The sequence below is a fragment of the Streptomyces sp. NPDC007164 genome (assembly GCF_040634135.1).
Classification (GTDB): Bacteria; Actinomycetota; Actinomycetes; order Streptomycetales; family Streptomycetaceae; genus Streptomyces; species Streptomyces sanglieri.
Window position 1 is genome coordinate 228,388 of record NZ_JBEYFB010000003.1, and the last position, 114,301, is coordinate 342,688.

Sequence of the window (114,301 nt, forward strand, 5' to 3'; positions counted from 1 at the left end):
CGCTGCGCGACTCGATGGCGCAGGACCCGACCGTGCATGTACTCGGTGAGGACGTCGGCACGCTCGGCGGGGTCTTCCGGATCACCGACGGCCTGGCCAGGGAGTTCGGCGAGGACCGCTGCACGGACACTCCGCTGGCCGAGGCCGGCATTCTCGGGGCGGCCGTGGGCATGGCGATGTACGGGCTGAGGCCCGTGGTGGAGATGCAGTTCGACGCCTTCGCCTATCCGGCGTTCGAGCAGCTCATCAGCCATGTTGCGAAGATGCGGAATCGGACGGCCGGCGCCATGCCGCTGCCGATCACGGTCCGGGTGCCGTACGGCGGCGGGATCGGCGGGGTCGAGCACCACAGCGACTCCTCGGAGGCGTACTACATGGCGACGCCCGGCCTCCAGGTCGTCACGCCCGCCACGGTCGAGGACGCGTACGGGCTGCTGAGGGCCTCGATCGCCTCCGACGATCCGGTGGTGTTCCTGGAGCCGAAGCGGCTCTACTGGTCGAAGGCGGACTGGTCGCCGGAGGCGCCGGTGGCCGTGGAGCCGATCGGCCGGGCCGTGGTTCGCCGGTCGGGCCGCAGCGCGACGCTGATCACGTACGGGCCGTCGCTGCCCGTCTGTATGGAGGCGGCGGAAGCGGCCGTCGAGGAGGGCTGGGACCTGGAGGTCGTGGACCTGCGCTCACTGGTGCCGTTCGACGACGAGACCGTTGCCGCTTCGGTCCGGCGTACGGGGCGTGCGGTCGTCGTCCATGAGTCCTCCGGTTTCGGCGGTCCGGGCGGTGAGATTGCGGCCCGGGTCACCGAGCGCTGCTTCCACCATCTGGAGGCGCCGGTGCTGCGGGTCGCCGGGTTCGACATTCCGTATCCGCCGCCGATGCAGGAGAAGCACCACCTCCCGGGTGTGGACCGGGTGCTGGACGCGGTCGCCCGCTTGCAGTGGGAGGCGGAGAGCTGATGCCCCAGGTATTCGAATTCAAGCTGCCGGACCTCGGCGAGGGGCTCACCGAGGCGGAGATCGTGCGCTGGCTGGTGGAGGTCGGCGATGTCGTCGCCATCGACCAGCCGGTCGTCGAGGTCGAGACGGCCAAGGCGATGGTGGAGGTGCCGTGCCCGTACGGGGGCGTGGTGACCGCACGGTTCGGTGAGGAGGGCTCGGAACTTCCGGTCGGGGCGCCACTGTTGACGGTAGCGGTGTCGGTGGGGGCGGATGCCGGGCCGTCGGAGGAGGGGGCGGGGGCTGCCTCCGCTTCCGGTTCGGGCGGGGCCGGGACCGGTTCTGGTTCGGGCGGGGCCGGTACCGGTTCTGGTGAGGTGGAGTCGTCCGGCAATGTGCTGGTCGGGTACGGGACGGGCGCACCGGTGGCGCGTCGTCGACGGGTTCGCCCCACAGCGGTGGCCGCGGCTGTTCCGGCACGGGCTCCGGTTGTTCCGGTCGCGGCTCCCGATCCGGGGCCGGATGCGGTGCCGGGGCCGGTGGCCGTGGTGTCCCCGCTGGTACGGAAGCTGGCGCGGCAGCATGATCTGGATCTGCGGAAGTTGGCGGGTTCCGGACGGGACGGGCTGATCCTGCGGGCCGATGTCGAATCCGCGATCAGGGCGCTGGAGGCGGGTACGTCCGCACCGCTGCCGGCCGGGGTCGTGGCGTCGGCGGCTGGGGCAGCTCCGGAGCCGGAGGCCGTTTCCGTGTCGGTGGCGCCGTCGGCCGGCCGTACGGTGGCGGGCTCGGCCGCACAGCGGATTCCGTTGCGCGGTGTACGGGGCGCGGTCGCCGACAAGCTCTCGCGCAGTCGGCGGGAGATCCCCGACGCGACGTGCTGGGTCGATGCCGATGCCACCGAGCTGATGGCGGCCAGAGCCGCGATGAACAGCGTCGCCGGTCCGGCTGCCGGCCCCAAGGTGTCGGTGCTGGCACTGTTGGCGCGCATCTGCACCGCGGCGCTGGCCCGGTTCCCCGAGCTCAATTCCACGGTGGACCTGGAAGCGCGGGAGATCGTGCGGCTGCCGGAGGTCCATCTCGGTTTCGCGGCTCAGACCGAGCGGGGTCTGGTCGTTCCCGTGGTGCGGGACGCGCAGGCCAGGAATGCCGAGTCGATCGGGGCGGAGATCGCCCGGCTGACCGAGGCGGCGCGGGCCGGGCGGCTGACCCCGGCGGAGCTGACCGGCGGGACGTTCACGCTGAACAACTATGGGGTGTTCGGAGTCGACGGTTCGACCCCGATCATCAACCACCCCGAGGCGGCGATGCTGGGGGTCGGCCGGATCGTTCCCAAGCCCTGGGTGCACCAGGGGGAGCTGGCCGTACGACAGGTGGTCCAGCTCTCGCTGACCTTCGACCACCGGGTCTGCGACGGCGGCACGGCGGGCGGCTTTCTGCGCTACATAGCCGACTGCGTGGAACAACCGGCGGTGCTGCTGCGCACGTTGTAGGCGAGAGCTGCCGCAGGCTTCCGTTTCCTCCCCCCGCCCGGTCCGGTCGATCGGCTCGATCGCCGACCGGGCGGATCGACGGAAGCCTGCGGCCCGCATACTCGGATGCATGACCGTGTATGACGCCATCGTTCTTGCCGGAGGGGCCGCCAAGCGGCTCGGCGGCGCCGACAAGCCGGGGATCCGGGTCGGGGGCCGTGCGCTGCTCGACCGGGTGCTCGCGGCCTGTGCCGACGCGTCGACGACGGTGGTGGTGGGCGGGCGCCGGTCCACCGTGCGGCCGGTCATCTGGACGTACGAAGAGCCTCGGGGCGGCGGTCCGTTGGCCGCGCTCGACGCGGGGATCCGGCGGACCACGGCGGAACGGGTTCTCGTGCTCTCCGCCGACCTCCCGTTCCTCGGGGCGGGGACCGTCGCAGCGCTGCTGGCCGCCGCCGGGGAAGGGCAGCGGGACGGGGCTCTGTGCACAGATCAGGAGGGCCGCGACCAGCCTCTCGTTGCCGTCTACCGTGCCGAGCCGTTGCGCCGTGAGCTCGCGCTGCTCGCCACCGAGCACGGCGGTCTGGCCGGGCTGCCCCTGCGTCTGCTGACGCACGAACTCGACCTTGCGCGGGTGGCGGCCGACCCGCTCGCCTCCTTCGACTGCGACACCTGGGAGGACATTGCGTCGGCGCGGGCCCGCATCAGAGAGCATGGGGCCGTGCTGGATGAATGGATCACCGCAGTCAAGAACGAACTCGGCATCGAGCTGGACGTCGACACCGGCGTCCTGCTCGACCTCGCCCGTGACGCCGCCCACGGTGTCGCCCGGCCCGCCGCGCCGCTGACGACCTTTCTGGTCGGGTACGCGGCGGCCATGGCGAGCAGCGAAGGCGACGGGGACAGCGCCACGGCGGTGGCCGAGGCCGCCCGGAAGGCTGCCGCACTTGCCCTTCGCTGGGCGGACGAGAACGAGACGCAATGACCGCCGGCAGCGGCGGGTCCGACCGGCCTCCGACTGCGGACATCGCTTCGGCGGGCGCCGGGACCGCGCTGGCCGCCGGGCCGGTGGCGGGTGCCGGGCCGGCGGCAGACGTGGGGCCGGTGGCGGCCACCGGGCCGGTGGCAGGTTTCGGGTCTTCGGTGCGTGACCGGCCTCGGGGCGGGGAGCGGTGCCCGACTCCGGAAGAGGTGCGGGCGGCCGAGGAAGAACGGGCCGTCGAGCAGGCTCTCGCGCTGGTCGGCAGCCGGCCGTCCGGTGAGCACCGCCCGATGGGTCGGCCCCGACCCGAGGGGTGGCCTCACGCGACGGATCGGCCGCGGTCCGCAGAAACGGAATCCGGGCCCCTGTTGCAGCAGTCGCACTCTTCGGAGACGCCCCCTTGCCCCGAGAGCGGACCCACGGCCGATTCCACGGCCCATTCCGCGGCCGAACCCACGGAAGCGCCCCGTTCGCCGGCTCCGGGCCGGGGCTCCGGCACCGCCCCCGGGCAGGACCGGCACGAGCGCGAGCATGAGCGCGAGCGCGGGCACAGGCGCCGACATGGGCACGGGCCCACGTCCTCCTGGCCGGAAGCCCGTGCCCTGGCCGCTCGGTCCGGGAGGTCCGGAGGATTCGGGCAGTCAGGGCAGTCAGGGCAGTCCGGCTCGGCCGCCCGGGCCGTCGGGGTCCGGACCGGTCGGCTTCCTCTCGGCCAGGCGCTCGGGCACGTACTCGCCGAGCCGCTCGTCGCACTCACCGATCTACCGCCCTTCGACACCTCTGCCATGGACGGATGGGTCGTCTCCGGACCGGGTCCCTGGAACATTCGCGAGGTCGCCGGGGCCGGGGCGGGAACTGAGGACGCGGCCGGCGCCGAGGCGCGAGCCGGGACCGGCTCGAATCGGGACCTGGGCATCCTCGCCGGGCGGAGCGTGCCCGCCACGCTCCCCGACGGCGATGCCGTACGGATCGCCACCGGCGCCCGCATTCCGGTAGACGCCAACGCCGTGATCCGCAGCGAACACGCTCGCGTGGACAGGGCGACGGGTCTGCTCCACGCGGAACATCAGGTGCTCCCCGGACAGGACATCAGGCCCCGCGGCCAGGAGTGCCGGGCCGGCGAACGGCTCGTGCCCGCCGGAGCCTCGGTGACGCCCGCTGTTCTCGGTCTGGCCGCCGCGGCCGGGTACGACACGCTCGTCGTGGTGCCCCGGCCCCGCGTCGACGTCCTCGTGCTCGGCGACGAACTGCTGACCGGCGGTCTGCCGCACGACGGGCTGATCCGTGATGCGCTCGGCCCGATGATCGGCCCCTGGCTGCGTGCGCTGGGCGCCGAGGTTTCGGCCCCGCAGCGGCTCGGCGACGACGCGGCCGCCCTGCGGCACGCCCTCACCACCTCCGACGCCGACCTCGTCATCACCACCGGCGGTACGGCTGCGGGCCCCGTCGACCATGTCCACCCGGTCCTTGCCGAGATCGGGGCGGAGTTGCTGGTCGACGGAGTCGCCGTCCGCCCCGGCCACCCGATGCTGCTGGCCAGGCTCAAGAAGGACGAGGAACCAGTGGACGGTTCGGCGGACAGCCAAGGCGCGGCACGGAGCCGGGGCGCGGCACGGAACGTGGGCCCGTATCTTGTCGGGCTGCCGGGCAACCCCCTGGCCGCCGTTTCCGGGCTTCTCACCCTCGCCGAGCCTCTTCTGCGCGGGCTGGCGGGCCGGGAGCCGGAGGCGCCGTACCGGGTCGCCGTACGCGACGACGTGCCCGGGCACCCGCACGACACCCGGCTGGTGCCCGTAGTCCACCGGGCGGGCAGCACGGCTGACAGGTGGTCGGCCGGCGGGTACGGCAGCGGCGGCGAAGGAGCCGGCGGCGCGGGAACCGGGGGCGGTGCAGAGTACGTCGTACCGCTGCGTTACAACGGTCCTGCGATGCTCCGTGGGATCGCTGCCGCCGATGGGCTGGCCGTCGTACCGCCCGGCGGGGTACGGTCCGGCACCGAAGTGGAGATCCTCGATCTACCGTGGGCCTCGGCGATGCCGTGGACGGAAGGGTGTTTCACGTGAAACTTCCCGGCCACGATGCGATGGCCAGGCGCGCTGACGAGCATGTCGTACCCACACGGGTGCTGCTCCCGCGCAGGGTCGTCGACGGACCGGCGCGGCAGGTCGCCAAGCGGCTGATGATGGCGCTGCTGGTGCTTGCCGCGACGGTGCTGATCGTCTGGATGGACCGTGGCGGATATCACGATGCCGCCGACGACAAGGTCGATCTGCTGGACGCGGTGTACTACGCGACGGTCACCCTCTCCACCACCGGCTACGGCGACATCACGCCGTACGGGGACGCAGCCCGGCTCACCAATGTGGTGCTCGTGACGCCACTGCGGGTGCTCTTCCTGATCATCCTGGTCGGCACCACTCTTGAGGTCCTCACCGAACGGACCCGCGAGGACTTTCGGCTGAAGCGTTGGAGAACCAACTTGCGTGATCACACCGTTGTCGTCGGCTTCGGGACGAAGGGCCGTTCGGCCATCCAGACCCTGTGTGCCACCGGCCTGAAGAAGGAACAGATCGTCATCGTCGACCCGGCGACCAAGGTGATTGAGATCGCCAATGCCGAGGGGTTCGTCGGTGTGGTGGGCGATGCGACGCGCAGCGAGGTGCTGCTGCGGGCCGAGCTTCAGAAGGCGCGTCAGATCATCATCGCGACACAGCGCGACGACACGGCGGTGCTGGTGGCTCTGACGGCCCGGCAGCTCAACCGTGGCGCGAAGATCGTCGCGGCGGTGCGCGAGGAGGAGAACGCCCCGTTGCTCCGGCAGTCCGGTGCCGACGCGGTGATCACCAGTGCCAGTGCGGCGGGCCGGTTGCTGGGCCTCTCGGTCCTCAGCCCCAGCGCGGGCACGGTGATGGAAGACCTGATCCAGCAGGGCAGCGGGCTCGATCTCGTCGAACGGCCGGTGATAAAGGCCGAGGTGGGCAAGAGCGTCCGGGAGACCGAGGACCTCGTGGTCAGCGTGTTGCGGGGGCACCGGCTGCTGGGTTACGACGATCCGGCGGCCAGCCCGTTGCAGTTGACGGACCGTCTGATCACCATCGTTCGTGCCTCGAACCCATCGCCGTCGGACGGCCCGTCCACCGGCCTGCCGCGCCCACGCGACTGATCCGGACCACCCAGTCTCGCGTGAGGCCCGGCCCATCTGGTCTCGCGTTCGCCGGGACGAACCCGTCCGCCGAGACGAACCTGCCCGGTCGGCCCTGCCCGGCCGGACTCGCCCCACATGCGGCCCGCCTCGCTCCGTGCGGCGTCCTTCGTGGTCCTTCATCTGCCACGGAGTAGCCTCGCGCCATGTATGCGATCACGATCCCTGAACCGGGCGGCCCCGAAGCACTCGTCTGGGCCGAGGTGCCCGATCCGGTAGCCGGCGAGGGCGAGGTCCTCGTCGATGTCGTGTCCAGCGCGGTCAATCGCGCCGATGTGTTGCAGCGGCAGGGGTTCTACAACCCGCCGCCCGGCGCGTCCCCGTACCCCGGGCTTGAGTGCTCGGGCCGTATCTCGGCGATCGGGCCCGGCGTAACCGGCTGGTCGGTCGGCGACGCGGTGTGTGCGCTGCTCGCGGGCGGCGGGTACGCGGAGAAGGTCGCGGTGCCCGCCGGGCAGCTGCTGCCCGTGCCGGACGGCATCGAACCGGCCCTGGCCGCGGCGCTGCCCGAGGTGGCGGCCACGGTCTGGTCCAACGTCTTCATGGTGGCCCATCTGCGCCCCGGCGAGACGCTGTTGGTGCACGGCGGGTCCAGCGGCATCGGCACCATGGCGATCCAGCTCGCCAAGGCCGTGGGCGCGCGGGTCGCGGTCACCGCCGGGGGACCGGAGAAGCTGGCGCGCTGCGCGGAACTCGGGGCCGACATCCTGATCGACTACCGGGAGCAGGACTTCGTCGAGGAACTGCGCAAGGCGACCGACGGTGCCGGTGCGGATGTCATTCTCGACATCGTCGGCGCGAAGTACCTCGACCGGAATGTGCAGACGCTCGCCGTCAACGGCAGGCTGGCCATCATCGGCCTTCAGGGTGGCGTCAAGGGCGAGCTGAATCTGAGCGCCCTGCTGAACAAGCGGGCCGCCATCACTGCGACCTCGCTGCGCGGCCGCCCGCTCGCCGAGAAGGCCGCCATCGTCGCCGCCGTGCGCGAGCACGTCTGGCCGCTGATCGCGGACGGGGTCGTGCGGCCGGTCGTGGACCGTATCGTGCCGATGCCGGACGCCGCCGAGGCCCACCGGGTGCTGGAGTCCAGCGCGCATGTCGGAAAGGTGCTGCTGCAGGCCCCGAAGGGCTGACGCCCGTCCGGTCCAGGCCCCGAAGGGCTGACGCCCGGGCCTGGACCGGCCCGCCCCCTCGGCTCCGTTCCGCCTCCGCTCCCGGCCTGCCCTCGCCCCGTCCCGCCCTCCGTCCCGTTCCCGTTCCCGGCCCTCGCCCTGCCCCCGTCCCCCGTCCCCCGCCCTCCGTCCCACAGCACGCGAAAAGGCCCGGCGCACAGGTCGTCGACCATGTGCGCCGGGCCTCAGCGCTGCCATTCGTCAGGGCAGTACGAGGTACGGGGTACGGGCTACGGGGCAGGGGGCGCGGACGCGGACTAGAGGTACGGGCCCGACCGGAGGGCCCCGTGCGGGTCCCCGCTGCCGTCCTCGTCCTCGTGGGCGCTGCCCGGCGGAAGGGCGCGGCGCATCTGTTCCAACTGGGCCCTGGCCGCCATCTGCTGGGCGAACAGCGCTGTCTGGATGCCGTGGAACAGGCCCTCCAGCCATCCCACCAACTGCGCTTGGGCAATCCGGAGTTCCGCCTCGGAGGGCACCGACTCCTCGGTGAACGGCAGGGAGAGCCGCTCCAGCTCCTCCACCAGCTCCGGCGCGAGGCCGTCCTCCAGCTCCTTCACGGAACTGGCGTGGATCTCCTTGAGCCTGACCCGGCTCGCCTCGTCGAGAGGAGCCGCCCGGACCTCCTCCAGGAGCTGCTTGATCATGCTTCCGATGCGCATGACCTTCGCGGGCTGCTCGACCATCTCCGTCACCGGGACCTCACGCGACTCGTCGTCAGTGCCACCGCCGCCGATCGCCATGCCGTCCTGCCCCACCACGAGGACTTGGGGGTGCTCCTGCGACCGTTCATTCCTCGGCATCTCCATGGCGCCATTGTCTCGCACACCTGCCGTACGACACTGTGGTGCCCCCGCAAACGGTTGATCCACCGTCCACGGGGGCACCGAGTCAGCCGGTCGGCCCACCCGACCGCGCCGCCCACGGCAAGCGCGGCACCGTCCCCGCCGTCACCCGGCCCTCCGCGCCAGCGCGAGGCGTGAGCGGGTGAGTGCCGCCGCGAGCAGACCGGCCAGCAGCGGGACGCCCACCACCAGCAGCGCGAGAGTGGCCCAGGGCAGCTCGATCGGTGTGTACGCCGACTCCGTGGGCTCCAGCCGCATCTCCTGCAGCGCCAGGCGCAGATCGACCAGCCGCAGCGCCACCGCGGGCACCAGTCCCGCCAGCGTGCCGAGGACCACACCCGTGAGCGCCACCACCACGCACTGGAAGCCCGACAGCTTCCGCCGCACACTCGGGGGCGCACCCACCGCGCTGAGCGTGTTGAGGTCGGCCTCCGCGTCCGCCTTGGCGAGCCCCGTCGTGATCGCGGCGGCGCCCAGCGTCACCATTCCGGCGAACAGGGTCAGGATCAGCAGCATGGCGTCCACGCGCCCGTCGGGGCCGGACTCGGACTGTACCCAGGCGCCGCCACCGGCCTGCTCGATCGCGCCGAAGGCCTGCTGCTGCTCGGCATCGGTCGGCGTGTGCGCGACGGAGTACACGCTGCCGCTCTCCGCGGTGTGCAGGCCGAGCCGTTCCGCGGTCTGCCGCGGGAGGATCATGTTGATCCCGGGGGTGGCGGCGTACTTCGCGGGTGCCACGTACACCTTCAGCTTGTCCGTGGTGGTCCGGGCCTTGCCGGGGTGCAGCTTCCAGTTCTTCTTGTCCTCCTTGCTGTAACGGTGGGCCGCCTTGATGGTGGCCTCGCCGTCCTTCGCGAACACCTCATTGAGCAGTACCGGTGTGCCCGCCGCCAGTGCCTCGGCGGCCGCGGGATCGTCGAGCTTCACATAGGTGCTGAGTACGTCCTTGTCCGCCACGACGATGCTGCCGTTCTCACCGGTGTTGAAGACGCCCGACGCCTCGCCGGCGAGGCAGGCGGGGGAACGCATCAGCTTCCTGTGCTCGTCGGAGGAGAGCCGCGCGGCGAGCTGCTTGGCGCCCTGGCCGGTGAGCGGGCAGACGCGCTCCTTGCCGGGGGGCCTGACCAGTTCGAGCGAGCCGCAGCTTTTCTCGTCGTCGTTGTAGTAGACGTCGCAGTCGCTGCCCGCCCAGACCCGTCGGAAGTCGGCGTGCCCGCCGGTGACGGGCATGCTCCGTTCGACGGCGGCCCGCGCCTGCGGGAGCTGGATGGCCTTCTCGGTGTCGAAGGAGGAGACGGAGAGGACGACCGTTCCCTGGGTCAGGGTGGGGGAGTAGTCGAACTCGGACTCGGCCTTGGCGCTCGACATGTACGTGGCGATGGCGACCGATCCGGCGACCGCCGCCATCACGGCCGCGACCGCGGGGGCGGTACGGCCACGGTTGCGGGCCGCGTCGCGCAGCGCCAGCCGGGGGGAGAGCGGCAGCCCGCGGCCGAGCCGCCCGAGGAAGCCGACGATCACCGGGATGCAGGCGAGCAGCCCGAGCTCGGCGGTCACCGAGCCGCCGGCGACCAGTGAGGAGTTCCCGCTGGTGCCGCCGTAGATGGCGACGGCGCATCCGATGGCCAGTACACAGGAGCCCAGGACCGGCATCACGCGGGAGGAGCGGCGGACGCCGCGGCGTCCGGTGAGCGACTCCAGCACGGACTGCCGGCTCGCCACGATCGCCGGGGCGAACGCCGCGAGAAGGCCGGTGACCAGGCCGATCACCGCGATGAGCAGCATTTCCATCGGGTCCAGGGTGAGGGAGCCGAAGCGGCGCCCGGCCCACGACTCGATCATCGGGCGGAACACCGTGGTGGCCACCAGCCCGACCACCACACCGGTCACGGCTCCGATACTGCCGAGCACCAGACCACCGCCGAGCACCACGGCCCGGACATGGCGCCGGTCCCCGCCGCAGGTGCCGAGCAGACCGAGCTGGCGGCGCGAGCGGCGCGCACCGACCGCGAAGGCCGGGCCGGCGAGCAGCACGATCTCCAGGACCGCCATGGCGATCACGGTGATGAGCGGCGCGTTGGCCTCTCCCTCGGAGCTGTTCTCGTACGGTTCGACGCCCTTCCTGGCCAGCGGGACCTCGGAGTCCGGCGGCGGGTCGAGGACGAGCTGACGGGACGTGACGACGACGCCGGACTTATTGGCCGCCATGACGTCGGGCCAGGTCACCCCCACTCCTTCGGGGCCCTTGACCAGCCAGTCCTTGGTGCGGGCGTTCGGCGGCAGCACCTTCTTGTCGTGGTCGGCCCTGGCCTGCCACGGGGCGATGACCGCTCCCGGGTCGGCGTAGAGCGCCTTGGTGTTGAGCGAGTCGGGCTCCTCGACCACACCGGTGATCCGGTACTTCATGCCGAAGTTGCGCACGGTGGTCTCCGACCCGACGTGCAGGCCGGTCGACTTCAGGAACGGTTCGGTGGCCGCCAGCTCGTTCTTGCCGTGCGGGAACTCACCACGTACGAGTTCGATCCTGCCGCGGGCCAGCTCGTCCGAGGTCCGGAACTCGTTGATGTCGGTGTCGGCGATGCCGTACTCGGTGGTGATGCTCGCCGGGACGGACTGGATGCTGATCGCGCGAGAGCCCTTGGGGAACGTGGTGCTCATGTCGATCGGCGGGGCGTTCTCGTCCAGCGGCGCGTTCTCGTCGACCTGCTCGTACTGGTCACCGGTGGGCAGCTGCTCGATGGGGCCGATCTCCGCATCGCTGAAGAACGCGTCGGCGGCGCCCATCTCGGCCGTCAGCTGCTCGGCCGTGGTCGGTGACACGCTGTTGTACGTCACGTCGAGGGCGGTGACGCCGACCACCGGTACGGCGATCATCGCGACCACCAGTGCGCTGCGGCCCTTGAACCGCATCGCGTCGCGCCGGGCTATCCGCAGGGCGGCGCGCCAGCCGGTGAAGACGCTCACTTGGCGGCCTCGGAGGTGAGGAGCGAGTCGGCGTCGGCGGAGCCGTTGAGCGTCTGGTCGACGATCGAACCGTCCCGGAGGAACACGACCCGGTCCGCCCAGGCCGCGTACCGCGGCTCGTGCGTCACCATCACACCGGCCGCGCCCTGGTCGCAGCGGTTGCGCAGCAGCGCGAGCACCTTCTCGCCGGTCTCGGAGTCGAGCGCTCCGGTCGGCTCGTCGGCGAGCACCAGCCGCCGGTCCCCCACCAGCGCACGGGCGATCGCGACCCGCTGCTGCTGACCGCCGGACATCTCGTCCGGGAACCTGTCCGCGATCTCCAGCAGCTTCATCTCCTCCAGCGCCGCCCGGGCCTCCTTGCGGGCCTTGCGGACGGAGACACCGTCGAGCTCGCGCGGCAGGGCGATGTTCTCGGCGGCGGTGAGCGCGGGGATCAGGTTGTAGTCCTGGAAGACATAGCCGACGCTGCGGCGGCGCAGGGCGGCGATGCCCTTGCGGCCGAGTCCGGAGATGTCCTGGCCCTCGATGACGACCTGGCCGCTGGTCGCGGTGTCGAGACCGCCCGCGATGGTCAGCAGGGTCGACTTGCCGGAGCCGGACGGACCCATCACGGCGACGAGTTCACCGGCGTACACGGAGAGGTTGACGCCGCGCAGGGCGTGCACCTCGGCGATGCCGGAGCCGTGGGTGCGGGTGAGCGCCCGGAGTTCGAGCACCGGTGTGCCGCCGGATATCGGTGCGCCGGTCGGCGCCGCGGGTCGGGGCGGGACGTGCGAGGACATGATGAGTGGTTCCCCCTCGGAACGGGTGTGGAGCGATGGCGCGGGGCGGCGGAGTGGTCCGTGGCGGACCGTGCCGCTGTCCGGCGCGTACGCGGGAGGCCTGTGGCGGCCCGGGTTCCGCGCCGGCTGCGGTCGGCGCCGGCTGCGGTGTGTGCGGTGCGGTGCGTGCGCGGTGCGGGTGTGTGGGTGCTGCGGTGCGTGCGCGGCGCGGGTGTATGCGTGCTGCGGTGCGTTGCGGTGCGTTGCGGTGCGTTGCGGTGCGGGTGTGTGGGTGCTGCGGTGCGTGCGCGGCGCGGGTGTATGCGTGCTGCGGTGCGGTCGCGGTCAGCGTCGGCTGCGCGGGAGGGCGAGGCGGGCCGTGGTGCGTCCGGTCGTACGGACCTCGGGGTCCGGCTCCGTGGCGGCGGCGTCGACGAGGCGGATCAGCCGGGTCTCGCAGTGGTCCAGCCAGCGTGCCTCGGCCTCCGCCTGGAAGATCAGCTGCTCCAGCACGAGCAGCCAGGCGACCTCGTCGCGGTTGGTCGGGACGTCGCTGAGCGACTGCGCCTTGAGACGGGTGTAGTCCTGCATCGCCTTCAGGGTGTGGTGGCGCTGGGACTGGATGACGGCACGGATGTCGACCCCGGGTGCGCCGACCGCCATGGCGAGCTTGATGGCCAGCTCGTCGCGGGGCGGGTTGCTGCGGTCGACGGGCGTCTCGAACCAGTTCCGCAGCTCGGCGCGCCCCTCGTCGGTGATCGCGTAGAGGGCGTGGCCCTGGTCGTCCTCGTCGTCCTGGACGACCAGGCCGTCGCGCTCCAGCCGGCTGAGCGTCGTGTACACCTGGCCGACGTTGAGCGGCCAGGTGGAGCCGGTGCGCGACTCGAATTCGGTACGGAGCTGGGAGCCGTATCTGGGCCCCCGCTCCAGGAGGGCCAGCAGCCCGTGGCGGATCGACATACTCAGTATGTATACCGAGTATGTCGCTCGACGCAAATCCCTCCGGGGGTGCGCGGGCGCCGCCGGGCAGGCCCGGGGCGGCTCAGGGCCTGCCCGGCGAATCGGGGCCGGACGGCGCCCTGGTCCGCGCGGCGGATCGGGGCACCGTCCGGCCCTAGTTCGCGCGGCGCATACGGAACGCCAGGAAGCCCAGCCCCAGCCCGATCAGCGCGATTCCCGCGCCCAGTGAGACCTCCTTCACCTGCCGCACGACCGGCGCGTCCAGGGCCTGCGGCGAGAGCCGGTCGGCTCCGGCGGACGTGCTCGCCGCGGGGGGCGCGGCAGGCACCGGCTCCGGATCGGTCGCGGCGGAGGGCGGGGCGGAAGGCGGGGGGGACCGCTGGAACATACTGTCCGCGTGCGCGAGCTCCTGCGGCGAGAGTTGCCGTCCGGGCCGCAGTCGCCCCGCCCCGGCCTCCCGCCCGGCGAACGGGGGCTGCGCCTCGGCACGCGGCGTCTCCTCTGCGGGGCCGGGGCCCGCTGGGGCGGAGGAGGAGCCGGAAGCCGGGCGGGACGGCAGTGGCGATCCGGGGGGCGCGGGGGCGGCCGAAGGGGTGACCGACGGGTCGATCGAGGGGGAGCTGGGCGGAGTGTGCTGGGGAGGGGGAGTGGGGGAAACGGAACTCTCCGAAGCCTGGTGAGGCTTTGGAGGTGCCGGACTGGCTGCCGAAGCGGTGACCGGTCCCCGTGTCGCCGCCGAGGTGCCGTTGGGTAGCTGGTGACTGGCGTGGGCTTGGGCCTGTAGCAGCGCCAGCGTCACGCCTAACGCCGCCATGAGGGCGGCATGCCGCGAGTGCCTTGTGTAGAAGAGCGCAGCAGACATGAGTACAGCGTTGCACGCACGGGCATGGCGGGCATTCCGGGCAATGGAAGACGCCCGGCGCGTACCTGCGTGCCGGGCGTCCTGTGCGGGTCTGCCTATGCGAGCGCGTTGGACTTCCAGTCGCTGTACGCACAGTTGAGCAGGGTGTCACCCTCGGCCCTGCATACCTGGAGTCGTACCTGAGCGATTCCCTCCGCGTCAGTCAGGGACGTCGTCCATTCCGGCTGAGCCCCCTTGCCGCCGTAGTTCATTCGCCACGGCCAGGCGGCCTGTACGCCATTGCTCCGCTTGGTGATCAGCCGGAGACGTGCGTGATGGCCATCGGCGAGGAGGTCGACGGACCGGAACTCGATCTTGCTCGCGTACGTCCGGCTTGCGAACGTGACGTACGCGTCGCCGAAGGCGCCAGTGGTCTGTGCCGACAGGACCGCCCCAGGTGATGCCGAAGCCGAGGTGATGGTCGTGGCACTGAGAAACGCTACGGATGCCGCCACAAACAGCATGGACTTGCTGCGAAGTCGCATGGATCCCCCATTCGATTGGTACCGAACGGCGACCCTAATTGCTGTAAGTGACGGAATGCAACGTTCCGTTACCTGCGGCTCAGGCCGGGTCGCCCGTCGCGACGCGCAGTTCGAAGTGGGCGCCGGTCTTCTCCACGGCGGTGCCGGACGAGGGGAACTGGTCGATGATCTGGTCCTCCGCGTACGTGTTCCCCGGGACCTTGATCTTCTTGACGGTCCAGCCGGCTGCGTCCGCGCACGCCTTCGCGGAAAGGTAGTCCTTGTACAGGAACTTCGGGGCGTCGACCTTGTCCGGGTCGTCGCTGTCCTCCATGGCGTCCGTGCAGTCCTCGGGGTCCATCGTCCGGTTCCGCTCCGGATCCTTGTGCTCGCTCGCGGCCGGTGACTCGTTCGCGGTCGTGTCGTCCTTGCCGTTGCCGTTCAGCGAGAGCACCGTGATCAGTCCGCCGATCGCGACCAGGGCGACCACGATCGAGCCCACGATCACCGGCATGTTCCGCTTGGAGCCGCCGCCCGAGCCGGAGGGCGCCTGCGTCTGTGTCTGCGGCGACATCGTGTAGGGCGGCGGGGTCTGCTGGACCGGGGCCTGGCTCTGGTACTGCTGGGCCGACTGCGGGTAGCCGTACGACGGTGCCGGTGTGGGAGCCGGGGTCGCCGGGCCGTACGGGCCCGACTGGTACGGACCCGACTGGTACGGGCCCGGCTGGTAGGGCGTCTGGACGCTCTGGGGCATTCCGCCGGACTGGTCGACCGGCGGGAAGACCGCCGAGCCGACGCCCGAGCCGCTGTTCGCCGGGGCGCCGCCGCCCGCGACGATCACCGGTGCGCCCGTGGCGCCGCTCGCGGCCAGCACGCGGGCGATCTCGTCCTGCATCGCCGCCGCGCTCGGGAAGCGCTCGTTCGGGTTCTTCTTCAGCGCGCGGGCTACCAGCGCGTCCATCGCCGGGGTGACCGACCGGTTGATGGTGGAGGGCGCGACCGGCTCCTCCTGGACGTGCGCGTACGCGATGGCCAGCGGGGAGTCCGCGTCGAACGGGATCCGCCCGGTCAGCAGTTGGAAGAGCATGATGCCGACCGAGTACAGGTCGGAGCGGGCGTCCACGCCGCGGCCGAGGGCCTGCTCGGGGGAGAGGTACTGCGGGGTGCCGACGACCATGCCGGTCTGCGTCATCGACGTGACGCCCGACTGCATGGCGCGGGCGATGCCGAAGTCCATGACCTTCACGACGCCGCGCTTGGTCATCATCACGTTGCCGGGCTTGATGTCGCGGTGGACCAGGCCCATCTCGTGGCTGGTGTCCAGCGCGGCCAGCACGTCGGACGTCACCTTCAGCGCCCGGTCGGCCGGCATCGCGCCATGGTTCTGGATGTCCGTCTGGAGCACGGAGCCGAGCGGCTGCCCCTCCACGTACTCCATGACGATGTACGGCATCAGCGCGCCGCCGAGCTCGTCCTCGCCGGTGTCGAAGACCGAGACGATGTTGGTGTGCTGCAGTTTGGCGACGGCCTGCGCCTCGCGCCGGAACCGCTCGCGGAAGGACTGCTCGCGCCCCAGCTCCGTATGGAGTGTCTTGATTGCGACCTGTCGGTCCAGGGCGGTGTCGTACGCCAGGTACACCGACGCCATCCCGCCCTCGCCGAGCAGATCGCGAAGCTGGTAGCGCCCGCCGGCGACCGAACCGCCCGCGTAGCGACCCTGTGCGCCGTGTGCGCCGTCCTGGCTCATGACTTGCTCCCCCTCGGCGCGCGACTGACGCGACCATCCATTACGCGCCAAGTCTGCCCGAGGGGTACGACACGTCAAGCCGGGTGCCCGTTCCGTGACCCTACGCACAAGAAGCGTCTCGGAAGCGTTACAGGACCCGCATGAAATTTGCGTGGACGGCACGCCGGGCGGTTGGATGACCGGTCCCTCTCGGAAACGGTGTGTCCGGAAGAGGCTGTAGCGTGACGTGGCAATGCAGCTAGGCACCGTGAGAACCCGCGGACGCGCGGACAGATACGACGGCGAGGACTGATGGCACCCGATTCCGAAGCAAACGGCGGCGGAGTTTCGGATGGCACCGACTCCTGGGGCATCGGTGGTGTTGTCGGTGACGGACGTTACCGGATGACCCACCGCCTCGGCCGGGGCGGTATGGCGGAGGTCTTCGCAGCCGAGGACGTCAGGCTGGGGCGCACGGTGGCGGTGAAGCTCCTGCGTTCCGATCTCGCCGAGGACCCGGTCTCCAAGGCCCGGTTCACGCGCGAGGCGCAGTCGGTCGCCGGGCTCAACCACCACGCGATCGTCGCCGTGTACGACTCCGGCGAGGACGTCGTGGGCGGGGCGACCGTCCCCTACATCGTGATGGAGCTGGTCGAGGGGCGGACCATCCGCGACCTGCTGATCAGTGCCGAGGCCCCGCCGCCCGAGCAGGCCCTGATCATCGTCTCGGGTGTACTGGAAGCGCTCGCGTACTCCCACCAGCACGGCATCGTGCACCGCGACATCAAGCCGGCCAACGTGATCATCACCAACTCCGGTGCGGTCAAGGTGATGGACTTCGGCATCGCCCGTGCGCTGCACGGTGCGCAGTCGACGATGACCCAGACCGGCATGGTCATGGGCACGCCGCAGTACCTCTCCCCGGAGCAGGCGCTGGGCAAGGCCGTCGACCACCGCTCCGACCTCTACGCCACCGGCTGCCTGCTGTACGAACTCCTGGCCATGCGGCCCCCGTTCACGGGTGAGACGCCGCTCTCCGTCGTGTACCAGCACGTCCAGGACATTCCGGTCCCGCCGTCCGAGGTCCTGGGCGCGGTGCCGCCGGAGCTGGACGGGCTGGTCATGCGCTCCCTCGCGAAGGACCCGGACGACCGGTTCCAGAGCGCCGAGGAGATGCGCGGCCTCATCCAGTACAGCCTCCAGATGCTTCAGGTGCAGGGCGGCCACACGGGTACGTGGAACACCGGCCCGGTCGCGATGCACGAGGGCGGGCACACCCCGGCCATGGGCATGGCCGGGGGCACGATGGCGATGGGTCACCCGCCGCACGGGGACACCTCGCAGGGCCCGATCCTGCCGCCGATGAACCCCGACGACGGCGGCTACGACGGCGGCCACAACGGTGGTGGCGGCCGCGGCAAGCTGTGGCTGTTCGTCGTGCTCGCGCTGATCGCGATCGGTGCGGGTGTCGCCATCGCGGTCAACGCCGCGAATGACACCGGATCGAAGCACGAGAAGAAGCCCGAGAAGGTCTCCAGTTCGCCATCCCCGGAGAAGAGCTCGTCCGGGCCGACCGACGAGGAGAGCCAGGACACCGAGGTGCCGGAGAACTCCACCGGCAACCAGCAGGACACCCCGCCCTCGCGGACCTACTCCCCGTCGACCACCCCGACCCAGCCCTCCCTGCCGCCGTCGAACCAGCCGTCCGCCCCGGCCACCGGAGGCACCGAGGACGGCGGTACGGGTACGGATGACGGCGGTACCGGTACCGACAACGGCGGTACGGGCACCGACAACGGAGGCACCGGCACGGACAACGGCGGTACAGGAACGGACAACGGAGGCACCGGTACCGACAACGGCGGCACCGGCACGGACAACGGCGGTGCCACCACCGGTACGTCCGCGGCGGCAGGCGCGTCCGCGGCGGCCGGTACGGGCGCCACCCCGTGAACGCCCGCTGACCCGGCCGTTCACGGGCGCACTCAGCCCGTGAACGCCTCGCGCACCGTCTCGTACTCGCGCGTCCACCAGACCGCCAGGGCCGACACCGCAGGGAACTGCGGGTCGGCCCTTCGGTCGTCCAGGCAGTACCGCCAGCGCAGTATCCAGAAGTCGTTGAGCCGCTCCCACCACACCCGGTGCACCGCGGCGGCCAGTTCGGCCGCCCCGGCCCCGGCCGCCAGCCGGTAGGCCCGCGCGTACGCCCGTACCTTCTCCAGCTCCAGCTTCCCGGCCGGCAGCACGAAGAAGATCGCCGCGGCCCGTACCGCCTCCTCCGCCCTCGGCTGGACCCCCAGCCGGTCCCAGTCGAGGATCGCGACCGGGTCGGTGCCCCGGTACAGGACGTTCAGCGGGTGGAAGTCGCCGTGCACCCAGCCGGTGGCCGGGGCGCCGGGGGTGGGGGGCCTGCGGTCGGCGTGACGTTCCAGCAGGGTGCGCCGTTCCAGCAGACGGTGCTCGGCCAGCTCGTCGAAGCAGTCCCGGGGGCGCCGCCGGCGCGTGGCCGTCAGCAGGTCGTCGATGAGCGCGAAGGTGTCGCCGGGATCGGCGCTCCGGTAACCGCAGGAGGGGTGCGCGGGCCCGGTGCACGGGCCCATGACCTGTTCGAGCCCGGTGTGCACCGTCCCGAGCAGCGTCCCGAGCCGCTCCGACTGGGCGGTGGTGAGCTGGGCGCCCGCCCGGTGCAGCCCCTCCACCCAGGGGTGCAGGGCGTAGCACCGGCCGCCGATCTCCGTGACCGTGTCGCCCTCGGTGTCCTGCACGGGCGGGGCGACGGGCACGCCCAGCGACTGGAGCCGCTGGGTGGCGCGGTGCTGGCGGACGATCGTGGCGCGGTCACCGGTGGAGTCGTCGAGGTGGTGCTTGAGGAAGTACGAGCCGCGGGTGGTGGAGACGCGGTAGCCGTGGTTGAGCAGCCCCTTGGTGATGGGCTTGCAGCTCAGGGGTTCACCGGCGTCCGGGTAGCGGCGCAGCACCTCGTTCACCGGCGGCACCGGCGGCTGCCGTGGCACGGACGGGAAGGGGGCCCGGTCGACCGGGGACACGGGCGGCGGTGGTACGGAGGGGAACAACGCCCGGTCCACCGGGGACACGGGCGGAGCGGGCACGGAAGGGAACCGGACCCCGCCGTCCGGCGAAGCGGACGGAAGGGTGACAAATGAGCGCAGCACTCACCAGATGTTAGATCACGCTGTGTGGCCGATCGCCTGACTTGCGTTGAAGTCCAGAGTGTGCACAGAGACGAAGTGCGGCTCGATCCTGAGGTACGCCGGGTCGAAGGGCTCCCCGTTCACCCGGGCGGGACCGTCGCCGAACAGGTCGCGCCGGTCGGCCGAGGGGTGCACGATCTCGGCGGTGCCGGTGAACTGCACGGCCCACAGGTCGCCGCCGCCCTGGACGGCGGTGTCGAAGTTGTCCGCGCCGTACGCCACGACCGTGCCGTCGCACGCGTTGTGATAGCCGAAACCGCTGTGCATCCGCAGGACCACATGCCCGTCGATCACGACGTGCCGGGCCACCGACAGGAAGGGAAGGGCCCGCATGCTGGTCGCCAGCCGGCCGTACCGGACGCGGCCGAGAAGTTCGATCGCCTGGAGTTCCTCGGAGGACATGACCTCCACTCTCCGCCACCGGGGAGGTCGCAGAAAGAGGCTGCGGCCCCGGTTGATCCGGGACCAAAGTCCCGAAGATCACCGGCTTCCCGGCGCCCCCAGGGCTTCCCGGGAGCTCCTCGGTGCCTCCCGGCGTACCTCAGCCCCTCGGCGATGTGCTCCTCAGCGCTTCTCCGCCTGGAGCCTGGCCACGTACGCGGCGGCCTGCGAGCGCCGTTCCATGCCCAGCTTGGAGAGCAGGCTGGAGACGTAGTTCTTGATCGTCTTCTCGGCGAGGTGCAGCCGCTCGCCGATCGCCCGGTTCGTCAGGCCCTCGCCGATCAGGTCGAGGATCTTGCGCTCCTGGTCGGTGAGGCCGGCGAGCTTGTCCTCGCCCCGGCCCTTCTTGCCGTCCCGCAGCCGCTCCAGCACCCGCGCGGTCGCCACCGGGTCCAGCAGCGACTTCCCGGCCGCCACGTCACGTACCGCGTTCAGCAGTTCGTTGCCCCGGATCGCCTTCAGTACGTATCCCGACGCGCCCGCCATGATCGCGTCGAAGAGCGCCTCGTCGTCGGCGTACGAGGTGAGCATCAGGCACTTGATGTTCTCGTCCTGGGAGCGGACCTCCCGGCAGACCTCCACCCCGCTGCCGTCCGGCAGCCGCACGTCGAGCACCGCCACATCGGGCCGGGTCGCGGGGATGCGGACCAGCGCGTCCGCCGCCGTGCCGGCCTCGCCGACGACCTCGATGTCGTCCTCGGAAGAGAGCAATTCATGGACTCCGCGTCGGACGACTTCATGGTCGTCCAACAGAAAAACGGTGATTTTTCGTTGTTCGCGCACAAAACGCAGTCTCACACACTCACCTCTTCCCTGCCGCCGAACGGCGGGATAACGTGCCGTTGTTCCGGCGGCCTGCGAGGCTGTTACCAGTGCTGTGACCAGCGAGAGTTCCCGACTTTTTCGATTTACTTGGAAATCCAAGCAAAATCGCAGGTCAGATAGGGTTTCGCAGTTATGCGGCGTACTGGGTAACGTGCATTCGGCAGGGCGCTCGCCGGGGCACCTGTCACGCCTGTTCCCGGACCGAGCGGCACCCACCCCGTGCACGGGTACGGAAACAGGCGAGCCGCACTGGCTTCCCGGCAGACCCCGGGGGCCGGACCGACGGAGGAGCACGCACGTGACCGTGGAGAGCACTGCCGCGCGCAAGCCGCGACGCAGCAGCAAGCGGACCAGCGCCGTGAAAACGACCGCGAAGACGTCCGCGAAGACGCCACAGAGTTCCGAGCCCGAGCTCGTACAGCTGCTGACGCCCGAGGGCGAGCGCCTGGAGCATCCGGACTATTCGATCGACCTGACCGCGGACGAGCTGCGCGGCCTGTACCGGGACATGGTCCTGACCCGCCGTTTCGACGCCGAGGCCACCGCCCTCCAGCGCCAGGGCGAGCTGGGCCTGTGGGCGTCGCTGCTCGGCCAGGAGGCCGCCCAGATCGGCTCCGGCCGGGCCCTGCGGGACGACGACTACGTCTTCCCGACCTACCGGGAGCACGGTGTCGCCTGGTGCCGGGGGGTCGACCCGACCAACCTGCTCGGAATGTTCCGCGGCGTGAACCACGGCGGCTGGGACCCGAACACCAACAACTTCCACCTGTACACGATCGTCATCGGCTCGCAGACCCTGCACGCCACCGGCTACGCCATGGGCGTCGCCAAGGACGGCGCGGACTCGGCCGTGATCGCGTACTTCGGCGACGGCGCCTCCAGCCAGGGGGACGTCGCCGAGTCCTTCACCTTCTCCGCGGTCTACAACGCCCCGGTCGTCTTCTTCTGCCAGAACAACCAGTGGGCGATCTCCGAGCCGACCGAGAAGCAGACCCGCGTCCCGCTCTACCAGCGCGCGCAGGGCTTCGGCTTCCCCGGCGTCCGGGTCGACGGCAACGACGTGCTCGCCTGCCTGGCCGTGACCAGGTCGGCGCTGGAGCGGGCCCGCCGGGGCGAGGGGCCCACCCTCGTCGAGGCGTTCACCTACCGGATGGGCGCGCACACCACCTCCGACGACCCGACGAAGTACCGGGCCGACGAGGAGCGGGCCGCCTGGGAGGCCAAGGACCCGATCCTGCGGCTGCGCAGGTACCTGGAGAAGGAGGGCGCCGCGGACGAGGCGTTCTTCACCGCGCTGGACGAGGAGAGCGAGGCCCTCGGCAAGCGGGTCCGCGAGGCGGTACGGGCGATGCCCGACCCCGACCCGATCGCGATCTTCGACAACGTCTACGCGGACGGGAACCCCCTCGTCGACGAGGAGCGCGCCCAGTTCGCCGCCTACCAGGCATCGTTCGCAGACACCGCCGAGGAGGGCAAGTAGCCATGGCCATGGAAAAGATGTCCATTGCGAAGGCTCTCAACGAGTCGCTCCGCAAGGCCCTCGACACCGACCCCAAGGTCCTCATCATGGGTGAGGACGTCGGGAAGCTGGGCGGGGTCTTCCGGATCACCGACGGGCTCCAGAAGGACTTCGGCGAGGGCCGGGTGATCGACACCCCGCTCGCCGAGTCCGGCATCGTCGGTACGGCGATCGGCCTGGCCCTGCGCGGCTACCGGCCCGTCGTGGAGATCCAGTTCGACGGCTTCGTCTTCCCCGCGTACGACCAGATCGTCACGCAGCTCGCCAAGATGCACGCCCGCGCGCTCGGCAAGATCAAGATGCCGGTCGTCATCCGGATCCCGTACGGCGGCGGCATCGGCGCGGTCGAGCACCACAGCGAGTCGCCCGAGGCGCTGTTCGCGCACGTTGCCGGGTTGAAGGTGGTCTCGCCGTCGAACGCGAGCGACGCCTACTGGATGATGCAGCAGGCCGTCCAGAGCGACGACCCGGTCATCTTCTTCGAGCCGAAGCGCCGCTACTGGGACAAGGGCGAGGTCGAGACCGACTCCATCCCGGGCCCGCTGCACAAGGCCTCGGTGGCCCGCACCGGCACCGACCTCACGCTCGTCGCGTACGGCCCGATGGTGAAGGTCTGCCTGGAGGCGGCCGCGGCCGCCCAGGAGGAGGGCAAGTCGATCGAGGTCCTGGACCTGCGCTCGATGTCCCCGATCGACTTCGACGCGATCCAGACCTCGGTCGAGAAGACCGGCCGGCTCGTCGTGGTCCACGAGGCGCCGGTGTTCTACGGCTCCGGGGCCGAGATCGCCGCCCGGATCACCGAGCGCTGCTTCTACCACCTGGAGGCACCGGTGCTGAGGGTCGGCGGCTACCACGCCCCGTACCCGCCGGCGCGGGTGGAGGACGAGTACCTCCCGGGTCTCGACCGTGTGCTCGACGCCGTCGACCGCTCGCTGGCGTACTGAGGACTGGGACGTGACAACGATGACCGACACTTCCAACGCTGCTCGCTTCCGTGAGTTCAAGATGCCCGACGTGGGCGAGGGACTGACCGAGGCCGAGATCCTCAAGTGGTTCGTCCAGCCCGGCGACACCGTCTCCGACGGCCAGGTCGTGTGCGAGGTCGAGACGGCGAAGGCGGCCGTGGAGCTGCCGATCCCGTTCGACGGAGTGGTGCACGAGCTGCGCTTCCCCGAGGGCACGACGGTCGACGTCGGCCAGGTGATCATCGCGGTGGACGTGGCACCGGGCAGTGGCGACACGGCCCCGGCGGCTGTCGCCGCGCCGGTCGCGGAACCGGAACCGTCGGAGCCGGAGGCGCCCAAGGGCCGCCAGCCGGTCCTGGTCGGGTACGGCGTGGCCGAGAGCTCGACCAAGCGCCGGGCCCGCAAGGGTACGTCCGCTGCCGTACCGGCCGCCGCCGCGGCGGCGATCCAGGGCGAGATGAACGGCCACGGCGCGGTGGTCCCGGAGAGCCGGCCGCTGGCCAAGCCGCCGGTCCGCAAGCTGGCCAAGGACCTGGGCATCGACCTGGCGACGGTCGTCCCGACCGGCGAGGGCGGGATCATCACCCGCGAGGACGTGCACGCGGCGGCCACGCCCGTACCGGCACAGGCCCCGGCGCCGATCGCCGCCGCTCCGGTGGCGGCCGAGGCCCAGGCCCCGGCTCCGGCCGTGGTCACCACGGTGGGCGCCCGCGAGACCCGCATCCCGGTCAAGGGCGTACGCAAGGCCATCGCCCAGGCGATGGTCGGCAGCGCCTTCACGGCGCCGCACGTCACCGAGTTCGTGACCGTCGACGTGACGCGCACGATGAAGCTGGTGGCGGAGCTCAAGGAGGACAAGGAGATGGCGGGGGTGCGGGTCAACCCGCTCCTGCTCATCGCCAAGGCCCTCCTGGTCGCGATCAGGCGGAACCCGGAGGTCAACGCCGCCTGGGACGAGGCCAACCAGGAGATCGTCCAGAAGCACTACGTCAACCTGGGCATCGCCGCCGCGACCCCGCGCGGACTGATCGTGCCGAACATCAAGGACGCGCACGAACAGACGCTCCCGCAACTGGCCGCGTCCCTGGGCGAGCTGGTCTCCACCGCCCGCGAGGGCAAGACCTCCCCCGCTGCGATGGCGGGCGGCACGGTGACCATCACCAACGTCGGCGTCTTCGGCGTCGACACGGGCACGCCCATCCTGAACCCGGGCGAGTCCGCGATTCTCGCGGTCGGTGCGATCAAGCTCCAGCCGTGGGTCCACAAGGGCAAGGTGAAGCCCCGTCAGGTCACCACGCTGGCCCTGTCGTTCGACCACCGCCTGGTCGACGGCGAGCTCGGCTCCAAGGTCCTGGCGGACGTCGCCGCGATCCTGGAACAGCCGAAGCGCCTGATCACCTGGGCGTAGCGGTCACTTCGGTACCTGTGCGAGATGGGTCCGCGCGAAGTTCGCGCGGACCCATCGGCATGTGGCTGGAATCGGGGTAACCGACCACGGGTGTCCTCTGCGGGCGCACGCCGTCAGCCACCATGATCTTTATGCGAGTACGCGCATAAGGTGCGTCTGTACGTAGACGCCCCTTCTGCCCCGCCGTAGCGTCGTGGCGACCGGCCCGCAGGGGGCCAGGGCAAGGGGGCTCGACAGCTATGGCACGCGAGGAACTGACCCGGCTCACCGGTAACGGGAATGGCACCTGCGGCGACGAGGACTGTCCGAACGTCTACCGGACGTCGAACGGCACGCTGGTCGTTCAGGGAAGCGTCTCCCAGGCGTTCGCACCGCCGTCCGGAGAGGCCCTGGTGGAGATTCCGGAAGAAGTGCTGAAGGAGGCCGCACGTGCTCTTGGATGGTGACGAGTGGCGTCGGCGGTTCGCGGGGATCAAACGAGAGGCATGGCGGCTTGAGACGTTGCCGCAGTACCTCGTAGCGCATGAGGCACAAGAGTTCGCAGCCTTTCGCGAGGGCCGGCCGGTCGCCCCGTACTCGACTTCCTCGTACACGGAACGCGTCTCCCGCCAGCGCGCCGAGGGGAAGCGGAACGGGCGGGTGCACATCGTCACGCAGCCGCTCTCCGACTACCTGCGATTCGAGTTCGCCCGCTACTACGAGGTGCATGGTCGGGCGGGGGACGACATCCGGATTCTCGACGTGACGAACCGGGCCAACCCCCTCGACAAGGTTCAGGACTTCTGGATGTTCGACCAGGCAGAGGTCGTCCTCATGAACTACGAGGCGGACGGGAGCCAGATCAGCCGTGAGGTGTTCGAGGGTGATGTTTCCTCGTTCATCGAATACCAGCGGGTCGCGATAGCCGAGTCGGTCCCTTTCGAGGAGTACGTGAACGGTGGCCTTCGAGCCTGACCGGCTTGGCCAGTCCGGTCTGGAACTGGCAGCCATGCTCAAGCATCTGCGCAAGCAAGCCGGACTCTCGGGAGTCCGGCTTGCTGTGCGTTGCAATATTTCTCAGTCCAAAATCAGCAGGATCGAAGGGAACAGGATCCGGCCGTCCTTGGTGGACGTTGAGCAGATCCTGATGGGAATCGGAGTTTCCCCCGTCGTGGCAGCTGAAGTGATGGCCATGGCTCGAATGGCCCAGACGGAATGGCAGGACCGGAAAGCTCTGCATCGAAAGGGGCTCGACAAGAAGCAACTTGAACTGGCCGGGCTGGAGGCCGCGACCAGTGAGTTCCGGCACTTCCTGCTGTCCATGAACACGGGTCTGCTGGCCACGCCGGAGTACATCAGGGAGAGCATCGCCCACGCTCCACCGGCGCAACAGGCCAAGGCGATCGGTATGAAGCTGGACCGGCAGTCCGTGCTGTTCGACCGAGCCAAGCGCTTCACGTTTCTCCTCACCGAGCAGGCCGTCAGATATCCACTGCTGCCGATGGACGCGATGGCCATGCAGATCGACCGGCTGGCCTCGCTCGCCCTGCAGGCAAATATCCGGGTTGGTGTCCTGCCCATGCGGGTAAAGTTCAGCAACGCTCCATTGAGTACGTTCACCGTTTACGACGACCGCTTGGCAACCATTGAGACGGACCTCGGTGCAGCCGTCTTTCGTAACCCCAAAGACGTTCGTTCACTCCTGGACCGGTTCACCGGTTACGAGGCGCATGCCCTCTTCGGGGACGATGCGCGAGTGCTGTTGTACAAATGGGCCTGGTCATTCCGCCAGTGATCTTTATTCGGTAACGCGAATAAAGCTGGAGATACATCATCGGCAGCCCGATGATGTATCCATGCCGACCGGGCCGAAGAATTACAGGCAGAGGGTGGTCGGCATATCTACCCGTCGCTGATCGCGTAGAAAGGCACACCCATGTCCGAATCAGACCTGTACAGCCTGCCCGTCGAGGAAGCCACGTTCCGTAAGGCGTGCGGGGGCAACACGCATCCGGACGGAGAGTCCTGCGCCACGCTGGCGAAGATCGGCCCCGACGCGTGGGCGCTGGGCGACAGCAAGCGGCCCGGTGCGGAGCCGCTGAGGTTCACCACTGCCGAACTGAACGCGGCCGGCGTCGACCCGACCCGCTTCACCATCTCGGCCTGAGCGGCCCGCCCTCGTCGGCCGGCGATCTCTGCTCACCCGGAAGGGCGGAGGTCGCCTTCAACTGCTCAGGAAGGGAGGAGCAGTTGCACTATCACGGCTACATATGGAGCGGTGCCAAGCAGCGTTTCGACGAGGAGGCCCTGAGACGGCCTCCCCACCCTGATCCGCCCTCGGCGGACGGCAAGCCGGAGTCGGCTCAGCGGTACAGGGAAGTGAAGACGGGGTTTCCCGTTGTGGACCTCCCGCCGCTCGAAACGGCGTACTGGCTCATCAAGCCCCGGGAGTTGGTGCGCGGAACCTGGGGGCAGCCGAGGGAAGCAGCGGAATGGTTCGGGGAACGGCTCAGCGAGCACGCGCCCCGGTTCGTCTCCGATTCGGACCGCGAGGGTGCGCGCATGGCGATACTGGTCAATTCCGCCTCTGACCGGATTGGTTGGGGTGGGGACGTGTCACACGGGTTCTACCTTGAGCGGCCTTCGTTCCTGTCTCTGGCCCTGGTGTGCTGTTCTTCGAATCGGGCCATGCCGGGACTGGAGTGCCCGTTGCGGTAGAACGACTCAGCTACACGATGGGCCCGCGCGGAGTGCGCGCGGGCCCGTCGGCATGTCCGGCCCCTGCCGCAGGGCGAGTTCGGCGAACACGGTCTTGCCCACGGTGCGCGGCTCTACGCCCCAGCGGTCCGCGATCCGCGCGACGAGCCGGAGCCCCCGCCCGTAGCACTCGTCGGCCGTCGCCTCGCGCAGAACCGGCAGCCGGTCGCACCACGGGTCGCTGACCGCGATCCGGAGCGTGGTCGCGGTGAGCGTGAGGTGGACGCGGAAGAGCCGCCCCCGGATGGCGCCGTGCAGTAACGCGTTGGTCGCCAACTCACTGACCAGCAAGGCCGCGTCGCCGGCCAGCCCCGGATGCCCCCACTCCTGTACGAGCCGCGCGGTGCGGCGTCGGGAGAAGGAGACGCTCTGGGCGGTGGGGGTGAAGTCGAGCCAGTCCTCTCGGAGGACGGGTTCGGGGGTGGGTTCGGGAACGGAGATCTGTTCGGCTGCGGTCATGGACGCGTGCCTCCGTGGGTGCGGGCCGTGGCGATGCCGCGCCTGCGGGGCGCCGATTCTGGGCGCGAGGCAGGGCGGTGCACTTCCGCCGACTGATTCCGCTGTGCGAGCGGTTGCAAGCTGAACGTAGCGACTCCGGTAAGTCGGAGGCAAGTGAAACGGAGCCAATTGTCTCCAACGGGCGACAGTGGTCGACTGTCTGTGCTGTGGGAGGCCACACTGGTGCGGTGAATCGAGCGACTCGGCAAGGCAATCGGTCGTCAACTGTCCTGGGGCGCAGGCTCGGCAGCGAGTTGCTGCGTTTTCGAGATGCCTCGGGGAAGACGCAGCAACAGGCTGCTCAGGTCATCAGCGCGACCAACTCGAAGATCGTGAAGATGGAGCAGGGATGGGTTCCGATGAGGGATCCGGACATCCGGGCCCTCTGTGAGTTCTACGGTCTCGATGACGCGCAGCTCGTCGACCGCCTGCTGGAGGTGGCCCGGATGGATCGGGAACGCCGCAAGGCGAAGGGCTGGTGGAACCAGTATCCGGAGCTGCGGTCGCTGGTCGAGTACGTCGCGCTCGAAGACATCGCCAAGGGGGTCAGAACCTGGCAAGGGGCGTTCGTGCCGGGCCTGCTCCAGACGCCGGACTACGCCAGGGCGCTCGCCGTCGGCAACGCGGATTGGGACGACCCCGACGAGATCGAGCGCTTCGTCGAAGCGAAGATCGCACGCCAAGCGCGCCTCGCGGACGGCAGTCCTCTTGCGTTGTGGGCGATCGTCGCGGAAGGGGCGCTGCGGCAATTGGTCGGTGGCCGTGACGTGATGCGTGCCCAACTGGAGCGTCTGGCTGAGACTGCCGCCGAGCCAAATGTCACAGTGCAGGTTGTCCCGTTCCTCGCGGGCTCGCACCCGGGCATGACCAGCGCTTTTAGCATCGTGTCATTTGCCGAGCCCGGTGCGATGGACGTGGTTTACATGGACACCACGTCGTCTACTCTGTGGCTTGAGAGCGAGTCGGATGCCGCGCGTCACAACGTCACGTTCGGTCGAATCGCCAGAAGCGGACTCGCTCCCCGCGATTCCATCGCTCTGATAGGGCGTATTCGCAAGGAGTTGTAGTCGTGCCGCACTTCGAGTTCGTCAAGTCCAGCTACAGCAGCGGAAACGGCGAGTGCGTCGAAGTGGCCCGCAACATCCCCCACACCGTCGCCGTCCGCGACTCCAAGCGCCCCGACGGCCCGCTTCTCGTCCTCGCCCCCGCCGCGTGGGACACCTTCATGACAGGCCTGCGCCGGTAACCGTAGGCGCGGCGGTGGAACGGCGAGGGCGAGGAGGTTGCCTGCGATGTCCTCCGCGCCGCCGCCGGCCGTGACGTCGAGGCCTACTCGACCCACACTGCCGTGTTCTGGCAGGCGTGCAGCAGCCACCTTCCGTCATCCTGCTTCGTCATGACGTAGAGCGGAGTGCCTTCCTCTTCGCCCTCCGGTGAGTGGTAGACCTGCCGAACCTTGACGGCCGCCACGTCGGGCCGCAGGAATTGCGTGTGCACGGCCTCGTAGGTGATCTCACCCTCCCAGCTGGCCGCGGGGAGCACGGTGCGGGTGAATTCGGCGATCGCGTCGAAGCCGATCAGGGCCTTGCCGTGGCCGGTGGTCCAGATGGCGTCGGGGTGGAAGAGCGCGAGGAAGCCATCGACGTCCTTGGCGCGCTGAGCGCGCTCGACGGTGGCGACGACCTGTTCGATGGCTTTGATGTCTGCGGTTTCGGTGTTCATGCAGATCACTCTGGGATCTCAAGCGGACTTGAGGTCAAGGCCCGGCTGCGAGATCGGCCGGGCCGGTCCGGTCGTCGGACCGACCCGGCCGGGCCGGCTGACGCTCCGACTCCACCGCCCTCCCCGGAACCAGCAGGGCGAGGGTGCTGCGCGCTTCACGTCGCAGTGTGCGACGCCGGGCGAAGGTCGCGGTGAGGGCGAGGACGGAGACCGTGCCCCCGTAGAACACGGCGGCAATCGTGGAGAGGAGCCCGACAGACACCGGGCACGCACCTTTCTTCCCCCGCTCGGCCCGCCCGGCTCACGGGCCCGGGGCGGGCGTTGATGCGTTTCCTCACCATCGTACGAACGCCGTCAACTCCCTTGTCACTGACCGCTGCAGCAGGCAGCACGGCCGGGCTCGGCGGGGTGGGGCGCGGTGCCGACGGTGGGAACGTCATGCAGGTCGGACTCGCCCCCGACCATCTCGAATCGGCATTCGCCCAGGTGCCGCATGGTGACCGGCTCATCCGACAGGAGCCGGTTCGGTGCGAGACAGCCCGTCTTCAAGCCCGTGATGACGCGCTGGACACGCACGGTGAACTCTGCTGTCTCGTCCTTGCTCCGAGCGGCGGCGCACGTGTTCATCCACTGTTCGGCACGGAACAGTTCAGGCCCGACCCGGTCGTCCGGCCGTTCTGTGACCAGCGCCTCGAACATCGTATTGACCTTGTCCCACATGGTGACCTCGGAACCTCCCAGGCGTGGAACCAGGCGTTCGAACAGTTCTGTCTCCTCGATCTGCTCCCGGTGCATCAGCCAGCCGGCGGTCAGCGGAAAGTAGCTCGACACGTTCGTCCCGTGTATCCGCAGACGCTGTATCCGGTCGTACTCCCACCGCTTCTGTTCGGCATGTGCGAAGGACTGAAGCACCGGCTCGCCCGCGGCAGCGAGGGTTTTGCCGGACACCTTCTCGCCGCCGTGCAGGAGGTCGTACATGCCGACGACCGCCTCGCGCGTCCGGGCACGTGCTTCGTCGAGTTGGGGCAGAGGCGTGGCAGGTTCGCCCCGGCCTTCCAACCAGGCCGCGACGGTGGGGCGTTCCCGGATGGTCCGCAGACTGGCCAAGGCCTTCCTGGGCGCCTTGGCTCCGAAGACCTCCAGTGTGATGGCGCGGAGGTTGGGCGCGGCCTTGACGATCTCGTCCAGCATGTCGAAGCAGACTGAGATGACGGGGGCATCACCATGGCTGTCGTCGTACTGGTAGCCATGGGAGTGCAGATCTATTCCGCCACCCGCGAGATGGATCTCCGTGATGTGGTCCCAGGGCAGACGGTGGAAGTCCGCGGTGGGAGACGCGCCCCGGGCGATCTGGTAGCTGAGCACATGCCCGATGTCCAGGCACATTCCCGCGCCGGTCTCGCTCACCAGCGTCCGGAAGAAGTCGAACGCGTGCATGTCCCCGACTTCCATGGTCATCGGCGGGAACTCGGCGTTGAACGGGACACCGAGGCCCTGATGGATGCGATGGACGTTGTCCACGGTCACCGCGAGGGTGGTGTCCGTGACCGGGAACTGCATGAAGTACGGGTAGACGTGCCGCTCACTCATCAGCCACACGCCGAGATCTTCGGTCACCCATGGGGCGTCGGCGACGGCGACGAGCGAACGCAGGCTGTCCAGACCATCCGGCTCGGGGGCCTGCGGATAGACGGGGTTGAGGTCCGTGCTGTGCACCAGAACGCGATGGTCCGCGGCCAGCTCGGGGATTCGCAGATGCCGGAAGCCCGCCGGCGCCGTCCGCCTGCGCTGGATCTCGCGGTAGTTCACCGGGCCCTGGTGCCGCACAGCCGGTGACGTGACCTCGAAGAAGTCCAGATCGATCCGGGCGCGACCGAGGTAGTCCTCGTGCATATCGGACGGATTGACCCCCAAGCCCACTCCGTAGCGGGGCAGGGCGGAGAAGTATTCGGGTCCGAAGGGCATTGGATCAGCCTTCCTGCTAGCGGAGTTCACGCCCGGAAGTCGGGTCGCCAGGCCAGTGCTTCGCTCGGGTACCAGTGGCCTTCGAGGCAGTACGGATCGAAACCTCCCAGCCGCAGCTGAAACTGTTCGAAGTCCGAGGTGGACAGGTCCAGCCGGTCGCAGAGTTCGGCGATCGAGGCGGTTCCGTCGGCCTGGACGACGGCCTCGGCCAGCCGCGCCTCCGTCCCCCGCAGCACGGTGGCGACTGATTTGGCGCGCCCGTTCCGGTGCCTCAGGGTGTGCAGCGCCAGTACGGGCCCGTCCTGCGACGGCTCGCCGTTGAGGCTGGGCACTCCGGACACGTCGAAGGGGCCGAAGATCGGATTGATCCGAGGATGGACATAGTCCGCCGAACGGCGATCAGCAGCTGCCTGGCGGCGCAGCCATTGGTCCGCGGCGTTCTCGTCGAAGCCCCGCGGCAATGCCGGCCGCTTCCGCTCCTGACGTGCCTGGAGCCAGCCGGAGTACTCCCTGCGGCAGTGCCACAGGTCCGAAGGGTCGGACCTGACCCGCGCCGCCAGCAGGCCGTACAGCGCTTGTACGTAGTCCTGCTCGCTGAGTCCGGGTTCCAGCAGCCACAGGCTGTCGAGAACGAGTTGCGCGAGACTGTCGCCCTGGGAGGTCAACCTGCCGACGGTGCGCGGAAAGTAGCGCAGTACCGGTGCTTTGACGCGGCCTTCGGGAAGACCCTCGACCGCGCTGAGCAGAACCTTGTCCCAGTCCGCCAGCAGTTCCTCCAGCCGTGAGCGACACTCCAGCCAGGCATCGCGCCACTGCCCGTGTTCCCGGTCCAGGACCAGTCCGAAGTAGTACCGGTCACGGACATGTACGTCGATCAGGAGCGACCAGAACCTGCCCAGCACGATCTCCACGTCGCTGGAGCCGTTGTCCGCCGCTTCGACCAGACTCTCGACGGATTCCAGCGGAGCGCTTCCCTGCACGTGCAGGGACTGGCCGTCCTCGATCGCCAGAAGCCGGGAGCCCTCGGGGTGGGCGGCGAGAAAGGCGCGATCCCGGTACAACGCTTCGCCGTGCGGGAACCACGGCACGTCCGTCGCCGTGATGCCACGTCGTGGACCTTCGTTCACGCCGAGCGGGACCATGGCCTCGGGCTGGAGAATTCTTGCGGCCTCCAGGAAAGTGCCGGGTGACATCTGATTTCGCAGGTTCTGATAGTTCAGGCTGCAATTCAGGGGGAGCATGGCGATGCGTATGGGCCGGTCGCGCGCGATTTTCTCAAGAGTTTCAAAATCTTCCAACGTGTCCGCGCCGTGCAGGATGCGCAGATCTTCCCTCTCCAGCAGCAGGGACTGCTGAGGTATTCCCTCGATCGAGTCGGGTGCCGGGATGGAAGTCACGTCGATGCCGGCGAGTCGCACGGCCTCCATCGGCTCCATCCCGATGACGTTCGTGAATCCGTAATCAGCAAGCTCCGCTGCCATCGGGAAATCCGAAGCCCCGTCGCCGGATGGCACGGCGATCGGAATGTCCCGGTCGAAGTGCAGCAGCGTCGGCAGATGGAAGTGATCACTGTGGGAATGGGTGATGACCACGGCCGATACGCCGTCGAGGAGCTGACTCGCCATCCTGTTCCGGCCGCGGGGGCTCCAGAGGTTGCCGAAGTAGTCCAGTGCGGGATCGACGACGAGCCGCCCGTCCTCGGTGTCGAAGACGAAGCATGTGTGCTGGACCCTCGTGACTCGCATGGTTCACCTCTTGCCCTCGGGATCGGCAGTTTCCAGATCATTGTCGACCCCTTTATCAAGGCTCACCAGTCCCCTGATTCGGGTACAGCCGCAGACGCCTGAATCTATTGACCGAGCGCTGTCGGGCGTGGTCAAGTCATGCCATCCGGTTCGGACCGGAATCCCGCCGGGAAGCCCGTCGGGATCGCTCTCCATCGAAAAGGAGAAAATCATGGAGCCGAAGGTCAACGAGAACTCCAGCACCGAGATCATCATCGAGGAGATCGAGGAGTTCGACACCGAGTTCCAGATCCCGGCGAACTCTCGCTGCCAGTAGTCCGAGAAAAGGGATCTGCCCGCTGTGGCCCCAGAATTCTGGTGCCACAGCGGGCCCCGCGGCTGTACCACTACTGCAAACCCGGAGGGTGCCCCCATGGGCCAGGATGGATTGCTTGAGTACTCGCCCGGTGTTTCGGTCACCGCCGAGGACGCGCTGATTACATTCCGTTCTCCGAAACTTCGGATGAAGGTCCGCGTTCCGGATCCGGAGCTCCGAAGCCGTCTGCTGGAGATGACCGAGAACCCGGTACCGGCGAGCGAGATTCCCCAAGACGTCGCCCTGTCTCTGAGCGGGCACGGCCTTGTCACGCGAGGCGCCCATGCGGCGCATCTGCAGGCCCTGCGCATGCATGCCGAATCATCGGTTCCGATCAATCGTGGTCTCGCCTACACGCACGACGAGTTGACGCTGTATCAAATGCGTGGCCGGGTGAAGCGCTTCCTGCCGGGTGGCGTTTCCGACGGCCTCGACCTGCCGCTTCCCTTGCGTCGTGCGCCGAGCTTCGCGCCTTTCGACGGCCCTCGTGCGAAGGCGGTGGACCAGGGGCGGCTCTGGTCGGTCATGCGGACCTTGCACGATCCGGACAGCCGGCTCTATCCGTCCGCCGGTGCCCTCTATCCCGTACGCCTGGTCGCCGAGCAGAGCGGCGCAGACGGCACCGGAGACGAGTTGATCGCGTTCGATCCCCGGTCGGGGCGACTTGTCTCATCCCAAGCGGCCTCCCGCGCCGAAGAGTTGGGACTGGACCCGACTCTTGCCGCCGTGACGACGAGGTTCTGGCTCGTGGCGGATCTGGCCGATGCGACAGCCAAGTACGGACCCCGCGGCTACCGATACGCCTTGATCGAAGCCGGCCATGCCGCGCAGGCGCTGATCCAGGTACTGGGAGCCGCCGGTATCGACTGCCGGCCTTTCGGCGGCTTCGACGACCGCGCGGTGGCACACCATCTCGGCCTGGGCGAAGGCACCGTACCCCTCTATGCCGTGGGTGCGGTTCCCGCGGACGGCAACTCCTCCGGCACCGACTGGGTCAAGGCCGAAGAGATCAAGTGCATCCTGGTCAACGGGCAGTCCCTGTATTACGCCAACGCCTACGGACCGAAGACCGACGGCGGCCGGGAATGCGGCTTCGGGGTCGACACCAGTGCCGATGGCGCGCGCCTTCGAGCCAGAGGTGAACTCGCGGAGCGGCTGGCTCTCCTGGGCTCCCGCCGCCGGCTCGGCAACAGCAACGGCATGGCCGCGCACACCCGCTACTCGGCAGCCGCCGATGCGGCGATGTATGAGCTGTACGAGCGCCACTGCTTCCTGCGCACCTGGCTGACGCGGCAGACGCCGGCGGGGCTTCAGCCGCCGAGCAGCCCGCTCGCCGATGCGGTGCTGTCCCTCTGCCGGTCCGGGGGTGTGCAGTTGAGCCTGCTGGACATCGCCGACCCGGTCCATGGTGTTCCAGCGGTCATGGCCGTGGTCCATGCCGAGGGGCACGGCGGAATCATCACGTCTTCCGGGGCCGGCGCCGACGAGCCCGAGGCCGCGGCAAGGGCGTTGCGGGAGATCGCCAAAGCGCTGGTGTACCGCTTGGTGCTGCGGAAGACTTCGGTCTTCACCGAGGAGAACCCCGTCACCGGTACGTTGAGCCAACCATGGGAGCACGAAGCATGGTTCGCACATCGACGGGTCCTGGTGGACCAGACGCGTTTCCTGTTCAGCGCCGGTCCCCCACGCCCTGTGCGATGCGGCAGCACAGGTATCGAGACTTTGAGGTCGGCGGTCACTGTCGAGGACCTCTCGGCGGAAGGGCCGGACGAACGGCGATGGAAGATTTCCCGGGCCACATCCGAACGGTTGCTCATCGTCGACTTCGGCACCGCGTCGCCGGCCTTCCGGAGCCGCGCGGCCGAGGTGTTGGGTCCCGAACTCGATGTCGACGCACGGTGGCCGCATCCTCTTGGGTGATGGCCGTGGCCCCGCTCTCCCTCCACTCTGGCGAGAAAGACTATGTCGCAACCTCAAATGCGCGATCTGTTCCGTAGCCGGCGATACCTGGCCTTCTGGCTCGGGCAGGTGACGAGCACGGTGGGCAACCAGCTCACCGTCGTGGTGCTCGCGGCCCTGGTGGTTCCGGACCGCGGCCCGGGTACCTTCGGTCTGGTACTGGCGGTGGAGTCCGCCGTCATGGGCGTCCTGCTGCTGGCCGGCGGGGTGGTCGCCGACCGGTACTCCCGCAGCTTTGTGATGGCCCTCGCGGACATCCTCCGCCTGGCCGGGATCGTCGGCTTCTTCTTCTTCGCCTCGCAGGGGCCGCTCGCGCTGCTGCTCGCCGCGGCGGCGATGACCGGAGCGGGCGCGGCGCTGTACGAGCCCGCTCATCGCGCGGCCCTCACGCAGGTGGTGCCGGAGGACCTGCGGCAGCAGGCGTACGCCCTGGACGTGTCCACCAAGCGGATCGGCTCGATGGCCGGGGCCCTGCTGGCAGGCGTCATGCTCGCCGGGATCTCGCCGCCGAAGACCCTTCTGGTGGACGTTGCCACGTTCGTGGTCAGCCTGGTCACACTGGTCTGGCTGCGGCTGCCGCCCGTCCGTGCCGCCGCCGGTGCCGTTGCTGGTTCGCGGGCCGACGAGCCGGGGGCCGACGAGCCGGGCGGACTGCGGGGGATGCTGGCCGAGGCGCGGGAGGGCCTCGTCGAGGTCCGTCGGAGGCCCTGGGTATCGGTCCTGATGCTCCAGGGCACGGTGCAGGTGTTCTTCCTCTTCGCCCCGAACTACATTCTGGTTCCGTTGGTCAGCCAGGCCCGTTACGGCATCTCCGCCTTCGGGTGGGTCAGTGCCGCCACGCTCGCGGGCTCGGTGATCGGTTCATTGCTGGGCGGCAGGGTTTCCTCCGGCCGTCCGGGACTGTGGGCCATGAACGCGCTGGCTCCGTGCGTGCTGACGCCGGTGTGCCTCGCCGTCGACGTGCCGTTCTGGATGTTCTGCGCGGCCGGTGCCGCCGGTTCGGCCGGAGTCGGCTGCTTCATGGTCCTCTGGTACAGCTCGCTCCAGAAGGAGTTTCCGGAGCAGGTCCAGGGCCGGGTATTCGCCCTGGAGGGGCTGGCCAGCTTCGGCCTCCAGCCCATCGCGCTCGCCGTGACACCGCTGCTCGTCCGGTTCGTCGGAGTGGCGCCCTTCGCGGCCCTGGCTGCCGTCGTACTGCTGCTGTCCACCTATGGAGCACTCGCCGTGCCCGGCACGGCCCAGTTCGCCACCCGTACACGTACTGCCGACAAGAGCCCCGAGTCCGTCGAGAGCATTGTCCGGAGCTGACTCGCAGCTGACTCGGAACCGGCTCGGACCGGCTCGGAATGACAAGGAGAAGGTGTCGCATGACTCGCATCGATTGCCGGGACGTGGAACTGGCCTTCGGCGGTGCCACCGTGCTCGGCGGCGTGAGCCTCTCACTCGGCAGGGGAGACCGAGTAGGCATCGTGGCGCCCAACGGTACGGGGAAGTCGACCCTGCTCAAGGTCCTCGCCGGCGAACTGGCACCGGAGAGCGGAACGGTTGTCCGCGCGCCACGGACGACCACCGTGATCAGGCTGGCGCAGGAGGCCGATGTGCTCGCCGGCGAGAGCACGGCGGAGTATCTGGCCCGCCGGACCGGAGTGACCGCTGCGCAGGCGGCGCTCGACGAGGCCACCGCTGCTCTGGAGCGCGAGGAGCCCCGGGCCGGTGACGTCTACGCGGATGCCTGGGAGACCTGGCTCTCGCTGGGCGGCGCGGATCTGCCGGAGCGCGCGACGGTGGTCGCCTCGGATCTGGGACTGGATCCGGACAGGCGGGAGACGGCCCGCCTGTCCGGTGGCCAGCGGGCCCGCTTGGCTTTGGCGGCGGTGCTGCTGGCGCAGCCGGATGTCCTGCTTCTCGATGAACCCACCAACGATCTGGATGCCGACGGTCTGGACCGTCTGGAGCACCATGTGCGCACGGCACGGGCCGGAATCGCCTTGGTCAGTCATGACAGGGCGTTTCTCTCGGCGACGGTGAACCGCATCGTCGAGCTGGACGAGTTCACGCGCCGGGGCACGGAGTACGGCGGGGGCTGGGACGCCTTCGTCGCGGAGCGGTCGCTGGCCCGTCGGCGTGCCATCGACGCGTACAGCGCGCATGAGGCGGACCGTCGCCGCCTGGTCGACACGGCGCGGACCCAACGCCAGTGGTCCCGGGAAGGTGCGCAGCGCGCGATGAATCCGCGCCGTCAGCCCGACGGGGACAAGTTCCGCAAGGCGTCACGCATCGCCGGGGCCCAGCAGACCGGCGCGGCCGCGGCGAAAGCGGACCGCGCGGTCGAACGACTCGACCGGCAGGCTCCCGAACAGGTACGGGAACCCTGGCAACTGAGATTCTCGATCGCGGAGACGGCGGGGACGGGCGATGTGTCCCTGGCCCTGCGGGCAGCCGTGGTACGCCGGGGGGCGTTCACTCTCGGGCCGATCGACCTTGAGGTGGGCCGGGGTGAGCGGATCCGGATCTCCGGCCCGAACGGCTCGGGAAAGACAACCCTGTTGGAGTGCCTGCTCGGCCGGATACCTCTGGAAAGTGGTGCGCAACGGGCCGGCGCCGGTGTGGTGGTCGGAGAGATCGACCAGACCAGGCGACTGTTCGACACCAGCCTGCCCGTGGTCGATGTACTGAGGTCGGAGACCGGCCTCGATGCGACCGAGGCCCGGACCCTGCTGGCCAAGTTCCGTCTGGGTGGGGAGGCGGCCCTGCGTGTGGCACGGAACCTGTCGCCGGGGGAGCGGACCCGCGCGGGTCTGGCACTGCTCCAGGCGAGAGGAGTCAACTGCCTGGTCCTGGACGAGCCGACGAACCACCTGGACATCGAGGCGGTTCAACAGCTGGAGCAGGCGTTGGACAGTTTCTCGGGCTCTCTTCTGCTGGTCACCCATGATCGGAGGCTCGCCGAGTCGGTACGCATCGACACAACGGTGGAGGTCACCGAGCTCAGCGGCTCATGAGGCCGCTGCTGCTGGACAGCCCTCAGGCCGCCCGGCACATGGCCAACGCCGCCCTGGCGAGTTCAGCTTTGTTCCCGACCCTCAATTTGCGCCGGATTCGCTTTACGTAGGTGTCGACGGTGTGCTGGCTGATGGCAAGCCGCCTGGCTACTTGCGCATGTGTCAGCCCATCCGCAATGAAGCCGAGTACCTGCTGCTCCCGCCTGGACAAAACGGGGCGTTCGTCCGCCGACACCTCGGTGGTCCGGGCACCCGAGGGAGGTTGCCCGGCCAAGGCTGCTTCATGTACTGCTCGGACCAGTTCGCTCGGTGAACTGAACTCGCTGACGTAGCCGTCGGCACCGAACGTCTCGGCTGCGATCCCCTCGGGCAAGGGCGACATCACAAGAACACGGGATGCCTTGGGAGCCCTGGCGCCTGATGACCGATCACATGGGTCGGGGACCTGGTTCGTGATCAGGACATCGTACGCATCGTCGCACCGGGAGTCCGGGACAGCGGAGTTCGCATCGAGCAGGCTGACCGAGAGGTCGGGGACGGTGGCCAGCGCCCGGTCCACGGCCCAGGCGATCAGTGGATGGCTGTGCAGCAATCCGATTCGGTACATCGCTTCCTCAACCCCGCTCACTGGTCCGGCCTGATTGACGGGCGCCCCCTGTGCCCGGGGCTGGTGCCATCACTTCCACCCGTTGGGCGATGGCCTTGGCGCTCTCCCCACGCGTCATCGGTTCACTCCTCTGCACCGGTGGAGCCGGATCGATTCGCGGACAGGCAACAGCTTCATGCCTCGGGAGGAGGAGTGGCGGCCTCTTGGGGGGGTCATGCCTGCTAACTGCCTCTTCCGGAAGACCGCTGAAAACCTGTCGAAGGGGTGTCCGGCCGCAGGCCGGGGTGTGCCCGGGGGATGTGGGGCGGACGGTGGGGGTGACGGTGTCCGTCTGCCGGTCAACGTGCGGTCAATCGGCGGACGTTGTACGGCGGAGGCCCGCTGTTAGGGTGGCCGGATGGCATCGCTCAGGAAGATCCAGGTCACCTTCGATTGCGCGGACCCCGAGCGCGTCGCTCGTTTTTGGTGCGAGGTGATGGGGTACGTCGTGACGCTGCCTTCTGATGGGCAGGGCTCATGGGCCGTGTGCTCCGATCCCACGGGTGAGGGCCCGCGCATGTACTTCCAGCGCGTTCCCGAAGGCAAGGTCGCCAAGAACAGGGTGCATCTCGATGTGCGGGCCGGCACCGGGCTCGTGGGTGCGGAGCGGCTGGCCGTGCTTGAGGCCGAACGTGATCGGCTGGTCGCGCTCGGCGCGGTGTGCACGAACGTGCTGTACGCCGACGAGGACAACGAGTCCTGCATCAACATGCAGGACGTCGAGGGCAACGAGTTCTGCCTCGACTGAGCATCTCCGCCCATGGCGCCTCCCGGTTCTCGTACGAGAACGACCGATGTGTGGCTGCTGCCCGAGGACGAGAGGGCCGTCGGGCAGCGCATCGGTGATGTCCTGCCCCGGTCCGGCTGGCTGTGCAGTCAGCCGGGACCGAAGGGGCTTCACCAGGTGCATCTGCACCCCTCGCTCGGGGAGGCCCTGGACTGCGGTGGCCGCCAGGCGTTCCTGCTGCTGCCGGAGGGGGCCGGGGCGCCCGAGGATGTCCTGGTGGCCGAGGGAGCTGTCTCCCGTTCCGATCTTCCGCGCTCCGCTGTGCTGCAGTTCCTGTGCTCGCGCCGGTTCCGGGACGGTGCGGGTGAAGCCCTCGAAGCAGGCCGTCTCGCGGTGCGCTGGAACGAACCGGAGGTCGGGCCGGAGCGGCATCGGCTCCTGACCGATCAGACGCGTCTGGCCTGGCGGGCCCTCCGGTCGGCGACCCGTCCGGCCGGTGTCGAGGCTGCGCACGGTGGGCGGGTTTCCGGCATAAGGATCGGCCCTGCGGCGTACGACCTCGTGACCGGTACCGGGATGCCGCTGACCCGGGGCGGCTCCCAACGCCTGCGGCTGGCCGGAAGAGCAACGCGGTAGCGGAGAGGGGCCCCGCGTGGTGCGGGGCCCCTCTGCGTGTGTGCTGCCGTGATCGGCCGGGCTACTTCTTGAAGGAGTAGTCCATGATCTTCTTCATGTCCGCGCTGCGGTTGGCCGCCGACGTGGAGGCGAGCACCGTGCCGATGACGGTCTTGCTGCCGCGGGTCGCGGCGAAGACCAGGCAGTACTTGGCCGACGGGCCGGAGCCGGTCTTGATGCCGATGGCGCCGCTGTAGCTGCTGAGCATGGTGTTGGTGTTGGACCACGACATGTAGCGGTAGCCGCCGGACTTCGTGGTGACCTTCTGCTTGGTCGACTTGGTCTTGACGACCGAGCGGAAGGTGGAGCTCTTCATCGCGCTGCTGGCGAGCTTGGTCAGGTCGCGCGGGGTCGAGTAGTTCGAGCCGTTCCCTATGCCGTCGAACGAGTCGAAGTGGGTGTTCTTCAGCCCGAGCGACTTGGCCTGGGCGTTCATCTTGCCGATGAACGACTTCACGCGGGCCGCGCGGGTGGAGCCGGAGCCGAACTTGTCGGCCAGGGCGTAGGCGGCGTCGCAGCCGGACGGCAGCATCAGGCCGTACAGCAGCTGGCGGACCGTGACCTTGTCGCCCACGATGAGGCGGGCCGACGAGGCGCCCTTGGAGACGATGTAGTCGCTGTATGCCTTCTGGATCGTGACCTTGGAATCCAGGTTCAGGTTCTTCTGCGACAGCACCACCTTCGCCGTCATGATCTTGGTGGTGGACCCGGTGGAACGACGGGTGTCCGCGGTCTTGGCGAACAGGGCCTTCGAGGTGCCGTTGTTCATCACGAATCCGCCCGCGGCGGTGATCTTGGGGTTGGGCAGCGTGGCGGCCTGCGCGGTGGAGGCGAACGCGCTGCCCGCGATGACGGCGCCTGCCGTCAGCGTCACGGTGGCAGTGGCGGTGGCGCGGCTTATACCCTTAATGCCGATTTTCAACTTGATTGCTCCAAATGCCCCTGGAATGCGGCCACATGAAGGTGCCGCTCGGTGGTGAGACTCATGGGGCCGGGGGATGGATGTACCGATTCCTGGGGCAATTTCGGGTCTACGGGTGATTCCGGCCGGGGGCGTGGGGTGGCGCCGGCGGCCCGTCCGGATGCCGGACCGGTTTCGTCATGCACGCATGTTGTATCTATGCTGTGTACATGCCTGCCGCACCCCCAGCCGTGAAGCCTGTCGTAAGGCCTGTCGAGAAGCCGTCCGTGAAGTCTGCTGCGAAGTCCGCCGTGAAGCAGCCGCCTGCCGCCGAGCGCGTGTACGCCCACATCAAGGAGGCGGTCCTGGGCCGCCGTTACGAGGGCGGCACGCTCCTGACCGAAGGCGATCTCGCGGAGGCCGTCGGCGTCTCCCGCACGCCTGTGCGCGAGGCGTTGCTGCGGCTGGAGGTCGAGGGGCTGATCAAGCTGTATCCGAAGAAGGGCGCCCTCGTCCTCGCCGTCTCCGCGCAGGAGATCGCGGATGTGGTGGAGACCCGGCTGCTGGTCGAGGAGTTCGCGGCCCGCAAGGCCGTGCCCGCCTCCGCGCGGCTGATCGGCCGGCTCGAAGAACTCCTGGAGGAGCAGCGGCAGCTGGCCGAGGCCGGGGACCTGGCGGAGGTGTCCGTGAAGGACCGCTGCTTCCACGCCGAGATCGTGCGCAACGCGGGCAACGACATCCTCTCGCGCCTCTACGACCAGCTGCGCGACCGGCAGCTGCGGATGGGCGTCGCCGTGATGGAGGCGCACCCGGGGAGGATCGCCGCCAACATCACCGAGCACGGTGAGCTGCTGGAGGCGATCAGGTCCGGTGACGCGGACGGCGCCGCGCAGGTCGTACGGCGCCATGTCGGCCGGGTCAAGGTACTGGTCAGGGGTGAGGACCGGTGAGTTCAGCCGCCGCTCCCACCCTGTCCCTGCCCGGCGATCCACCCGGTGGCCGGCGTGCCGCGTGGGTCTGGGGCATCGGCGTCGCCGTCTACTTCGTCGCCATCATCTTCCGCACCAGCCTGGGCGTCGCCGGGCTCGACGCCGCCGACCGGTTCGACGTCAACGCCTCCGCGCTCTCCACGTTCTCCATCCTTCAGCTGCTGGTCTACGCGGGCATGCAGATACCCGTCGGCCTGATGGTCGACCGGCTCGGCACCAAGAAGGTCCTCACCCTCGGGGCCGTCCTGTTCACCCTCGGACAGCTCGGCTTCGCGCTCTCCCCCTCGTACGGCATGGCGCTGGCGTCCAGGGCGCTGCTCGGCTGTGGTGACGCGATGACGTTCATCAGCGTGCTGCGGCTCGGCGCCCGCTGGTTCCCGGCCCGGCGCGGACCGCTGATCGGGCAGGTCGCCGCGCTCTTCGGGATGGCGGGCAACCTCGTCTCGACGCTCTTCATCGCGCGGGCCCTGCACGGATTCGGCTGGACCACCACGTTCCTCGGCAGCTCCGTCGCCGGGGTCGTTGTTCTTGTTCTGCTGCTGCTCTTCCTGAAGGACCACCCCGAGGGGCATGAGCCGCCGCCCGCCGAGCACGCGGGCGCCGCCTATGTGCGCAAGCAGATCGCCGCGTCCTGGCGGGAGCCCGGTACCCGGCTCGGTATGTGGGTGCACTTCACCACGCAGTTCCCGGCCATGGTGTTCCTGCTGCTGTGGGGGCTGCCGTTCCTGGTGGAGGCGCAGGGGCTCAGCCGGTCCACCGCCGGTGAGCTGCTCACCCTGGTGGTGCTCTCCAACATGGCCTTCGGGCTGGTCTACGGGCAGATCATCGCCCGTCACCACGCGGCCCGCGCCCCGCTGGCCCTCGGCACGGTCGCGGTGACGGCGCTGCTCTGGGCGTCGGCGATCTTCTTTCCGGGCGACCACGCGCCGATGTGGCTGCTGATCGTGCTGTGCGTGGTGCTCGGCGCCTGCGGTCCGGCCTCGATGATCGGCTTCGACTTCGCCCGCCCGGCCAACCCGCCGGAGCGCCAGGGCACCGCGTCGGGCATCGTCAACATGGGCGGCTTCATCGCCTCGATGACCACGCTGTTCGCCGTCGGTGTGCTGCTGGACGCGACCGGCGACAACTACCGGATCGCGTTCGCCTCGGTCTTCGTGCTGGAGGCGCTCGGGGTCGTACAGATCCTGCGGCTGCACTCCAGGGCCACGCACCGCGAGCGGGACCACCATGTGGTCAGCCGGGTGGAGGCCGTGCACGTACCCGTGTGACCGCGGCTCGCGCCGGGCCGGCGGCGCGCCCGTCCTCAGTTGCGACGGGCGCCGCCGGTCATGGCGTCACGGAGTCACGCGGTCATGGCGTCACGGCGAAGTTCTGCAGGATCGCCGTCGCCAGCTCCTGGTCGCCCTCGACCTTGATCCGCTCGGCGACCGCTCCCGCGCGCACCCGCCCGCAGGCGAGCAGGAAGTACGTCTCCCAGTCCATCGCCAGCGTCACCACGGGTCCGAGCGACGGCGAACCGTCCACCGAACCACGGCCCTCCGCATCGACCCTGACGGTGCGCAGGAACTCCAGCGGCCCGTGCACATCGAGCACGACCGCCGAACTGGCCGGTGCCCCCGCGTCCTTGGCGACCACCTTCGGCAGCGCCTCCAGCAGGACGTCCCGGACGACGGTCGCGCCGGGGGAGTCCAGATTGCCGGGCCGGCCCAGCGTCGCACGCAGGTCCTGCTCGTGCACCCAGACGTCGAAGACGCGCATCCGCAGCGCCAGTTCGAGGGTCTGCTCGGCGCCGAGCGGCGCGCGGACCATGGTCTCGGGATCACGTGTCTCGTTGCGCAGCTGACGCGCCCGGCGGATGATCGTGTACTCCAGCTCGGAGGTCATCTCCGGCGCGGTGTGGTGCCGCCGTACGTCGACCTGCATCTCCATGTAGCGGGCGAAGTCGCTCTGTACGTGGTAGAGGTCGCGGGGCAGGGAGTGGATCGGGCGCGGGTCGCCGAGCTGCTCGCACTCCATGCCGATGACGTGCGAGACGATGTCACGCACCGACCAGGCGGGGCACGGCGTACGGCGGTTCCACTCTCCCTCGGCGAGCGGCTTCACCAGCTCGGCTATCGACTCGATGGAGTGGGTCCAGGCATCGGCGTAGGTCTGGAGGCTGGGATGGACGGTCACGGGACCCCTAGTGCGGTTCTGCGGTGCATGGGCTGGAGAAGCTGGGCGCGGGCGGCGGTCTGCGGGCGGCGGTCTGCGTGGGAGGTTCGTTCGCTAAGTTACGCTGCGAGCAGGCACCCCGGCAGTGCTTTCGTGTGACGATCGTAGGCCCGTGTTGACGGCTCGAATGCCAGGACGGTGGTAGTGTGCGCGCCTCCCTCATCCAGATCGCAGTAGACCCGGACGAATCTGTCAAGGCCCGCAGGCAGCGCGCGGCTTCGCTGATCGCCGCCCAGCGCGGCGCGGATCTGGTGGTCCTTCCCGAGCTCTGGCCGGTCGGCGCCTTCGCGTACACCGCCTTCGAGGACGAGGCCGAACCGCTCCAGGGGCCCACCCACGACATCATGGCGAAGGCCGCCGCCGACGCCGGGGTCTGGCTGCACGCGGGCTCCTTCGTCGAGCGCGCCGCCGACGGCACCCTCTACAACACCTCGCTGGTCTTCACGCCCGGCGGCGAGCGGGCCGCCGCGTACCGCAAGATCCACCGCTTCGGCTTCGACAAGGGCGAGGCGGTCATGATGGGCGCCGGTGAGGAGCTGGTCACGGTCGCCCTGCCGCAGACCACGCTCGGCCTCGCCACCTGCTACGACCTGCGCTTCCCGGAGCTGTTCCGCGGCCTGGTCGACGCGGGCGCCGAGACGCTGATCGTCGCGGCGGGCTGGCCCGAGCGGCGCCGCGCCCACTGGACGCTGCTCGCTCAGGCCCGCGCGGTCGAGAACCAGTCGTACGTCCTGGCCGTGGCCACCGCGGGCACGCACGCCGGGGTCGAGCAGTCCGGGCACAGCATCGTCGTCGACCCGTGGGGCGAGGTGCTCGCGGAGGCGGGCGCGGGCGAGGAGGTGCTCGCCGTGGAGTTCGACCCGGCGAGGGTGGCGACGACCCGTGAGCAGTTCCCGGCCCTCAAGGACCGCCGCCTGGGGCTGAATCCGCCCTCCTAGACCCGTCGGGTGCTGTTTCACGTGAAACAGCGCGCAGCGCTCAGTCCTCGTGCTCCTTCTCCGCGAGCACGATGACGCAGACCGACACGGCGATGAGCAGCGCGGTGTCGGCGTCCTCCCGTACGACGTCGATGCCGTAGGTGTCGCGGACGGTCAGCCAGCGCCGGGAGATCTGGGCCAGCAGCTCGCCGTCGTAGTCGATGGCGAACTCACGGTCCAGGATCTTGCCGCTGACATCGAGTTCGGTGCCGTCGACCAGCGTGACCCGGTAGTGGTTGCGCAGCAGCGACAGCCGCTTGCGCTTGATCCTGGCGAGCTGTTCACCGTCCCGCTCGATGAGCATCGTGTCGCGCAGACTGAGCAGCTTCTGCCGGATCTCGACCAGGATCCGGCCCTGCGCGTCCTTCAGCTCGAAGGTGTCCCGCACTCGCATGGCCTTGCCGTCGACGAGGAACGCCTTGCGGCCGTCCGCGTCCTCGATCCAGTAGTCGTCACCGACGGCGAAGAGTCGTTCACGCACCAGGAATCTCATGGCTCACAGGTTCCCCGAGGTCCCTGTGGAATGCGTGGACGCCACGGTGATGTTGACTGTTCACATGGCAACACGTGCGCGCGTCAGGGCCCCCGAGCTGGTCGGCAAGGGCGGCTGGCTCAATACAGGCGACCAGCAGTACACCCTCGCTGACCTGCGAGGACGCATTGTGATCCTGGATTTCTGGACCTTCTGCTGTGTGAACTGTCTGCATGTCCTCGATGAGCTGCGCGAGCTGGAGGAGAAGCACCGCGACACCCTGGTCATCATCGGGGTGCACTCGCCGAAGTTCGTCCACGAGGCCGAGCACCAGGCCGTCGTCGACGCCGTCGAGCGGTACGAGGTCCACCACCCGGTTCTCGACGACCCGGAGCTGGCGACCTGGAAGCAGTACGCCGTACGGGCCTGGCCGACGCTCGTCGTCATCGACCCCGAGGGCTATGTCGTCGCCCAGCACGCCGGTGAGGGCCATGCGCACGCCATCGCGAAGCTGGTCGAGGAGCTGGAGGCCGAGCACGCGGCGAAGGGCACGCTGCGCCGCGGCGACGGCCCCTATGTCGCGCCCGAACCGGTCGCCACGCATCTGCGCTTCCCCGGCAAGGCGCTGCTCCTGCCCGACGGCGGTTTCCTCGTCTCCGACACCACCCGCCACCGGTTGGTCGAGCTCGGACCCGACGGCGAGACGGTCCGCCGCCACATCGGAGCGGGCGAGCGGGGGTTCGGCGACGGTGGGCCGGAGGCGGCCCGGTTCTCCGAGCCCCAGGGTCTCGCCGTGCTGCCGGACGGCCGGATCGCCGTCGCCGACACGGTCAACCACGCCATCCGCGCCTTCGATCCCGCCACCGGGGAGACGACGACGCTGGCCGGTACCGGCCGTCAGTGGTGGCAGGGCTCGCCGACATCCGGACCGGCCCGTGAGATCGACCTCTCCTCCCCCTGGGACGTCGCCTGGTTCGCGGACCGGCTGTGGATCGCCATGGCGGGCGTGCACCAGCTGTGGACGTACGACCCCGGGACGGAGACGGTGCGGGTCGCCGCGGGCACGACCAACGAGGGTCTGGTCGACGGGCCGGCCGACGAGGCCTGGTTCGCCCAGCCGTCCGGGCTGGCCACCTCCGCGGACGGTGAGCGGCTCTGGGTCGCCGACCCGGAGACGTCCGCCGTGCGCCACGTCGAGCGCGACGGCACCGGCTTCGTCGTCCGCACCGCCGTGGGTACCGGGCTCTTCGACTTCGGGCACCGCGACGGCGCCGCCGGACAGGCCCTGTTCCAGCACCCGCTCGGGGTGACCGCGCTGCCCGACGGGTCCGTCGCCGTCTGCGACACGTACAACCACGCGCTGCGGCGCTACGACCCCGCGAGCGGCGAGGTCACCACCCTGGCCACGGATCTGCGCGAGCCCAGCGACGCCGTGCTGGTAGACGGCGATCTCGTCGTCGTCGAGTCCGCCCGGCATCGGCTGACCCGGCTGCGCCTGCCGGAGGAGGCGGTACGCGTCACCGACCGGGCGCACCGCACACAGCGGGCGGCCACCGAGATCGCCCCGGGCACGCTCCGGCTCGATGTGGTCTTCCAGGCGCCCGCCGGGCAGAAGCTGGACACCCGGTACGGTCCCTCGACCCGGCTGCTGGTCTCCGCGACCCCGCCGGAGCTGCTGGCCGAGGGGGCGGGGCCGGGGACGGACCTGTTCCGTGACCTGGTCCTGGCCGACGACGTCACCGAGGGCGTCCTGCACGTGTCCGCGATGGCGGCGTCCTGCGACGACGACCCGGCGAACGAGTACCCGGCCTGCCACGTCCACCAGCAGGACTGGGGCGTCCCGGTCCGTGTGGTCGCCGGGGGAGCGTCCCGGCTGCCGCTGGTGCTGGCGGGAATGGACGAGCAGGGCTGAGAGCCTGTCGGGTGGCCTCCGACCGGGCGGACGCGGTCTGATCGAAGGCCACCCGACAGGCTCTGAGGCCCGGGGGCCGGGCGGGCTCAGCCGTCCTCGGTGAGCCGGCGGACCGCCTGTTCGTACCGCTTGAGGTACTCGGGCTCCGCAGTCACCCGCAGCAGCGCCTGGAGCGCTCGCACCGCGCCCTCGTCGTAACCGGAGTTCTCCGCCTCCCCGGCCGCCAGGTCCAGCAGCCGGATCCCCTCGCCCTCCTCGCCGAGCGCCAGCCGGGCCTCGCCGCTGGTGGTCAGCAGCAGCACCCTGCGGGCGATCTCCTCGTGCTCGGGCCCCAGGTCGAGGGCGGTCCGGACGGATTCGAGGGCCTCGTGCGGCCGGTTCGCGGTGAGCTGCATCCGCGCGAGGTGCTGGAGCGCCAGCATCTCGGTGTGCGCGTCCTGTTCCTCCCGGGCCAGCTCGACGGCGCGCCCGCAGTCCTCCAGCGCCGTGTCGAGTTCCCCCTGCTCGGCCTGGACTACGGCGAGGTTGATCAGCGCGGTCGCCTCGCCGAGCCGGTCGCCCGCCTGCCGGGCCAGTGCCGGCGAGCGCTCCAGCAGGGCGACGGCCTCGGCGGTCCGGCCCTCCTCAGTCAGTACCCAGCCCAGCAGATTGAGCACCCGGGACTCTGCGTACGCGTCGTCATGGGCTCGGGCGGAGTCCAGCGCCAGTTCCAGCAGCGGGGACCAGCTGTCCCGCACCCGCCACACCACCTGGGGCCACTGGAGCAGGATGATCCGCCACGCCCGGTCGTGGAACCCGGCGGTCCGGGCCGCCACGGCGGCCAGGGCGAGATCGTCGCGCTCGGTCGCCAGCCAGTGCATCGCCGCCGGCCGGTCCACGAAGTCCCGTACGGCGACGGGGCGGTGGTAGTCCTCCGGCAGGACGAAGCAGGGCTCGCCGCCGGGCTCGGCCGTGTCGGCGGCGGCGAGCGCGGTGGCGATGTAGTGGTCGAGCACTCCTATGAGCGCGTCGGGGCCGCGCTCGGGGTCCATGCCACGGGCGTAGAGGCGCACCAGGTCGTGCAGTATCCAGCGCCCGGGGCCCGTCTCGGTGACGAGATGGGCGGCGGCGAGCCGCTCCAGCGCCGCCGTGGCGACGACCGGGTCGGTACCGGCCAGCGCGGCCGCCGTGTACGGGTCGAAGTGGCTGCCGGGGTGGTGGCCGAGCCGGGCCAGCTGGTGGACGGCGTCCTGCGGCAGCTGCTGCACGGTCAGCCGCAGGGCGGCCGAAACACCGGTGTCGTCCACGTCGAGGAACGTCAGCCGGCTGCGCTCGTCGGCCAGCTCGTCGGCGAGACCGGCCAGCGTCCACGTCGGCCGCCCGGCCAGCCGGGCCGCGGTGACCCGCAGCGCGAGCGGCAGCCCGCCGCAGAGTTCGGCCAGCCGACGGGCCGCGACCGGCTCCGCGAGCACCCGGTCCTCACCGAGTACACCGGCCAGCAGGGCCGTGCTGTCCGGCGGTTCGAGCACGTCCAGCGGTACGGGACGGGCCGCGTCCGAGGCGATGAGGCCCTCCAGCCGGTGGCGGCTGGTGACCAGCGTGACGCAGTCGGTGCCGCCCGGCAGCAGCGGCCGGACGGCGGCGGAGTGGCGGGCGTTGTCGAGCACGACGAGCAGTCGGCGCCGGTCGGTCAGCGAGCGGAAGAGCGCCGCCGCGGCCGCGACGGACTCCGGGACGCGGCGGGGTGCGACGCCGAGCGCCAGCAGGAACTCGCGCAGCACCTCGATGAGCGCGGGCTCGCCGGTGTCGCTGAACCCGCGCAGATCGGCGAAGAGCCGTCCGTCCGGAAAGGCGGCCTGATTGCGGTGCGCCCACTGGAGGGCCAGCGCGGTCTTGCCCACCCCGGCCGGTCCGGTGACCAGGCAGACGGGTGCCTCGCCCGCCGCGGCCCGGGTCAGCGCGGCCAGCTCGGCGGTCCGCCCCTGGAAGCCGCGGGGCGTGCGGGGCAGCAGATCGGTGGGGTGCGGCCCGCCCGCGAGGGACGGCACGGGGAGCGGGCGGGGCGGCGCGGAGCCGGGAGCGCCACCCGCGCTGCCGCCCGTACCGGTGCCCGCACTGCCGCCCGTTCCACCGCTCCTGCCGCCGGGCTGCTCGGCCGGGCGGCCGGCCGGTCCGGCCGCGCCGTCCGGTCCGGTCCGCCGGTCCGCCGCCGGACGGGCCGCGGGTACGGGACCGGCGCCGCTGCCGTTGCCGGCCGGGCCGCCGTGGCTGCCGCTGTCACCGCCGCCGCCAACGCTGCCGGCCCGGACCGGGCCGCGTGCCGCCGTCCCGTGCCCGTCGGGCGCGTTCCGGCCGCCGTCCCGGCCGGTGTCCGGCCCGGGGTCGCCGCGCAGGATCAGCGCGTACGCGTCGGCGAGTTCGTGTCCCGGGTCGATGCCCAGCTCATCGGCGAGCAGCCGCCGCGTGCGGTGGAACCAGTCCAGCGCCTCCGACTGGCGCCCCGCCCGGTACAGCGCCGTCATCAGCGCCGCCGCCAGGGACTCCCGCATCGGGTGCGCGACGGCCTCCGCCCGCAGCACCGCCGCCGCCCGGTTGTGCTCTCCCATGGCCGCGTAGGCGTGCGCCAGCTGCTCGACCGTCGCCAGCCGCGATTCCTCCAGCGAGTGCGCGGCGGCCTGGAGCGGCCGTCCGGCGAACGCGCCGCTGAGCGCCGGGCCCTGCCACAGGGACAGCGCCTCCTTGAGCATCAGCACCGCGTCGGCGGGACTGCGCTGCCCCCGCGCCAGCGTCAGCAGCTCCTCGAACCGCTGCGAGTCCAGCAGGGTCTCCGGCAGCCGCAGCACATACGCGTCGCCGAGCGTGACCAGCTCCACCCCGTACGCCTCCGCGTCCGCACCCACCAGCAGGGCGCGCAGCCGGGACACATGGCCCTGGATGACGCTGCGGGCGTGCAGCGGTGGTGTGTCGTCCCACAGGGAGTCCGTCAGTCTGGAGATGGAGACGGGGGTGTTGGCGGACAGCAGCAGCGCGGCGAGCAGGCTGCGGCGCTTGGCGGGACCGAGCGGCAGCGGCCCCGTGAACGTGTCGACGGAGACGGTGCCGAGCAGCCGGAACTCCACGGGGGCTTCCCTTCCGGGCAGGATGTGCCCGGGGTCGGGCATGGGAAAGTCCCAGGATATCGGGGGTGCCGTGGAGTCGACGACGGGTCGCGCCGGCCGCGACCCGGCGGACGCCGCGCGTCAGGGGTAGCGGCGCTCGTCCTCGGACACGACGGTCGTGCTGGGCGGTACGACCATCCGGCGACGCCGCGCGATGCTTGAGTAGACGACGACCCCGATGATGCCGACGATCATCATGATCCAGCCGACCAGGTCGACGTTGACGGTGTCCATTTCCCAGTCGGTGGCGAAGGCCAGTACCGCCCCGGCTCCGATGAGGATGATGCATCCTCCGAGTCCCATGATTCCCGCCTCCTCGACGGCCCGGCGGCTCCGGGCCGGTGTACGGATCGCGTACCCGGCCCGGCGACGACCATGCCCGGGGACATGGCCGGGGCGCGGCGGCTCAGCCCGCCAGGAACGACGCCAGCGCGTTGGCCAGCAGATACGGGTCGTCCGCCCCGCACAGCTCACGGGCGCTGTGCATCGACAGGATCGCGACGCCGATGTCCACGGTCTGGATGCCGTGCCGGGCGGCGGTGATCGGGCCGATCGTGGTGCCGCACGGCATCGAGTTGTTGGAGACGAACGTCTGCCACGGCACGTCCGCCTTCCGGCACGCCTCCGCGAACACGGCCCGGCCGCTGCCGTCGGTCGCGTACCGCATGTTGACGTTGACCTTGAGGATCGGGCCGCCGTTGGCCACCGGGTGGTGGGTCGGGTCGTGGCGCTCGGCGTAGTTGGGGTGGACCGCGTGACCGGTGTCGGAGGAGAGACAGACGGTCCCGGCGAAGGCCCGCGCGCGGTCCTCGTACGTGCCGCCGCGGGCGAAGACGGAACGCTCCAGGACCGTGCCGAGCAGCGGCCCGTCGGCGCCGGTGTCGGACTGCGAGCCGTTCTCCTCGTGGTCGAAGGCGGCCATGACGGGGATGTACGGAAGTTCCTCGTCCGGCTGTCCGGCGACGGCGGCGAGCGCGGCGGTCGCCGCGTGCACGGAGAGCAGGTTGTCCATCCGGGGCCCGGCCAGCAGCTCGCGGTCCCGGCCCAGGTAGGCGGGCGGCTCGACGGCGTGCGCCATCAGGTCCCAGCCGGTCACGTCCTCGGCGTCGACGCCCGCCTCCTCGGCGACGAACCGGATCAGGTCGCCCTCCTCGACGTCCCCGAGCCCCCAGATCGGCTGCATGTGCTTCTGCCGGTCGAGCTTGAGGCCGTCGGGGTTGGCCGACCGGTCCAGGTGCACGGCCAGCTGCGGTACGCGCAGCAGCGGCCGGTCGATGTTCACCAGCCGGTGCGTGCCGTCGCGCAGCGAGATCCGGCCCGCGAGACCGAGGTCCCGGTCGAGCCAGGTGTTGAGGAGCGTCCCGCCGTAGATCTCCACGGCGACCTGCCGCCAGCCGTACGCCCCGGTGTCGGGCATCGGCTTGACCCGCAGGTTCGGCGAGTCGGTGTGCGCCCCGACGATCCGGAACGGGGTGTGCGCCGAGGCGCCCTCCGGCACGTACCAGGCCACGATCGCACCACCGCGCAGAACGTACTTCCCGCCGCTGGTCCCGTCCCAGGCCGCAGTTTCCTCGACCTGCCGGAATCCGGCCTTCTCCAGCCGGCCGGCCGCGGTGGCCACGGCGTGGTACTGGGAGGGGGAGGCCATCAGGAAGGCCATCAGATCGTCGGTGTGCCCGCGGTCGAAGCGGAGGGAGGAACTCATGTTCCTCACTGTAACGAGACCGGACCGGGCACCTTCACCGCCGTCGTGGCGGGCCGTGCGCTCAGCTCCCCGGGATCGCCGCCGAGGGCTTCCCGCCGTTCTGGGCCTGCTGCGCCCGCTCGGCGAACATGGCCGCGAACGCCTTGACCTCCTTGTCGGGGACGACCGCCTTGCCGCTGGTGCCGGTGCTGATCCCGAGGACGGTCGTGCCGACCCGGATCTGCGCGATCGTGGCCGGTCCGGCCATGGTGCCGACCGCCGCACGGTTGGCCTCGCGCTCGGCGCCGGGGCTGCCGATGTCCACCTTCTCGGCGTTCTGGCCGACCCGGTCCCCGCCGTACCACTTGATCAGGACGTCGTATGCGGCGTCCGCGGTCTCCTCGTCCTTGTAGGCGAGGGTCCAGAAGTTGAGCGTGGTCGCGTCCGCCTTGCGCACGAAGGCCGAGGCACCCCAGGACGTGACCGGGGTGCAGGCCGTGTCCCGCTGCTCCTTCGTCCTGGCCACGCAGACCGGCGGCGGGTAGTCGGGCACCGGCTTCTGGGCCTCCGGCTTCACGTAGTTCCGCCAGCTCGGCACGGCCTTCGCGTCCGGCAGTACCGAGGCGACCTGCCCCTTGCCGAGCGCGGCGGCCTCGGCGTCGCCGCCCCCGCCGCCGCAGCCCGCGAGCAGCAGCGCCGCCGCCCCGACCGCCATGAGCCGCCCCCGCCCCGCCCGCATACCCACGAAACCCTTGTCACCCATGAGTGACCCGCCCCCTTCGGCTTGCTGGACATCCGATCCTAGAGAGTGCCGGTGCGGTGGGGCGGGGCCAGCCAGAAGCTGGGGATGCCCGCCCCTGCGTACTTGTGCGGCTCGGTCTCGCGGTCCCGGGCCCCGGAGTCGGGTGAGACGACCTCCACGGCGAGCAGGACATCGGCTGCCTGGTACGCGCAGATCTTCGGGGACGGGATTCCGAGCCCTTCAGCCGGCGTACCCAGCCGATACGACAGCACCGCCACCCGAAAGCGTGTCCGGGTGGCGGTGCTTTTTGACGGCCTTGAGGCAGGAGGGGCTAGAACGCGGCCTCGTCCAGCTCCATCAGCGAGTTGTCGACGGACTCGGCGAGCGCGCGCTCGGCCGAGACGCCCGGCAGGACGTTCGCGGCGAAGAACTTCGCGGCGGCGATCTTGCCCTGGTAGAAGGCGACGTCCTTCGCGGTCGCGGTCGGCAGCTTCTCCGCCGCGACGGCCGCGCCCTTGAGCAGCAGATAGCCGACGACGACATCGCCGGAGGCCATCAGCAGGCGGGTGGTGTTGAGACCCACCTTGTAGATGTTCTTGACGTCCTCGCCGGTCGCGGTGAGGTCGGTGATCATCGTGCCGACGATCGCCTCCAGGTCCACGGCCGCCTTGGCGAGCGAGTCCAGCGCACCGGCCAGCTCCTCGTTGCCCTGGGCGCCGGCGAGGAACTTCTTGATCTCCTCGGAGAGGGCGTTCAGCGAGGCGCCCTGGTCGCGGACGATCTTCCGGAAGAAGAAGTCCTGGCCCTGGATCGCCGTGGTGCCCTCGTACAGCGTGTCGATCTTGGCGTCACGGATGTACTGCTCGATCGGGTACTCCTGGAGGTACCCGGAGCCGCCGAAGGTCTGGAGCGACTGGGCCAGCTGCTCGTAGGACTTCTCGGAGCCGTAGCCCTTCACGATCGGGAGCAGCAGGTCGTTGAGGCCGTGCAGCGCCTTCGCGTCCTCGCCCGCGGCCTCCTTCTCCTGGATCGCGTCCTGGACGGAGGCGGTGTACAGCACCAGGGAGCGCATGCCCTCCGCGTACGCCTTCTGCGTCATGAGCGAGCGGCGCACATCGGGGTGGTGCGTGATGGTGACCTTGGGGGCGGTCTTGTCCATGAACTGCGACAGGTCCGTGCCCTGGACGCGCTCCTTGGCGTACTCCAGCGCGTTCAGGTAGCCGGTCGACAGGGTGGCGATGGCCTTCGTGCCGACCATCATGCGGGCGAACTCGATGATGCGGAACATCTGGCGGATGCCGTCGTGCTTGTCGCCGATCAGCCAGCCCTTGGCGGGGTGCTGGTCGCCGAAGGTCATCTCGCAGGTGTTGGACGCCTTGAGGCCCATCTTGTGCTCGACGTTGGTCGCGTACACGCCGTTGCGCTCGCCCAGCTCGCCGGTGGTCCAGTCGAAGTGGAACTTCGGGACCATGAAGAGCGAGAGGCCCTTCGTGCCGGGGCCGGCGCCCTCGGGGCGGGCCAGCACGTAGTGGAGGATGTTCTCGGACATGTCGTGCTCGCCCGAGGTGATGAAGCGCTTCACGCCCTCGATGTGCCAGGAGCCGTCCTCCTGCTCGACGGCCTTCGTGCGGCCCGCGCCGACATCCGAACCGGCGTCCGGCTCGGTCAGCACCATCGTCGAGCCCCACTGCTTCTCGACGGCGATCCCGGCGATCTTCTTCTGCGCCTCGTTGCCCTCCTCGAAGAGGATGCCGGCGAACGCCGGGCCCGAGCAGTACATCCAGATGGCCGGGTTCGCGCCGAGCAGCAGCTCCGCGTAGCCCCAGATCAGGGAGCGCGGCGAGGTGGTGCCGCCGATCTCCTCGGGCAGGCCCAGACGCCAGTACTCGGAGTCCATGAACGCCTGGTACGACTTCTTGAAGGTCTCCGGGACCGGCGCGGTGTTGGTCTCCGGGTCGAAGACCGGCGGGTTGCGGTCGGCGTCCGCGTAGGAGTCGGCCAGCTCGTTCTCCGCGAGGCGGTTGACCTCGTCGAGGATGCTCTTCGCCGTCTCGACGTCCATCTCGGCGAACGGGCCGGTGCCGTACGTCTTGTCGCGCCCGAGGACCTCGAAGAGGTTGAACTCGATGTCGCGGAGATTCGACTTGTAGTGCCCCATGGAAGGCTCCGTAATCAATAGCAGTGGCGCGCAACGCCCCGGGGATGGGGTGTGGGCCGGGTGGGCGACGAGCTGGCGGTGCGTATATCAGCTGACCTCTACGATGATGCTACCCGCCAGTAATAAGACGCAACCCCTCAAGGCCCCGATGTGTCCGATTACTCTTTGCGGTATGTACGGCTACGACCAGAACCCGGGTGCACAGCAGCAGATGGGTGGCGGCTACGGCGAGCAGCCGCTGTATCCCGAGCCCTCGCCGCCGTCCCTGGGTGACGCGGTACGGGCCTTCACCACCGGCTCGCTGTCCGCCGAGGACTTCCAGCAGATCTTCGCGACGTCGAAGGTCTACTGCCCGCGCGGCGACAATCCCGGCTTCCTGGCGCTGCACAACACCCAGCAGCCGGTGATCCCGATGTTCACCACGCTCAAGGAACTGCGGCTGTACGCGGGCAAGGAGTCCAAGTACTTCGTGATCACCGGGGCCGAGGTGATCGACCTGCTGCCGACCGGCTACGGCTTCGTCCTCGACATGGAGGGTGAGCACCGCATGGTCTTCGACGCGAAGGCCGTGGAGCAGATGGTCGACTTCGCGATGCGCCGCATGTACGGCTGACGCCGGAATCGTTCAGGAGGGGCCCGCACCGCTCGGATGCTCGGTGCGGGCCCTTTGTGCTGCCCTCTTCCGTTGCTCCGGGCGGGTGGGAAACGCGGCGGGAATGAAGTGCGCCTTGCGGGATGTTCACCATTCAACTAAATTGAAGGCAGGACGATCCCGGAGGTGGCTCCCATGCCCGCAGTGACTGTCGAAAACCCGCTGGCCCTGCCCAAGGTCGCCGCTTCCGGCGACGCGGCGGCCCGCCCCGTGCTCGCCGTCACCACGGCGCCGAGCGGATTCGAGGGCGAGGGTTTCCCGGTTCGCCGTGCGTTCGCCGGGATCAACTACAAGTACCTCGACCCGTTCATCATGATGGACCAGATGGGCGAGGTGGAGTACGCGGCCGGCGAGCCGAAGGGCACCCCCTGGCACCCGCACCGCGGCTTCGAGACCGTCACGTACCTGATCGACGGAACCTTCGTCCACCAGGACTCCAACGGTGGCGGCGGCACCATCCAGAACGGCGACACCCAGTGGATGACCGCCGGTTCCGGGCTGCTGCACATCGAGGCCCCGCCGGAGTCCCTGGTGATGTCGGGCGGCCTCTTCCACGGCCTCCAGCTCTGGGTGAACCTGCCCAAGGCCGACAAGATGATGGACCCCCGCTACCAGGACATCCGCGGCGGCCAGGTCCAGCTCCTCGCCTCGCCCGACGGCGGCGCGCTGCTCCGCGTCATCGCCGGTGAGCTCGACGGGCACCAGGGCCCCGGCATCACGCACACCCCGATCACGATGATCCACGCCACCGTGCGCCCCGGCGCCGAGGTGACCCTGCCGTGGCGCGAGGACTTCAACGGACTCGCGTACGTGCTGGCCGGCCGCGGCACCGTCGGCGCGGAGCGCCGCCCCGTCCACATGGGGCAGACCGCGGTCTTCGGCGCCGGTTCCTCGCTGACCGTCCGTGCGGACGACAAGCAGGACGGCAACGCCCCGGACCTGGAGGTCGTGCTGCTCGGCGGCCGTCCGATCCGGGAGCCGATGGCGCACTACGGGCCGTTCGTGATGAACAGCCAGGCCGAACTGAAGCAGGCCTTCGAGGACTTCCAGGCCGGCCGGCTCGGCACCGTGCCCGCGGTCCACGGGATGTGACCGCCGCCGTCGTGTGACGATCCGCACTCGTACGGCGGTGCAAGCGGATTGTCGTCCCGCGCCGTGATCGGGTGGGAGGGTGCAGACTCCTGAACCCCTCCTGCCCGTCGCCGCGCGGCGTACGGCCGCCTGGTGCGGCGTGGTCCTCCTCGTCACCGGGGTGGCCGCGGTCGCCATCTGGCTGTGCGTCGTCCTCAAGACCGCGGTCACTCCCGTGCTGCTCGCGCTGCTCGGTACGGCGCTGCTCGGGCCGGTGCACCGCTGGCTGACCGCCCGGGGGCTGAAGCGCTCGCTCGCCGCGGGACTCACCTGTGTGCTGCTCGTCGCGGTGGTCGGCGGCGCCGGGTACATCGTCGTCACCGCGCTCGTCGACACCGGTGACCAGATCGTCCGGTCGCTGAAGGACGTCGCCCAGTGGGCCGTCGACCACTTCGGGATCGGCAAGAACACCAGCGTGGACGACCTGGTGGTCAACGCCCAGAAGCTCGTCGAGAAGTTCGGCGCGAGCGCCGCGGGCGGGCTCCTGTCCGGGCTCAGCCTGATCGGTTCGCTCATCGCCACCAGTGTCCTCGCGCTCCTGCTGACCTTCTTCTTCCTGCGCGACTCCGACCGGGCCGCGGGCCTCGCCCACTCGATCGCCCCGCGCGGTACCGGGGAACTGGTCGAGGCGATGGGGCGGCGGGCCTTCGAAGCCGTCGAGGGATTCATGCGCGGCACCACGTTCATCGCGCTGATCGACGCCATCTGCATCACCGTCGGCCTGCTGATCCTGCGCGTCCCCGGCGCGGTGGGGCTCGGGGCGCTGGTCTTCGTCGGGGCCTACATCCCCTACCTCGGGGCGTTCATCTCGGGCGCCGTCGCGGTCCTGGTCGCGCTCGCCGACCGGGGGTTCGTGATCGCGCTCTGGGCGCTGGGGGTGGTACTCGCCGTGCAGGTGCTGGAGGGGCACGTCCTGCAGCCGGTGATCCAGAGCCGTACGGTGCAGATGCACCCCGCCATGATCATGATCGCGATCACCGCGGGCGCCAGTGTGGCCGGTCTGCTGGGCATGCTGCTCGCGGTCCCGGTCTGCGCGGCGGCCTTCGGCATCCTCGGCGAACTGCGCGGGGACCGGCCGGGGTCCGCGTCCGGGGAGGGGCCGCGGCCCGGCCCGGCCCCGGAAGGCGCCTGACGCGGCCTCGCCCGGCTTGGGCCGCCTGTCTTACGGGGCACCGCTCGGCTCGGGCTGTCTGCCCGACGCGGCCCCGCGCGGCTCAGCTTCCCGCCCGGCTCTCCGCCCGGCTCAGCTCTCCGGCCCCGACTCGTACAGCTCGAACCAGATCGACTTCCCCGCCCCTTGCGGGTCCACCCCCCACGCGTCGGCGAGCATCTCCATCAGCACCAGCCCGCGCCCGCTGGAGGCCATCTCCCCGGGGCGCCGCTTGTGCGGGAGTTCGTCGCTGCCGTCGGACACCTCCACGCGCAGCAGCCGCTCGCCGTGCTCCCCCGTCGCCTGCGCGAGCATCAGCGCGTCCCCGTCCGTGTGGACGAGGACATTGGTGGCCATCTCGGAGATCATCAGCACCGCCGCATCGACCTGTTCCGGATCCGCCCAGTCGTGCAGCAGGTCCCGCATCTGCTGCCGGGCCGCCGCGATCCGCTCCGGCTCGGCCTGCGCGATGGTCAGCGCGGTGCGCCGGGGCGCCGGCCGTCGCCGCGTCCCCCCGTCGCACCGGAGCAGCAGCAGCGCGATGTCGTCCTCCCGGCGGTCCGACAGCGGGCCCGTCGTGTAGTGCGACGTCGGCCCGTGCACGGCCTGCACGAGGGCGTCGGCGAGCTTCTCCAGGTCGGCGGTCTGCTGCTCCAGGACCGGCCGCAGCCGGTCCCAGCCGGAGAACAGGTCATGGCCGCCGGTCTCGATCAGCCCGTCCGTACAGAGCATGATCGTTTCTCCCGGCTCCAGGGTGAGCCGGCTCGTCGGATAGTCGGCGTCCGTCTCGACGCCGAGCGGCATTCCGCCCTCGGTCTGGCGGATCATCGCCGTTCCGTCGGCGGTGATCACCACGGGGTCGGGGTGGCCGGCCCGCGCTATGTCGAGCGTGCCGGTCTCCGGGTCGGTCTCCGCGTACAGACAGGTGGCGAAGCGCGGTCCGGTCTCCTCGCCGTCCTCGTACGCGTCCGTGAGCCCGGAGAGGAAGCGGGAGGCCCGCGAGAGCACCGCGTCGGGGCGGTGCCCCTCGGCGGCGTACGCGCGCAGGGCGATCCGCAGCTGCCCCATCAGCCCGGCGGCCCGCACGTCGTGGCCCTGGACGTCACCGATGACCAGGGCGATCCGGCCGTTGGGGAGCGGGATCATGTCGTACCAGTCGCCGCCGACCTGGAGGCCGCCGCCGGTCGGGATGTAGCGGGCGGCGACCGTCATCCCCGGGACGTCGGGGCCCAGGGTCGGCATCATCGAGCGCTGGAGCCCCAGCGACAGCTCCCGCTCGGTCTCGGCGACCCCGGCCCGGGTCAGCGCCTGCGCCAGCATCCGGGCCACGGTCGTCAGTACGGACCGTTCGTCCGGCGAGAACGACACCGGGTGCTTGAAGCCCGCCATCCAGGCGCCCATGGTGTGCCCCGCGACGATCAGCGGCAGGAAGGCCCAGGAGCGGCGCCCGAAACGGCTGGCGAGCGGCCAGGTGACCGGGTAGCGGCGGCTGTAGTCCTCGGGCGACGGCAGATAGATCGCCCGCCCCGTCCGTACCACCTCGGCGGCCGGGTAGTCGGTCTCCAGCGGCATGTCGGTGAACGGGTCCTCGTCGCCCACGCTGTGCCCGTGGTGTCCGATGATCGTCAGCCGTTCGCCCGCGACGCCGAAGACCGCCAGGCCGTCCGGCGAGAAGCCCGGCATGGAGAGCGAGGCGGCGACCCGCAGCACCTCCGCGGTCGACCGGGCCTCGGCCAGCGCCCGGCCCGCGTCCAGCAGGAAGGCCTCCCGGGAGCGGCGCCAGTCCCCGGTGATGGGGGTGTGCGCCCCGATGGCGCCGGGCTGCGGCTCGGCGACCTCCTGGAGGGTGCCGACCAGTACGTAGTCCCTGCCGCCCGGCGTTCCGGGCGGCAGCGGCTTGGAGCGGCTGCGGACTATGCGCAGCACCCGGCCGCTGCTGTCCACGATCCGCAGCCGGGCCTCGGCGAGGGTGCCCTCGGCGCGTGCGAGGTTCACCACCCCGTAGATCTCGTTCCAGTCGACGGGGTGGAAGCGGGAACGCACCGCGGACTCGCGGAAGACGCCGGCCGTGGCGGGCAGCTCCAGGAGCCGGGCCGCCTCCGCGTCGAGCGTGACGGTCCCGGCTGCGTTGTCCCAGCGCCACAGACCGGTCGCGGTCGCGGCCAGGACGTCCTCGGTGCGCATTGCCCCACTTTAAGAAGATCTGCTCCACGAACGCCACCGATGGGTGGCTCCTCCGGCCTCCCGGCGGCCCCGCCGGGACCCCCGGATGATCTTGAAATGTCAATGTCAATGATTCGGTGCGGGTGCGGGCGGTAGCCTGGGGTGGCTGAATCCACCCCGAACCGCGAAGACTGGATGAACGACGATGCATCGGTACAGGTCCCACACCTGCGGCGAGCTCCGCGCCTCTGACGTCGGCACCGACGTCCGACTGAGCGGCTGGCTGCACAATCGCCGAGACCTGGGTGGCATCCTCTTCATCGATCTGCGCGACCACTACGGTCTGGTGCAGCTCGTCGCCCGCCCCGGCACCCCCGGCAACGAGGCGCTGGCGAAGCTCACCAAGGAGACCGTCGTACGGATCGACGGCAAGGTCTCCGCGCGTGGCGCCGACAACGTCAACCCGGAGCTCCCGACCGGCGAGATCGAGATCGAGGTCACCGAGGTCGAGGTGCTGGGCGAGGCCGCCCCGCTGCCCTTCACGATCAACGCCGAGGACGGGGTCAACGAGGAGCGGCGCCTGGAGTACCGCTTCCTCGACCTGCGCCGCGAGCGCATGCACCGCAACATCATGCTGCGCTCGGCGGTCATCGCCTCGATCCGCGCCAAGATGGTGACCCTCGGCTTCAACGAGATGGCGACCCCGATCCTCACCGCGACCTCCCCCGAGGGCGCCCGTGACTTCGTCGTCCCGTCGCGTCTGAACCCGGGCAAGTTCTACGCCCTGCCGCAGGCCCCGCAGCAGTTCAAGCAGCTGCTGATGATCTCCGGCTTCGACCGCTACTTCCAGATCGCGCCGTGCTTCCGCGACGAGGACGCCCGCGCGGACCGTTCGCCCGGCGAGTTCTACCAGCTCGACGTCGAGATGTCGTTCGTCGAGCAGGAGGACGTCTTCCGGCCGATCGAGAAGCTGATGACCGAGCTCTTCGAGGAGTTCGGCAACGGCCGCCACGTCACCTCGCCGTTCCCGCGCATCCCGTTCCGTGAGTCGATGCTGAAGTACGGCAACGACAAGCCCGACCTGCGCGCCAAGCTGGAACTGGTCGACATCTCCGACGTCTTCGCCGACTCGGAGTTCAAGGCGTTCGCCGGCAAGCACGTCCGTGCCCTCCCGGTTCCGGACACCGCCGGTCAGTCCCGGAAGTTCTTCGACGGCCTCGGCGACTACGCCGTCCAGCACGGCGCCAAGGGCCTGGCCTGGGTCCGGGTCGGCGAGGACGGCACCCTGGCGGGACCGATCGCCAAGTTCCTCACCGAGACCGACGTCAAGACGCTCACCGAGCGGCTCTCCCTCGTGCCGGGCCACGCGGTCTTCTTCGGCGCCGGCGAGTTCGACGAGGTCTCCAAGATCATGTCCGCCGTCCGCGTCGAGGCCGCCAAGCGCGCCGGCCACTTCGAGGAGGGCGTCTTCCGGTTCTGCTGGATCGTCGACTTCCCGATGTACGAGAAGGACGAGGACACCGGCAAGATCGACTTCTCGCACAACCCCTTCTCGATGCCCCAGGGCGGCCTGAAGGACCTGGAGGAGAAGGACCCGCTGGACATCCTCGCCTGGCAGTACGACATCGTCTGCAACGGCATCGAGCTGTCCTCCGGCGCCATCCGCAACCACGAGCCCGAGCTGATGCTCAAGGCCTTCGAGATCGCCGGTTACGACCGCGAGACCGTCGAGCACGAGTTCGCGGGCATGCTGCGCGCCTTCCGCCTCGGCGCCCCGCCGCACGGTGGCATCGCCCCGGGCGTCGACCGCATCGTGATGCTGCTGGCCGACGAGCCCAACATCCGCGAGACGATCGCCTTCCCGCTCAACGGCAACGCCCAGGACCTGATGATGGGCGCCCCGACGGAGCTGGACGAGACCCGGCTGCGCGAGCTGAACATCCAGCTCCGCAAGCCGGCGGCGACGGTGAAGGAGAAGGCGGACGCCAAGGACTCCGTGGCGAGGGACACCGGCGCGAAGTAAGGGGCCTGCTGCCGGGTCCTCCGAGCGCCTCGGTTCCGGCTCGGTTTCGCGTCGGTTCCGGCTCGGTTCCGCGTCGGGTCGGCTCCGTTCCGCCTCGGTTCCTCGGTTCCACGTGAAACATCCCCCGGCCGGGGTCGGCCGGGGGATGTTTCACGTTTCGGCGCAGGCTTGAGGATGCCCGTCTCAGGTCGCGTTCAGGGCCACCGTCGGATGCAGCCGGGAGGCGCGGACCGCCGGATAGAGGCCCGCGACCACGCCGATCAGGAGGGTGGCGGCCAGGCCGCCCGCCAGCGACCAGGGCGGTACCACCGCCGTCCACCCCTGGACCCGCGCGAAGCCGTACGTCGCCGCCGCGCCCAGCAGCGCGCCCGTCGCCCCGCCCAGTGCCGACAGCAGCAGCGACTCGGTCAGGAACTGGAGCCGGATCGCGCCCCGGGTCGCGCCCAGCGAACGGCGCAGCCCGATCTCCTGGCGGCGCTCCAGGACGGAGATGACCATGGTGTTGGCGACGCCCACCCCGCCGACCAGCAGGGCCACCGCCCCCAGGCCGAGCATCAGATTGGTCAGACCCTCGTCGGTGGCGGCCTTCGCGGCCAGCGCGTCCGAGGGGCGGGAGACCCTGATTCCCCCTTCGCTGCCGGGGCTGATGGTGCGGGCCAGGACCGCCCGTACGTCCTCGACCGAGGCGTCCGTGGAGCGCTCGAAAACGGTGGTCGGGTGGCCGTCGAAGCCGAAGTGGCGCTCGGCGGCGGGGAATCCGACCATGGCCACCCGGTCCAGGGTGGGGACCAGTTCGAGCGGTTCGAGGATGCCGACGACGACCACCCGGATGTCGTTCATCATGATCGTCTCGCCGGTGCGGGTGATGCCCAGGCGCTTCGCCGCCACCGCGCCGAGGACCGTCGTCGGGAGGCGTTCGCCGGCCGGGGTCAGCCAGCTGCCCCTCGCGACCCGGCCGCCGAGCGTGGGCAGCAGGTCGATGCGGGCCGCCTGGGCGGTGACACCGGCGGTGCGTTCCTCGGGGACCACATCGCTGCGCCGGATGCGGGCGTCGATGTCGGCGGTGGCCGTGGCGTGCCGCACCGGGCCGATGCGCTCGACCATCGCGACCGCGTTCTCCGGGAGCCGGATCCGCTGCCCCGCGGCGTCCTGGCCCGCCTCGGCGGTGAGGAGGTTGGTGCCGAGGCGGTCGAGCCGGGCCATCAGGTCCGCGCGGCTCGACTCGGACAGGCCGACGACCGCGACCATGGTCGCGATGCCGATGGCGATGCCGAGCGCCGAGAGCACCACGCGCGCGCGGCGGGCGCGCAGGCCGACCGCGCCGACGCGGAGGATGTCGCGGGGGGAGAGCCGCGCGGGCCGCAGGTCGTTCCTCATGAACCGGCCCCTTCCGTACGGGCGCCGAAGCGGGAGTCGGAGCGGGAGCCGATGCGGGAGCCGGAACCCGGGCCGGCGAGCGCGCCGGAGCCCGTGTCCGAGACGATCTCGCCGTCCCGGAAGCGGACCCGGCGCGGCAGCGACGCCGCGATCTCGTTGTCGTGGGTGATCACGCAGACGGTGGTGCCGGACGCGTTCAGCTCGTGCAGCAGCTCCATGACGAGCTCGCCGGACGCGGTGTCCAGCGCCCCGGTCGGCTCGTCCGCCAGCAGCAGCCGGGGGCTGCCCACCAGGGCGCGGGCGATGGCCACCCGCTGCTTCTCGCCGCCGGACAGCTCGTTCGGCGTGTGCGAGCGGCGGTGGTCCAGCCGGACCCCGGCCAGCGCCTCCCGGGCCCGTCTGCGCCGTTCCTTCAGCGGCACGCCCGCGTACAGCAGTCCGTCGGCGACGTTGTCCACCGCGTCGCGCCCCGCCGCCAGGTGGAAGTGCTGGAAGACAAAGCCGATGTGGCGGGCGCGCAGTGCGGACAGCCGGGAGTCGGAGAGCCCGGACACGTCGTACCCGGCGACCTCGACGGTGCCTGTGGTGGGCTTGTCGAGGGTGCCCATGATGTTGAGCATCGTGGACTTGCCGGAGCCGGACGGGCCGACGACGGCGAGCAGTTCGCCCTCCTGGACGGTGAGGTTCACCCCGCGCAGGGCGTGGACGCCGCCGGGGTACGACTTGCCGGCGTCCCGCAGTTCGATCACCGGGGCCGGGGTCATGACGCGGCCACTCCGACCTTCAGGCCCTCGCGCAGGTCCGGGCCGCTGACCTCGATCTGCCCGTCGGCGGTCATGCCGGTCTCCACTCGCACCATCTCCGTGGTGGTCCCCCGGACGACCTGGAGGCCGTAGCCGCCGTTCTCGCCGCGCAGGGCGACGACCGCCTCGACGGGGACCGCGAGGACGCCCTTGTGCGCCTCGCTGACGAACTTCACGCTCGCCGGCTTCCTGGTGTCCTCGCCGGACGCGGCGTTCGCCCCGCCGTCCAGGACGACCTCGACGGTGATGCCGTCCTCGGCGCTCGCGTCGGCCCCGGCGGCGGCCGTCTCGGGGCGCACCGTTCCGGCAACCCGGCCGGCCGCGGTCTTCCCGCTCGGCAGGGTGACCTCGACCTTGGTGCCCTTCGAGGTGAGCGCGCCGTCGGTCTGCTCCAGTTCCGCCCGTACGACGGGCCGGGTGGAGGCGATCGTCAGGACCGGTTCGTCCGGGCCGACCTGGTCGGCGAGCGCCGCGTCGGCGGAGACCACCTTGACCCGGCCGGGCTGGAAGACGACATCGCCCCGGCCTACCCGGCCGGTGGTGTCGCGGTTCAGGGACTTCTGCCACTGCTTCACGGCGGCCTCGGTGCCTTCGTCGTACCGGGTGTCGACGTAGAGCTGCGAGCCGTACCCCAGGTCGCGCAGATTGCGCTCCAGCTGGAGCACGTCACTGCCCCGGTCGCCGGACTTCATCTCGCGGAACATGGGGACCGGCCCGTAGAGGAGGGTGACGGGCTTGTCGTTCAGTTCGTACAGCGCCTGCCCCATGGCCACCGTCCTGCCTTCGGGGGCGGCCACCGTGACGGTGCCCTCGACGGCGGACTTGACGGTGCGGCGCTGCGAGAAGTCGAGCCTGCCGTCGACGGTCCTGGACTGTGCGAGGTCGGTGCGTACGACGCTCGCGGTGGCGGGCGGCAGGTCGCCGCCCCGTCCGGAGGCGCCCGCGCCGTCGCCGTGGCCGAGGAGGAGGACGCCCCCGGTGACGGCGGCGGCGAGGGTCAGCGCACCGAGTGTGAGGAGGGTGGCACGGCGCTTCACTGCATGCCGTCCAGACCGTAGAGCAGCTTCGACTCGCACGCCTTGCGGGCCTTCTTGTACGCCGGTGAGTCGGTGTCGATGGACGGGGACGCCGGGTTCGGGTCGCCGCCCGGCTGGGCGTTGCCGCCGCTCATGGTCGGGTTGGTGAACCGGGAGACGCCGTTGTCGCGCATGCACTTGGCGTGCGCGAGCATCGACTCGTAGGACTTCTGCTGGTCGCGCTTGGGCTCGGCGTCCATGGCGGCAAGCAACTCGGGGGCGCAGACCCCGTCCTTGCCTCCCTTGATGCCCTCGTTGCGGCCCGGCTGGGAGCCGATCTCGTTGACCTTGTCCCAGTCGAGGTAGCCGCTGAGCTTGGGGTCGGGGAAGTCCTTGTAGCCGCCCTTGACGCGCATGCACTGGACGTACTTCAGCTGGGCGTCGTAGAAGGCGCTCTTGCCCGCGGGCGGCGCGTCGGCCTTGTTCCCGTCCTTCTCGGCGCTCGCGCCCGGCGTGTCCGGTACGTCGGCGATCACATCGCTCTTCTTCGTACCGCCCGCGCTGTCGTCACCGCCGCCGCAGGCGACGGCGAGGGCGAGCACGGGCAGGGCCACGAGGGCGGTCATGCGCAGCCGGGCGGTGGCGCGGGAGCCGGTGCGGGGGCTGCGGGGGTTCGTCCTGGGGAAGGTCATGCGCCGCACGTTCGTCGCCGCAGATGATGGCCCCTCCATGGCCACATGATGGGAACGTAACAATGCCCCCGGCCTGCGTCCGTGCCCCGGTCCGGAGCAGACGCGGGCGGTCCGGGCATGCACATAATCGGCTCCATGCCGCATGTGTTGCTGATCGAGGACGACGCGTCCGTACGGGACGGGATGGAGCTCGTGTTGCGCCGGCACGGGTACGGCGTGGAGACCGCCGCCACCGGCGAGCAGGCCCTCGCCCTGCTGGCCGGGGAACGGGGCGCGCGGGTGGAACTGGCCGTCCTGGACCTGATGCTGCCCGGCATGGACGGCTTCGAGGTGTGCCGCCGCATCCGCGCCCGCTCGGCGACCCTGCCCGTCATCATGCTGACCGCACGCGGCGACGACTCGGACATCGTGACCGGGCTGGAGGCGGGCGCCGACGACTACGTCGTCAAGCCGGTCACCGCCCCCGTCCTGGAGGCCCGCATCCGGGCCGCGCTGCGACGGGCGGAACCGTCCGGGCCGGTGCGCGGGGGCGCCGACGAGCTCGCCGGGCTGGTGATCGACCGCGCCGGACTGACCGTCACCAAGCACGGCACTCCGGTCCCGCTGCCGCCCACCGAACTGCGGCTGCTGCTGGAGCTGTCCGCCTCCCCGGGCCGGGTTCTCAGCCGCGAGCAGCTCCTGGAATCCGTCTGGGACCACACCTTCCTGGGTGACTCCCGGCTGGTGGACGCGGCGGTCGGCCGGCTGCGGGCCAAGCTGGAGGACGTACCGGCCAGGCCGAGGTACGTCCAGACGGTGCGGGGCTTCGGCTACCGCTTCGGACCGCTGTGAGCCGTACGGAGAAGGCCGGCGAGAGCCGTGCGGAGAGGGCCGCTGCGAGCCGTGCGGAGAGGGCCGGCGTGAGCCGTGCGGGTACGCCCGCTGCGAGCCGTACGGACGACGGGGGCGGCGGCGGGCGCGGCGTCGCCCCGAAGCGGCGCTCCCGGCGGCTCGTCGGCGGGCTGCGCGTCCGGCTCGTCGTCACCTTCGTCGTCGTCGCGCTCATCAGCGCGCTGACCGCGACCGCCCTCGCCTACCGGGACGCCCGCACCGCCGTCCTCCAGCGCACCCAGAACGCCGCCGTGAACGGCCTCCGGGAGCGGGTCACCGCGGTCGCCGCCGACTTCGACGTACCGCCCGACCAGCAGTCGCTGTCCCGGTTCGCGGCGAGGGTGTCGGAGGGCCTCGGCGGGAACATCGTCGTCGCCCGCTACCAGGACCTCTCCGCCGTCTCCGACTCGCTCGCCGACACCACGTCCCGGATCACCACCGAGCTGCGCGCCGCCGTGATGACCGGCGACGAGGCCCGGTTCCAGCGGGTGCGGTGGCGGGGCGATCCCTATCTGGTGGTCGGCACGCCCGTCCGGTTCTCCGACGGGGACCGCCGCACCTCCGGCCTGGAGGTCTTCGCGATCACCGATCTGCGGGCCGAGCGCGACGACACCGCCGCCCTGCTGGACTCCGTACGGACGGGCATGGTGCCGGTGGTGCTGCTGGCCGCCGTCCTGGCGCTGCTGGCCGCGGGGACGGTCCTGCGTCCGGTACGGAAGCTGGGCCGGGCCACCCGTGAGCTGGCGTCCGGGGACCTCGGCAGCCGGGTCGCCGTCTCCGGGCACGACGAACTCGCCGACCTGGCCCGGACGTTCAACGAGACCGCCGACGCGCTCCAGACCTCGGACACGGAGCTGCGCGAGCAGGAGGCGAAGGCGCGCCGCTTCGTGGCGGACGTGTCCCACGAGCTGCGCACACCCCTCGCGGCGATGACGATGGTGGCGACCGTCCTGGAGGAGGACGCCGACCAGCTGCCGCCGGACGCGGCGCGGGCGGCCCGTACCGTCGGTGCGGAGACGGCCCGGCTGTCCCGGCTGGTCGAGGACCTGATGGAGATCTCCCGCTTCGACGCGAAGGCGGTACGGCTGAACGCGGCCGAGGCGGATCTCGCCGACACCGTGCGGGCGTCGCTGGCGCTGCGCGGCTGGACGGACCGGGTGCGGACGGAGCTGCCCGAGGGGCTGCGGGCGGTGGTCGACCGGCGCCGGATCGACGTGATCGTCGCGAACCTGGTGGGCAACGCGCTGCGGCACGGAGCCCCGCCGGTCACCGTGACGCTCGCGACGGCCCCCGGGGCGGACGGGGAGTGGGTGACCCTGGAGGTCGCCGACCACGGTCCCGGGCTGCCGCCGGGGGCCCGGGACCAGGTCTTCGACCGGTTCTACAAGGCGGACGCGGCGCGCACCCGCGGCGCGGCCGACGACACCGGGCAGGGCAGCGGCCTCGGTACGGCGATCGCGCTGGAGAACGCCCGGCTGCACGGCGGCACGATCGAGGCGGCCGACGGGCCGCGGGGCGGCGCGGTGTTCACGCTGCGGCTGCCGCTACGACCTACGGGGGAGGACACGGAGTGAGGATCAGCCAGGGGATCGTGGTCGCCGCGCTCGGGGGCGCCCTCGTGGCGTGCGGCGTCCAGCCGACCGGGGTGATAGCGGCGGGCGAACCCGCGTCCGGGCCGACCCGCGGGATGCGGCTGTACTACGCGTCCGCCGCCGGGCTGCGCGCGGTGCCGCTGCTCGACCAGGAGATCAAGGACCTCATCTCGGTGCTGAAGCTGCTCGCAGGGAAGCCGCCACCGGCCGAGGAGGGGGGCGGGCTCACCTCTCTCGTCCCCCAGCTCGGCGGCTACGAGGCGACCGGCGAGGGCACCCGCGTCACGGTGCGCATGGACGGCTCGTACCCGGGGTCGGGGCGCGACCTGGGCACGGGCCAGCTGGTGTGCACGCTGGCGCGCGCCCAGTCCGTACTCGAACCGAAGGTCAGGACCGACGACGTAGAGGTCACCCTGCGGCCCACCGACGGCGAGGTGCTGGGCCCGTACCGGTGCGCGGAGTTCCTCAACGGGTGAGCCGCGGCCACCCCCTGACACCGGGGCCGGCTCCGGGGCATCCCTGACGATCCGGCGGTCCGGACGTGGCAGGGGCGTGGCCGCGTCACCGGTTCCGCACGAGAGGGCGGGGGCGCGAGCCGTGGGGCACGCGCCGGATACCGCGTCGGGCACCGCACCGGACGCCGTGCCGGGCGCCGCGACGGATACCGCACCGAGCACCGCATCGAGTCGTGGCCGGTTCCATGGCCGTCGCCGCCGTGACCACCACCCGGACCTGACCGGCGATCAGCCCTTCGGCGCCCCCCCCCAGGAACGCAAGGTCCGGAACCTACACGCACGGGACGGTTTCGCGGCCCACCGGCGCGCGTGTCCGGCGGGCGATACAGCCGTATGGCCCCCGTACGGATTCGCGCTCGCCCGACGCGGCGTTAACTGGGCTCGGCGGCAAGAGGCGTGACGGGGAGCTCGCCCGTGCTGCCGTCACCCCACGACTGCTGAGGAGTTTCCCGTGTCCGTGTTCCGCCCGTCGGCCGTCCGGCGTCCCCCGTACGCCGTCCACGTCGGCACCTGTGCCGCCGCGCTGCTGCTGCTCACCGCATGCGGCGACACCACCTCCGACACCGCGACCGGAAACCCGGCCGTCCGGGCGTCCGCCTCGGTCTCCGCCGGTGTCGCGGGGCCACAGGCCGACGGCGTACGGAGACGGGCCGCCCCCGGGCCGTACGCACCGGTCGTCCGGCCGCGCGAGATCCCCGCGCTGGGGCCGAAGACCCGGGCCACGATCCCGGCGTCCGCCAAACAGGTCTTCGTCGTCACCGGCGACTCCTACGACTCCAGCCTTTCCACCGCGGTCCTCTACGCCCGGGACAACCCGGCCCTGGGCTGGCTGCCCGTCACCACCCGCTGGCCGGCCCACAACGCGCTGAACGGCTGGACCGACGAGCACTGGGAGGGCGATCTCCGCACCCCGGTCGGGGTCTACGGGCTGACCTACGCGGGCGGCCTGTTCGATCCCCCCGAAACGGCGTTCCCCTACGACCGGAACCCGGCGTTCGTGGTGAGCGGCGAGGGCTTCGACGGGGAGCAGCTCGAAGGGTCCTTCGACTACGTCGTCGCCGTCGACTACAACCGGACCCCCGGCGTCACCCCCCTCGACCACGCACGCCCGCTCGGCCAGGAACGCGGCGGCGGAATCTGGATCCACGTGGACCATGGCGGCCCGACCCAGGGCTGCGTCTCGCTCCCCCTGGACCGGATGCGGGAACTCCTGAGCACCCTCGACCCCGCGAAGAAGCCGGTCGTCGTGATGGGTGACGCGGAGGCACTGGAGCGGTGAACGGGGTACGGGCCGGGGGCGAGCCCGTACGCTCAAGGTTCGGCCACACGGAAGTCGCGGGCGGATCACCGAATGGCTGACACGTCTGTGCGTACAGGCCGACCAGGGCAATTGGCTGTTCGTCGGGCAGGGACTGCGCACCGAGCCGCTGAAGAACTGGGTCCGCTGACCACGGGCAGCGGCAGGGCGAAGGGCGGGACCGGCAACGCGGTCCCGCCCTTCGCCATACGCGCACCGCGTTACGCGGGCTTCTCCTCCAGGCGCGGGAAGAGCACCGCGCCCTTCGTCACCGTCGTGCCCGCCGGGAGCCGGCCCCAGCTGCCCGCGTCCTGCACGCGCTGCTCGGCCAGTGCGCCCAGCGACGCCTCGGCGCCCAGCGACTCCCACAGCTTCTGCGAGGTCTCCGGCATCACGGCGTTCAGCAGGACCGCGACGCCGCGCAGCGACTCGGCGGCCGTGTAGAGGATCGTCGCGAGCCGGGCCTGGCCCTCGGGAGTGGTGTCCTTGGCGACCTTCCAGGGCTCCTGCTCCGTGATGTAGCCGTTGACCTGCTTCACGAAGTCGAAGATCGCCAGGATGCCGGCCTGGAAGTCCAGCTCCTCGCCGATCTTCTCGTCGGCCGTCGCGACGGCCTTGGCCAGACCCTCCTGGACCGCCTTCTCGGCGTCACCCGATGCGGTGGCCTCCGGGAGCGCCCCGCCGAAGTACTTGCCGACCATGGCCGCGACGCGCGAGGCGAGGTTGCCGTAGTCGTTGGCGAGCTCGGAGGTGTAGCGGGCGGAGAAGTCCTCCCAGGAGAACGAGCCGTCGCTGCCGAACGCGATCGCCCGCAGGAAGTACCAGCGGTACGCGTCCACGCCGAAGTGCGAGGTCAGGTCCTGCGGCTTGATGCCCGTCAGGTTCGACTTCGACATCTTCTCGCCGCCGACCATCAGCCAGCCGTTGGCCGCGACCTTGCCGGGCAGCGGCAGGCCCTGCGCCATCAGCATCGCGGGCCAGATCACCGCGTGGAAGCGCAGGATGTCCTTGCCGACCAGGTGCACGTTCGCGGGGAACGTGCCGTCGAACTTCTCCTGGTTGGCGCCGTAGCCGACCGCCGTGGCGTAGTTCAGCAGGGCGTCGACCCACACGTAGATGACGTGCTTCTCGTCCCACGGCACCGGGACGCCCCAGTCGAAGGTCGAGCGGGAGATCGAGAGGTCCTGGAGGCCCTGCTTGACGAAGTTCACGACCTCGTTGCGGGCGGACTCGGGCTGGATGAAGCCCGGGTTGTTCGCGTAGAACTCCATCAGCTTCGGGCCGTAGGCGCTCAGCTTGAAGAAGTAGTTCTCCTCCTTGAGGATCTCCACCGGCTTCTTGTGGATCGGGCACAGCTTGACGCCGGCCTCGTCCTCGATGAGGTCGCCGGGGAGCTTGTACTCCTCGCAGCCCACGCAGTACGGGCCCTCGTAGCCGCCCTTGTAGATCTCACCCTTGTCGTACAGGTCCTGGACGAACTCCTGCACCCGGTCGGTGTGACGCTTCTCCGTCGTACGGATGAAGTCGTCGTTCGCGATGTTCAGGTGCTCCCAGAGGGGCTTCCACGCCTCCTCCACGAGCTTGTCGCACCACTCCTGCGGGGTGACGTCGTTCGCCTCGGCAGTGCGCATGATCTTCTGACCGTGCTCGTCCGTGCCGGTGAGGTACCACACCTTCTCGCCGCGCTGGCGGTGCCAGCGGGTGAGCACGTCGCCTGCGACGGTCGTGTAGGCGTGGCCCAGGTGAGGAGCGTCGTTGACGTAGTAGATGGGGGTCGATACGTAGAAACTCTTCACGCCGTCGCCCCCTTGCTTCTCGGATCCAGTGGCCGCCATGGTCGAAATCCTAACGGCCCGGGGAAGATCGACTCACACCGATAAACCCGGCCACGCACGTGGAGACCTCTGCGAAGCATCCCTTCCCGTAGCGAACATGCATCCTGGGAGAGAGTGGACACGCGTGGACGAGGCAGGGGACATCACGATGCGGGTACTGGTCGCCGAGGACGAGGAGATCCTGGCGGAGCTGGTCGCGACCGGACTGCGGCGGGCCGGGTTCGCCGTCGACACGGTGTACAGCGGTGACGCCGCCCTCGCCTACCTGGGGCTGCACGACTACGACGTCGTCGTCCTGGACCGCGACCTGCCGCGGGTGCACGGCGACGACGTGGCGCGCGGGCTCGTCGCCTCCGGCTCCCGGACCAGGATCCTGATGCTCACCGCCGCCGGTTCCATGGAGGACCGGGTCGCCGGGCTCGACCTCGGCGCCGACGACTACCTGGGCAAGCCGTTCGAGTTCCCGGAGCTGGTGTCGCGGGTGCGGGCGCTGCGCCGCCGCAGCGCCCGTCCGGTCCCGCCGCAGCTGGAACGGCACGGCATCCGGCTCGACACCGTACGGCGCACGGCCTCGCGGGACGGGCGGGAGCTGGACCTCTCGCCGAAGGAGTTCTCGGTGCTCCAGCTGCTGCTGGAGGCGGACGGCGGGACCGTCAGCGCGGAGGAGCTGCTGGAGCGGGCCTGGGACGCCAACGCCGATCCTTCCCCGAGCTCTCAGCTTCGTTCGAGCTGGGGGAGGCCCCATCCCGGCGCCGTGCGCGTCTGCATGAGCAAGCTGCGCGGGAAGCTCGGGGAGCCGGCCCTGATCCGTACGGTGCAGGGAGTGGGGTACGCCCTGTGAGGCGCCTCGCGCAGGTGCCGCACTCCAGGATCCGGGCCCGGATCGCGCTCGTGTACGGCGGGGTGTTCCTGGTCCTCGGCACGGCGCTGCTCACCACCGTCAACCTCGCCTCCCGCGCCGGTACGGACTCCCAGGCGCGCGACATCGCCCGCACCGCCGCGGTCGTCCAGCCCGGCTACGCGGTGAACGGTCCGCTGATCACCCGGCGGAGTCTCGGGCCGCCCACCGTCTACGACCTCACCGACCACGTCAGCGACGCGGCCGGCCACCAGCTGCTCATGTGGTCCGTGGCCGCGCTGCTCGTGATGACGGCCTGCGCGGTCGGCGTCGGCTGGTGGACCGCGGGGCGGGTGCTGCGGCCGGTGCACGCAATGACCGCGAAGGCGCGCCGGCTCTCCGAGCACAATCTGCACGAGCGGATCGCGTCCAGCGGACCCGACGACGAGCTGAAGGAACTGGGCGACACGCTGGACGCGCTGCTGGCCCGGCTGGAGAAGGCGTTCGACAGCCAGCGGCGGTTCATCGCCAACGCCTCCCACGAGCTGCGCACCCCGCTCGCCACCCAGCGCGCCGCGATCCAGATCGGCCTGGACGACCCGACGCCGGAGGATCTCGTACGGACCCGGCAGACGCTCCTGGACAACAACCGGCGCAGTGAGCGGCTCATCGAGGGGCTGCTGGTGCTGGCGCGCAGTGAGCGCGGGCTCGCCGAGGGCGAGCGGGAGGCGGTGGATCTCGCGCGGGTGGTGGCGGAGGAGACGGCCCGGCACCCGGGCGTGGAGGCCGCCCCCGGGCTCTGCACGGTGCGCGGGAACCGGCTGCTGCTGGCGCAGCTGGTGGCGAATCTGCTGGCCAACGCCGTCACGTACAACGTGTCGGGCGGGACGGTGGACGTGTCACTGGTGACGGTCCGCGGCGCGGCGCTGCTGAAGGTCCGCAACACCGGGCCGGTGGTGGACGCGGCGGACATCCCCGGGCTGTTCGAGCCGTTCCGGCGGGGCGAGGGCAGGGACCGGATGGGGCGCGGGTCGGGCCTCGGCCTGTCGATCGTGCGCTCCATCGCGGTGGCACACGGCGGTACGGTCACGGCGGTGCCGGGGCCCGGGGGCGGGCTCGCCGTGACCGTACGGCTGCCGGTCGATCAGTCGGCGGTCACCGTTTCGCGGGCGGCGACCCAGGCGGGGAGCGCGGCGAGGATCTCGCGGTAGAACGTGGTGTCCGCGACCTCCCGGGGGGCGGGGCCCGCGTGGAAGAACCCGGCGTTCGGGGCGTCCAGCTTGCGCAGGAAGTCGAAGCCCTTGGCGTCCTCGTCGCCGAACGCGACGAACTGGAAGAACAGCGGCAGCCGGGCCGCGTCGGCCAGCGCCTGCTTGGCGGCCTGCTTGGCGTCCGGCGGGCCGTCCGTCTGGAAGACCACCAGGGCGGGGCCGGTCGCGCCGGACTTCTCGTAGTGCGCGACGACCTCTTCGACGGCGCGCTGGTAGTTCGTACGGCCGAGGCGGCCGAGGCCCGCGTTCAGCTCGTCGATCCGGCCCTCGTGGTCGGCGAGGCCGACCGTGCCGGTGCCGTCGATGTCCGTCGAGAAGAAGACCACGGGGACGGTCGCGTTCTCGTCGAGGTGCGCGGCGAGCGCGACGGTGCGGTCGCCCAGGTGCTGGGCGCTGCCGTCCTTGTAGAACGGCCGCATGGAGCCGGAGCGGTCGAGGACCAGGTAGACGGTGGCGCGCAGCCCGGTCAGCCCGTGCGCCTTCAGCCCGGCCTGGGCCGCCTTGTACGAGTCGACGAGCCCGGGAGCCCGCGACTTGACCTTGGCGAGGGTGAGGGCGGGCTTGGGGGCGGGGGCGGTCGCGGGGGTGGGAGCGAGGGTCTCGGGGGCCGGGGCGGGCTCGGCTGCCGGGGTGGGCTCGGCCTTGGTCTCGGGCTCGGGGGTGGGCTCCGGCTCGACGGCTGCCTTGGTCTCGGGGGCGGGCTCGGCCTCGGCCTTTACCGGCTCCGGTGCGGGCTCCGGCTCGGCCTCGGCGGTCACGGGCTCTGATTCCGGCGCGGGCTCCGGCTCGGCCATGGTCGGCTCGACCTCGGCGGGCGCCTCGGAGGTCTCCACGGCCTCCACGGCCTCCACGGCCTCCACGGCCTCCACGGCCTCCACGGCCTCCACGGCCTCCACGGCCTCCACGGCCTCCACGGCCTCCACGGCCTCGGTGAACTCCGCAGTCTCAGCGATCTCGGCGGTCTCGGCGACCTCCGCAGTCTCTTCGGTCTCGACGGCCTCGGTGGTCTCGGCGACCCCCGCAGGCTCTGCCGTCTCGACGACCTCGACAGCCTCGGCGACCTCCGCCGTCTCGACGACCTCGGCGGCCTCCGCCGTCACCGATTCCGGCTTCGCGGCCTCCGGCTTCGCCGACTCCGGCTTCGGGGCGGACCCCTGTGCCGGGACCGTGGGGACGGACGCCTTGTCGAAGGCGGCGGCCACCAGGTCCGAAGCCAGGCCGCCGACGTCGCCGGCGGACCGGCGTGAGGCGGGTGCCGGGACCGAGGCCTTTGAGGCCGGGGCGGTTTCGAGCACCGCGGCCGGCTCCACGGCCGGCTCCTCCGCCGTAACGGTCGCGGTCGCCGTCGTGGCCGGCTCCGACTCCGCGGGCGCGGTGCGTTCGGTCTGGGGCGGGACCGTGGCCGTCGGCGCGTCCTGCTCCGCGCGGTCACGGCCGAACACCTTGCGCAGCAAGCTCCGAATGCCCATGGGTGAGGCCTTTCGCGTGAGTTGGGTGCGAGAAATGTCCGACCTGCGGGAATTGATCCCTGGCCAGGGCGGATACGTAAGGTTAGCGGCCGGATCCGGCCCTTCGGTGGTGCGGCCCGCCCGTGTGGAAACCGATCCGCAACCGATTCCCGAACGAGTCCTGTGGGCATGCCGTGCGGGCCTGATGTACGTCGTTCAAATGTGCGCACCCGGTCCCGAGTTGCCTTGTTAACGTGAACGGACGGTGTGCCTGACGCAAAGTCAGGTGCACCTTTGTCCGTTGTTCGGCCGCGTCATCAAGAAGGGCTTCCACATGGGGAAACCAAACCGTAGAACACGTTTTGCCGCCTGTGCCGTCGCGGCGGGTGCGATGCTTTCCGGCCTCGTCCCGGCGGCCGGTGCCGCCGCCGTTCCGGTGTCCGTCCCGCCGTCCTCGGTGCGGGCCGCCGACGACCCCGTACCGGGCAAGGAGGGAATGCCGGACGACGGGTTCGAGAACGAATCCGAGGGCGAGCAGGACGACTTCGCCGGAACGGGCGCCGCATCCGCATCCGCATCCGCATCCGCATCCGCATCCGCGTCCGGGGCGCCCTCTGCCGCCCCCGGTGTCTCCGCCCTCGCTGCCCCCGTCCCCGGCCGGGCCGCCGACTTCAAGCTGGCGAAGAGCACCGATATCTCCGGTCTCGTCACGAAACTGGACGCCGCGCTGCCCAAGCAGGGTCTCACCGAGCTGATGGAGCAGGCCAATCGGCCCTCCGACTGGGAGGGCGCCTGCGGGACCGCCGGAATCTATGGTTCCGATCTCGCGGTCAACCACCGTGTCTGCTGGCAGAGTGACGACGCCACCTCCTCGGAGTGGGTGCCGCAGGCCATCACCGGTGTCTCGGACGCGCAGGAGGACGAGGACTGGGGCACGTCCAACGCCGAGCCGATCGCGGTGGCCGGTTACGACGCGGAGAACCCGGGCCGCAGCAACTACGCCAAGGACCGCGACAACTGCGTCCAGGACTCCGCGTCGGACGCCTGCAATGAGAAGGGCATCCGGGTCAGCTTCTTCAACCAGGCGACCAAGATGTACCGCCATGTGCTGCTGGTCTGGCCGTACACGAATTCCAAGGACCACATCTCCTTCGACGCGCTGCACGCGAGCGAGGGCAAGTGCACCACCGAGGTGACGTCCTCCTGCGCCGCGCAGAACGGCATCCACGCCGGTGGCATGGTCTGGTACGGCAATTACCTGTACGTCGCCGACACCGCCAACGGCATGCGGGTCTTCGACCTGCGCAAGATCATGGACCTCAACCCGGACAACAAGGCCGACGTCGACGACCCGACGCCGGACGGGCTGGTCAGCAACGTCACGGACAAGAAGCGGGTAGGCCGGCAGAGCAACGTCTGGTACGGCTACGGCTACCGCTACGTCATGCCGCAGGTCGCCACGCTGAAGTTCACCACGGCGAAGAACGGCGGGACCACCAGCGGCAACCAGTGCTACGCCACCGGCCGCCCGAAGGCCTCGTACATCTCGCTGGACCGCACCGACACCGACCACATGGTCCTCGGTGAGTACTGCAACACCAACAACGGCGGCACGAGCCCCGGCCGCGTCGGCACGTACCCGATGACCGCGCTGACCGCCGCCGTCGAGGGCGCCACCGGCACGGCCGCCTCCGCCGACCTGGCCTACGGCCTGCCGACCGGCGCCAAGTTCAACAATGAGGCGCTGTGGCACAAGATCCAGGGCGTCACCCGGTACGAGGGCAAGTGGTACTTCCACCGCAGCAACGGCTACGACAACGGCCGGCTGCTCCAGGCCACGCCGGGCACCGTCGACGGAACGTCCCAGCTCGTCGGCAACGCGAAGACGCTGGAGTCGGCGTTCGGGCCCGAGGACCTCTACCTCGCGCACGGGCGCGGTGACGGCTTCGCCCCGCAGCTGTGGTCGCTGAGCGAGCACGCGCCGAGCAGGTGCGCGGCGTGCAAGCGCGAGGTGTACAGCTACAACATGGGGGAAGTGATCAGCGACTTCGGCTGATCCCCACGACCCCCACGACCCTCACGACACCCATGACCTCCACGCCCCCCATGGCAGGCCCTACAGTCGGAGGCATGGTTTCCGGTGAGGCGCCGCAGGCGGAGGGCAGCGTTCGGGTCGACGTCTGGATCTGGTCGGTCCGGCTGACGAAGACCCGTTCGCAGGCCGCTGCCGCCTGCCGCGCGGGTCATGTGAAGGTCGCCGGCGAGCGGGCCAAGCCCGCCCAGGCGCTCCGCGTCGGCGACGAGGTGCGGCTCCGGCACGCCGGACGCGACCGGATCGTGGTCGTGTCGAAGATCGTCAAGAAGCGGGTCGGTCCTCCGGTGGCGGCGGAGTGCTTCGTCGACAACAGCCCGCCCCCGCCGCCGCGCGAGGCGGCGATCCAGGTGCCGGTACGGGACCGGGGCACGGGCCGCCCGACCAAGCGGGACCGGCGCGAGATGGAGCGGCTGCGCGCGGCCGGCCCGTCGGCCCGTGAGGCCTCGGCCCGCGAGGCCGCACGGGGCGACGGTCCCACACGGTGAGGTCCCGCTACGGCTGGGGCGAGGCGATCGCGCGGGCCGCCGCCACCTCCTGGCGCAGCGGAGCCAGTACGCCCTCCTCGTCGCCCGGAAGTTCGGTGCGCACCTCCACCAGGACCTCGCTGGCCCGTATCCCCTCGGCCAGCTCCCGCAGCTGACGCCGGACCTCCGCCACCTCGGCCGGCGGCGGCTCGGCTGCTCCGTGGTTGACCCGGACCCGGGCCGCCGTCGTCGCGTCCACGATGCGTTCGACCGCGACGACCAGCGGCCACCAGGCCGCGGCCCGGGTGCCGACCGGCGGCGGTTCGGTCAGGGCGCGCTGGAACTCGGAACGTACGACGGACAGGTCGCGGTAGATCCGGCGCCGGGCCCGCACCCGCTCCGCCCGGTCGCCGCCCGGCTCGAACGCGTACGCCACATAGTCGGCGATGTCCGCCACCGCGTCCGCGAGCCGGTGGCCGATCCGTACGTGCCAGCTCTCCGGCCACAGCAGATAGCCCGCCACCAGCACGATCGCGCAGCCGATCAGGCTGTCCAGGAAGCGCGGCCAGACCAGCTGGAAGCCCTGGTGGTTCAGCAGGTCGGACAGGAGCAGGATCACCGGGGTGATGGCCGCGGTCTGGAAGGCGTAGCCCTTCGCGGTGAGCGCCGGGATCAGCGCGGCGAGCACCACCATCACCGGCACGTCCCACCAGCCGATCGGCACCGCGGCGAGCACCGGCGCGGCGATCACGAGCCCGGCCGCCGTGCCCACCGAACGCAGCACGGCCCGCGAGAACACCGAGCCGAAGTCCGGCTTGAGGACGAACGTGACGGTCAGCGCCACCCAGTACGAGCGCGGCACCAGGACCAGCGAGGTCAGCGCCTGGGCCAGACCGATGCACAGGGCGAGCCGCAGCCCGTACCGCCAGGAGGCCCCGGAGAGCAGTACGTCGCGGGTGGCCCGCCGGATCCGTACCCCGAGCACGGCGGGGCGGCCGAGCCGGTCGTCGACGTTGTACGGGTCGGGGTCGGCCTTGTGCACCACGACCGCCGCGTGCCGCAGGGCGCTGTCCACCGCCCGGGTGGCGGGTGAGTCGGGTGCGGGCAGGGTGAGTCCGGGGCGGCCGGTGCGGCTCTCCTCGACGGCGACGGCCAGTTCGCGCACCGCCGCCGGGATCTCGTCGGGGAGCGTGAGCCGGCGCACATGGACGGCGGGGGCCGCCTCGACGAGCGGGATGACGACATTGAGCTGGGCGAGCAGTCGCACCATCGCGTTGCTGCGGCCGTGGTAGCGGGCCCGGCGGGCCAGGATCAGGTCGTACGACGTGTTGAGGGACTGGGTGACGGCCTGGCGCCGCTCCTCGTACGCGTCGGTGCCCGCGGCGGCGAGCAGGTCGGCGACCGCGAGGTAGGTGCCCGCGACCACGACCCGCTCCGGGAGCTTCCGGCGCAGCGGCCAGGCCAGCAGGGTCAGGGTGAGCACGAACAGGCCGCCGACCGTGAGCAGCAGCGGCGCCGCCCACCAGGGGCTCGGCATCGGCAGTCCGGCGCCGACCACCGCGTTGAGCAGGAGCAGCAGCCCGGAGACCGAGGCGACGGCGCCGATCGTCGACATCATCCCGGAGACCAGGCCGACCAGCGTCAGGGCGGCGACGGCCCCCCAGCCGGTGCCGTACACCAGCGTGCCGAGCATGATGCCGAGCGCGCCGAAGAGCTGCGGCACGGCGATGTTGAGGATCCGCATCCGGTACGCGTCGGCGGTGTCGCCGATGACGCCGGAGAGCGCGCCCATGGAGACGAGCGCGCCGTACGCCGGGCGGTCCAGCGCGAAGCCGACGGCGAGCGGCGTCGCCAGGGAGACGGAGGCGCGGGTGACCGCCGCCCACGCGATGGGTGTGGACGACTGCGGGCGCAGTCCGCTCAGCAGCCAGGGGGGTGGTGCCAGCCAGGGGGCCGGCGCCGTCCGCCGCCGTCCGGATCCGGCCTCGGTGTCGGTCAACGCGTCCCCCTGAGTCGTGCGTTCAGCTCTGGTAGCCCTCGACCTCGTCGGCGGGCCGGACCCGTGCCTCGGACGGATCTTCGCCGTACTCGCTCAGCGCCCGGCGCTGTCGCATCAGGTCCCAGCACTGGTCGAGCCGTACTTCAACGGTACGCAGCCGTGCCTTCTCCTCCTCGCTGAGGCCCATTTCGCGGGTCGAGCGGTCGCGCAGGCTCCGTTCCTCGGAGATGAGTCCGCCGATCTCGTCGATGATGTCGTGTTCCCGGTCGTTCATGACGTCTCCTTCGTGGCGGGCAGTGGGCAGTGGGCAGCGGGCAGTGGGCAGTGGGCGGGAGGGGTGCGGGCGGGGGCTCAGAGCACGATGACGGTCTTGCCGCGTGCGCCGCCCGTCCGGTTCCGGTCCAGGGCCTGCGGGGCCTTCTCCAGCGGGAGCTCGATGTCGACGGGCACCCGCAGCACGCCCTCGGCGGCGCCCGCGGCCAGGACGTCGAGCAGCACCGGGGTGGGTTCGAGCCGGAAGTCGATCCCGGTCACGCCCGCGGGCAGGGCGGCCCCGCCGGCGACGCCCCGGGTGGTGAGGGCGATGCCGCCGCCGCGCACCAGGGCGGCGTGCGAGGCGAAGGAGTCCGGGGTGGTGGAGACCAGGTCGACCAGCGCGTCCACGCCGTCCGGGCAGCTCTCCCGTACCGCCGCTTCGAGCGGCCGGTCGGTGACGTCGATGGTGACGGCGGCGCCCAGCTCCGTCATCCGCCCGCGTTCGTCGCCGCGCACGGCGGCGATCACGCGTATGTCGCGGGCCGAGGCGAGCTGGGTCAGATAGCTGCCGACGCCGCCCGCCGCACCGATGATCAGCAGGCTCTCGTGGCCGCGGAACACCGCGGTCTCCAGGATCTGGGCGGCCGCCATCCCGGCGGAGGGCAGCGCGGCCGCGGCCCGCAGCGGGAGGCCGGGCGGCACGACGGTGATGGCGGAGTCCTGCGGTACGGACACGTAGTCGCAGTACGTGCCGCCACCGGCCGCGTTCGGCCGGGCGACCCGGCCGAAGACCTGGTCGCCGACCCGGAACCGGTTCTCGCCGCTGCCGATCATGTCGACCCGGCCCGCGAAGTCCACTCCGACGACCATCGGGAACACCCGGGGTGCCGGACCGTCGTCCGGGGTGCCCTGCGCGGCCTGCCAGTCGGAGGGGTTGAGCGCGGCGTACTCGATTCTGACCCGGACCTCACCGGCCTCCGGCTCGGGCTTGGGTATCTCCACCAGTGCGGGGTCGGCCCGGAACGCGCCGACGGCTATGGCTCGCATGCGGAAGACCTCTCAGTCGCCCCCGATCCGGCAGTCGTCAGAACCACTGTTCCCCGGCCCGCCCGCCGCCGCACGTCGAGCGCCCGCCCCCGCGCGGCCGGGTCAGCCCGTGCCCGGACCCGGCTTTCCCCGGGCCACCCGCAGCCGCACCAGCACCGCGCACAGGGCCACCGCCAGCCCCACCCCGAACACCGTCCACACCGTCGTGCGCAGCGAGCCGGTCAGCGCGTCGTACACCGCCGCCGCCCCCGCCGTCTCGCTGTCCGGCACCTCGGACAGCACCCGGTCACGGGTGTACGCGAGCACCGCGCGCAGCACCAGCGCCCCGAGCGCGAAGCCGAGCCCGGTCACGGCGGTGGCGGAGAGGGCGGCGGGCCAGGAGCGTCTGCGGCCCGGTCCGCCGCCGCGCAGCCAGGCCACGGCCACGGCCAGGACGGCGATCACGAGCGTGGCCACGGCCGGCCGGATGCCGCCGGTGCGCAGCAGGCGGAAGGTGTGGCGCAGCTGGTCGGCGCGGTCGGCGGAGATGAGTGTGATGTCGGTGTGCTGGACCGGGATCCGGTCGGCGAACGGCACCCCGTTCTCCTCCAGGTTCCGTTTGACCTGCTCGGTCACGGGTGCCAGATCGATGGTCACGGCCTCGCCGGTGTTGCCGTCCAGGGCGGCGGTGACGGCCTTGTGGGCGGTGCGGTTGGCGGCGTTCCAGGCGTCCTGGAAGGCGTCGGTGGTGGTGAAGGAGAGCACCGCCTGGCGCAGGAAGTCCCGCACCGTGTCCTGGAGCGGCCCGGCGTCGATCTGCTTCATCGCCCCGTCGGTGATGAGGTCGGTGACGGTGCTCCGCACATCGGGGTCGGAGGCGAGCGGGGCGACCGCGTCGACGTAACGGTCCGTGTTGTCGATCTCCAGATCCACCCAGGCGGACAGCGCGCCGACCGGCACCAGGACGGCCAGCAGCACCACCAGTACCGCCGAGAGACCCGCCGAGAGATACGTCCGCACCCTCCCAGGGAATCCCGCGGACGGGCGGCACGCCCCGGGCCGTACGCCATCCGAGTTGCCGGGCGGCGCGGCCGGGTGTGCCCTGGAAGGAACAGGAGCCACGGAAGGAGAACCCCGCATGTCCACACACGCGGCAACGCCGTCCCGCGGACGGACCCGGCCGAGTTCACACGCACGCGGCCACAGCGCGCTCTCCTGGGCGATCCCCGTCACGCTGGGTGCGGCGTACGGTCTCTACGCCTCGTTCATCCTCCGCAACAACGGCGCGAGCGGCTACCGGCAGTTCTGGTACGGCCTGATCACCGCGGTGGTGCTCGCCGCCCTGTGCTTCGTACTGGGCCGGATCCAGCACACCATGCTGCCCCTGGTGCGGGCGGCGGCCTACGGCGCGCTGACCGCGGCGGCGATCGGCCTGCTGGTCGGGCTGACCGATTCGAGCGTGCTGAGGTCCTCGGCGCTCGGACTCGCGGTCGGCCTGGGGATGTTCATCACCACGTTCTACATCTACTACACGCACGAGGACATCCGCCCCCGCTCCCCTTCCCGTACCTGAACGCGGGCGGCACCCACCCGTGCGTGCCGCCGGCGACCGTCCCGCGCCCCGCCGTCAGCCGTTCGCCGGCGGCGGGGCGCAGGACGTCACCGCGTGCACAGCGGTGGCCCGGGCGAGGTCCGCCGTGACCCGGCCCGTGTCGGTCTTGAGCGTCATCCTTCCCCCTCGGGTGCTCAGCGGTTCCCCGCAGACCGTTCCGTCGGGGGTGGTGACCGAGACGCGGGGGCCCTCCTTGGACGGCCCGTACCAGGTGATCCCCACGGCCGCGATGAGCAGCGCGGCGCAGCAGAGGGTGAGCGGCACGCCCCGTGCGAGGGCCTGGGCGGCGCGCAGGGCCTCGGTGTGGTCCGCGGCGGCGCTGTCGAACCGGAACGCGTCGGCGTCGCCCGCGGACGCCGGCCGGCCGTGGGCGGCACGCAGCAGCGAAAGGCCCCCCGCGCCGCCGCAGAGGAGCGCGAGGAGCAGCACGAGGCCGACGGTGACGGCGTACGGAGCGGCGAGCGAGCCGATGTCGCTGCGGCCCCGGAGCAGGCCGAACCCGACCAGCCCGGCCAGGAGCGCGGCGAGACCGTTGCGCCAGGCCAGCGCGGACTCCCGGACCCGGGGGAGTTCCCGGCGCAGCAGGGCGCGGTGACGGCGGGCCGCGAGCCGGTCGGCCGGGGTCCCGGCCGGTCCCGGTACGGCACGCCAGGTCATCTCCGCTCCCTCTCCAGCAGGATGTTCCAGTACGCTCCGCAGCCCTCCTCGTCGCCGGGCCTGCCCGGGTGCTCGGTCGTGCAGACGCAGAGCACCGGCACCGGGACGGCCCCCGGGCCGGCGCCCCCGGACCGGCCCGCCCGCGGTGCCGCCCGGACGACCGAACGCGTCCAGGTGTAGACCGTCGTGCAGTGGCAGCGCGGACAGGCGCCGGTCAGGACGGCTCCGTCCCCGGTGGTTTCGATGCGCAGGCCGGCGGTGTACGAGGCGGGGTAGCCGGGTTCCGTGACCTCCTCGTACGGGAGGGCGGGCGTGCGGCCCGCACGGGAGGGGTCCGTCGGGTTCCGTGTGTGCGGGGCGGGCTCGGGCATGAGGCGTCTCCCGTGGGTGATGCGGGGCGGGGCGGCGAACGGCAGTGGGTCGCGGGGACGGCGATGGCTCGCGTCCGGGTTCCGATGCTGCCAGAGGGCCGGGCCGTGTTCCGGCGCGGCGGCTCCGGGGCGGGACGCGGTCGGCGGTGCGACGGTGCCGGTCCGCCGCACGGTGCCGGAATCACCGCTGGCCGGAAGGCTGTTGTCCGGATTCTGGTCGATTGTGGGACGTATTCCGGCGGCTGCCGCGAAACGGCCCTGACGACCGGCGTGCGTGGGCATCATGTCCGCAACAGGGCCCCGGGTGGACCCGGGGGCACCACGACTGCCCGAACGGGCGGCGGAGGGAGGGGTGTTGAGCGACACCGACGACGCCGGACCGAGGGGGCGGGCGGCCGACGCGATCCGCCGGGCCGAGGGAGCGCGGGCACTGCCCGCGGCGGTCGCCGAGCCGGCCGGCCCGCAGGGAGCGGAACGTGACGCGCTGATGTCCGAACTCGGAGCCCTCATCGACGAGTTCGCGAGCGGCATGCCGGACGATCCGCTGCGGCAGACGATGACGGTCCGGCTCGGGATGCTGACCGGTTCGCGGTGGGCGGCCGACGGGGAGGAGGCCGACCGGCACGAGGCGATCCGCCTGCTGCGCGGGGCCCGGTCGTCCGGTCTCCTCGTGCCGGACGACCGGCTGGGGGCCGCGCGTGAACTCGTCGCCCTGCTGCTGGGCCCGGCGGTACGCACCACCCTGGGCGGCCCCGACCATGAGATCGGCCTGGACGGGCTTTCGCTGCTGATGCAGTTGGGCAGGCCCGAGAGGCTCGGCGGTGCCGGCATCCTCGAAGCCGTTCCCGAGATCGGCCGGCTGGTGGAGGAGATCGGTGGGCAGACGGGCGGAATTCCGCCCGAGGTGCTCCGGGGACTCTCGATGATGGGTGAGTACGCCGCGGTGGCGGACGGGGGCGATGCCCAGGGCCTGATGGCCATGTGCCAGGCGATGCTCGCCGGTGATCTCGGCCCGGCGATGACCTCCGGCCCGATGGGCTCGGTCCTGCGGGCGGTGGTCCCGCTGGCGCAGGACTACGCACGGAGCCTGTCGGACGGGGGCCCGGCACCGGACGCGGCGGACGAGGGGGCGGCCGTGGTGTCCGGCCGTCCGGCAGAGGAGCCCGGCCCGCGGTCCCGCCCGCAGGAACTGTCCGCGGCCGCGGCCGCCCTGTCGGCACCGGAATCGGCCGACGCGATCGACAGCTGGCGCGACAGCCTGGCCCTGCTCATCGAGATGAACCGGCCGGGCATGCTCTCCAAGCAGGAAATCGCCGAGCTGATGGGCAGGCTGGGCGACCCCGGGCAGGGGGCGGATCCCGGCGATCAGGTCCTGGCCGCGTTCGGCTCGATGGGGCTCGGGCTGCGCAGCGGCCGTCCGGAGCACTTCCAGGAGTCGTTGCGGTTGATCCGCGAGGCCGTGACGGCGTCCGGACCCGACGACACCCTGGCCTGGATGGCGCGGGGCGCGCTGCCCGGCATCCTGATCGGCGCCATGCTGACCGGCGGGAGCCTCCAGGACCTCCAGGAGGCGCGCGCCCTCCTGGACGAGTCGCTGCTTCCCGGCGGGGGACTGGCCGGGACCATGCCCGACCTGCCGGGCTCGGCCGGATTGCTGCTGACGGCCCGGTGCCTGCAGATCCAGATGCGGGTGACCGAGGCGATCGAGGCCGGTGACACGGAGACGCTCGAAGCGTTCGTGGGAGACCTCCTCGACCTCGTGGACGACTGCGACGACGGGTGGTTGTTCCTCCCGCTCTACGAACTGGGCTTGGTCCATCTCGCTCTTGCCTCGCTCACCGGCAGCGTCGACTCGCTGCGCAGCGCGGTGCACTACCAGGAGCAGGCGCTGACGTGTCCGGGCGCACCGCAGATCGCACAGCCGCTGCTCGACATGAGCTGGGCGCCGTTGCTGACCCTCAACTCCTTCCTGGAGCCCTCCGTCGACCGCATCCAGGAAGGCATCCGGCGCACCCGGGCGACCCTGCGGGGCGTTCCCGTCATGGCCGATCAGCGGGTGCGGGCACGGAGCGCGATCGGGCTGGCCCTCGACGCGGTGTACGGCCTGACCGGGGAGCCGTCCGTCCTGGACGAGATGATCACCGAACTGGAGTGCACCGAGGAGGAGTTGGGGCAGGCGAGCGGGGCATCGGCCGCCGCCGTGCACTGGCAGCTGGCCGACGCGTACGGGCGGCGGGCCGCCCACGAGGGGGCCGATCTGGCCAGGGCGGTCGAGTGCGCCCGGAGTTCGCTGCGCACCACCGCCGACGACGTACTGCTCCAGCAGGGCGTCCAGCACGGCCTCCAGGTCGCCAGGACCGGTGCCAGCCGTGCGCTGGCCGCCGCCGGCTGGGCGGTCCGCGCCGGGCGGCCCGAGGACGCGGTGGCCTGCCTGGAGGAGGGGCGGGCACTGGTCCTCGGGGCGGCGGCCGTCTCGGCCACGGTCGCCGAACGGCTGGCGGAGCGCGGTGAGCACGAACTGGCCGGCCAGTGGCGCCGGGACGCTCCCCCGGCGGCCACCGCCCTCCGTGCGCGGGGCGGCCGGTCCGAGCTGGCGGAGTCCGTGCTGGGCGCCTCGTTCGGCAGCCCGGAGCTGCCGAGCACCCTGCGCCGCCGGGCTCTGGAACTGCTGCGCCCCGCCGACGGGGAGGACGCCCCCGCGCGGATTCCCGACGTGCCCGAGCTGATCGCCGCCGTCGGGCGGGCGGGGACCGACGCGCTGGTGTACCTCCTGCCGGGGCAGGGCGGCGGGGACGGCTCAGCCGTGCTGCTGGTCCCGGGGCAGCCGCCCCGGTCGCTGCCGCTGCCCGGCCTGTCGGCCGGCGGCCGGGCCCCGCTCGACGGCTATCTGGACGCCGCCGCCCAGCACGCCACGGCCCGGCGCGGACAGCAGCGCTGGGAGGCGGCGCTGGACGCTCTCTGCGTCTGGGCGGGCGAGGCCGTGATGGGCCCGGTGCTCGACGAACTCGCCCTGTGGGAAAGGGGACTCGCGGAGTCCGGCCTGGCGGGCGGCCCCGTGCCCGGACCCGCGCCGCGACCGGTCCGGCTGACCCTGATCGCCTGCGGGAACCTCGGTGTGGTGCCCTGGCAGGCGGCCCTGCTCACGGTTCCCCCGGCACTCGTGCACGGACCGGCGCCGGACACCCGTCCCACCACGGTCCGGGCGTGTGAGCTGGCCGTCCTCTCGTACGCCGCGTCCGGACGGGAGTTCGCGCGGTCGGCCGGCCGGGAACGGCTGCCGGCCGACCGGGGACAGGCGCTGGTGTGCGTCCCCGGCTGGGACCTGGAGAGTGCCGAGGACGAGGTGCTGGCCCTGGCCGACACCTACTACCCGGACGCCGCCCTGTACGGATCCCTGATGACCCGCGACCTGACCCCACAACCGCCCGAGGGAACCCCGGACGAGGTGCTGGCACTGCTGGGGGCGGGGCCCGGACGGAACACCGGGCGCGTCGCCCTCGTACACCTGGCCTGCCACGGGATGGCGGGCTCCGACCCCACCGCCTCCGCGCTGGAACTCGGCTGGCCCGAGGGCGCGGAACCGGAGGCGGGCAGGCTCACGGTCACCACCCTGCTGGACACACCGCTCGACCGTGCGGAGGGGACGGGCGGCCCCCTGGTCGTGCTCAGCGCCTGCGAGACGGACCTCAGCGCCCGCGACCACGACGAGGCGCTGACGCTGACCACGGCCCTGGCGCACCGGCTGGCCGCCGATGTGGTGGGCTCCCGCTGGGCCGTGCCGGACGTGGCCTCCTCGGTACTGATGACCGTCTTCCACGACCGCCTCGGTGCCGGGCTGGCCCCGCCGGACGCGTTGCGGGCCGCCCAGCGCTGGATGCTGGCGCCGCCCGGCCGGCGCGACCGCGTGCGCGGTCTGACGCCCGAACTCCGCCGCGCGGCCGACGAACTGGACCTGTCGGTGCCGTTCGCCTGGGCCGCCTTCATCCACCAGGGCAACCCGGGACCGTCCGGCCACGGCGGCGCTCCCGGCCGGAACACGCCCGCCTCGTGAAAGGAGAAGCACGGAGATGACCCCTGACGCGTTCCTTTCCCTGCTCCGGACGCACTGGCCGATGACGCTCGCCGCCCTCGACGGCGGCCGGCGCGCACGGCTGCGCGACGGTCTGAACGACCTCGCGGCGGCCGGCGACCGCAAGGCCGTCGAACGGGCCCTGCGCACCCTGCGGATGCAACTGCGCTCGCTGCCCCCGGACCACCCGGTGGCCCGGGAACTGAGCGGCACGGTCCGCTACGTGGACGCCCCGCCCGCCCCGACCGTCGACCGGGCACTGCTCGGCCAACTGCTCGACGTGTTCGCCGACCCTCCGCCCGGCCCCGCGGACCTGCTCCGGGCCGCCCACGAGCGGCTGTGGCGGACCCCGGCACTGGGTCCGGCGGAACTCGCCCCGGAAACCGCGGACGACCCCGAGGCCGCCGGTCTCATCAGACTGACCCACCCCGGGTCCGGCGACCGGTATCCCCGGTTCCAGTTCGTCCCGGGCACGGCCGAACCACAGCCGGTGGTACGTCGCGTCAACCACATCCTGATGGCCGACAAGGACCCCTGGGGCGCCGCGGACTGGTGGCTGGGCGGCAACGGCCGGCTGGCCGGCATCCCGGCCGAACTCCTCGGCGAGGTCCCCGACGAGGACCTCGCACAGGCCGCACTCGAACTGGTGGCGGGCTGCTGATGGACCGGATTCCGCCCACCGGCGTCTCCATGCGGCCCCTGCTGAGGGTCCTGCCCGAAGGAACCGAACTCTGGCGCTGCCACCAGAACGAATTCGGCCCGGAGTCCTTCAACCCCAACCCCGCCCACCCCTACTTCGGCGGCAGCCGGTTCGACGCCACCGAGCAGGATCCCTACCCCTTCCTCTACGCCGCGCTCGACCCGGTCACCGCGCTCTGCGAAGTCCTGCTGCGCTCGGTGGACTTCGAGGACCGTACGGCCGTACGGCTGGTGCCGTGGGCGCAGGCGTCCCGGTACACGCTCTCCGCACTGCGCACCCCCCGCGCGCTGTCGCTCGTCGAACTGGCCACGGCCGAGGGCCTGGCAGCCGTCTGGCAGGACTCCTGGCTGGTCGACTCCGAGGCCGGGGACTATCCGAAGACCCGCTACTGGGTCCGGCTGATCCGTGAGCACGCCTGCGAAGTGAACGGCCTGGCCTGGGAGTCGAAGCGGTGCCGGCCCAGGAACGTCCTGCAGCTCTTCGGCGACCGCTGCGGGGAGAACCCGCTGGACACCGTCCCGGACCGGAGCCTGCGGCTCGACTCCCCCGAGGGCGTGGCCGAGGCGAACCGGCTGCTCAACCCGCTCCGGGCGGTGATCTCGTCGCCGTGGCCGGAGTGACGCCCGGCTCGTACGGGCCGGGGTGACGCCCAGCTCGTGCGGGCCGGGTGAGGCCCAGCTCGTACGGGCCGCCGGGGCGCCGGGCCGCCGGGGCGCCGGGCCGCCTGGCCGTCAGGGTCCGTCCCCCGTGATGCGAACGGTGCAGGCGACCCGGTGGCCCAGCTGGAGGCGGTCGCCGTGCCGCAGCCGGTGCCGTTCACCGGGCAGGAGGTGGGCGCCGTTCACCCAGGTGCCGTTCACGGTTCCGTCGCTCTCCTCGGTGACCCAGACCGAGCCGTCCGGGTCGGCGGTCACCCGGGCGTGCCGGCGGGACACGGTGGTCAGTTCCGCGAAGGCACCGGACAGGCCGGGGGCCCAGTCCGTGTCCCTGCCGAGCCTCAGCGGTTCCCCGGGGCGGACGGGCAGCGACAGGGCCAGGGTGTCGAAGTGCAGCACCACCCGGGCGCCGGGCGGTGTCGTTCCGTCGCGCCCGTCGCGCCCGCCTCCCCTGCCGCCGATCCGGGCCAGGCAGCGTGGGCAGTGCCGCGTCCCGGGCGGCACGAGAGCCGCACAGCCGGGGCAGCGCACCCCGGCGGCGGTGTCCGGGGGCGGCGGGAGCGGTCCGCGCACCCCCTCGTCCAGGACGGGTTCCCAGTCGTCGTACCCGTCGTACCCGTCGTACCCGTCGTCCCGGTCCCCGCCGGCGCCCGGGACCGGTGCGGTCATCGCTGACCCGGCACGAGGCCGGGGGACGTGTCGATGCGGATCTCCACCCGGCCGTCGTCGCGCTCGTGGACCTCCCGCACCGACACGGTCCAGCCCGCACCGATCGCCGGGTCGGCGAACAGGGCGCGGGCCAGCGGGTTGATCAGGTGCGTCTCCAGCGTCATGCCGATGCCCCGGCCACCGTTCCACTGGTCGTGGGTGCAGTACTCGGTCAGCTGGGCCCGTGCGTGCGGGGAGAGTTCGAGGGCGATGCTGTGCTCGGCCAGCAGCTGGCGCCGGATGTTGTCGATCTGGAGTTTCATGATCCGTTCGGCCACCTCGCCGGAGATGAAGTCGAAGACCACCACATTGCCGCCGAGCCGGTTCATCAGCTCGGGCCGGCCGATGACGTGCTCGAAGTGACGCTTCACGTTCAGCCGCACGGTCCGGGCCAGTTCCCGGTACGGGGTTCCCGGACGGACGATCCACTCCCGTTCCTCGGTCTGCGGATCGGTGCGCTGCACCCCCAGATTGGAGGTGAAGATCAGCACGCACTCGCTGAAGTACGTGGTGACGCCCTGCCCGTCGGTGAGCCTGCCGTCCTCCAGCACCTGGAGGAACTTGTCGAGGACTCCCTTGTCGGCCTTCTCGATCTCGTCGAACAGGATCACCCGGAACGGATTGCCGCGCACCGCGGTCGTCAGCTCTCCGCCCGCCTCGTACCCCACGTATCCGGGCGGGGCTCCCACCAGACGGTCCGCCGAGTGCGAGGACGAGAACTCGCTCATGTCGAAGCGCAGGTACGCCTGGTCGCTGTCGAACAGCACCGAGGCGACGGCCTTGGCCAGTTCGGTCTTGCCCGTGCCGGTGGGGCCCGCGAAGAACAGCACACCGCGCGGCCGGTGGCCCGGGTTGGTGGCCTGGGAGCCCGAGAGCCCCATCGCGGCCCGTTTGAGGATGTCCAGCGTCATGGAGACGGCCGCCTCCTGCCCGATCACCCGCTCCGGAACGGTGCGTTCGCCCGCGATGATCCGCTGCCGGATCTCGTCGCGCCGCCACGGGTTCTTCTCCACCCCCAGCCGGTACATCCGCACCGCGTCGGGCATGGCGGCGAACGGAATGCCCCGGGAGAGAGCCAGGTCGAGGGACTGCCGCATGGCCCGCAGCGGCAGCCCGGTGGACGCCCGTGCGAAGGCGTCCACCGGGTCCTTGCCCGCCGCCTCGCGGGCGGTGCGGTCCCCGTCGCCGTCCGGTCCGGTGTGCTCGTGCCGCAGGAGCGCGGCCATCCGCCTGCGCTCGTCGGCGTCCGGGTCGGGCACCGCGATGGTGCGGATGCGTTCGCTCCCGGAGACCAGCCAGTTCGGCAGGTCCCGTTCGCCCTCGGTGAGCCAGATGACCGGGTTGAACAGCGGTGCGGCGCCGCGGCTCGCGGAGGGCGACAGCACGCCCGGCGGCAGCGGGAGCGGCGCGGCCTCCTCGGCGAGCTTGAGGCAGGCCACGAAGAAGTCGCGTTCGGAATCGGTGAGCCGGGTGACATCGGTGGTGAGCCGGGCGGCGTGCTCGACGAGCAGGGCGACCCGGAGGGGCTCCTGCGGCCGGCCGTTGCCGTGGCCGGCGCGCCGGTACTCGGCCCAGCCCGTGACGATGCCGTGGAGCAGCGGTTCGGTCTCCATGAGGACCGGCGGGCGGTGCTGGTCCCGGCCGCCGGACCGCCGGGTGGCGTGCAGCAGTTCCTCGACCATCAGCTGTTCGGGGCCCGTGACGACGCGGAAGCCCCGGATCTGGTCGTAGCGGATCAGCGCCTGGTACCCCAGGCCGCGCAGGGCGTTCCACACGACCTCCACCAACCGGTGGTGGTCGTCCCGGGACCCGTGACGCACCAGGTGGAGGTCCTGGATGTTGCCGTGCAGGACGTACTGGGAGTGCACGCCCAGCGTGCCCGTCAGCTCCTCGACGAACAGCGGCACCGCGCGGTCCGGCCCGTGCCGGTCCGTGTCGTCCCGGACCTTGGCGAACCGGTCGCCGTGGTCCGGGCGGTGCGTACGGTCCTCGTGGAACCGGGTGTCCTCGATGCCGTGGGTGTCCACGCGCTTCCTCCGCATCCTCGATCGTGTTCACGTTGCCCGCGGCGGGGCGGTGGCCCGGGTCAGCGGCCGTCGGGCCGGGCCGTGCGGTGACCGGGCCGGTCGTCGCTCCGGCGCCGGTGCTCCTCGTGCGCCCTCCCCCGTGCGTCCGGCCGGGCGTCCGCGGTGTCCTCGTCGAGGACGAGGACACCCTGCTCGCCCCGGGTTCCGGGTACGGTGCCGCTCTCCTCGAAGGCGAAGTCCAGCTCGACGCCGAGCTGTTGTGCGATGCCCCGCAGCTGTTCCAGGTGGCCGTCGGCCTCGTGGCACCGTTCGTCGTCCAGGGCGAGCGCGGCGGCGTCGCGCGCACCGGGCCCTTCGCGGCGCATGGTGGCCACCCGCGCGTGCTCGCCGTCCAGGGCGATGCGCAGCCAGTGCTCGGCGCCCCAGCCCGGTGGCGTCCAGTCGAAACGGACGAGCCGGCCGTGCGGGTGCGATGAGGTGGCCGGCCGGGTGTCGAAGCGGTCCGTGCCGGAGATCGCGAGCCGCAGCATCCGTTCGACGTACCGGCGCTCCAGCTCTGCCAGCCGCTCCGACACCCGGTCGTCCACCTGGCGCTGCTCATGGGGTTCCAGCCGGCGGCCCTCGTCGAGCACCCGGCGCAGCAGCGCGGTCTCGGCGGGGGCCGGCGGCAGCGGGTCCGTGCCCTGCGGGGCGGTGGTCTCCAGGAAGTGGAGCTGTGCGGCGGCCCGTTCCTCGGCGGCCCGGCGGGCCCGTACGGCACGGTTGGTGGCGGCGACGAAGCGGCGCGCCTCGCGCAGGTGGGTACGGGCCTTGAGCGGGCGGGTCGCGGCGGCGGCGAGCGCGTGCCGCACCGCGGCCGCGGCCGGTTCGGCGTCCTCGGCCGTGGCGGCCACGTCGAGCCGGGCGAGCAGCTCGGCCCCGATCCGCACGGCGTCCTCGGGCCGCAGTTCCTCGGCGGCGGGCGGCCGCGGCAGGGCCTCGTCCTCCCGGCGGGACGCGGAGGGGTCCGCGTCCCGCGCGGCGTCCGGCCGCGACCGGTGCTCGTCCAGCACCGAGGCGCGCCGGGCCCGCAGTTCACGCTGCCAGGCGTCGTCCCGCGGAGCGGTGAAGGCGTTCCGGTTCTCCCGCAGGACCCATTCGGCGTGCGCGGCCTCGGCGTGCCGCATCCGGTCGTCCAGCACGGCCAGCCGCTCACGCAGCCGGGCCAGTGGCATGCCCACCGGGGTGAGGGGCCCGGGGAGGCCGGGCGCCGGCGGCGGTGGAGCGCCGGGCGGGGCCGCCCGCGCGGCCCGCCGTATCCGTGCGAGCAGTGCCGCCCGCCGCGCGTTCGCCCGGGTGGCGGCGAAGGCGGCGACCTCCCACTGCCGGGCCGCGGTGGCGGACGCCTCCTGCCGTCGTTCGAGACACGCCTGTTCCTCGGCGGCCCGTACGGCCGCCGCCGCGAGCACCTGGGTGGTGACGAGGGCGGCCCGTCCGGCCAGCAGCGCCCCGCTGAGCGCTCCCAGGGCGACGGCCGCCGGGGCGAGGAGCTCGTGCAGACCGTGGGCCGCCGCGTCGGTCAGGTGCCCGGCGGCCTGGTGGGCCGCGTCCGCGACCCCCGGCACATGGGCGACATCGGGGTGCGCGAAGGTCTGGGCGTGCGAGACGAGATCGCCGACCGGCTGGGCGGCCGGCGCGTAGTCGACCACGGGGAGCACCTCGCCGATCGTGGGCAGGGCGGTTCCTACGCTCATCGGTCTCCTCCACGTGGCGGCGGACGGTGCGTCCGGTACAGGGGCGCCGGGCCCGTGGGTACGACGCCCCGCGGACGGCCGGTGCGGTCCATGGCCCGCCGGGCGCGCAGCCGGCTCAGCTCCAGACGCCAGGAGACCGCGCGGCGCACCGTCCAGACGGCGAGTGCCACGACGGTGCCGATCGGCCAGACCCACGGGGCGACGGTGACCGCGTAGATCCCCAGGGCCGCCGCCCCGGCCAGCAGCGCGGCCGACGGCAGCAGGGTGCGCAGACCGCGGGACCGGGCGAACCGGGCGGGGCGTTCCGACGTGGCGATCAGCCGCCCGGCGAGCGAGCGCCGGGGGTGGTAGTGGGGCGGGCCGATGAACGCGGCGGCGGACAGCTCCAGGGCGAACACCGCGGCGGCGGCGGGCAGGGCCTGCGCCCAGGCGAGTACGACCGCCTGCTGGGAGGCCCGCCCGAGGACGTCGGCGAGGCCGATCACGAACCCCCACGGCATGGTGGCCAGGGTGGCGCCGAGCAACGCCCAGCCCAGCATCGCCGGGCGCTCCAGCCGGCGCAGCCAGACCAGGGTGGCGTCCTGGTCGGCGGCCAGCAGCCGGGCTGCCTCGGCCTCGGCCAGCTCCGTGTGGCGTGCCGCGGCCTCGTCGGCGGCGACGCCGGCCAGCAGCCGTGCGGCGATCAGCCGCAGGAGGTCGTCGGGATCGGCGAGGAGGCGGTTGTACCAGTCGACGGGTGCGGCCAGGCCGGCCCGCGCCGTGCCGGCTCCCCGTGTCAGTTCCGCCGCGACCCGCCCCGGTTCGTGGGCGAGGCGCAGCAGCATCGCGTCGACGGTGTCGGTGCGGCGCAGCCGGGCGCGTGCGGAGCCGCGGTCGCGGGGGCCGCCGCGCGACAGGATCTCGTCCGTCAGCGGCCGCCAGGCGGCCCGGTGCGCCTGCCACCGCCGGTGGACCTCGTCGAGCCCGGCGCCGCCCGGACGTTCGGCGAGCAGGGGCAGCAGCTCGTGCCGGTGGAGGTCGGTCAGTACCGCGCGGGCCTCGGTGTCGCCGTCCGCGACCGCCTCGGCCAGCCGCCGGATGCCCAGGGTGTCGAGGGGTACCCCGTGGTGGGACACCTCCAGCCGCGGGCCCAGCCAGTTGATCAGCTGTGTGGTGGTCCGGGCGTCCGGTGGTTCGGCGAGCTCCGTGCGCAGGGCGGCGAGCCGTTCGTTCTCCTCGGCGCCGCGGCCCGGCGCATCGGTGAACTGGCCCAGCCAATCGACCAGTTCGGCCCGCCGGCTCCGGCGGCCCAGCAGCCGTGCGGTGGCCAGGCGGTTGACGTCCAGGAGGCGGGCCAGCTCCTCGGCGCCGGTGACCTCCCGGCCCATGAAGGGGAAGGGGAGCAGCGTGCGCCGGGGCGGGAGGTCGCGCAGCGCGGCGCCGGAGGTGCGGGGCGCGACCGGCGGGGAGTCCCCCCGCAGCCAGGCCGCCACCTGTTCGCCGCCCCAGCGGTGCTCGGGGGCGCGGGTGAGCAGGCCGTGACAGAGCATCAGCAGGCGGGGGTCGGTGACCAGGGGCAGTTCGGGGTCGTGGGTGGCGACCTCGGTGAGCACCTCCTCGTCGCCGCGGAAGTCGATCGGGTGGCTGCCGCCGGCCAGTTCGGCGACGACCATGCCGAACGACCACCAGTCGACGGCGGGGGTCACCGCCTGCCGGTGCGGGGCCGCCTCCGGCGCCAGGTAGAGCGGTTTGCCCACCCAGCCGCGCCGGCGCGGCCGGTCGTGCTGGGGCTCGTGCACCGCCGCGCCGAAGTCGATCAGCACCAGTTCGGGTCGGTCCTCGTTCTGGATCCGCACCATGATGTTGTCGGGTGTCACGTCGCGGTGCACGATGTCCCGCGCGTGCACCGCGACCAGCGCCGCGTGGAGCTGTTCCACGACGGCCCGGACCAGGGCGGGCGGCAGCGGTCCGGGATGGTCGGCCCGGTAGCGGGCGAGGTCGGTCTCGCCGTACGAGAGGGTCAGTTCGTAGGGGTGGCCGTCGGCGGTGCCGCTCTCCAGCAGCCCGGCGACCGGTCCGCCCGGCCCGCCCGGCCCTTCGGCCAGGACGCGGCGGACGCCGGGGTCGGGGCCGAACCGGTGGTGGTACCACTTCAGCACGAGGGGGACATCGGCGGGCGCGTGCCGGGCCTCCCGGTCCTTGACCCGCAGCACCACGGCCTGGGACGGCCGTTGGACGCTGCTCAGCACCTGGGTGAGGTCGAAGCGTGCGCCCAGCGCGGCCGGTACCCGGTCCAGCCCCCTGCGGGTCTCCGCGTCACGCGGATCGCGGTGGCCGGTCCCGGCCTCGTCGACCTCGGCCTCGACCTCCGTGGGCGGCGGAACAGTCATGCGGCACCCCTTCCGGTGACGGGGCCGGGCCGGGCGGCGACGGTGGCCGTGCCGCCCGGCCGGACAAGGTTGTGGCGACGGCCTCCCGCGCGCGGACGGGCGGGCATATCGTGTCGGCCATGAGCCAGGAGACCCATCCCTCCTCGTCCGCTCCAGAGCCCCTCGGGCCCATGTCCTCGGAGGCATCGCCCGCTTCCGGCACGGCGGGGCCGCCCGGCGGGCCGCCCCGTGCCGGAGGCAGGGTGCTTCCGCCGCTGCCCGGTGCCGAACGGCTGGCCGCGGAGCTGCGGGCGCTGCGCAGACCGGGTCTGTCCGGCCTGCGCACCCTGCGGCCCGAGGCCCTGGTCAGAGTGGCCGTCGCCGCAGGTCTGTGCGGGGGTTCCGGTGACGAGGCCGCCGGAGTGGAGATGCTGCTGAAGGCCGGGGTGCGGCATCTCGGCGGCCGTACCCTCTCCGCCGACGGCACCCGGGGCGACCCCCTCGCCAGGGCGGCGGCCCACACCTTCGGGCTGCTGCCGGACTGGCGCGGTGTCTCGGGCCAGGAGCGCCGCAAGGCCGCGGCGGCCGTCTACGGCGTCACGTCCGAACGCTTCCGCAAGAGCCAGGAGCAGGAGGTGATCGCGGAACTGGCGCTCGCGGTACTGACGGTGGCCCGGTCGGCCATCGCCGGACCGCCCCCGCCGGACACGGCCGGTCCGGAAGGGGCACCCCCGTCCGTGCGGACACCGGACCCGGTGCCCGACCCGCCGACCCGGCTGACCGGACCACCGCTGCCGGCCGCCGCCGTGCACCGCGTCACCGTGCACGTCGCGTCGATCGAACTGCTGCGGGACATCGACATCCTGGTGTCCTCGGAGAACATCTACCTGGAGATGTCCAAGACGTTCCGCTCCACCGTGTCCGGATCGCTGCGCAGGGCCGCCGCGATACGTGACGAGGCCGGCGAGACGGTCGACGACGTCCTCGCCCGTGAACTGGTCGAGTGGATGCGGGCACACGGCCGGTCCGGGCTCCCGGTGCGCCCCGGCACCGTGGTCCCGACCTCGCCGGGAGCCCTCGCCGAGCGCGGTGTGCGCCGCATCCACCACGCGGCCGTCGCTTCCCCCACGAGCGACGGACACGGCTATCGGGTCGATCCGCACGTCCTCGCGGAGGCGGTCTCGGCCAGCTTCCGACTGGCCCGCGCGGAACGCGACAGGTACGACCCGCCGCTCTCCTCGCTCTGCTTCCCGCTGCTCGGCGCGGGGCACGGACTGCCGCCGGAGAAGGCGGCGCGCTGGCTGTGCTGGGCCGTCCACGAGGAGCTGAGCCGCGATCCGTCCTGGACGGTGCACCTGGTGGCCCAGCGCCCCGAGCTGGCGAAACTGCTCACGGCCGCCAGCTCCGCTCCCTGAGTCGTAGCCCACGCTCTCTCAACCACCTTTCGAGATACAGGAGTTCACCCCTGCGCGGTACGCCGAGAAGCCGTACCGCGGGAGGTTTCGCCGGCCCTCCGGACACCTGGGCCGGCTCCACGACGATCTGTACCGCCGGCCCGTCCGCCTCCCGGTCCAGGTGCGGCGCGTACCGGACCCGGCCGAGGCCGGTGCACGGCGTCAGCCGCTGGTTCGCCGAGCCGCGCCACACCAGCCCGGTCGGTTCGGCGACCCGGAAGCGCCCGGTCACCACCGCGTCCGCGGACGCCAGGGCGGTACGCCGGACGGTGTCCAGCTCGGACTCCTCGTAGCCCGTGTAGACCAGCAGGTCGGCGGGGAGCCCGTCGTCGGTCGTACCGGGGCGGGTCCACGCGGAACGCAGCCGGGCGGCGCCCCGGAGCAGCTCGGCCAGGGCCGCGGGCTGGGCGAGCGGTTCGCCACCGCTCACCGTCATGCCCGCCGCACCGCGGCCGAGCGCGGACCGCCACAGCTCCAACAGCGTCTCCACGTCCACGGATTCACCGGCCTCGGCATCCCAGGTGTGCCGTGACATGCAGCCGGGGCACGCCAGCGGACAGCCCTGCAGCCAGATGCCCAGCCGTCGGCCCGGCCCCAGCGTCTCCAGCGGGAAGTGCGTCCCGCTGACCCTGATCCGCATCCGCCCTCCCCCCTTCCCGCTTCCTGCCGGGCCGTCCGCTCCGGCGGTGCCGAGCGGGCGCCGCCGGAGACGTCCTCGAAATCGAGTATCGAGGCAGGGGCCGGGCCGCGGCACATTTCTTCCGGTGGATTTCCGGGCGTTTCCGGGTGGCGTCCGGTTGCTTCCCGGGCCGATTCCGGATGTGTTCCGGGAAATGCCCGCAGAGCCGAATGCGCGGTCGAAAGGCCGGGAATTTCCCTTGTCCGGTCGGCTACGCTCCGTTCCCCGATTCAGCTTCGGGGCCCTTCCGGCGAGCACGCCAGGAGCGGGTGCGGTGGGGGTGAAGGACCGGACCCGCGCCGTGCGGGAAGGGCCGCCGGAGCGCGTTCGAACGGAGAAAAGGCGGTTGCCGGAAGGCGACTGCACGGGGGAAGGGGATTCCGCCATGAGAATCGACACGAATCGTCTCAGTAGTTCGGCCCGCTATGCCTGGCGCGGCCGGATCACCGCATTCCACGACAGGCATCAGGGGCGGAAGGACGCGCCCGCTCTGCGGGCCCGGCTCGCTTCGCCCACGTACCCGGGCACCCTGCCGCGGGACGCCGCCGATCCGTATCCGGAACTGCTGACACCCCATGTGCTGGGGATACGGGCGAGCGCGTCGCGCGGGGCCGACCAGTTGCGCTCGCGGCTGCTGCACGACGAGCGCGAGCTGTGCGCGCGGATCCACGCCGAGTCCGTGCGGGTGGTCACCCAGTACGACGTGCGGCGGGCCCACGCCCCGGCCGCACTCGCCCGGTACGGCGAACTCATCGGTGTGTGGCGGGCCGCGGCGGGGGTGTGCCGGGGCCGGGCCGCCGTCCTGACCCATGAGGCGAACCAGCGGCTCGCCCACTACTGGGCGGCCGTCCTGACGAGCCTCCGGCCGCTGCCGCGGGAGCCGTTCCCGATGGAGCACCCGCACCGGCTGCCCGGCCACATCGTTCTCGACGAGTCCTGGCAGCACACCGATGACTGGCTCCGGGTGGACGGCGGTCTGTGGCCCGCCCCGGTCCGGGGCCGGACGGATCACCCGGTGACCCGCGCGCTGGCCATCCTCGACGAGCAGCCCGTACGGGGCGAGGCCCCCGGTACACCGCGCGGGGCGGCGACGGGCCCGGGGCGGGGGCACGGATGACCCGCCCACCCGAACCGGCACGGCGGGCCGCCGTCGGACCGGCCGTCGCATCGGCACGGCGGGTCAGCGCCGGACCGCCCGTCGCATCGGCACGGCCGTTCACCACAGGACCGACCGTCGGACCAGCCGCAGGACCGACCGTCAGTCCGGCCGCCAGTCCGGCCGTCGGACCGGCCGCCAGTCCAGCCGTCGGACCTGCACGGCCGTTCACCACCGCCGACGTCCAGCAAACCGTGAACCTTCGTACGAACACGGAGAGAGCCATGAACGTGCCCCACCCGCCCGGCCGTCCGACCGCGACCGGGCTGCCGCGCCGGTCCGGCCGGTTCCGGCGCGCCGTCCCGGCCCTGGCACTCGTCGCGTCGCTCGCGGCCGTCGCCGGCTGCTCCGCGTCCGCCGAGGCCGACGATCTCCGCACGCCGTGCGGGCTGGTCGTCGACGGTTCGGGTTCCGGATCGGCCGGCGGCCGGGGCTTCGACGCCGAGGCCAAGCTCAAGTCCACGCTCGTCCCCTTCCTGACCGAACGGCACTGCGGCACGCTGTCGTTCGCCCCGGTCACCCGCTCTTCGCAGACCTCCTCCTGCCGGGTCGGGGACATCGATCTCGACCCGCCGGGGGACGAGATGTCCGACCGCGACAGCATGCGCAGGTCGGCACGGGTCCTGGCGGCCAAGGGGGCGCTCACCATGCTCAAGTGCGCCCGCACACAAGGGGGTTCGGACGTGATCGGGGCCCTGGCTCGGATCGGTGACGCCATGCCGTCAGGCAAGGGGACGCCGAGTCTGCTGGTGGTGAGCGACTTCGAGCAGGCCGACAAGGAGTTCACACTCAGGGCGGACGAGATCGCGACGGAGGAGAGCCGGGAGCGGGCCGTCGACACCCTGCTCGGCGACCGGGGTGTACCGGGAATCACCGGCATGGACGTCTACCCCGTCGGCTACGGCATGAGCCGCGACGCGAAGCCGAGCGAGTACCGGCCGTTCGACGCGTTCTGGTCCGAGATCCTGAGCGGGAGGGCGAAGGCGCATGTCCACGACGACTACCGGAAGTGACCCCGGGGAGCCGCGCCGGCGGCGGCTCAGGGTTCCGGGGCCGCTGCGTGCCGGGACCGGACGCCGGGGCGCGGACCGCCGGGCGGCGCCCCCGGAGGCGGGGCCCCGGCGCCGCCCGCTGGTACTGACGGACCGGCAGCAGCGCCGCCTGATCGAGGGCGCCCGCAAGCGTGGGGCCGGAGCGGTCGTGGGCCGGCGGCGGTTCGTCGTGCGTGGCAGGGCCGCCCGGTCGGGCGCGCTCGACCCCTGGGTGCTCGACAGCGACGGACAGGTGCCCTATTTCGGCGAACTCGCCGCCGTGCGCGACATGGTGCAGCAGCAGCTGTGGGCCGAGGCGGCGGACGAGGAGAGGGCGGAGCTCCTGCTGGACGGGCGCGCCAGGGCGGACGTGGAAGCGGCCGAGGTGGAGAGCCGGCTGCGGGACCAGCTGTTGCGGGAGGCCGACGACGGGGTCCGGTCGTCCTGGCGCCAGCTGAACCGGCTCGCGGCCCGGGCGGTGCGGTGGGAGAGGTTCCGGGACGGTGTCCGGGAGCGGGTCGAACTCCGCTGGATCCAGGCGAGGTTCCCCGACGCGGAGGCCGGTGGGGACAGCGGTTCGCTCTCCCGCCCGGACGGAACACCGCCCGGGGGCCGGGCCGCCCCCGGAACACCGCCCGGCGGCCGGGCCGGCCAGGACCCCGACGGGCGGCGCGGGCCCGCGCCGGTGCCGGGCGACGGCCCGGCCGACGACGACTGGCAGTCGATCGACCCCACCGGGGAGCCGGACGCCGCCCGGCCGGACACCGCCTGGCCGGACACCGCCCGGCCGCCCGCCGGCCGGGGCTCCACCCCGGGGGAGGAGCCGGAGCCGCAGCCCCTCGGCGGCCTGGTCCCGCCGCCCGACGCGGGCTGGGAGGGCATGCCCGAACGTCCGGGCATGCCCGCGTGGCTGACCTGGGCCATGCTCCTGGCCATCGCGGCGGTCGAGATACCGATCTACTGGATCGCCTTCCAGCCCTTCCACGGCAGGGGCAGCGCGGGCAGCGACTTCCTGTCCGGCACGCTGGCGATCTCCACCGCCGTGCTGATGGTGCTCCTGCCGCACCTCGCGGGACGGACCCTGCGCAGCCGCGCGGCGACCGGATCCCTCAAGGCCGCCGTCGTTCCGGCGCTGGGCCTGATGGGGGTCTGGGGGTTCTCCGGCTGGGCCCTGGGCGATCTGCGGGCCAGGCTGGTGCTCCAGCACCCCGATCCCGTCGACGTCCCGTCGGATCTCGGTGACTTCAGCGGTGCGGACAGCCTCGGCACACAGCCGACGCTGGTGGACAGCCTCCATCTGGCTCCGCAGACGATCACCTGGATGTTCGTGGCCCTGCTCTTCCTGTCCGGCGGCATCGGCTTCCTGCTGGGGCTGCTCAGGGAGCATCCCTATCTGGACGCGTACCGCGCGGCGCTGGAACGCCGGGCCGGCAGGTTCCGGCAGCGGGAGGAGGCCCGTGCCGCCGCCGACCGGGCCCGCTCGCTCACCCAAACGGCACAGGACCGTGCCACCCAGCGCCGGGAGGCCGTGGACGCCCGGGTCCGGGCCACGGACGATCTGTACGAGGCGGCGGCCCATGCCTTTCTGGAGGGGGCGATGGAGCGATCGAGTGATCCCGCGGTGACCGAGGCGGCGATGAAGCTGTCCGCCACCTGGCCGCTGCTGCCGCGCCGTCCCCGGCCGCCGGTCCGCGCGGGCTCATGACGCAGGGCGGGCCCGCACACGGTCGTGCGGGCCCGCCCTCGTCTCATGTCCGGTCGATCACGCGTCGCGTACGACCGTCACCGGGCACGGTGCGTGCTGGGTGACGTGGAGGCTGACCGAGCCGAGCAGGGTCGCCTTGAAGCCGCTGTAGCCGCGCGCCCCCACCACGAGCAGGTTCGCCCCCTTGGCACGGTCCAGCAGGGACTGGGCCGGGTTGCCGATCACCACGATCTTGCTGATCGCCGCGGCACCCTCGGCGCCCAGGGCCTCCTCCAGCGTCTCGGTGAGGGCCACGGTCGCCAGGGCCTGCGGGTCGAAGTCCTCCGGCATGCCGGGCATCATCGACGCCCAGCTCGTCGCGGGGTACTCCCAGCTGTTGACCGCCTCCACCGTGTCACCGGTCAGCTCCGCCTGGCGTACGGCCCAGTGCAGCGCCTTGATCGACGACTCGGAGCCGTCCACGCCCACCACGATCCTGCCCATCTCTGCCTCCAGCTCGTTCCGGCTCAGTGCGCAGAGGCGCCGTACGTACTGAAAAACCCGCACGGCGCATCTTTCGCTCCAACTCTAATCAAACCGGACAGCTCTTCGAACGGCGGGCCCTCAGTCCAGGCGGAGATCGGCGAGCTGCTGCTCGAACGGCACCACCTCGTCGGCCGGCCCGAGGGTCCGCCGCGCCCCGGAGGCCGCCCGGCCGCCCGTGATCATGGCCGCGAGCTCGCCGCCCGCCCGCCGGATGCGGGACGGCAGCCCGTCGGTGTACTCGTCGCCGGACGAGCCCCAGTCCTCCGAGGCCGCGTACACGGACGTCGGTACGACGGTGGCCCGCAGATAGGCGAAGAGCGGGCGCATCGCGTGCTCCAGGACCAGCGAGTGGCGGGCGGTGCCGCCGGTCGCCGCGACGACGACGGGCTTGCCGGTCAGCGCGGTGTTGTCGATCAGGTCGAAGAACGACTTGAACAGCCCGCTGTACGAGGCGGTGAACACGGGCGAGACGGCGATCAGCCCGTCCGCCTCCGTCACCTCCTTGACCGCCCCGTCCAGGGCGGCCGGCGGGAACCCGGTGACCAGGTGGTTGGCGATGTCGACGGCCAGGTCGCGCAGCTCGATCACCCGGACCTCGACCGCGCGGTCCTGCTCGGCCAGCAGCCGCTCACGGGCGGCGCCGGCCAGCCGCTCGGCCAGCAGCCGGGTCGAGGACGGGCTGCTCAGCCCGGCCGACACGGCGACGATGCGCAGCGGCTCGGTGGCGAAGGTGTTGGACACGTCGGTCAGGCCTCCTTCGTGGCGGCAGTGGCAGTGGCAGCGGCGGTTGTGGCCGTGGCGGTGCGGGCGGCGACGGCCGGGTGGACGGGCGCGGAGTCCGGGACCCCGGCCGGGCGCAGCGCGGCGAACTCCTTGCGTAGCACCGGGACGACCTCCTCGCCGAGGATGTCGAGCTGTTCCAGGACCGTCTTCAGCGGCAGCCCCGCGTGGTCCATCAGGAACAGCTGGCGCTGGTAGTCACCGACGGCGTCCCGGAAGGAAAGGGTCCGCTCGATGACCTCCTGCGGGGAGCCGACGGTCAGCGGCGTCTGCTGCGTGAAGTCCTCCATCGAGGGCCCGTGCCCGTAGACCGGCGCGTTGTCGAAGTACGGGCGGAACTCCCGTACCGCGTCCTGCGAGTTCTTCCGCATGAACACCTGGCCGCCGAGGCCGACGATGGCCTGCTCGGCGGTGCCGTGCCCGTAGTGCGCGTACCGCTGCCGGTACAGCTTCACCATCTTCTTGGTGTGCTCGATGGGCCAGAAGATGTTGTTGTGGAAGAAGCCGTCGCCGTAGTACGCGGCCTGCTCGGCGATCTCCGGCGAGCGGATCGAGCCGTGCCAGACGAACGGCGGAACGCCGTCCAGCGGGCGCGGGGTCGCGGTGAAGGACTGCAGCGGCGTACGGAACTTGCCCTCCCAGTCGACGACGTCCTCGCGCCACAGCTTGTGCAGCAGGGCGTAGTTCTCGATGGCGAGCGGGATGCCCTGCCGGATGTCCTTGCCGAACCAGGGGTAGACCGGACCGGTGTTGCCGCGGCCCATCATCAGGTCGACGCGGCCGTCCGCGAGGTGCTGGAGCGTCGCGTAGTCCTCGGCGATCTTCACCGGGTCGTTGGTGGTGATCAGCGTGGTGGACGTGGACAGGATCAGGTTCTCGGTGCGGGCGGCGATGTAGCCGAGCGTAGTCGTCGGCGAGGACGGCACGAACGGCGGGTTGTGGTGCTCGCCGGTGGCGAAGACGTCCAGGCCGACCTCCTCCGCCTTCTGCGCGATGGCGATGGTGGCCTTGATCCGCTCGTGCTCGCTCGGCGTCCGGCCGGTCGTCGGGTCGGTGGTGACATCCCCGACGGTGAAGATCCCGAACTGCATGGCGCCCGCCTCCAGAAACCTAGTTTTGTTGAACGTTGAACTATGTGAACACACCCTACAACGGAGCGCCACCCCCGCCTATTCCACGGGGCCGTTTCCGGGGCGGTGCGTACCCTGGACGGGACCCGCGGGACCAGACACGGCCCGCGCCCGACGGAGGCAGGACCGTGAGCGAGGGAAGCGAGAGCGAGCGCTGGAAGGAGCGCGGCGTGGCGCTGCGTGTCTTCGTCTACGTCTTCGCCACGCACCTCTTCGCCGGCTTCATCTGGATCCTGTTCTACGTCGGCGAGCACGCCAAGAAGTGAAGCGAGCGGGGCGGGGCGCGGGCGGCACCACGCAGGAGCGCCCGGAGCGCCCGGACGCGGCGCCCGCGGCGGACGGCATCCGGCACGCCCTGTTCCGCCCCGGCCGAGGACGCCCGCGTAGGCCGGGCGACGGAGACGCGGCCCGTCCCGGGACCGATGCGGGCCGGCACCCCGCCCGCCTACGCTGCGGACCCGGGCACGCACAGCGCGTGCCGCCGCCGGGCAGGAGCCCCGCCATGGCGTTCACCGGACAGACCCACATCCGCATCGCCCGGCCGTCCCGCGACCTGGCCGCCGCCGAACGCTTCTGGGCGCACGGCCTCGGCCTGGACGTGCTGTGGCGCGCCGAGGCGGAACGGGCGCCCGGCACCCACGACCTCCTGATGCTGGGCCACCCGGACGCCCCCTGGCACCTCGAACTCGTCCACGGCGGCGAACCCCACCCCACCGAGCAGGACCTGCTGGTCCTCTACCTGGACGGGCCCGTGCCGGAGGAGACGGTGGGCCGTCTGGAGGAACACGGCGGCAAGCGGGTCGAGTCACCGAACCCGTACTGGAACGCGTGGGGCGTCACCTTCGAGGACCCGGACGGATACCGGCTCGTCCTCTGCCGGCGCGGGTGGAGCAATTCCTGACAGCGTGGCGAGGGTGCCGCAGCTTCTCCCGCCCACGGCCGCCGGGCCTCTCCCGGGTGCCACGGGCGTTCTCGGTCTCGTTCCGCAGTCCGGACCCGTCCGAACAGGCATCGGCCCGCGGAACCGGCAGCAGCACTCCGACTGCCCCGCGAGTGGCCTGGTAGCAGTGCGGACAATCCGTCGTCCTGCCCGACCGTTGTGCGTGAGATCACGGTGCCCGGCGAGGGCTGCGCTCCCTACGATGCGTGGTAGATGCAGCTGTCCCGTGCATCACCTGCCCTGTTCAAGGAGACGGATCCCGTGACCACAGGCGTTGCCGAGCGCGAGAGCTACTACGAGCGGACGGGCGAACACTCCTACAAACCAACGGCTCACGCGGGGGGCGCGTGGAGCACCGACGAACAGCACTTCAGCCCGCTGGCCGGGCTCGTCGCGCACGCCCTCGAACGGCACCTCGCGACGCGGCCGGGGAATCTCGTGCTCGGCAGGATCAGCTACGACATCCTCGGCCGCATCGCCCTCGACGAGTGCGAGATCACCGTCGGGACCGTTCGTCCCGGCCGGACCATCGAACTTCTCGAAGCGACCGTGACCATCGGCGGCCGTCCGGTCGTCCGCGCCCGTGCCTGGCTGCTGGCGTCCCTGGACACCTCCGCCGTCGCCGACAGTCCCCACGAGCGGCTCCCAGCCCCCGAGGAACTCACTCCCTGGGCCATGAGCGAGAGGTGGGACGGAGGCTTCGTCTCGTCCATCGACGTCCGTCGCACGCCTCCGCTCCGCAAGGGACGTACGGCGGCCTGGGCGTCCTCGCCCGTCGACCTGGTCGCGGGCGAGCCGATCGGCTCCCTCGCCTCGTACATCGCGCTGGTGGACATCGCGAACGGCATCGCCGTCCAGCAGGACCCCACCGAGTGGATGTTCCCGAACCTCGACCTGACGATCCATCTGCACAGGCAGCCGGAAGGACCGTGGACCGGACTGGACACCACCACCACTTTCGGCCCGTCGGGACAGGGGCTCACCAGCAGCGTCCTGCACGACCTCCGAGGGCCCGTCGGCCATGCCGAACAGATCCTCACCGTCCGCCCGCTGCCCGGTGACTGAACCGCGCCCCACGGTTGTTGCGCGGCGAGGCGCCTGCCCCGGCAGGCCCTGACACCGCCGCCACAGCGCCGGCTCGCGTACCGGGGGCGAGCCGGCGCTGCCGGAAACACCGCCGGAGGGCGTATCGCCTCTGTCTCGCGGACGCTCAGGTTCACGGCACTGCGCATGGACAGGGCTGCGTTCGGCTCCACTCCGAACGAGAAGGCCACGAAGGGGCCGGACATCCCGGCGACCTTGCCGACGGCAGCCGGGAACATCTGGATGGTGACGTTCTGCCGCTGTCTGATGTCGAGAAGTCTCAGCCACCGGCGGGCGGGGGGCTGGCGTTGGTGGGGGCGCCGGCGGACCGGTGGAGGTACGGGGCGCGGTGCGGGCCGGGAAAGGTCGTGTGGGCGGAGTTCGGTTCCGTTACCCTCGGGTCATGACCTCCGTACTGTGCCGAAACTGGTGGCGCTCCTTCTAGGAGCGGCCGCCTCCCCTCTGCACGGAATCCGGGCCGTTCGATATGGACGGCCCTTTTCGCTGCCCTCGTACGGGTACGGATACCGGTGATCACGGCGGGCCGTCCTCCACGCAACCACCATCGCGAGGAGAGAGAACCAATGAGCACAGCCACCGCCACCGCCACCGCCACCGCGACCACCGCCGAGCTGGAGGCGCGGATCCGGCAGGCCCCGGAGAAATTCCGGGTGATGACCGGGGACCGGCCCACCGGGCCCCTGCACCTCGGGCACTACTTCGGCACCCTCCACAACCGGGTGCGGCTCCAGGAGCTGGGGGTGGATGTGTTCGTGATCATCGCGGACTACCAGGTGCTCACCGACCGGGACGTCGCCGACCGGCTCGGCGAGTACATGGAGGGGATGCTGCTGGACTACCTGGCCATCGGGATCGACCCGGCGCGTTCGACGGTCTTCAACCACAGTGCCGTGCCCGCGCTCAATCAGCTGATGCTGCCGTTCCTGAGCCTGGTCTCCGTCGCCGAGCTGAACCGCAATCCCACCGTCAAGGACGAGATCGCGCACTCCCGGCAGTCCGCCGTCAGCGGGCTGATGTTCACGTATCCCGTGCACCAGGCCGCCGACATCCTGTTCTGCAAGGGGAACCTGGTGCCGGTCGGGCAGGACCAGCTGCCGCACCTCGAAGTCACGCGGACCGTCGCCCGGCGCTTCAACGAGCGGTACGGGGCAGTCTTCCCGGAACCGGAAGCGCTGCTCTCCGACGCGCCGCTCCTCCTCGGCACCGACGGCACCAAGATGAGCAAGAGCCGGGGGAACTCCATCGCGCTGGGCGCCGACGCGGACGAGACCGCCCGGCTGATCAAGGGGGCGAAGACGGATGCCGAGCGGCACATCACGTACGACCCGGAGAACCGGCCCGGGGTGTCCTCGCTGGTGCTGCTGGCGGCGCTCTGCCTGGGACGGGAACCGCATGCCGTGGCGGAGGAGATCGGTGGGGGCGGTGCGGCCGTGCTCAAGCGGACCGTGACCGAGGCCGTCAACAGCCGGATGGCGCCGATCAGGGCCCGGCGGGCCGAGTACGCGCGGGACATGGGGTACGTACGGTCGGTGCTCCGCGCCGGGAACGAGCGCGCCAACGAGCTGGCGGTGGCGACGCTGGACGAGGTGCGTGGGGTGATGGGGACGTGATCCGGCTCGATCCCTGACCTCGGGATCCGGACGAGCGGGCCGGGCCGCCGGGCCCGGCCCGCTCGTCCGCACGTTCTCCGCAGGGCTGAGGGATCACGTGCGCCCGGAGCCGCGGGGGAGCGTCAATGCCGAGTCCGTGTGGAGCGTGATGCGCACCGGCGCGAAGGCGGTGGCGTCCACGGGCGGCTCACCGGTGCCGGGATTCCGGGCGTAGCGCGGATGGGCGCCTCCGCTGATCTGCCAGCGTATGCGGTGACCGACGGCGAAGCGATGGGCGGTGGTGCTCATCGCCACGGTGACCTGCGAGGGAACGTCTTCGGTCGTCCGAAGCCGGCCGAGTCCGTCACAGATGTTGATGGAGCGGCCCTGCGGGTCCACGTCGCACAGGCGGGTGAAGACATCGGCGTGGCCGGTGTCCGTGGAGACGCTCAGCCGGGCGGAGACCGGGCCCAGGATGTCCAGCGGCTCGGTCAGTGGGGGGCCGGTGAACGTCAGGACGTCGTCCCGGGCTTCCAGGGTGCTGTTGTCGCGTGGGCCGGCGGTGCGGGAGAGCAGCGGGCCGCCGAGGGACGGGGTGGGGTCGGCCGGGTCGTAGCGGAACGACGTCAGCGGTGCGGAGTCCGTGGGGGCGTGTTGGGTGAGGTGCCCGCCCGGGGCGGGGTGCCACGAGGTGGCGGTCGCGGCCGGCGGCCACTCGTCGAGGTCCCGCCAGGCGGCTTCGCCGCCGATGTGCACACGCACCGCGGTCGGGCGCAGGCCGGCGGGGTCGGCGCACAGGTGGGCGCGCAGCCAGGCGAGGCTCTCGGCGAACACCTCGGGCCAGCCCTGTTGCAGGGCGGAGGTGTGGGTCCAGGGGCCGACGAGCAGAGCGGTCTCGCATCCGGCCCGGCGCAGCCGGTCGTACTGCTCGAAGGTCTGGTCGACCAGCGCGTCGTGCCATCCGGTGATCAGAGCCGTGGGCACGCGGAGCCGTTCCGCCGGCTCCGTCAGCGACGCGCCCTGCCAGTACGTGTCCTTGGGGTCGGGGTGCGTCATCACGTCGTCCAGCCAGGGCACCTCGCCCCCGAGGGCGGACACGTACGCCCCGCGCAGGGGCCGTGCGCTGATGACGTCGCGCAGGTGGCGCTGAAGGCGCAGCGTCGCCCTGATGAACGGCCCCATGCCCTGGTGCTGGTAGGTCATGCCCATACCGACGGCGAGGGCGTTCTCCAGGAGTGGCGCACCGTCCGCGTGGAACAGGGCGTAGGGGTCGTGCAGGCCCACCTGCACCACCATCGCCTTCAGTTCCGGCGGTGGGTCCACGGCGAGGGCCCATTGCACGTAGCCGAGGTAGCTGGGGCCCACCGTTCCCAGTGTTCCGTTGAACCAGGGCTGCTCGCGCAGCCACGACACCGTGGCCTGTCCGTCGGCGGCCTCGTTGCGCCACAGGTCGAACTCGCCTCCCGAACCACCGGTGCCGCGGCAGCTCTGAAGGACCACGTGAAAGCCCTGTTCGGCGAAGAGCAGGCCGTACTGGGGAGACCACGGCAGACCGCGGCCATAAGGGGAGCGGACCAGGAGGGTGGGGAAGTCGCCCTCCGCACGCGGGAAGTAGTGGTCCGTGACCAGCGGGCTTCCGTCTGCGGCCGGCACCGTCAGCCCCGGTTCCCACCCGACCTCGTGCCGTTTCGTCGGCAGGCCTCGCCAGGTCGCCCTCATCATCCGTGAGGACAGTGGCGGCTTTCCGGTGGGTGGCACCCAGGCCGGTCGGGCTGCGGCGTCGGGCATGCGTGGTGGCATCGCTCCTCCTTTATTACGTACAGTGTACGAGAATAGAGGATGCTTGGATGATCTCCGCAAGCGCCGCCTCGACAGCAGAGCCGCCGCAACGACCCGGGGAAGGAGCGGGAGACCGTGTCCCATGACGAGAGGCCCGGAGCCGCGGGCGTCGATCCCGCACAGCTCTGGTTGCGTCCCGCCGAGCCCCGCCGGGGCCGCAGGCCCTCCTTCAGCCGGGAGGGGATCGTCGTGGCGGCCGTCGCCATGGCGGACGCCGAAGGCATCGAAGCGGTCACCATGCGGCGGGTGGCGGCCCAGGTCGGAGCCGGCGTGATGTCGCTCTACAGCTACGCCCCCGACAAGGAGACCCTGCTGGAGCTGATGGTCGACCACGTCAGCGGCGAACTCACGGCCACGGAGCCGCCCAGTGGTGACTGGCGTACCGATCTGAAGACGATCGCCCGTCTTCAGCGCGCCCACATGCTGCGGCACCCCTGGCTGCCCGCCGCTCTGTCCACCCGTCGCGTTCCGGGCCCCAACACGCTGGCCTTCCTGGAGCATGCGCTCTCCGTACTGCGGCCCACCGGGCTGGACGGTGCGGCGAAGCTGGAGGTCTTCGCCCAGCTGACCGCATTCGTGGCCGGACATGTCGCTCACGAGATCACGCAGGCCGCAGCCGCGCGGTCTCCGGACCGGGTCGCGGCCGAGGCCCGCTACCTCGCCGCTGTCGCCGCCGACGGCCGCCATCCGGAACTCGCCGAAGTCCTCGCCGCCCCCGGCCGCCCGCTCACCGCCGAGGCCACCTTCGCCCGGTTCCTGGGCCGCCTGATCGACGGCCTCGACGCCGGCTGATGCCCGTACCGGTGGGCGCGGCGTGCGCGGTGGGCGCGGAATCAGGGGGCGTCGGGCCAGGCGTCCCGGGCCGCGACGTCCAGGATCAGGGCGGCGATGTTCCACGCGTCGTCCGCGCCGCTGTGGTGGCGGCCCTCCAGGGGGAGGCCGGCGATCTCCAGGGCCTGGGCCATGCCGGGGCGCTTGCGCAGGCCGTGCGCGGCGGTGAAGGGGATCTTGGCGTTGGTGTGGCGGCGGCCGAAGGGGTACCGGGTGCCGGTCGCCCGGCACTGGCGGGTGAACTGGTTGCGGTCGTAGTCGCCCCAGCTCGCCCAGGGACGTATGCCCGCCAGGTGCTCCGACGCCAGCAGCCGGCAGGCCTCGGCGAAGGACACGCCCGTGTCCACCTCGGCCTGGGTGAGGCCGGTCAGCCCGGTGCAGAAGGCGCCGACCGTGGACCGGACGGGCCGGACCAGGATCCGGTGGCGGGCGAGCCGCTCCGCCGCGCGCAGGTCGAGCACCGTCAGCCCGATTTCGATGATCTCGCTGACCGCACCCGGGGGCGGCTGCCCGTCCCAGCAGGTCGCCTCGATGTCGATCACGTTGAGGAGGCCGGGGGCGTCGGGGTCCACGGGGGCAGGATTGTCCATGCGGGGCAGGGTAGGGGCGGGTGGGGTCCGGGGCACCCGGATTTCGGCGGCTGCGATGCCGGCAGCCGCCGGGTGGCCGGACGCACCGGTCACGAGGCCCCCGGCGACACCCGGCTTCGCCCCCGCAGCAGTTCGGCCAGGCCCCGGCGGGTGGCGGCGATCACCACGCGGTCCTCGGGGCGCAGTACGTAGCCGGGGTGCAGGTCCCACACCAGGCCGGACGGGTGGTCCGGGGTGGCGTGGTCCGGGGCGGCCAGGTCCGGGCGGCGGTCGCCGGGCGGGGTGGCGTCCAGGGCCAGGACCCGCCAGGCGCCCGCCCGGAACGCCTGCTCCACCGTGTGGCCCTCCAACTGCCGGTGGCCGGCCACCTCCACCGCCGCGAACAGCATCACCTTGCGCTCCACCGGGATCGCGCCCAGGATCTGGCGGCCCATCATGGCTACCGCGAAGGCCGGGGCGGCCAGGTGGGAGACGGAGCGGGAGCGGGTCACGGCCTGGGGGTGGGCGGTGCGCAGGGTGCGGTAGACGGCGGTGGCGAACTCGTCGTCGTACAGCCGCAGCGCCACGCGCAGGTCCGGTTTGACCGAGCGGGCGTAGAGGGCCGCCTCCAGGTTGGTGGTGTCGGCGCTGGTCAGGGCGAGCAGGGCGCGGGAGCGCTGGATCTTCGCCGCCTCCAGGACGCCTTCCTGGGTGACGTCGCCGAGGACCACCGGTACGTGCAGCCGGCGGGCGACCGGGATGCCGCGCGCGTCCGGGTCGTCCTCCACGCACACCACGGGGATGCCGAGTTCGCGCAGCCGGACGAGGACCCGGGTGCCGATCTTGCCGAGCCCCAGCAGCACCACATGGCCGGACAGGCCGCGCGGCGGGCGGCGCAGGGAGGAGGCCGTGCGGAGCGAGCCGAAGGCCTCCAGGACGCCCGCCACGAGGAGCGGCAGCAGCATCAACCCGGCCACGCCCGCGAGGAGTTGGATGATCTGGCGGGCCGTCTTTTCGCCGATCGCCGGGTCGCCCATCGCGAACAGGTCGAGCAGGGTGAGGTAGGTGGCGTGCACCGGGTTGTCGTCGGTGGTGATCGTGGAGGCGACGGCGAGGCCCAGCACGGCCAGGCCGACGCCCAGCGCCGACCAGCGCAGCCGCCGCGAGAAGACCTGGCCGAGCGGTGCGCCCCGGCCGCCCATCCGGGGCGGCGGTCCGGCCGGCCCGGCCTGGCTGACCGCCTCCAGGACCACCGTGCCCCGGCCCGTGGCGGCGGCCACCTGCCGTTCGTCGGGCAGCAGCCGGGGGCCCTCGTCGCCGCTGCTGTCGGAGCCCTCGGTGCCCGCCGGGTCGTGGGTGGTGGAGGAGAGCAGCGCGAGGGTGCACAGTCCGGGGTCGGCGATCTGGCCGCCCCCGGGCGGGGTGCGTTCGGCGGCGCGCAGCAGCAGGCCCTCCGCCTGGATGACCTTGCTGGAGCCGGTGAGGACGGTGGCCGCGAGTGCGGGGGCGGCGGTGTCGGCGTCGGAGAGGACGGTGGTGGAGGCGTCCAGGGCGGCCCGGTCCAGGCCGGGCGCGGCGACGGCGGCGGCCTGGTCGAGGAGCGTCTCCAGGT

General features: G+C 71.5%; 99 protein-coding genes and 1 pseudogene (2 of these 100 running past the window's edge). 51 read left to right on the plus strand and 49 right to left on the minus strand.

Annotation, left to right across the window (positions count from 1 at the left end; genetic code table 11):
* The 6 genes from ABZ622_RS07660 to ABZ622_RS07685 form a co-directional block, all read left to right on the plus strand.
* A protein-coding gene (locus tag ABZ622_RS07660; RefSeq protein WP_360541368.1) for an alpha-ketoacid dehydrogenase subunit beta crosses the window boundary here: on the plus strand, positions 1–953 show its 3' portion. Its footprint begins 79 nt before the window's first position; 953 of the gene's 1,032 nt are visible here — the last part of the coding sequence; the start codon falls outside the window, past its left edge; its stop codon occupies positions 951–953.
* Positions 953–2,425: a dihydrolipoamide acetyltransferase family protein gene (locus tag ABZ622_RS07665; protein ID WP_360541370.1), complete on the plus strand. Its 1,473-nt coding sequence runs from the start codon at positions 953–955 to the stop codon at positions 2,423–2,425. The genes ABZ622_RS07660 and ABZ622_RS07665 overlap by 1 nt, the downstream gene beginning before the upstream one ends.
* A gap of 109 nt (positions 2,426–2,534) precedes the next feature.
* A complete protein-coding gene (locus tag ABZ622_RS07670) occupies positions 2,535–3,389 on the plus strand; it encodes an NTP transferase domain-containing protein (RefSeq protein WP_360541372.1) in 855 nt (284 codons plus the stop codon).
* A 287-nt stretch (positions 3,390–3,676) separates the two neighbouring features.
* Positions 3,677–5,449: a molybdopterin molybdotransferase MoeA gene (locus ABZ622_RS07675; RefSeq protein WP_360541643.1), complete on the plus strand. Its 1,773-nt coding sequence runs from the start codon at positions 3,677–3,679 to the stop codon at positions 5,447–5,449.
* On the plus strand, positions 5,407–6,549 hold the full coding sequence (locus tag ABZ622_RS07680) for a potassium channel family protein (protein ID WP_360541374.1): 1,143 nt from the start codon (positions 5,407–5,409) through the stop codon (positions 6,547–6,549). The genes ABZ622_RS07675 and ABZ622_RS07680 overlap by 43 nt, the downstream gene beginning before the upstream one ends.
* Positions 6,550–6,734: 185 nt before the next feature.
* On the plus strand, positions 6,735–7,721 hold the full coding sequence (locus ABZ622_RS07685; RefSeq protein WP_360541376.1) for an NAD(P)H-quinone oxidoreductase: 987 nt from the start codon (positions 6,735–6,737) through the stop codon (positions 7,719–7,721).
* Positions 7,722–8,017: 296 nt separating this feature from the next.
* Here the strand turns inward: ABZ622_RS07685 and ABZ622_RS07690 are convergent, their stop codons facing one another.
* The 7 genes from ABZ622_RS07690 to ABZ622_RS07720 form a co-directional block, all read right to left on the minus strand.
* The gene (locus tag ABZ622_RS07690) at positions 8,018–8,566 is read right to left on the minus strand and encodes a bacterial proteasome activator family protein (protein ID WP_360541378.1); all 549 of its coding nucleotides are present in this window, start codon (positions 8,564–8,566) and stop codon (positions 8,018–8,020) included.
* A gap of 141 nt (positions 8,567–8,707) precedes the next feature.
* On the minus strand, positions 8,708–11,566 hold the full coding sequence (locus tag ABZ622_RS07695) for an ABC transporter permease (protein ID WP_360541380.1): 2,859 nt from the start codon (positions 11,564–11,566) through the stop codon (positions 8,708–8,710).
* On the minus strand, positions 11,563–12,348 hold the full coding sequence (locus tag ABZ622_RS07700; RefSeq protein WP_360541382.1) for an ABC transporter ATP-binding protein: 786 nt from the start codon (positions 12,346–12,348) through the stop codon (positions 11,563–11,565). Before ABZ622_RS07700 ends, ABZ622_RS07695 begins: the two co-directional genes overlap by 4 nt.
* Positions 12,349–12,672: 324 nt before the next feature.
* The gene (locus tag ABZ622_RS07705; protein ID WP_360541384.1) at positions 12,673–13,287 is read right to left on the minus strand and encodes a PadR family transcriptional regulator; all 615 of its coding nucleotides are present in this window, start codon (positions 13,285–13,287) and stop codon (positions 12,673–12,675) included.
* Between the two features lie 154 nt (positions 13,288–13,441).
* Positions 13,442–13,615 (minus strand): hypothetical protein, encoded by a 174-nt coding sequence (locus tag ABZ622_RS07710; protein ID WP_360541386.1) that lies wholly within the window; start codon positions 13,613–13,615, stop codon positions 13,442–13,444.
* Between the two features lie 629 nt (positions 13,616–14,244).
* Entirely contained in the window at positions 14,245–14,673 is a 429-nt protein-coding gene (locus ABZ622_RS07715; RefSeq protein WP_360541388.1) for a hypothetical protein, read from the minus strand.
* 79 nt (positions 14,674–14,752) lie between these two features.
* Positions 14,753–16,399, minus strand: a complete 1,647-nt coding sequence (locus ABZ622_RS07720; RefSeq protein WP_360541390.1) for a protein kinase — start codon at positions 16,397–16,399, stop codon at positions 14,753–14,755.
* Positions 16,400–16,690: 291 nt separating this feature from the next.
* Between ABZ622_RS07720 and ABZ622_RS07725 the strand changes: the two genes are divergently transcribed.
* Complete coding sequence (locus ABZ622_RS07725) at positions 16,691–18,331, plus strand: protein kinase (RefSeq protein WP_360541392.1); 1,641 nt, start codon at positions 16,691–16,693, stop codon at positions 18,329–18,331.
* A gap of 32 nt (positions 18,332–18,363) precedes the next feature.
* Here ABZ622_RS07725 and ABZ622_RS07730 read toward each other — a convergent pair whose 3' ends face one another.
* From ABZ622_RS07730 to ABZ622_RS07740, 3 genes are all read right to left on the minus strand, one after another.
* Positions 18,364–19,356 (minus strand): phosphotransferase, encoded by a 993-nt coding sequence (locus ABZ622_RS07730; protein WP_360541644.1) that lies wholly within the window; start codon positions 19,354–19,356, stop codon positions 18,364–18,366.
* Between the two features lie 210 nt (positions 19,357–19,566).
* Positions 19,567–19,992, minus strand: coding sequence for a pyridoxamine 5'-phosphate oxidase family protein (locus ABZ622_RS07735; RefSeq protein WP_360541394.1), 426 nt, complete (start codon positions 19,990–19,992; stop codon positions 19,567–19,569).
* A gap of 162 nt (positions 19,993–20,154) precedes the next feature.
* Positions 20,155–20,814 (minus strand): response regulator transcription factor, encoded by a 660-nt coding sequence (locus ABZ622_RS07740; RefSeq protein ID WP_360541645.1) that lies wholly within the window; start codon positions 20,812–20,814, stop codon positions 20,155–20,157.
* Between the two features lie 340 nt (positions 20,815–21,154).
* Between ABZ622_RS07740 and pdhA the strand changes: the two genes are divergently transcribed.
* From pdhA to ABZ622_RS07780, 8 genes are all read left to right on the plus strand, one after another.
* Positions 21,155–22,336 carry a pyruvate dehydrogenase (acetyl-transferring) E1 component subunit alpha gene (gene pdhA / locus ABZ622_RS07745; RefSeq protein ID WP_360541396.1) on the plus strand — a complete coding sequence of 394 codons (1,182 nt, stop codon included), beginning with the start codon at positions 21,155–21,157 and terminating at the stop codon, positions 22,334–22,336.
* Positions 22,337–22,338: 2 nt separating this feature from the next.
* Positions 22,339–23,319 carry an alpha-ketoacid dehydrogenase subunit beta gene (locus tag ABZ622_RS07750; RefSeq protein ID WP_266914628.1) on the plus strand — a complete coding sequence of 327 codons (981 nt, stop codon included), beginning with the start codon at positions 22,339–22,341 and terminating at the stop codon, positions 23,317–23,319.
* A 10-nt stretch (positions 23,320–23,329) separates the two neighbouring features.
* A complete protein-coding gene (locus ABZ622_RS07755) occupies positions 23,330–24,748 on the plus strand; it encodes a dihydrolipoamide acetyltransferase family protein (protein ID WP_360541399.1) in 1,419 nt (472 codons plus the stop codon).
* Between the two features lie 239 nt (positions 24,749–24,987).
* Positions 24,988–25,194 carry a hypothetical protein gene (locus ABZ622_RS07760; RefSeq protein ID WP_360541401.1) on the plus strand — a complete coding sequence of 69 codons (207 nt, stop codon included), beginning with the start codon at positions 24,988–24,990 and terminating at the stop codon, positions 25,192–25,194.
* Complete coding sequence (locus ABZ622_RS07765) at positions 25,178–25,702, plus strand: DUF6879 family protein (RefSeq protein ID WP_360541403.1); 525 nt, start codon at positions 25,178–25,180, stop codon at positions 25,700–25,702. The genes ABZ622_RS07760 and ABZ622_RS07765 overlap by 17 nt, the downstream gene beginning before the upstream one ends.
* Entirely contained in the window at positions 25,686–26,522 is an 837-nt protein-coding gene (locus ABZ622_RS07770) for a Scr1 family TA system antitoxin-like transcriptional regulator (RefSeq protein WP_360541405.1), read from the plus strand. The genes ABZ622_RS07765 and ABZ622_RS07770 overlap by 17 nt, the downstream gene beginning before the upstream one ends.
* 141 nt (positions 26,523–26,663) lie before the next feature.
* Positions 26,664–26,894, plus strand: a complete 231-nt coding sequence (locus ABZ622_RS07775) for a DUF397 domain-containing protein (protein WP_360541407.1) — start codon at positions 26,664–26,666, stop codon at positions 26,892–26,894.
* An 83-nt stretch (positions 26,895–26,977) separates the two neighbouring features.
* On the plus strand, positions 26,978–27,445 hold the full coding sequence (locus tag ABZ622_RS07780; protein WP_360541409.1) for a hypothetical protein: 468 nt from the start codon (positions 26,978–26,980) through the stop codon (positions 27,443–27,445).
* A gap of 6 nt (positions 27,446–27,451) precedes the next feature.
* Here ABZ622_RS07780 and ABZ622_RS07785 read toward each other — a convergent pair whose 3' ends face one another.
* A complete protein-coding gene (locus ABZ622_RS07785) occupies positions 27,452–27,943 on the minus strand; it encodes an ATP-binding protein (protein ID WP_360541411.1) in 492 nt (163 codons plus the stop codon).
* Positions 27,944–28,170: 227 nt separating this feature from the next.
* Between ABZ622_RS07785 and ABZ622_RS07790 the strand changes: the two genes are divergently transcribed.
* The gene (locus tag ABZ622_RS07790) at positions 28,171–29,049 is read left to right on the plus strand and encodes a helix-turn-helix transcriptional regulator (RefSeq protein ID WP_360541413.1); all 879 of its coding nucleotides are present in this window, start codon (positions 28,171–28,173) and stop codon (positions 29,047–29,049) included.
* A 2-nt stretch (positions 29,050–29,051) separates the two neighbouring features.
* Positions 29,052–29,228, plus strand: a complete 177-nt coding sequence (locus ABZ622_RS07795; RefSeq protein WP_360541415.1) for a DUF397 domain-containing protein — start codon at positions 29,052–29,054, stop codon at positions 29,226–29,228.
* Between the two features lie 83 nt (positions 29,229–29,311).
* Here ABZ622_RS07795 and ABZ622_RS07800 read toward each other — a convergent pair whose 3' ends face one another.
* From ABZ622_RS07800 to ABZ622_RS07815, 4 genes are all read right to left on the minus strand, one after another.
* A complete protein-coding gene (locus ABZ622_RS07800; RefSeq protein ID WP_360541417.1) occupies positions 29,312–29,704 on the minus strand; it encodes an SgcJ/EcaC family oxidoreductase in 393 nt (130 codons plus the stop codon).
* A 34-nt stretch (positions 29,705–29,738) separates the two neighbouring features.
* Positions 29,739–29,966, minus strand: a complete 228-nt coding sequence (locus ABZ622_RS07805; protein WP_360541419.1) for a hypothetical protein — start codon at positions 29,964–29,966, stop codon at positions 29,739–29,741.
* 104 nt (positions 29,967–30,070) lie between these two features.
* Entirely contained in the window at positions 30,071–31,669 is a 1,599-nt protein-coding gene (locus tag ABZ622_RS07810; protein WP_360541421.1) for a DUF692 family multinuclear iron-containing protein, read from the minus strand.
* 26 nt (positions 31,670–31,695) lie between these two features.
* Entirely contained in the window at positions 31,696–33,414 is a 1,719-nt protein-coding gene (locus ABZ622_RS07815; protein ID WP_360541423.1) for an MBL fold metallo-hydrolase, read from the minus strand.
* A gap of 412 nt (positions 33,415–33,826) precedes the next feature.
* Here ABZ622_RS07815 and ABZ622_RS07820 point away from each other — a divergent pair, with 412 nt between their 5' ends.
* From ABZ622_RS07820 to ABZ622_RS07830, 3 genes are read left to right on the plus strand one after another with little or no spacing between them, the layout of a single operon-like run.
* On the plus strand, positions 33,827–35,689 hold the full coding sequence (locus ABZ622_RS07820; protein ID WP_360541425.1) for a YcaO-like family protein: 1,863 nt from the start codon (positions 33,827–33,829) through the stop codon (positions 35,687–35,689).
* Positions 35,690–35,746: 57 nt separating this feature from the next.
* The gene (locus tag ABZ622_RS07825; protein WP_360541427.1) at positions 35,747–37,036 is read left to right on the plus strand and encodes an MFS transporter; all 1,290 of its coding nucleotides are present in this window, start codon (positions 35,747–35,749) and stop codon (positions 37,034–37,036) included.
* 59 nt (positions 37,037–37,095) lie between these two features.
* Positions 37,096–38,730 carry an ABC-F family ATP-binding cassette domain-containing protein gene (locus ABZ622_RS07830; protein WP_360541429.1) on the plus strand — a complete coding sequence of 545 codons (1,635 nt, stop codon included), beginning with the start codon at positions 37,096–37,098 and terminating at the stop codon, positions 38,728–38,730.
* Between the two features lie 22 nt (positions 38,731–38,752).
* Here the strand turns inward: ABZ622_RS07830 and ABZ622_RS07835 are convergent, their stop codons facing one another.
* Positions 38,753–39,337: a response regulator transcription factor gene (locus ABZ622_RS07835; protein WP_360541431.1), complete on the minus strand. Its 585-nt coding sequence runs from the start codon at positions 39,335–39,337 to the stop codon at positions 38,753–38,755.
* 397 nt (positions 39,338–39,734) lie between these two features.
* On the opposite strand from ABZ622_RS07835, the gene ABZ622_RS07840 reads away from it, so the two are divergent.
* Positions 39,735–40,124, plus strand: a complete 390-nt coding sequence (locus ABZ622_RS07840; RefSeq protein WP_360541433.1) for a VOC family protein — start codon at positions 39,735–39,737, stop codon at positions 40,122–40,124.
* 12 nt (positions 40,125–40,136) lie between these two features.
* Entirely contained in the window at positions 40,137–40,739 is a 603-nt protein-coding gene (locus tag ABZ622_RS07845; RefSeq protein WP_360541435.1) for a hypothetical protein, read from the plus strand.
* 61 nt (positions 40,740–40,800) lie between these two features.
* Here ABZ622_RS07845 and ABZ622_RS07850 read toward each other — a convergent pair whose 3' ends face one another.
* Positions 40,801–41,700, minus strand: a complete 900-nt coding sequence (locus ABZ622_RS07850; protein ID WP_360541437.1) for a serine hydrolase — start codon at positions 41,698–41,700, stop codon at positions 40,801–40,803.
* A gap of 179 nt (positions 41,701–41,879) precedes the next feature.
* Between ABZ622_RS07850 and ABZ622_RS07855 the strand changes: the two genes are divergently transcribed.
* A complete protein-coding gene (locus tag ABZ622_RS07855; RefSeq protein ID WP_360541439.1) occupies positions 41,880–42,629 on the plus strand; it encodes a GntR family transcriptional regulator in 750 nt (249 codons plus the stop codon).
* The gene (locus ABZ622_RS07860) at positions 42,626–43,936 is read left to right on the plus strand and encodes an MFS transporter (protein WP_360541441.1); all 1,311 of its coding nucleotides are present in this window, start codon (positions 42,626–42,628) and stop codon (positions 43,934–43,936) included. Before ABZ622_RS07855 ends, ABZ622_RS07860 begins: the two co-directional genes overlap by 4 nt.
* An 82-nt stretch (positions 43,937–44,018) precedes the next feature.
* Here the strand turns inward: ABZ622_RS07860 and ABZ622_RS07865 are convergent, their stop codons facing one another.
* Positions 44,019–44,843, minus strand: a complete 825-nt coding sequence (locus tag ABZ622_RS07865) for a maleylpyruvate isomerase family mycothiol-dependent enzyme (RefSeq protein WP_360541443.1) — start codon at positions 44,841–44,843, stop codon at positions 44,019–44,021.
* Positions 44,844–45,028: 185 nt separating this feature from the next.
* On the opposite strand from ABZ622_RS07865, the gene ABZ622_RS07870 reads away from it, so the two are divergent.
* Positions 45,029–45,820, plus strand: a complete 792-nt coding sequence (locus ABZ622_RS07870; protein WP_360541445.1) for a carbon-nitrogen family hydrolase — start codon at positions 45,029–45,031, stop codon at positions 45,818–45,820.
* A 40-nt stretch (positions 45,821–45,860) separates the two neighbouring features.
* Here the strand turns inward: ABZ622_RS07870 and ABZ622_RS07875 are convergent, their stop codons facing one another.
* The gene (locus ABZ622_RS07875; protein ID WP_360541447.1) at positions 45,861–46,352 is read right to left on the minus strand and encodes an LURP-one-related family protein; all 492 of its coding nucleotides are present in this window, start codon (positions 46,350–46,352) and stop codon (positions 45,861–45,863) included.
* 64 nt (positions 46,353–46,416) lie between these two features.
* Between ABZ622_RS07875 and ABZ622_RS07880 the strand changes: the two genes are divergently transcribed.
* Positions 46,417–48,243 (plus strand): NHL domain-containing thioredoxin family protein, encoded by a 1,827-nt coding sequence (locus tag ABZ622_RS07880; RefSeq protein ID WP_360541449.1) that lies wholly within the window; start codon positions 46,417–46,419, stop codon positions 48,241–48,243.
* An 86-nt stretch (positions 48,244–48,329) separates the two neighbouring features.
* On the opposite strand, the gene ABZ622_RS07885 is transcribed toward ABZ622_RS07880, so the two are convergent.
* The 6 genes and pseudogenes from ABZ622_RS07885 to ABZ622_RS07910 all read right to left on the minus strand — a co-directional run bounded on the left by ABZ622_RS07885 (position 48,330) and on the right by ABZ622_RS07910 (position 55,964).
* Positions 48,330–51,341, minus strand: a complete 3,012-nt coding sequence (locus tag ABZ622_RS07885; RefSeq protein ID WP_360541646.1) for a BTAD domain-containing putative transcriptional regulator — start codon at positions 51,339–51,341, stop codon at positions 48,330–48,332.
* A 120-nt stretch (positions 51,342–51,461) separates the two neighbouring features.
* Positions 51,462–51,683 carry a DUF6458 family protein gene (locus tag ABZ622_RS07890; protein ID WP_360541451.1) on the minus strand — a complete coding sequence of 74 codons (222 nt, stop codon included), beginning with the start codon at positions 51,681–51,683 and terminating at the stop codon, positions 51,462–51,464.
* 103 nt (positions 51,684–51,786) lie between these two features.
* Complete coding sequence (locus ABZ622_RS07895; protein WP_360541453.1) at positions 51,787–53,085, minus strand: M18 family aminopeptidase; 1,299 nt, start codon at positions 53,083–53,085, stop codon at positions 51,787–51,789.
* A gap of 61 nt (positions 53,086–53,146) precedes the next feature.
* Positions 53,147–53,827, minus strand: coding sequence for a hypothetical protein (locus tag ABZ622_RS07900; protein ID WP_360541456.1), 681 nt, complete (start codon positions 53,825–53,827; stop codon positions 53,147–53,149).
* A gap of 68 nt (positions 53,828–53,895) precedes the next feature.
* Positions 53,896–54,012, minus strand: a pseudogene (locus ABZ622_RS07905) (Uma2 family endonuclease); the annotation flags it as partial.
* A gap of 125 nt (positions 54,013–54,137) precedes the next feature.
* The gene (locus ABZ622_RS07910; RefSeq protein ID WP_360541458.1) at positions 54,138–55,964 is read right to left on the minus strand and encodes an acyl-CoA dehydrogenase; all 1,827 of its coding nucleotides are present in this window, start codon (positions 55,962–55,964) and stop codon (positions 54,138–54,140) included.
* Positions 55,965–56,136: 172 nt separating this feature from the next.
* Here ABZ622_RS07910 and ABZ622_RS07915 point away from each other — a divergent pair, with 172 nt between their 5' ends.
* The 3 genes from ABZ622_RS07915 to ABZ622_RS07925 all read left to right on the plus strand — a co-directional run bounded on the left by ABZ622_RS07915 (position 56,137) and on the right by ABZ622_RS07925 (position 58,879).
* Positions 56,137–56,577 (plus strand): SseB family protein, encoded by a 441-nt coding sequence (locus ABZ622_RS07915; RefSeq protein WP_072487501.1) that lies wholly within the window; start codon positions 56,137–56,139, stop codon positions 56,575–56,577.
* A gap of 174 nt (positions 56,578–56,751) precedes the next feature.
* A complete protein-coding gene (locus tag ABZ622_RS07920) occupies positions 56,752–57,708 on the plus strand; it encodes a pirin family protein (protein ID WP_360541460.1) in 957 nt (318 codons plus the stop codon).
* A 79-nt stretch (positions 57,709–57,787) separates the two neighbouring features.
* Complete coding sequence (locus ABZ622_RS07925) at positions 57,788–58,879, plus strand: AI-2E family transporter (protein ID WP_360541462.1); 1,092 nt, start codon at positions 57,788–57,790, stop codon at positions 58,877–58,879.
* 111 nt (positions 58,880–58,990) lie between these two features.
* Here the strand turns inward: ABZ622_RS07925 and ABZ622_RS07930 are convergent, their stop codons facing one another.
* Positions 58,991–61,081: a SpoIIE family protein phosphatase gene (locus ABZ622_RS07930; RefSeq protein ID WP_360541464.1), complete on the minus strand. Its 2,091-nt coding sequence runs from the start codon at positions 61,079–61,081 to the stop codon at positions 58,991–58,993.
* Between the two features lie 184 nt (positions 61,082–61,265).
* Here ABZ622_RS07930 and aspS point away from each other — a divergent pair, with 184 nt between their 5' ends.
* Positions 61,266–63,083, plus strand: a complete 1,818-nt coding sequence (aspS, locus tag ABZ622_RS07935; protein ID WP_360541466.1) for an aspartate--tRNA ligase — start codon at positions 61,266–61,268, stop codon at positions 63,081–63,083.
* Between the two features lie 183 nt (positions 63,084–63,266).
* On the opposite strand, the gene ABZ622_RS07940 is transcribed toward aspS, so the two are convergent.
* From ABZ622_RS07940 to ABZ622_RS07955, 4 genes are read right to left on the minus strand one after another with little or no spacing between them, the layout of a single operon-like run.
* Positions 63,267–64,460: an ABC transporter permease gene (locus ABZ622_RS07940; protein WP_360541468.1), complete on the minus strand. Its 1,194-nt coding sequence runs from the start codon at positions 64,458–64,460 to the stop codon at positions 63,267–63,269.
* Positions 64,457–65,224, minus strand: a complete 768-nt coding sequence (locus ABZ622_RS07945) for an ABC transporter ATP-binding protein (protein WP_360541470.1) — start codon at positions 65,222–65,224, stop codon at positions 64,457–64,459. Before ABZ622_RS07945 ends, ABZ622_RS07940 begins: the two co-directional genes overlap by 4 nt.
* Positions 65,221–66,300 (minus strand): peptidoglycan-binding domain-containing protein, encoded by a 1,080-nt coding sequence (locus tag ABZ622_RS07950; RefSeq protein WP_360541472.1) that lies wholly within the window; start codon positions 66,298–66,300, stop codon positions 65,221–65,223. Before ABZ622_RS07950 ends, ABZ622_RS07945 begins: the two co-directional genes overlap by 4 nt.
* A complete protein-coding gene (locus ABZ622_RS07955) occupies positions 66,297–66,971 on the minus strand; it encodes a hypothetical protein (RefSeq protein WP_360541474.1) in 675 nt (224 codons plus the stop codon). Before ABZ622_RS07955 ends, ABZ622_RS07950 begins: the two co-directional genes overlap by 4 nt.
* Before the next feature lie 135 nt (positions 66,972–67,106).
* Here ABZ622_RS07955 and ABZ622_RS07960 point away from each other — a divergent pair, with 135 nt between their 5' ends.
* The 4 genes from ABZ622_RS07960 to ABZ622_RS07975 all read left to right on the plus strand — a co-directional run bounded on the left by ABZ622_RS07960 (position 67,107) and on the right by ABZ622_RS07975 (position 71,227).
* Positions 67,107–67,802 carry a response regulator transcription factor gene (locus ABZ622_RS07960; protein ID WP_360541476.1) on the plus strand — a complete coding sequence of 232 codons (696 nt, stop codon included), beginning with the start codon at positions 67,107–67,109 and terminating at the stop codon, positions 67,800–67,802.
* Between the two features lie 170 nt (positions 67,803–67,972).
* A complete protein-coding gene (locus ABZ622_RS07965; protein WP_360541647.1) occupies positions 67,973–69,415 on the plus strand; it encodes a HAMP domain-containing sensor histidine kinase in 1,443 nt (480 codons plus the stop codon).
* On the plus strand, positions 69,412–69,909 hold the full coding sequence (locus ABZ622_RS07970) for a hypothetical protein (protein WP_360541478.1): 498 nt from the start codon (positions 69,412–69,414) through the stop codon (positions 69,907–69,909). Before ABZ622_RS07965 ends, ABZ622_RS07970 begins: the two co-directional genes overlap by 4 nt.
* Before the next feature lie 490 nt (positions 69,910–70,399).
* Positions 70,400–71,227, plus strand: a complete 828-nt coding sequence (locus ABZ622_RS07975) for a L,D-transpeptidase family protein (protein WP_360541480.1) — start codon at positions 70,400–70,402, stop codon at positions 71,225–71,227.
* Between the two features lie 239 nt (positions 71,228–71,466).
* On the opposite strand, the gene metG is transcribed toward ABZ622_RS07975, so the two are convergent.
* On the minus strand, positions 71,467–73,080 hold the full coding sequence (metG, locus tag ABZ622_RS07980) for a methionine--tRNA ligase (protein ID WP_360541482.1): 1,614 nt from the start codon (positions 73,078–73,080) through the stop codon (positions 71,467–71,469).
* Positions 73,081–73,228: 148 nt separating this feature from the next.
* Between metG and ABZ622_RS07985 the strand changes: the two genes are divergently transcribed.
* Both ABZ622_RS07985 and ABZ622_RS07990 read left to right on the plus strand, forming a co-directional pair.
* The gene (locus tag ABZ622_RS07985) at positions 73,229–73,921 is read left to right on the plus strand and encodes a response regulator transcription factor (protein ID WP_360541648.1); all 693 of its coding nucleotides are present in this window, start codon (positions 73,229–73,231) and stop codon (positions 73,919–73,921) included.
* Positions 73,918–75,129, plus strand: a complete 1,212-nt coding sequence (locus ABZ622_RS07990; RefSeq protein ID WP_360541484.1) for an ATP-binding protein — start codon at positions 73,918–73,920, stop codon at positions 75,127–75,129. The genes ABZ622_RS07985 and ABZ622_RS07990 overlap by 4 nt, the downstream gene beginning before the upstream one ends.
* Here the strand turns inward: ABZ622_RS07990 and ABZ622_RS07995 are convergent.
* Complete coding sequence (locus tag ABZ622_RS07995) at positions 75,063–76,658, minus strand: VWA domain-containing protein (RefSeq protein WP_360541486.1); 1,596 nt, start codon at positions 76,656–76,658, stop codon at positions 75,063–75,065. The two genes, ABZ622_RS07990 and ABZ622_RS07995, sit on opposite strands and share 67 nt — an antisense overlap.
* 370 nt (positions 76,659–77,028) lie before the next feature.
* On the opposite strand from ABZ622_RS07995, the gene ABZ622_RS08000 reads away from it, so the two are divergent.
* Both ABZ622_RS08000 and ABZ622_RS08005 read left to right on the plus strand, forming a co-directional pair.
* Positions 77,029–78,693: a hypothetical protein gene (locus ABZ622_RS08000; protein WP_360541488.1), complete on the plus strand. Its 1,665-nt coding sequence runs from the start codon at positions 77,029–77,031 to the stop codon at positions 78,691–78,693.
* A gap of 74 nt (positions 78,694–78,767) precedes the next feature.
* Positions 78,768–79,217, plus strand: coding sequence for an RNA-binding S4 domain-containing protein (locus tag ABZ622_RS08005; protein ID WP_360541490.1), 450 nt, complete (start codon positions 78,768–78,770; stop codon positions 79,215–79,217).
* 7 nt (positions 79,218–79,224) lie between these two features.
* On the opposite strand, the gene ABZ622_RS08010 is transcribed toward ABZ622_RS08005, so the two are convergent.
* The 4 genes from ABZ622_RS08010 to ABZ622_RS08025 form a co-directional block, all read right to left on the minus strand.
* Positions 79,225–81,141 (minus strand): FUSC family protein, encoded by a 1,917-nt coding sequence (locus ABZ622_RS08010; RefSeq protein ID WP_360541649.1) that lies wholly within the window; start codon positions 81,139–81,141, stop codon positions 79,225–79,227.
* 76 nt (positions 81,142–81,217) lie between these two features.
* Positions 81,218–81,469, minus strand: coding sequence for a DUF2630 family protein (locus ABZ622_RS08015; protein ID WP_360541492.1), 252 nt, complete (start codon positions 81,467–81,469; stop codon positions 81,218–81,220).
* Positions 81,470–81,546: 77 nt separating this feature from the next.
* Positions 81,547–82,497 carry an NADP-dependent oxidoreductase gene (locus tag ABZ622_RS08020; RefSeq protein ID WP_360541494.1) on the minus strand — a complete coding sequence of 317 codons (951 nt, stop codon included), beginning with the start codon at positions 82,495–82,497 and terminating at the stop codon, positions 81,547–81,549.
* Positions 82,498–82,599: 102 nt separating this feature from the next.
* Positions 82,600–83,496, minus strand: coding sequence for a hypothetical protein (locus tag ABZ622_RS08025; protein ID WP_360541496.1), 897 nt, complete (start codon positions 83,494–83,496; stop codon positions 82,600–82,602).
* A 118-nt stretch (positions 83,497–83,614) separates the two neighbouring features.
* On the opposite strand from ABZ622_RS08025, the gene ABZ622_RS08030 reads away from it, so the two are divergent.
* Positions 83,615–84,049 (plus strand): hypothetical protein, encoded by a 435-nt coding sequence (locus ABZ622_RS08030; RefSeq protein ID WP_360541498.1) that lies wholly within the window; start codon positions 83,615–83,617, stop codon positions 84,047–84,049.
* 54 nt (positions 84,050–84,103) lie between these two features.
* Here ABZ622_RS08030 and ABZ622_RS08035 read toward each other — a convergent pair whose 3' ends face one another.
* Both ABZ622_RS08035 and ABZ622_RS08040 read right to left on the minus strand, forming a co-directional pair.
* Positions 84,104–84,745: a hypothetical protein gene (locus tag ABZ622_RS08035; protein WP_360541500.1), complete on the minus strand. Its 642-nt coding sequence runs from the start codon at positions 84,743–84,745 to the stop codon at positions 84,104–84,106.
* A complete protein-coding gene (locus ABZ622_RS08040; RefSeq protein ID WP_360541502.1) occupies positions 84,742–85,116 on the minus strand; it encodes a hypothetical protein in 375 nt (124 codons plus the stop codon). Before ABZ622_RS08040 ends, ABZ622_RS08035 begins: the two co-directional genes overlap by 4 nt.
* A gap of 355 nt (positions 85,117–85,471) precedes the next feature.
* Here ABZ622_RS08040 and ABZ622_RS08045 point away from each other — a divergent pair, with 355 nt between their 5' ends.
* From ABZ622_RS08045 to ABZ622_RS08055, 3 genes are read left to right on the plus strand one after another with little or no spacing between them, the layout of a single operon-like run.
* Entirely contained in the window at positions 85,472–89,167 is a 3,696-nt protein-coding gene (locus tag ABZ622_RS08045; protein WP_360541504.1) for a CHAT domain-containing protein, read from the plus strand.
* 16 nt (positions 89,168–89,183) lie between these two features.
* Positions 89,184–89,846, plus strand: coding sequence for a hypothetical protein (locus ABZ622_RS08050; protein ID WP_360541506.1), 663 nt, complete (start codon positions 89,184–89,186; stop codon positions 89,844–89,846).
* A complete protein-coding gene (locus ABZ622_RS08055; protein ID WP_360541508.1) occupies positions 89,846–90,505 on the plus strand; it encodes an RES family NAD+ phosphorylase in 660 nt (219 codons plus the stop codon). Before ABZ622_RS08050 ends, ABZ622_RS08055 begins: the two co-directional genes overlap by 1 nt.
* A gap of 111 nt (positions 90,506–90,616) precedes the next feature.
* Here the strand turns inward: ABZ622_RS08055 and ABZ622_RS08060 are convergent, their stop codons facing one another.
* The 4 genes from ABZ622_RS08060 to ABZ622_RS08075 are packed head-to-tail and all read right to left on the minus strand — an operon-like array spanning position 90,617 to position 97,378.
* Positions 90,617–91,210 (minus strand): FHA domain-containing protein, encoded by a 594-nt coding sequence (locus ABZ622_RS08060; protein WP_360541510.1) that lies wholly within the window; start codon positions 91,208–91,210, stop codon positions 90,617–90,619.
* Positions 91,207–93,276 (minus strand): AAA family ATPase, encoded by a 2,070-nt coding sequence (locus ABZ622_RS08065; RefSeq protein ID WP_360541512.1) that lies wholly within the window; start codon positions 93,274–93,276, stop codon positions 91,207–91,209. The genes ABZ622_RS08060 and ABZ622_RS08065 overlap by 4 nt, the downstream gene beginning before the upstream one ends.
* A gap of 59 nt (positions 93,277–93,335) precedes the next feature.
* Positions 93,336–95,009: a hypothetical protein gene (locus ABZ622_RS08070; RefSeq protein ID WP_360541514.1), complete on the minus strand. Its 1,674-nt coding sequence runs from the start codon at positions 95,007–95,009 to the stop codon at positions 93,336–93,338.
* A complete protein-coding gene (locus tag ABZ622_RS08075) occupies positions 95,006–97,378 on the minus strand; it encodes a protein kinase (protein ID WP_360541516.1) in 2,373 nt (790 codons plus the stop codon). Before ABZ622_RS08075 ends, ABZ622_RS08070 begins: the two co-directional genes overlap by 4 nt.
* A gap of 119 nt (positions 97,379–97,497) precedes the next feature.
* Between ABZ622_RS08075 and ABZ622_RS08080 the strand changes: the two genes are divergently transcribed.
* A complete protein-coding gene (locus ABZ622_RS08080) occupies positions 97,498–98,772 on the plus strand; it encodes an Appr-1-p processing protein (RefSeq protein WP_360541518.1) in 1,275 nt (424 codons plus the stop codon).
* Here the strand turns inward: ABZ622_RS08080 and ABZ622_RS08085 are convergent.
* A complete protein-coding gene (locus tag ABZ622_RS08085) occupies positions 98,747–99,451 on the minus strand; it encodes a 4Fe-4S single cluster domain-containing protein (protein WP_360541520.1) in 705 nt (234 codons plus the stop codon). The genes ABZ622_RS08080 and ABZ622_RS08085 overlap by 26 nt on opposite strands.
* Before the next feature lie 424 nt (positions 99,452–99,875).
* Between ABZ622_RS08085 and ABZ622_RS08090 the strand changes: the two genes are divergently transcribed.
* From ABZ622_RS08090 to ABZ622_RS08100, 3 genes are all read left to right on the plus strand, one after another.
* Entirely contained in the window at positions 99,876–100,607 is a 732-nt protein-coding gene (locus ABZ622_RS08090; protein ID WP_360541522.1) for a hypothetical protein, read from the plus strand.
* A 263-nt stretch (positions 100,608–100,870) separates the two neighbouring features.
* Positions 100,871–101,659 (plus strand): hypothetical protein, encoded by a 789-nt coding sequence (locus ABZ622_RS08095; RefSeq protein WP_360541524.1) that lies wholly within the window; start codon positions 100,871–100,873, stop codon positions 101,657–101,659.
* The gene (locus ABZ622_RS08100) at positions 101,634–103,382 is read left to right on the plus strand and encodes a hypothetical protein (RefSeq protein WP_360541526.1); all 1,749 of its coding nucleotides are present in this window, start codon (positions 101,634–101,636) and stop codon (positions 103,380–103,382) included. The genes ABZ622_RS08095 and ABZ622_RS08100 overlap by 26 nt, the downstream gene beginning before the upstream one ends.
* 57 nt (positions 103,383–103,439) lie before the next feature.
* On the opposite strand, the gene ABZ622_RS08105 is transcribed toward ABZ622_RS08100, so the two are convergent.
* The 3 genes from ABZ622_RS08105 to ABZ622_RS08115 all read right to left on the minus strand — a co-directional run bounded on the left by ABZ622_RS08105 (position 103,440) and on the right by ABZ622_RS08115 (position 105,778).
* A complete protein-coding gene (locus ABZ622_RS08105) occupies positions 103,440–103,865 on the minus strand; it encodes a universal stress protein (RefSeq protein WP_342283979.1) in 426 nt (141 codons plus the stop codon).
* A gap of 120 nt (positions 103,866–103,985) precedes the next feature.
* The gene (locus tag ABZ622_RS08110; RefSeq protein WP_360541528.1) at positions 103,986–104,648 is read right to left on the minus strand and encodes an FMN reductase; all 663 of its coding nucleotides are present in this window, start codon (positions 104,646–104,648) and stop codon (positions 103,986–103,988) included.
* A 5-nt stretch (positions 104,649–104,653) separates the two neighbouring features.
* Positions 104,654–105,778: an LLM class flavin-dependent oxidoreductase gene (locus tag ABZ622_RS08115; RefSeq protein WP_360541530.1), complete on the minus strand. Its 1,125-nt coding sequence runs from the start codon at positions 105,776–105,778 to the stop codon at positions 104,654–104,656.
* 167 nt (positions 105,779–105,945) lie between these two features.
* Here ABZ622_RS08115 and ABZ622_RS08120 point away from each other — a divergent pair, with 167 nt between their 5' ends.
* From ABZ622_RS08120 to trpS, 4 genes are all read left to right on the plus strand, one after another.
* Positions 105,946–106,083 carry a DUF6126 family protein gene (locus tag ABZ622_RS08120; protein WP_164495278.1) on the plus strand — a complete coding sequence of 46 codons (138 nt, stop codon included), beginning with the start codon at positions 105,946–105,948 and terminating at the stop codon, positions 106,081–106,083.
* A 236-nt stretch (positions 106,084–106,319) separates the two neighbouring features.
* Positions 106,320–106,718, plus strand: a complete 399-nt coding sequence (locus ABZ622_RS08125) for a VOC family protein (protein WP_360541533.1) — start codon at positions 106,320–106,322, stop codon at positions 106,716–106,718.
* A 300-nt stretch (positions 106,719–107,018) separates the two neighbouring features.
* A complete protein-coding gene (locus tag ABZ622_RS08130; protein WP_360541535.1) occupies positions 107,019–107,822 on the plus strand; it encodes a thioesterase family protein in 804 nt (267 codons plus the stop codon).
* 602 nt (positions 107,823–108,424) lie between these two features.
* Positions 108,425–109,471, plus strand: coding sequence for a tryptophan--tRNA ligase (gene trpS, locus ABZ622_RS08135; RefSeq protein WP_360541537.1), 1,047 nt, complete (start codon positions 108,425–108,427; stop codon positions 109,469–109,471).
* A gap of 93 nt (positions 109,472–109,564) precedes the next feature.
* Here the strand turns inward: trpS and ABZ622_RS08140 are convergent, their stop codons facing one another.
* Entirely contained in the window at positions 109,565–111,169 is a 1,605-nt protein-coding gene (locus ABZ622_RS08140; RefSeq protein WP_360541650.1) for a CocE/NonD family hydrolase, read from the minus strand.
* A gap of 195 nt (positions 111,170–111,364) precedes the next feature.
* Here ABZ622_RS08140 and ABZ622_RS08145 point away from each other — a divergent pair, with 195 nt between their 5' ends.
* On the plus strand, positions 111,365–112,081 hold the full coding sequence (locus ABZ622_RS08145) for a TetR/AcrR family transcriptional regulator (RefSeq protein WP_360541539.1): 717 nt from the start codon (positions 111,365–111,367) through the stop codon (positions 112,079–112,081).
* Positions 112,082–112,122: 41 nt separating this feature from the next.
* On the opposite strand, the gene ABZ622_RS08150 is transcribed toward ABZ622_RS08145, so the two are convergent.
* Together ABZ622_RS08150 and ABZ622_RS08155 are read right to left on the minus strand one after the other, a co-directional pair.
* Positions 112,123–112,710 (minus strand): 3'-5' exonuclease, encoded by a 588-nt coding sequence (locus ABZ622_RS08150; RefSeq protein ID WP_360541541.1) that lies wholly within the window; start codon positions 112,708–112,710, stop codon positions 112,123–112,125.
* 89 nt (positions 112,711–112,799) lie between these two features.
* A protein-coding gene (locus ABZ622_RS08155; RefSeq protein WP_360541543.1) for an NAD-binding protein crosses the window boundary here: on the minus strand, positions 112,800–114,301 show its 3' portion. 490 nt of this gene lie beyond the right edge of the window; only the last 1,502 of its 1,992 coding nucleotides appear in the window; its start codon lies off the right edge, out of view; its stop codon occupies positions 112,800–112,802.

Excerpts from the sequence above, each read along its gene's own strand:
- ABZ622_RS07665 (WP_360541370.1), top strand. The coding sequence starts at position 953 with ATGCCCCAGGTATTCGAATTCAAGCTGCCGGACCTCGGCGAGGGGCTC.
- ABZ622_RS07670 (WP_360541372.1), top strand. The coding sequence starts at position 2,535 with ATGACCGTGTATGACGCCATCGTTCTTGCCGGAGGGGCCGCCAAGCGG.
- ABZ622_RS07675 (WP_360541643.1), top strand. The coding sequence starts at position 3,677 with ATGGGTCGGCCCCGACCCGAGGGGTGGCCTCACGCGACGGATCGGCCG.
- ABZ622_RS07685 (WP_360541376.1), top strand. The coding sequence starts at position 6,735 with ATGTATGCGATCACGATCCCTGAACCGGGCGGCCCCGAAGCACTCGTC.
- ABZ622_RS07690 (WP_360541378.1), bottom strand. The coding sequence starts at position 8,566 with ATGGAGATGCCGAGGAATGAACGGTCGCAGGAGCACCCCCAAGTCCTC.
- ABZ622_RS07700 (WP_360541382.1), bottom strand. The coding sequence starts at position 12,348 with ATGTCCTCGCACGTCCCGCCCCGACCCGCGGCGCCGACCGGCGCACCG.
- ABZ622_RS07705 (WP_360541384.1), bottom strand. The coding sequence starts at position 13,287 with ATGTCGATCCGCCACGGGCTGCTGGCCCTCCTGGAGCGGGGGCCCAGA.
- ABZ622_RS07715 (WP_360541388.1), bottom strand. The coding sequence starts at position 14,673 with ATGCGACTTCGCAGCAAGTCCATGCTGTTTGTGGCGGCATCCGTAGCG.
- ABZ622_RS07720 (WP_360541390.1), bottom strand. The coding sequence starts at position 16,399 with ATGAGCCAGGACGGCGCACACGGCGCACAGGGTCGCTACGCGGGCGGT.
- ABZ622_RS07725 (WP_360541392.1), top strand. The coding sequence starts at position 16,691 with ATGGCACCCGATTCCGAAGCAAACGGCGGCGGAGTTTCGGATGGCACC.
- ABZ622_RS07735 (WP_360541394.1), bottom strand. The coding sequence starts at position 19,992 with ATGTCCTCCGAGGAACTCCAGGCGATCGAACTTCTCGGCCGCGTCCGG.
- ABZ622_RS07750 (WP_266914628.1), top strand. The coding sequence starts at position 22,339 with ATGGCCATGGAAAAGATGTCCATTGCGAAGGCTCTCAACGAGTCGCTC.
- ABZ622_RS07760 (WP_360541401.1), top strand. The coding sequence starts at position 24,988 with ATGGCACGCGAGGAACTGACCCGGCTCACCGGTAACGGGAATGGCACC.
- ABZ622_RS07775 (WP_360541407.1), top strand. The coding sequence starts at position 26,664 with ATGTCCGAATCAGACCTGTACAGCCTGCCCGTCGAGGAAGCCACGTTC.
- ABZ622_RS07785 (WP_360541411.1), bottom strand. The coding sequence starts at position 27,943 with ATGACCGCAGCCGAACAGATCTCCGTTCCCGAACCCACCCCCGAACCC.
- ABZ622_RS07800 (WP_360541417.1), bottom strand. The coding sequence starts at position 29,704 with ATGAACACCGAAACCGCAGACATCAAAGCCATCGAACAGGTCGTCGCC.
- ABZ622_RS07810 (WP_360541421.1), bottom strand. The coding sequence starts at position 31,669 with ATGCCCTTCGGACCCGAATACTTCTCCGCCCTGCCCCGCTACGGAGTG.
- ABZ622_RS07815 (WP_360541423.1), bottom strand. The coding sequence starts at position 33,414 with ATGCGAGTCACGAGGGTCCAGCACACATGCTTCGTCTTCGACACCGAG.
- ABZ622_RS07820 (WP_360541425.1), top strand. The coding sequence starts at position 33,827 with ATGGGCCAGGATGGATTGCTTGAGTACTCGCCCGGTGTTTCGGTCACC.
- ABZ622_RS07825 (WP_360541427.1), top strand. The coding sequence starts at position 35,747 with ATGCGCGATCTGTTCCGTAGCCGGCGATACCTGGCCTTCTGGCTCGGG.
- ABZ622_RS07830 (WP_360541429.1), top strand. The coding sequence starts at position 37,096 with ATGACTCGCATCGATTGCCGGGACGTGGAACTGGCCTTCGGCGGTGCC.
- ABZ622_RS07835 (WP_360541431.1), bottom strand. The coding sequence starts at position 39,337 with ATGTACCGAATCGGATTGCTGCACAGCCATCCACTGATCGCCTGGGCC.
- ABZ622_RS07840 (WP_360541433.1), top strand. The coding sequence starts at position 39,735 with ATGGCATCGCTCAGGAAGATCCAGGTCACCTTCGATTGCGCGGACCCC.
- ABZ622_RS07845 (WP_360541435.1), top strand. The coding sequence starts at position 40,137 with ATGGCGCCTCCCGGTTCTCGTACGAGAACGACCGATGTGTGGCTGCTG.
- ABZ622_RS07855 (WP_360541439.1), top strand. The coding sequence starts at position 41,880 with ATGCACGCATGTTGTATCTATGCTGTGTACATGCCTGCCGCACCCCCA.
- ABZ622_RS07875 (WP_360541447.1), bottom strand. The coding sequence starts at position 46,352 with ATGAGATTCCTGGTGCGTGAACGACTCTTCGCCGTCGGTGACGACTAC.
- ABZ622_RS07880 (WP_360541449.1), top strand. The coding sequence starts at position 46,417 with ATGGCAACACGTGCGCGCGTCAGGGCCCCCGAGCTGGTCGGCAAGGGC.
- ABZ622_RS07890 (WP_360541451.1), bottom strand. The coding sequence starts at position 51,683 with ATGGGACTCGGAGGATGCATCATCCTCATCGGAGCCGGGGCGGTACTG.
- ABZ622_RS07895 (WP_360541453.1), bottom strand. The coding sequence starts at position 53,085 with ATGAGTTCCTCCCTCCGCTTCGACCGCGGGCACACCGACGATCTGATG.
- ABZ622_RS07900 (WP_360541456.1), bottom strand. The coding sequence starts at position 53,827 with ATGGGTGACAAGGGTTTCGTGGGTATGCGGGCGGGGCGGGGGCGGCTC.
- ABZ622_RS07910 (WP_360541458.1), bottom strand. The coding sequence starts at position 55,964 with ATGGGGCACTACAAGTCGAATCTCCGCGACATCGAGTTCAACCTCTTC.
- ABZ622_RS07915 (WP_072487501.1), top strand. The coding sequence starts at position 56,137 with ATGTACGGCTACGACCAGAACCCGGGTGCACAGCAGCAGATGGGTGGC.
- ABZ622_RS07920 (WP_360541460.1), top strand. The coding sequence starts at position 56,752 with ATGCCCGCAGTGACTGTCGAAAACCCGCTGGCCCTGCCCAAGGTCGCC.
- ABZ622_RS07930 (WP_360541464.1), bottom strand. The coding sequence starts at position 61,081 with ATGCGCACCGAGGACGTCCTGGCCGCGACCGCGACCGGTCTGTGGCGC.
- aspS (WP_360541466.1), top strand. The coding sequence starts at position 61,266 with ATGCATCGGTACAGGTCCCACACCTGCGGCGAGCTCCGCGCCTCTGAC.
- ABZ622_RS07940 (WP_360541468.1), bottom strand. The coding sequence starts at position 64,460 with ATGAGGAACGACCTGCGGCCCGCGCGGCTCTCCCCCCGCGACATCCTC.
- ABZ622_RS07945 (WP_360541470.1), bottom strand. The coding sequence starts at position 65,224 with ATGACCCCGGCCCCGGTGATCGAACTGCGGGACGCCGGCAAGTCGTAC.
- ABZ622_RS07955 (WP_360541474.1), bottom strand. The coding sequence starts at position 66,971 with ATGACCTTCCCCAGGACGAACCCCCGCAGCCCCCGCACCGGCTCCCGC.
- ABZ622_RS07960 (WP_360541476.1), top strand. The coding sequence starts at position 67,107 with ATGCCGCATGTGTTGCTGATCGAGGACGACGCGTCCGTACGGGACGGG.
- metG (WP_360541482.1), bottom strand. The coding sequence starts at position 73,080 with ATGGCGGCCACTGGATCCGAGAAGCAAGGGGGCGACGGCGTGAAGAGT.
- ABZ622_RS07985 (WP_360541648.1), top strand. The coding sequence starts at position 73,229 with ATGCGGGTACTGGTCGCCGAGGACGAGGAGATCCTGGCGGAGCTGGTC.
- ABZ622_RS07995 (WP_360541486.1), bottom strand. The coding sequence starts at position 76,658 with ATGGGCATTCGGAGCTTGCTGCGCAAGGTGTTCGGCCGTGACCGCGCG.
- ABZ622_RS08000 (WP_360541488.1), top strand. The coding sequence starts at position 77,029 with ATGCTTTCCGGCCTCGTCCCGGCGGCCGGTGCCGCCGCCGTTCCGGTG.
- ABZ622_RS08005 (WP_360541490.1), top strand. The coding sequence starts at position 78,768 with ATGGTTTCCGGTGAGGCGCCGCAGGCGGAGGGCAGCGTTCGGGTCGAC.
- ABZ622_RS08015 (WP_360541492.1), bottom strand. The coding sequence starts at position 81,469 with ATGAACGACCGGGAACACGACATCATCGACGAGATCGGCGGACTCATC.
- ABZ622_RS08020 (WP_360541494.1), bottom strand. The coding sequence starts at position 82,497 with ATGCGAGCCATAGCCGTCGGCGCGTTCCGGGCCGACCCCGCACTGGTG.
- ABZ622_RS08030 (WP_360541498.1), top strand. The coding sequence starts at position 83,615 with ATGTCCACACACGCGGCAACGCCGTCCCGCGGACGGACCCGGCCGAGT.
- ABZ622_RS08035 (WP_360541500.1), bottom strand. The coding sequence starts at position 84,745 with ATGACCTGGCGTGCCGTACCGGGACCGGCCGGGACCCCGGCCGACCGG.
- ABZ622_RS08040 (WP_360541502.1), bottom strand. The coding sequence starts at position 85,116 with ATGCCCGAGCCCGCCCCGCACACACGGAACCCGACGGACCCCTCCCGT.
- ABZ622_RS08050 (WP_360541506.1), top strand. The coding sequence starts at position 89,184 with ATGACCCCTGACGCGTTCCTTTCCCTGCTCCGGACGCACTGGCCGATG.
- ABZ622_RS08055 (WP_360541508.1), top strand. The coding sequence starts at position 89,846 with ATGGACCGGATTCCGCCCACCGGCGTCTCCATGCGGCCCCTGCTGAGG.
- ABZ622_RS08060 (WP_360541510.1), bottom strand. The coding sequence starts at position 91,210 with ATGACCGCACCGGTCCCGGGCGCCGGCGGGGACCGGGACGACGGGTAC.
- ABZ622_RS08070 (WP_360541514.1), bottom strand. The coding sequence starts at position 95,009 with ATGAGCGTAGGAACCGCCCTGCCCACGATCGGCGAGGTGCTCCCCGTG.
- ABZ622_RS08075 (WP_360541516.1), bottom strand. The coding sequence starts at position 97,378 with ATGACTGTTCCGCCGCCCACGGAGGTCGAGGCCGAGGTCGACGAGGCC.
- ABZ622_RS08080 (WP_360541518.1), top strand. The coding sequence starts at position 97,498 with ATGAGCCAGGAGACCCATCCCTCCTCGTCCGCTCCAGAGCCCCTCGGG.
- ABZ622_RS08085 (WP_360541520.1), bottom strand. The coding sequence starts at position 99,451 with ATGCGGATCAGGGTCAGCGGGACGCACTTCCCGCTGGAGACGCTGGGG.
- ABZ622_RS08090 (WP_360541522.1), top strand. The coding sequence starts at position 99,876 with ATGAGAATCGACACGAATCGTCTCAGTAGTTCGGCCCGCTATGCCTGG.
- ABZ622_RS08095 (WP_360541524.1), top strand. The coding sequence starts at position 100,871 with ATGAACGTGCCCCACCCGCCCGGCCGTCCGACCGCGACCGGGCTGCCG.
- ABZ622_RS08100 (WP_360541526.1), top strand. The coding sequence starts at position 101,634 with ATGTCCACGACGACTACCGGAAGTGACCCCGGGGAGCCGCGCCGGCGG.
- ABZ622_RS08105 (WP_342283979.1), bottom strand. The coding sequence starts at position 103,865 with ATGGGCAGGATCGTGGTGGGCGTGGACGGCTCCGAGTCGTCGATCAAG.
- ABZ622_RS08115 (WP_360541530.1), bottom strand. The coding sequence starts at position 105,778 with ATGCAGTTCGGGATCTTCACCGTCGGGGATGTCACCACCGACCCGACG.
- ABZ622_RS08125 (WP_360541533.1), top strand. The coding sequence starts at position 106,320 with ATGGCGTTCACCGGACAGACCCACATCCGCATCGCCCGGCCGTCCCGC.
- trpS (WP_360541537.1), top strand. The coding sequence starts at position 108,425 with ATGAGCACAGCCACCGCCACCGCCACCGCCACCGCGACCACCGCCGAG.
- ABZ622_RS08140 (WP_360541650.1), bottom strand. The coding sequence starts at position 111,169 with ATGAGGGCGACCTGGCGAGGCCTGCCGACGAAACGGCACGAGGTCGGG.
- ABZ622_RS08150 (WP_360541541.1), bottom strand. The coding sequence starts at position 112,710 with ATGGACAATCCTGCCCCCGTGGACCCCGACGCCCCCGGCCTCCTCAAC.